The sequence below is a fragment of the bacterium SCSIO 12741 genome (assembly GCA_024398055.1).
Taxonomy (GTDB): Bacteria; Bacteroidota; Bacteroidia; order Flavobacteriales_G; family Salibacteraceae; genus SCSIO-12741.
In genome coordinates this window covers 230,687-346,029 of the sequence record CP073749.1, presented here as the reverse complement: position 1 = coordinate 346,029, position 115,343 = coordinate 230,687, and the positions used below count along the sequence as shown (strand labels likewise).

General features: G+C 42.6%; 114 protein-coding genes (1 of these 114 cut by a window edge). 37 read left to right on the top strand and 77 right to left on the bottom strand.

All coding sequences use genetic code 11. From position 1 onward, the window contains the following. The first annotated feature begins 21 nt into the window (after nucleotides 1-21). The 4 genes from KFE98_01555 (at nucleotide 22) to KFE98_01540 (ending at nucleotide 4,233) form a co-directional block, all read left to right on the top strand. Nucleotides 22-1,803: a helix-turn-helix domain-containing protein gene (locus KFE98_01555; protein UTW62871.1), complete on the top strand. Its 1,782-nt coding sequence runs from the start codon at nucleotides 22-24 to the stop codon at nucleotides 1,801-1,803. Nucleotides 1,804-1,944: 141 nt separating this feature from the next. Then, nucleotides 1,945-2,823: an alpha/beta hydrolase gene (locus tag KFE98_01550; GenBank protein ID UTW62870.1), complete on the top strand. Its 879-nt coding sequence runs from the start codon at nucleotides 1,945-1,947 to the stop codon at nucleotides 2,821-2,823. Beyond that, complete coding sequence (locus KFE98_01545; GenBank protein ID UTW62869.1) at nucleotides 2,820-3,998, top strand: alpha/beta hydrolase; 1,179 nt, start codon at nucleotides 2,820-2,822, stop codon at nucleotides 3,996-3,998. The genes KFE98_01550 and KFE98_01545 overlap by 4 nt, the downstream gene beginning before the upstream one ends. Beyond that, nucleotides 3,979-4,233, top strand: coding sequence for a hypothetical protein (locus KFE98_01540; protein UTW62868.1), 255 nt, complete (start codon nucleotides 3,979-3,981; stop codon nucleotides 4,231-4,233). The genes KFE98_01545 and KFE98_01540 overlap by 20 nt, the downstream gene beginning before the upstream one ends. A 76-nt stretch (nucleotides 4,234-4,309) precedes the next feature. On the opposite strand, the gene KFE98_01535 is transcribed toward KFE98_01540, so the two are convergent. The 7 genes from KFE98_01535 to KFE98_01505 all read right to left on the bottom strand — a co-directional run bounded on the left by KFE98_01535 (nucleotide 4,310) and on the right by KFE98_01505 (nucleotide 11,771). Further along, a complete protein-coding gene (locus tag KFE98_01535) occupies nucleotides 4,310-5,059 on the bottom strand; it encodes an IS3 family transposase (GenBank protein ID UTW62867.1) in 750 nt (249 codons plus the stop codon). Between the two features lie 23 nt (nucleotides 5,060-5,082). Next, complete coding sequence (locus tag KFE98_01530; protein ID UTW62866.1) at nucleotides 5,083-5,358, bottom strand: transposase; 276 nt, start codon at nucleotides 5,356-5,358, stop codon at nucleotides 5,083-5,085. 106 nt (nucleotides 5,359-5,464) lie between these two features. Further along, nucleotides 5,465-6,253 (bottom strand): restriction endonuclease, encoded by a 789-nt coding sequence (locus KFE98_01525; GenBank protein ID UTW62865.1) that lies wholly within the window; start codon nucleotides 6,251-6,253, stop codon nucleotides 5,465-5,467. A 7-nt stretch (nucleotides 6,254-6,260) separates the two neighbouring features. Next, a complete protein-coding gene (locus KFE98_01520; GenBank protein ID UTW62864.1) occupies nucleotides 6,261-7,049 on the bottom strand; it encodes a hypothetical protein in 789 nt (262 codons plus the stop codon). 668 nt (nucleotides 7,050-7,717) lie between these two features. Then, nucleotides 7,718-8,806, bottom strand: coding sequence for a putative phage abortive infection protein (locus tag KFE98_01515; protein UTW62863.1), 1,089 nt, complete (start codon nucleotides 8,804-8,806; stop codon nucleotides 7,718-7,720). Between the two features lie 301 nt (nucleotides 8,807-9,107). Then, nucleotides 9,108-10,946 (bottom strand): T9SS type A sorting domain-containing protein, encoded by a 1,839-nt coding sequence (locus tag KFE98_01510; GenBank protein ID UTW62862.1) that lies wholly within the window; start codon nucleotides 10,944-10,946, stop codon nucleotides 9,108-9,110. A 369-nt stretch (nucleotides 10,947-11,315) separates the two neighbouring features. Then, nucleotides 11,316-11,771: an SMI1/KNR4 family protein gene (locus tag KFE98_01505; protein UTW62861.1), complete on the bottom strand. Its 456-nt coding sequence runs from the start codon at nucleotides 11,769-11,771 to the stop codon at nucleotides 11,316-11,318. Nucleotides 11,772-12,195: 424 nt separating this feature from the next. Between KFE98_01505 and KFE98_01500 the strand changes: the two genes are divergently transcribed. After that, entirely contained in the window at nucleotides 12,196-14,589 is a 2,394-nt protein-coding gene (locus KFE98_01500; GenBank protein UTW62860.1) for a T9SS type A sorting domain-containing protein, read from the top strand. A 468-nt stretch (nucleotides 14,590-15,057) separates the two neighbouring features. On the opposite strand, the gene KFE98_01495 is transcribed toward KFE98_01500, so the two are convergent. The 9 genes from KFE98_01495 to KFE98_01455 all read right to left on the bottom strand — a co-directional run bounded on the left by KFE98_01495 (nucleotide 15,058) and on the right by KFE98_01455 (nucleotide 22,946). Further along, complete coding sequence (locus KFE98_01495) at nucleotides 15,058-16,134, bottom strand: hypothetical protein (GenBank protein UTW62859.1); 1,077 nt, start codon at nucleotides 16,132-16,134, stop codon at nucleotides 15,058-15,060. Between the two features lie 388 nt (nucleotides 16,135-16,522). Then, nucleotides 16,523-17,635, bottom strand: a complete 1,113-nt coding sequence (locus tag KFE98_01490; protein UTW62858.1) for a metallophosphoesterase — start codon at nucleotides 17,633-17,635, stop codon at nucleotides 16,523-16,525. A 350-nt stretch (nucleotides 17,636-17,985) separates the two neighbouring features. Then, entirely contained in the window at nucleotides 17,986-18,666 is a 681-nt protein-coding gene (locus KFE98_01485) for a DUF4386 domain-containing protein (protein ID UTW62857.1), read from the bottom strand. Between the two features lie 44 nt (nucleotides 18,667-18,710). Continuing rightward, entirely contained in the window at nucleotides 18,711-19,295 is a 585-nt protein-coding gene (locus KFE98_01480) for a Crp/Fnr family transcriptional regulator (GenBank protein UTW62856.1), read from the bottom strand. Beyond that, nucleotides 19,292-19,732: a GNAT family N-acetyltransferase gene (locus KFE98_01475; GenBank protein UTW62855.1), complete on the bottom strand. Its 441-nt coding sequence runs from the start codon at nucleotides 19,730-19,732 to the stop codon at nucleotides 19,292-19,294. The genes KFE98_01480 and KFE98_01475 overlap by 4 nt, the downstream gene beginning before the upstream one ends. 130 nt (nucleotides 19,733-19,862) lie before the next feature. Beyond that, nucleotides 19,863-20,264 carry a DUF4345 domain-containing protein gene (locus tag KFE98_01470; protein ID UTW62854.1) on the bottom strand — a complete coding sequence of 134 codons (402 nt, stop codon included), beginning with the start codon at nucleotides 20,262-20,264 and terminating at the stop codon, nucleotides 19,863-19,865. A gap of 93 nt (nucleotides 20,265-20,357) precedes the next feature. Continuing rightward, nucleotides 20,358-21,221 (bottom strand): helix-turn-helix transcriptional regulator, encoded by an 864-nt coding sequence (locus KFE98_01465; protein ID UTW62853.1) that lies wholly within the window; start codon nucleotides 21,219-21,221, stop codon nucleotides 20,358-20,360. Beyond that, a complete protein-coding gene (locus KFE98_01460) occupies nucleotides 21,218-22,045 on the bottom strand; it encodes a GNAT family N-acetyltransferase (protein UTW62852.1) in 828 nt (275 codons plus the stop codon). Before KFE98_01460 ends, KFE98_01465 begins: the two co-directional genes overlap by 4 nt. 295 nt (nucleotides 22,046-22,340) lie before the next feature. Beyond that, the gene (locus KFE98_01455; GenBank protein ID UTW64614.1) at nucleotides 22,341-22,946 is read right to left on the bottom strand and encodes a response regulator transcription factor; all 606 of its coding nucleotides are present in this window, start codon (nucleotides 22,944-22,946) and stop codon (nucleotides 22,341-22,343) included. A 1,656-nt stretch (nucleotides 22,947-24,602) separates the two neighbouring features. Here KFE98_01455 and KFE98_01450 point away from each other — a divergent pair. Then, a complete protein-coding gene (locus KFE98_01450; GenBank protein ID UTW62851.1) occupies nucleotides 24,603-26,705 on the top strand; it encodes a T9SS type A sorting domain-containing protein in 2,103 nt (700 codons plus the stop codon). A gap of 138 nt (nucleotides 26,706-26,843) precedes the next feature. On the opposite strand, the gene KFE98_01445 is transcribed toward KFE98_01450, so the two are convergent. From KFE98_01445 to KFE98_01435, 3 genes are all read right to left on the bottom strand, one after another. Further along, the gene (locus tag KFE98_01445; protein UTW62850.1) at nucleotides 26,844-27,893 is read right to left on the bottom strand and encodes a hypothetical protein; all 1,050 of its coding nucleotides are present in this window, start codon (nucleotides 27,891-27,893) and stop codon (nucleotides 26,844-26,846) included. Nucleotides 27,894-28,121: 228 nt separating this feature from the next. Continuing rightward, on the bottom strand, nucleotides 28,122-28,475 hold the full coding sequence (locus tag KFE98_01440; GenBank protein ID UTW62849.1) for a hypothetical protein: 354 nt from the start codon (nucleotides 28,473-28,475) through the stop codon (nucleotides 28,122-28,124). A gap of 1 nt (nucleotide 28,476) precedes the next feature. Continuing rightward, entirely contained in the window at nucleotides 28,477-29,292 is an 816-nt protein-coding gene (locus KFE98_01435) for a hypothetical protein (protein UTW62848.1), read from the bottom strand. A 214-nt stretch (nucleotides 29,293-29,506) separates the two neighbouring features. Here KFE98_01435 and KFE98_01430 point away from each other — a divergent pair, with 214 nt between their 5' ends. Continuing rightward, a complete protein-coding gene (locus KFE98_01430) occupies nucleotides 29,507-33,847 on the top strand; it encodes a hypothetical protein (GenBank protein ID UTW62847.1) in 4,341 nt (1,446 codons plus the stop codon). A 61-nt stretch (nucleotides 33,848-33,908) separates the two neighbouring features. Here the strand turns inward: KFE98_01430 and KFE98_01425 are convergent, their stop codons facing one another. Together KFE98_01425 and KFE98_01420 are read right to left on the bottom strand one after the other, a co-directional pair. Continuing rightward, nucleotides 33,909-34,466: a hypothetical protein gene (locus KFE98_01425; protein UTW62846.1), complete on the bottom strand. Its 558-nt coding sequence runs from the start codon at nucleotides 34,464-34,466 to the stop codon at nucleotides 33,909-33,911. A gap of 113 nt (nucleotides 34,467-34,579) precedes the next feature. Further along, nucleotides 34,580-36,478, bottom strand: a complete 1,899-nt coding sequence (locus KFE98_01420) for a lamin tail domain-containing protein (protein ID UTW62845.1) — start codon at nucleotides 36,476-36,478, stop codon at nucleotides 34,580-34,582. Between the two features lie 271 nt (nucleotides 36,479-36,749). On the opposite strand from KFE98_01420, the gene KFE98_01415 reads away from it, so the two are divergent. After that, nucleotides 36,750-38,168, top strand: coding sequence for a B12-binding domain-containing radical SAM protein (locus KFE98_01415; GenBank protein ID UTW62844.1), 1,419 nt, complete (start codon nucleotides 36,750-36,752; stop codon nucleotides 38,166-38,168). Nucleotides 38,169-38,264: 96 nt separating this feature from the next. Here the strand turns inward: KFE98_01415 and KFE98_01410 are convergent, their stop codons facing one another. The 3 genes from KFE98_01410 to KFE98_01400 all read right to left on the bottom strand — a co-directional run bounded on the left by KFE98_01410 (nucleotide 38,265) and on the right by KFE98_01400 (nucleotide 41,366). Next, entirely contained in the window at nucleotides 38,265-39,650 is a 1,386-nt protein-coding gene (locus KFE98_01410) for a phophatidylserine decarboxylase associated domain-containing protein (GenBank protein UTW62843.1), read from the bottom strand. Between the two features lie 174 nt (nucleotides 39,651-39,824). Beyond that, on the bottom strand, nucleotides 39,825-40,949 hold the full coding sequence (locus KFE98_01405) for a hypothetical protein (GenBank protein UTW62842.1): 1,125 nt from the start codon (nucleotides 40,947-40,949) through the stop codon (nucleotides 39,825-39,827). A 189-nt stretch (nucleotides 40,950-41,138) separates the two neighbouring features. Then, nucleotides 41,139-41,366: a T9SS type A sorting domain-containing protein gene (locus KFE98_01400; GenBank protein ID UTW62841.1), complete on the bottom strand. Its 228-nt coding sequence runs from the start codon at nucleotides 41,364-41,366 to the stop codon at nucleotides 41,139-41,141. Between the two features lie 551 nt (nucleotides 41,367-41,917). Between KFE98_01400 and KFE98_01395 the strand changes: the two genes are divergently transcribed. Beyond that, on the top strand, nucleotides 41,918-42,319 hold the full coding sequence (locus KFE98_01395; protein ID UTW64613.1) for a helix-turn-helix transcriptional regulator: 402 nt from the start codon (nucleotides 41,918-41,920) through the stop codon (nucleotides 42,317-42,319). Between the two features lie 47 nt (nucleotides 42,320-42,366). On the opposite strand, the gene KFE98_01390 is transcribed toward KFE98_01395, so the two are convergent. The 3 genes from KFE98_01390 to KFE98_01380 all read right to left on the bottom strand — a co-directional run bounded on the left by KFE98_01390 (nucleotide 42,367) and on the right by KFE98_01380 (nucleotide 45,559). Beyond that, entirely contained in the window at nucleotides 42,367-42,996 is a 630-nt protein-coding gene (locus KFE98_01390) for a LysE family translocator (protein UTW62840.1), read from the bottom strand. Between the two features lie 85 nt (nucleotides 42,997-43,081). Further along, nucleotides 43,082-44,539: a hypothetical protein gene (locus KFE98_01385; GenBank protein UTW62839.1), complete on the bottom strand. Its 1,458-nt coding sequence runs from the start codon at nucleotides 44,537-44,539 to the stop codon at nucleotides 43,082-43,084. A 96-nt stretch (nucleotides 44,540-44,635) separates the two neighbouring features. Further along, nucleotides 44,636-45,559 (bottom strand): DsbA family protein, encoded by a 924-nt coding sequence (locus tag KFE98_01380; protein ID UTW64612.1) that lies wholly within the window; start codon nucleotides 45,557-45,559, stop codon nucleotides 44,636-44,638. 215 nt (nucleotides 45,560-45,774) lie between these two features. On the opposite strand from KFE98_01380, the gene KFE98_01375 reads away from it, so the two are divergent. Both KFE98_01375 and KFE98_01370 read left to right on the top strand, forming a co-directional pair. After that, nucleotides 45,775-46,137 carry a helix-turn-helix transcriptional regulator gene (locus tag KFE98_01375; GenBank protein ID UTW62838.1) on the top strand — a complete coding sequence of 121 codons (363 nt, stop codon included), beginning with the start codon at nucleotides 45,775-45,777 and terminating at the stop codon, nucleotides 46,135-46,137. A 48-nt stretch (nucleotides 46,138-46,185) separates the two neighbouring features. Beyond that, a complete protein-coding gene (locus tag KFE98_01370) occupies nucleotides 46,186-46,884 on the top strand; it encodes a hypothetical protein (GenBank protein ID UTW62837.1) in 699 nt (232 codons plus the stop codon). Between the two features lie 2 nt (nucleotides 46,885-46,886). Here the strand turns inward: KFE98_01370 and KFE98_01365 are convergent, their stop codons facing one another. The 9 genes from KFE98_01365 to KFE98_01325 form a co-directional block, all read right to left on the bottom strand. Next, on the bottom strand, nucleotides 46,887-47,771 hold the full coding sequence (locus KFE98_01365) for a helix-turn-helix domain-containing protein (GenBank protein ID UTW62836.1): 885 nt from the start codon (nucleotides 47,769-47,771) through the stop codon (nucleotides 46,887-46,889). Between the two features lie 26 nt (nucleotides 47,772-47,797). After that, nucleotides 47,798-48,418: a class I SAM-dependent methyltransferase gene (locus KFE98_01360; protein UTW62835.1), complete on the bottom strand. Its 621-nt coding sequence runs from the start codon at nucleotides 48,416-48,418 to the stop codon at nucleotides 47,798-47,800. Between the two features lie 99 nt (nucleotides 48,419-48,517). Further along, nucleotides 48,518-49,423, bottom strand: coding sequence for a helix-turn-helix domain-containing protein (locus tag KFE98_01355; GenBank protein UTW62834.1), 906 nt, complete (start codon nucleotides 49,421-49,423; stop codon nucleotides 48,518-48,520). Continuing rightward, nucleotides 49,420-49,920 carry a hypothetical protein gene (locus KFE98_01350; GenBank protein UTW62833.1) on the bottom strand — a complete coding sequence of 167 codons (501 nt, stop codon included), beginning with the start codon at nucleotides 49,918-49,920 and terminating at the stop codon, nucleotides 49,420-49,422. Before KFE98_01350 ends, KFE98_01355 begins: the two co-directional genes overlap by 4 nt. 66 nt (nucleotides 49,921-49,986) lie before the next feature. Then, the gene (locus KFE98_01345; protein UTW62832.1) at nucleotides 49,987-50,799 is read right to left on the bottom strand and encodes an SDR family NAD(P)-dependent oxidoreductase; all 813 of its coding nucleotides are present in this window, start codon (nucleotides 50,797-50,799) and stop codon (nucleotides 49,987-49,989) included. A gap of 11 nt (nucleotides 50,800-50,810) precedes the next feature. Further along, complete coding sequence (locus KFE98_01340) at nucleotides 50,811-52,247, bottom strand: aldehyde dehydrogenase family protein (protein UTW62831.1); 1,437 nt, start codon at nucleotides 52,245-52,247, stop codon at nucleotides 50,811-50,813. Nucleotides 52,248-52,255: 8 nt separating this feature from the next. Further along, a complete protein-coding gene (locus KFE98_01335) occupies nucleotides 52,256-52,720 on the bottom strand; it encodes a DUF2147 domain-containing protein (protein UTW62830.1) in 465 nt (154 codons plus the stop codon). A 108-nt stretch (nucleotides 52,721-52,828) separates the two neighbouring features. Beyond that, complete coding sequence (locus tag KFE98_01330) at nucleotides 52,829-53,557, bottom strand: response regulator transcription factor (protein UTW62829.1); 729 nt, start codon at nucleotides 53,555-53,557, stop codon at nucleotides 52,829-52,831. Beyond that, the gene (locus tag KFE98_01325) at nucleotides 53,550-56,450 is read right to left on the bottom strand and encodes a histidine kinase (GenBank protein ID UTW62828.1); all 2,901 of its coding nucleotides are present in this window, start codon (nucleotides 56,448-56,450) and stop codon (nucleotides 53,550-53,552) included. The genes KFE98_01330 and KFE98_01325 overlap by 8 nt, the downstream gene beginning before the upstream one ends. Nucleotides 56,451-56,843: 393 nt before the next feature. On the opposite strand from KFE98_01325, the gene KFE98_01320 reads away from it, so the two are divergent. Next, entirely contained in the window at nucleotides 56,844-57,815 is a 972-nt protein-coding gene (locus KFE98_01320; GenBank protein UTW62827.1) for a hypothetical protein, read from the top strand. A gap of 18 nt (nucleotides 57,816-57,833) precedes the next feature. Here the strand turns inward: KFE98_01320 and KFE98_01315 are convergent, their stop codons facing one another. After that, entirely contained in the window at nucleotides 57,834-58,166 is a 333-nt protein-coding gene (locus KFE98_01315; protein ID UTW62826.1) for a helix-turn-helix transcriptional regulator, read from the bottom strand. Nucleotides 58,167-58,347: 181 nt separating this feature from the next. Here KFE98_01315 and KFE98_01310 point away from each other — a divergent pair, with 181 nt between their 5' ends. Continuing rightward, nucleotides 58,348-58,746, top strand: coding sequence for an ester cyclase (locus tag KFE98_01310; protein UTW62825.1), 399 nt, complete (start codon nucleotides 58,348-58,350; stop codon nucleotides 58,744-58,746). A gap of 49 nt (nucleotides 58,747-58,795) precedes the next feature. Here the strand turns inward: KFE98_01310 and KFE98_01305 are convergent, their stop codons facing one another. After that, nucleotides 58,796-59,200 (bottom strand): MerR family transcriptional regulator, encoded by a 405-nt coding sequence (locus KFE98_01305; GenBank protein ID UTW62824.1) that lies wholly within the window; start codon nucleotides 59,198-59,200, stop codon nucleotides 58,796-58,798. A gap of 147 nt (nucleotides 59,201-59,347) precedes the next feature. On the opposite strand from KFE98_01305, the gene KFE98_01300 reads away from it, so the two are divergent. Both KFE98_01300 and KFE98_01295 read left to right on the top strand, forming a co-directional pair. After that, a complete protein-coding gene (locus KFE98_01300) occupies nucleotides 59,348-59,722 on the top strand; it encodes a DoxX family protein (GenBank protein UTW62823.1) in 375 nt (124 codons plus the stop codon). Further along, entirely contained in the window at nucleotides 59,712-60,389 is a 678-nt protein-coding gene (locus tag KFE98_01295; GenBank protein UTW62822.1) for an antibiotic biosynthesis monooxygenase, read from the top strand. The genes KFE98_01300 and KFE98_01295 overlap by 11 nt, the downstream gene beginning before the upstream one ends. A gap of 20 nt (nucleotides 60,390-60,409) precedes the next feature. Here the strand turns inward: KFE98_01295 and KFE98_01290 are convergent, their stop codons facing one another. The 6 genes from KFE98_01290 to KFE98_01265 form a co-directional block, all read right to left on the bottom strand. Continuing rightward, nucleotides 60,410-60,766 (bottom strand): META domain-containing protein, encoded by a 357-nt coding sequence (locus KFE98_01290; GenBank protein UTW62821.1) that lies wholly within the window; start codon nucleotides 60,764-60,766, stop codon nucleotides 60,410-60,412. Next, nucleotides 60,694-61,257 (bottom strand): hypothetical protein, encoded by a 564-nt coding sequence (locus KFE98_01285; GenBank protein ID UTW62820.1) that lies wholly within the window; start codon nucleotides 61,255-61,257, stop codon nucleotides 60,694-60,696. The genes KFE98_01290 and KFE98_01285 overlap by 73 nt, the downstream gene beginning before the upstream one ends. 695 nt (nucleotides 61,258-61,952) lie before the next feature. After that, nucleotides 61,953-62,861: a helix-turn-helix transcriptional regulator gene (locus KFE98_01280; GenBank protein ID UTW62819.1), complete on the bottom strand. Its 909-nt coding sequence runs from the start codon at nucleotides 62,859-62,861 to the stop codon at nucleotides 61,953-61,955. A 1-nt stretch (nucleotide 62,862) separates the two neighbouring features. Beyond that, nucleotides 62,863-63,624, bottom strand: coding sequence for an SDR family oxidoreductase (locus tag KFE98_01275; GenBank protein ID UTW62818.1), 762 nt, complete (start codon nucleotides 63,622-63,624; stop codon nucleotides 62,863-62,865). A gap of 108 nt (nucleotides 63,625-63,732) precedes the next feature. Next, nucleotides 63,733-64,305: a hypothetical protein gene (locus tag KFE98_01270; protein ID UTW62817.1), complete on the bottom strand. Its 573-nt coding sequence runs from the start codon at nucleotides 64,303-64,305 to the stop codon at nucleotides 63,733-63,735. Further along, complete coding sequence (locus KFE98_01265; GenBank protein ID UTW62816.1) at nucleotides 64,298-65,251, bottom strand: hypothetical protein; 954 nt, start codon at nucleotides 65,249-65,251, stop codon at nucleotides 64,298-64,300. Before KFE98_01265 ends, KFE98_01270 begins: the two co-directional genes overlap by 8 nt. A 201-nt stretch (nucleotides 65,252-65,452) precedes the next feature. Between KFE98_01265 and KFE98_01260 the strand changes: the two genes are divergently transcribed. Next, complete coding sequence (locus KFE98_01260) at nucleotides 65,453-66,466, top strand: SIMPL domain-containing protein (GenBank protein ID UTW62815.1); 1,014 nt, start codon at nucleotides 65,453-65,455, stop codon at nucleotides 66,464-66,466. A gap of 12 nt (nucleotides 66,467-66,478) precedes the next feature. On the opposite strand, the gene KFE98_01255 is transcribed toward KFE98_01260, so the two are convergent. Both KFE98_01255 and KFE98_01250 read right to left on the bottom strand, forming a co-directional pair. Continuing rightward, nucleotides 66,479-67,639: a hypothetical protein gene (locus tag KFE98_01255; GenBank protein ID UTW62814.1), complete on the bottom strand. Its 1,161-nt coding sequence runs from the start codon at nucleotides 67,637-67,639 to the stop codon at nucleotides 66,479-66,481. 77 nt (nucleotides 67,640-67,716) lie between these two features. Then, nucleotides 67,717-68,265, bottom strand: coding sequence for a DUF4157 domain-containing protein (locus tag KFE98_01250; protein ID UTW62813.1), 549 nt, complete (start codon nucleotides 68,263-68,265; stop codon nucleotides 67,717-67,719). A gap of 204 nt (nucleotides 68,266-68,469) precedes the next feature. Here KFE98_01250 and KFE98_01245 point away from each other — a divergent pair, with 204 nt between their 5' ends. The 3 genes from KFE98_01245 (at nucleotide 68,470) to KFE98_01235 (ending at nucleotide 72,232) form a co-directional block, all read left to right on the top strand. Continuing rightward, nucleotides 68,470-69,219 carry a response regulator transcription factor gene (locus KFE98_01245; GenBank protein ID UTW62812.1) on the top strand — a complete coding sequence of 250 codons (750 nt, stop codon included), beginning with the start codon at nucleotides 68,470-68,472 and terminating at the stop codon, nucleotides 69,217-69,219. Nucleotides 69,220-69,374: 155 nt separating this feature from the next. After that, nucleotides 69,375-71,156, top strand: a complete 1,782-nt coding sequence (locus tag KFE98_01240) for a tetratricopeptide repeat protein (protein UTW62811.1) — start codon at nucleotides 69,375-69,377, stop codon at nucleotides 71,154-71,156. Between the two features lie 209 nt (nucleotides 71,157-71,365). Continuing rightward, nucleotides 71,366-72,232, top strand: a complete 867-nt coding sequence (locus KFE98_01235; protein ID UTW62810.1) for a T9SS type A sorting domain-containing protein — start codon at nucleotides 71,366-71,368, stop codon at nucleotides 72,230-72,232. Nucleotides 72,233-72,393: 161 nt separating this feature from the next. Here the strand turns inward: KFE98_01235 and KFE98_01230 are convergent, their stop codons facing one another. From KFE98_01230 to KFE98_01205, 6 genes are all read right to left on the bottom strand, one after another. Further along, complete coding sequence (locus tag KFE98_01230; GenBank protein UTW62809.1) at nucleotides 72,394-73,116, bottom strand: class I SAM-dependent methyltransferase; 723 nt, start codon at nucleotides 73,114-73,116, stop codon at nucleotides 72,394-72,396. Between the two features lie 3 nt (nucleotides 73,117-73,119). Then, nucleotides 73,120-74,424 carry a hypothetical protein gene (locus tag KFE98_01225; protein ID UTW62808.1) on the bottom strand — a complete coding sequence of 435 codons (1,305 nt, stop codon included), beginning with the start codon at nucleotides 74,422-74,424 and terminating at the stop codon, nucleotides 73,120-73,122. 12 nt (nucleotides 74,425-74,436) lie between these two features. Then, a complete protein-coding gene (locus KFE98_01220) occupies nucleotides 74,437-75,177 on the bottom strand; it encodes a hypothetical protein (GenBank protein ID UTW62807.1) in 741 nt (246 codons plus the stop codon). A 176-nt stretch (nucleotides 75,178-75,353) separates the two neighbouring features. Beyond that, nucleotides 75,354-76,064 (bottom strand): GNAT family N-acetyltransferase, encoded by a 711-nt coding sequence (locus tag KFE98_01215; GenBank protein ID UTW62806.1) that lies wholly within the window; start codon nucleotides 76,062-76,064, stop codon nucleotides 75,354-75,356. Further along, entirely contained in the window at nucleotides 76,061-76,510 is a 450-nt protein-coding gene (locus tag KFE98_01210; protein ID UTW62805.1) for a DMT family transporter, read from the bottom strand. Before KFE98_01210 ends, KFE98_01215 begins: the two co-directional genes overlap by 4 nt. Before the next feature lie 60 nt (nucleotides 76,511-76,570). Then, complete coding sequence (locus KFE98_01205) at nucleotides 76,571-77,167, bottom strand: Crp/Fnr family transcriptional regulator (protein ID UTW62804.1); 597 nt, start codon at nucleotides 77,165-77,167, stop codon at nucleotides 76,571-76,573. A 160-nt stretch (nucleotides 77,168-77,327) separates the two neighbouring features. On the opposite strand from KFE98_01205, the gene KFE98_01200 reads away from it, so the two are divergent. Next, a complete protein-coding gene (locus KFE98_01200; GenBank protein UTW62803.1) occupies nucleotides 77,328-78,050 on the top strand; it encodes a DUF4386 domain-containing protein in 723 nt (240 codons plus the stop codon). Here KFE98_01200 and KFE98_01195 read toward each other — a convergent pair. The 5 genes from KFE98_01195 to KFE98_01175 all read right to left on the bottom strand — a co-directional run bounded on the left by KFE98_01195 (nucleotide 78,047) and on the right by KFE98_01175 (nucleotide 80,732). Further along, a complete protein-coding gene (locus KFE98_01195) occupies nucleotides 78,047-78,637 on the bottom strand; it encodes a Crp/Fnr family transcriptional regulator (GenBank protein UTW62802.1) in 591 nt (196 codons plus the stop codon). The two genes, KFE98_01200 and KFE98_01195, sit on opposite strands and share 4 nt — an antisense overlap. Nucleotides 78,638-78,778: 141 nt before the next feature. Next, entirely contained in the window at nucleotides 78,779-79,189 is a 411-nt protein-coding gene (locus tag KFE98_01190) for a DUF393 domain-containing protein (protein ID UTW62801.1), read from the bottom strand. A 4-nt stretch (nucleotides 79,190-79,193) separates the two neighbouring features. Beyond that, nucleotides 79,194-79,961 carry a hypothetical protein gene (locus tag KFE98_01185; protein ID UTW62800.1) on the bottom strand — a complete coding sequence of 256 codons (768 nt, stop codon included), beginning with the start codon at nucleotides 79,959-79,961 and terminating at the stop codon, nucleotides 79,194-79,196. A 54-nt stretch (nucleotides 79,962-80,015) separates the two neighbouring features. Next, on the bottom strand, nucleotides 80,016-80,453 hold the full coding sequence (locus KFE98_01180) for a hypothetical protein (GenBank protein ID UTW62799.1): 438 nt from the start codon (nucleotides 80,451-80,453) through the stop codon (nucleotides 80,016-80,018). Nucleotides 80,454-80,456: 3 nt separating this feature from the next. After that, complete coding sequence (locus KFE98_01175) at nucleotides 80,457-80,732, bottom strand: hypothetical protein (GenBank protein UTW62798.1); 276 nt, start codon at nucleotides 80,730-80,732, stop codon at nucleotides 80,457-80,459. 279 nt (nucleotides 80,733-81,011) lie between these two features. On the opposite strand from KFE98_01175, the gene KFE98_01170 reads away from it, so the two are divergent. From KFE98_01170 to KFE98_01150, 5 genes are all read left to right on the top strand, one after another. Further along, nucleotides 81,012-81,563, top strand: coding sequence for a hypothetical protein (locus KFE98_01170; GenBank protein ID UTW62797.1), 552 nt, complete (start codon nucleotides 81,012-81,014; stop codon nucleotides 81,561-81,563). Nucleotides 81,564-81,776: 213 nt separating this feature from the next. Continuing rightward, nucleotides 81,777-82,340, top strand: a complete 564-nt coding sequence (locus KFE98_01165; protein ID UTW62796.1) for a hypothetical protein — start codon at nucleotides 81,777-81,779, stop codon at nucleotides 82,338-82,340. A gap of 10 nt (nucleotides 82,341-82,350) precedes the next feature. Continuing rightward, nucleotides 82,351-82,986, top strand: coding sequence for a hypothetical protein (locus tag KFE98_01160; protein ID UTW62795.1), 636 nt, complete (start codon nucleotides 82,351-82,353; stop codon nucleotides 82,984-82,986). Continuing rightward, nucleotides 82,959-83,747, top strand: coding sequence for a hypothetical protein (locus tag KFE98_01155; GenBank protein UTW62794.1), 789 nt, complete (start codon nucleotides 82,959-82,961; stop codon nucleotides 83,745-83,747). Before KFE98_01160 ends, KFE98_01155 begins: the two co-directional genes overlap by 28 nt. 21 nt (nucleotides 83,748-83,768) lie before the next feature. Then, nucleotides 83,769-84,440, top strand: a complete 672-nt coding sequence (locus KFE98_01150; GenBank protein ID UTW62793.1) for a response regulator transcription factor — start codon at nucleotides 83,769-83,771, stop codon at nucleotides 84,438-84,440. Here KFE98_01150 and KFE98_01145 read toward each other — a convergent pair. The 9 genes from KFE98_01145 to KFE98_01105 all read right to left on the bottom strand — a co-directional run bounded on the left by KFE98_01145 (nucleotide 84,437) and on the right by KFE98_01105 (nucleotide 90,280). Further along, the gene (locus tag KFE98_01145) at nucleotides 84,437-84,835 is read right to left on the bottom strand and encodes a hypothetical protein (protein ID UTW62792.1); all 399 of its coding nucleotides are present in this window, start codon (nucleotides 84,833-84,835) and stop codon (nucleotides 84,437-84,439) included. The genes KFE98_01150 and KFE98_01145 overlap by 4 nt on opposite strands. A 24-nt stretch (nucleotides 84,836-84,859) precedes the next feature. Then, nucleotides 84,860-85,732 carry a tetratricopeptide repeat protein gene (locus tag KFE98_01140; protein UTW62791.1) on the bottom strand — a complete coding sequence of 291 codons (873 nt, stop codon included), beginning with the start codon at nucleotides 85,730-85,732 and terminating at the stop codon, nucleotides 84,860-84,862. 42 nt (nucleotides 85,733-85,774) lie between these two features. Beyond that, on the bottom strand, nucleotides 85,775-86,638 hold the full coding sequence (locus KFE98_01135) for a tetratricopeptide repeat protein (GenBank protein ID UTW62790.1): 864 nt from the start codon (nucleotides 86,636-86,638) through the stop codon (nucleotides 85,775-85,777). A 70-nt stretch (nucleotides 86,639-86,708) separates the two neighbouring features. Further along, nucleotides 86,709-87,368 carry a hypothetical protein gene (locus tag KFE98_01130; protein ID UTW62789.1) on the bottom strand — a complete coding sequence of 220 codons (660 nt, stop codon included), beginning with the start codon at nucleotides 87,366-87,368 and terminating at the stop codon, nucleotides 86,709-86,711. A 56-nt stretch (nucleotides 87,369-87,424) separates the two neighbouring features. Beyond that, nucleotides 87,425-87,883 (bottom strand): hypothetical protein, encoded by a 459-nt coding sequence (locus KFE98_01125; GenBank protein UTW62788.1) that lies wholly within the window; start codon nucleotides 87,881-87,883, stop codon nucleotides 87,425-87,427. A gap of 157 nt (nucleotides 87,884-88,040) precedes the next feature. Beyond that, complete coding sequence (locus tag KFE98_01120) at nucleotides 88,041-88,484, bottom strand: MarR family transcriptional regulator (protein UTW62787.1); 444 nt, start codon at nucleotides 88,482-88,484, stop codon at nucleotides 88,041-88,043. Nucleotides 88,485-88,507: 23 nt separating this feature from the next. After that, entirely contained in the window at nucleotides 88,508-89,008 is a 501-nt protein-coding gene (locus KFE98_01115) for a glutathione peroxidase (protein UTW62786.1), read from the bottom strand. 103 nt (nucleotides 89,009-89,111) lie between these two features. Beyond that, entirely contained in the window at nucleotides 89,112-89,603 is a 492-nt protein-coding gene (locus KFE98_01110) for a GNAT family N-acetyltransferase (GenBank protein ID UTW62785.1), read from the bottom strand. Between the two features lie 179 nt (nucleotides 89,604-89,782). Further along, nucleotides 89,783-90,280 (bottom strand): ClbS/DfsB family four-helix bundle protein, encoded by a 498-nt coding sequence (locus tag KFE98_01105; GenBank protein ID UTW62784.1) that lies wholly within the window; start codon nucleotides 90,278-90,280, stop codon nucleotides 89,783-89,785. Between the two features lie 181 nt (nucleotides 90,281-90,461). On the opposite strand from KFE98_01105, the gene KFE98_01100 reads away from it, so the two are divergent. Next, nucleotides 90,462-90,998 (top strand): RNA polymerase sigma factor, encoded by a 537-nt coding sequence (locus tag KFE98_01100; GenBank protein UTW62783.1) that lies wholly within the window; start codon nucleotides 90,462-90,464, stop codon nucleotides 90,996-90,998. After that, nucleotides 90,988-92,382, top strand: a complete 1,395-nt coding sequence (locus KFE98_01095) for an SUMF1/EgtB/PvdO family nonheme iron enzyme (protein UTW62782.1) — start codon at nucleotides 90,988-90,990, stop codon at nucleotides 92,380-92,382. Before KFE98_01100 ends, KFE98_01095 begins: the two co-directional genes overlap by 11 nt. Here the strand turns inward: KFE98_01095 and KFE98_01090 are convergent. After that, nucleotides 92,360-93,466 (bottom strand): DUF2652 domain-containing protein, encoded by a 1,107-nt coding sequence (locus KFE98_01090; protein UTW62781.1) that lies wholly within the window; start codon nucleotides 93,464-93,466, stop codon nucleotides 92,360-92,362. The two genes, KFE98_01095 and KFE98_01090, sit on opposite strands and share 23 nt — an antisense overlap. Before the next feature lie 267 nt (nucleotides 93,467-93,733). Here KFE98_01090 and KFE98_01085 point away from each other — a divergent pair, with 267 nt between their 5' ends. The 4 genes from KFE98_01085 to KFE98_01070 all read left to right on the top strand — a co-directional run bounded on the left by KFE98_01085 (nucleotide 93,734) and on the right by KFE98_01070 (nucleotide 100,570). Continuing rightward, nucleotides 93,734-96,172, top strand: coding sequence for a S8 family serine peptidase (locus KFE98_01085; GenBank protein ID UTW62780.1), 2,439 nt, complete (start codon nucleotides 93,734-93,736; stop codon nucleotides 96,170-96,172). Further along, entirely contained in the window at nucleotides 96,169-97,350 is a 1,182-nt protein-coding gene (locus KFE98_01080) for a S8 family peptidase (protein ID UTW62779.1), read from the top strand. The genes KFE98_01085 and KFE98_01080 overlap by 4 nt, the downstream gene beginning before the upstream one ends. Continuing rightward, nucleotides 97,331-98,926 carry a T9SS type A sorting domain-containing protein gene (locus KFE98_01075; protein ID UTW62778.1) on the top strand — a complete coding sequence of 532 codons (1,596 nt, stop codon included), beginning with the start codon at nucleotides 97,331-97,333 and terminating at the stop codon, nucleotides 98,924-98,926. Before KFE98_01080 ends, KFE98_01075 begins: the two co-directional genes overlap by 20 nt. A 285-nt stretch (nucleotides 98,927-99,211) precedes the next feature. Continuing rightward, the gene (locus KFE98_01070) at nucleotides 99,212-100,570 is read left to right on the top strand and encodes a T9SS type A sorting domain-containing protein (GenBank protein UTW62777.1); all 1,359 of its coding nucleotides are present in this window, start codon (nucleotides 99,212-99,214) and stop codon (nucleotides 100,568-100,570) included. 125 nt (nucleotides 100,571-100,695) lie between these two features. Here the strand turns inward: KFE98_01070 and KFE98_01065 are convergent, their stop codons facing one another. The 4 genes from KFE98_01065 to KFE98_01050 all read right to left on the bottom strand — a co-directional run bounded on the left by KFE98_01065 (nucleotide 100,696) and on the right by KFE98_01050 (nucleotide 102,931). Further along, nucleotides 100,696-100,914 (bottom strand): hypothetical protein, encoded by a 219-nt coding sequence (locus tag KFE98_01065; protein UTW62776.1) that lies wholly within the window; start codon nucleotides 100,912-100,914, stop codon nucleotides 100,696-100,698. 181 nt (nucleotides 100,915-101,095) lie between these two features. Further along, entirely contained in the window at nucleotides 101,096-101,332 is a 237-nt protein-coding gene (locus KFE98_01060; protein ID UTW62775.1) for a helix-turn-helix transcriptional regulator, read from the bottom strand. Between the two features lies 1 nt (nucleotide 101,333). Beyond that, on the bottom strand, nucleotides 101,334-101,780 hold the full coding sequence (locus KFE98_01055) for a hypothetical protein (protein UTW62774.1): 447 nt from the start codon (nucleotides 101,778-101,780) through the stop codon (nucleotides 101,334-101,336). A gap of 122 nt (nucleotides 101,781-101,902) precedes the next feature. Then, entirely contained in the window at nucleotides 101,903-102,931 is a 1,029-nt protein-coding gene (locus tag KFE98_01050; protein UTW62773.1) for a S9 family peptidase, read from the bottom strand. 276 nt (nucleotides 102,932-103,207) lie between these two features. Here KFE98_01050 and KFE98_01045 point away from each other — a divergent pair, with 276 nt between their 5' ends. Together KFE98_01045 and KFE98_01040 are read left to right on the top strand one after the other, a co-directional pair. Continuing rightward, nucleotides 103,208-103,867, top strand: coding sequence for a hypothetical protein (locus KFE98_01045; GenBank protein ID UTW62772.1), 660 nt, complete (start codon nucleotides 103,208-103,210; stop codon nucleotides 103,865-103,867). Continuing rightward, the gene (locus KFE98_01040; protein UTW62771.1) at nucleotides 103,864-104,334 is read left to right on the top strand and encodes an OmpA family protein; all 471 of its coding nucleotides are present in this window, start codon (nucleotides 103,864-103,866) and stop codon (nucleotides 104,332-104,334) included. Before KFE98_01045 ends, KFE98_01040 begins: the two co-directional genes overlap by 4 nt. Before the next feature lie 7 nt (nucleotides 104,335-104,341). Here the strand turns inward: KFE98_01040 and KFE98_01035 are convergent, their stop codons facing one another. From KFE98_01035 to KFE98_01025, 3 genes are all read right to left on the bottom strand, one after another. Further along, on the bottom strand, nucleotides 104,342-105,175 hold the full coding sequence (locus KFE98_01035; GenBank protein ID UTW62770.1) for a PKD domain-containing protein: 834 nt from the start codon (nucleotides 105,173-105,175) through the stop codon (nucleotides 104,342-104,344). Between the two features lie 71 nt (nucleotides 105,176-105,246). Beyond that, entirely contained in the window at nucleotides 105,247-106,404 is a 1,158-nt protein-coding gene (locus KFE98_01030; GenBank protein ID UTW62769.1) for a radical SAM protein, read from the bottom strand. Beyond that, nucleotides 106,401-107,312: a hypothetical protein gene (locus KFE98_01025; protein UTW62768.1), complete on the bottom strand. Its 912-nt coding sequence runs from the start codon at nucleotides 107,310-107,312 to the stop codon at nucleotides 106,401-106,403. The genes KFE98_01030 and KFE98_01025 overlap by 4 nt, the downstream gene beginning before the upstream one ends. A 143-nt stretch (nucleotides 107,313-107,455) precedes the next feature. On the opposite strand from KFE98_01025, the gene KFE98_01020 reads away from it, so the two are divergent. The 3 genes from KFE98_01020 to KFE98_01010 are packed head-to-tail and all read left to right on the top strand — an operon-like array spanning nucleotide 107,456 to nucleotide 109,136. Further along, a complete protein-coding gene (locus KFE98_01020; GenBank protein UTW62767.1) occupies nucleotides 107,456-108,100 on the top strand; it encodes a hypothetical protein in 645 nt (214 codons plus the stop codon). Then, entirely contained in the window at nucleotides 108,097-108,834 is a 738-nt protein-coding gene (locus tag KFE98_01015; protein ID UTW62766.1) for an alpha/beta fold hydrolase, read from the top strand. Before KFE98_01020 ends, KFE98_01015 begins: the two co-directional genes overlap by 4 nt. Next, nucleotides 108,831-109,136, top strand: a complete 306-nt coding sequence (locus KFE98_01010; protein UTW62765.1) for an alpha/beta hydrolase — start codon at nucleotides 108,831-108,833, stop codon at nucleotides 109,134-109,136. The genes KFE98_01015 and KFE98_01010 overlap by 4 nt, the downstream gene beginning before the upstream one ends. A 4-nt stretch (nucleotides 109,137-109,140) precedes the next feature. Here KFE98_01010 and KFE98_01005 read toward each other — a convergent pair whose 3' ends face one another. Together KFE98_01005 and KFE98_01000 are read right to left on the bottom strand one after the other, a co-directional pair. Continuing rightward, nucleotides 109,141-110,451 carry an aminotransferase class V-fold PLP-dependent enzyme gene (locus KFE98_01005; protein UTW62764.1) on the bottom strand — a complete coding sequence of 437 codons (1,311 nt, stop codon included), beginning with the start codon at nucleotides 110,449-110,451 and terminating at the stop codon, nucleotides 109,141-109,143. Nucleotides 110,452-110,617: 166 nt separating this feature from the next. Then, the gene (locus tag KFE98_01000) at nucleotides 110,618-111,637 is read right to left on the bottom strand and encodes a T9SS type A sorting domain-containing protein (GenBank protein ID UTW62763.1); all 1,020 of its coding nucleotides are present in this window, start codon (nucleotides 111,635-111,637) and stop codon (nucleotides 110,618-110,620) included. 150 nt (nucleotides 111,638-111,787) lie between these two features. On the opposite strand from KFE98_01000, the gene KFE98_00995 reads away from it, so the two are divergent. Further along, complete coding sequence (locus KFE98_00995) at nucleotides 111,788-112,669, top strand: zinc-dependent peptidase (protein UTW62762.1); 882 nt, start codon at nucleotides 111,788-111,790, stop codon at nucleotides 112,667-112,669. Nucleotides 112,670-112,724: 55 nt separating this feature from the next. Here the strand turns inward: KFE98_00995 and KFE98_00990 are convergent, their stop codons facing one another. Next, a protein-coding gene (locus KFE98_00990; GenBank protein ID UTW62761.1) for a T9SS type A sorting domain-containing protein crosses the window boundary here: on the bottom strand, nucleotides 112,725-115,343 show its 3' portion. 372 nt of this gene lie beyond the right edge of the window; only the last 2,619 of its 2,991 coding nucleotides appear in the window; the start codon falls outside the window, past its right edge; its stop codon occupies nucleotides 112,725-112,727.

Here is a 115,343-nt window from a genome sequence, read left to right as displayed (position 1 = left end):
ATACAAATCAGAGATTTACATTTGAATAAATCAAACATTCATATAGCTGTTCTTCCTTTCAAGGTTTTTAGCAATAAAACAGATTTAGAATATTTAGGAGATGGACTTTCAGAGTTCATCATCAATAAGCTATCAATAATTGATGGATTAAGATTGACTTCAAGCACTTCTAGTTTCAGGTTTAAAAACTCGCCTCTAAGTTTAAAAGAAATTTCCGAATCACTTCAAGCTCATGTTGTAGTAGAAGGCTCTGTTACTATTATTGACAAAAAAATAAAAGTATTAACCAACCTTATAGATCCAATCAATGACCATGTACTTTGGTCTCAATCTTGGAAAGATGATTTTAATAATATTATAGACTTAGAAGAGGAAATAAGTACCGAGATAGCTGAAAAACTTCGTGAGAATTTTTGGCACTTCGATTTTTCTGGGTTTAATCTAAGAAAGCAGAACGTTTCGGTGGATGCTTATTTGCATTACTTAAAAGGACAATACCATTATAAAAAGTGGAATGAGAGTGATGTAAACAAAGCCATTGATTGCTTTAATAAAGCACTATCGTATGAAGAAAATTATGCTGCTCCTCTCATTGGCTTAGCCAACAGTTATGTTTTTTTGGCAGGCACAGGATACATCAACCCTTTCGATGCCTTCCAAAAAGTAAATCATTACTGCGATAAAGCGAAAGTCATCGCTCCTAACTCTTCAGACCTTGGATTTACATTAGGTAGCAACTATTTTTGGCAAGACTGGCAATTAAAAAATGCCTTTGTTGAGCTTAACAAAGTGTTAGAGTCCAATCCTAGCCACTCAGAATCTCATACAGTACTTTCTCTAATCTACATCTTAATTGGGAAAAGTCTTCAGGCCAACAAACACATTAACATTGCCTTACAATTAGATCCACTTTCACCAAACAAACTGTTTACAAAAGGTTGGATCGCTTATCTGGATCATGATTATGAGTTAGCAGCTAAATATTGTAACCAGGCACTAAGCTACAGCCCTAAATTAATGCCTGCTATCGTTATCAAAAGTTGTGCTCAAATTATGAGCGGTGACACAGAAGCCGTAATAGAATTTTTCACCACTAAGATGGACACTTGCAACGATGCAGCTGCATACTTTGGTGTTTTGGGATTATGTTATGCAAAACTGGAGCAATTAGAAAAGTTAGACGCCTGCAAAGACAAACTTTCTCAAATAACAACCGATCGATCCATCGCGTTTCAATTTTTGATTTACGCATTTGATAATGATCACGAAAAGGCTGTGAAATGGCTAAGACTTGCCTTTGATCAAAAAATTCCGTTACTCCTATTTCTCATTGTTGATCCTTTGATTAGCCCAATTACTCAAAATGCCGACTTCATTGAAATAAAATCTCAATTGATCAAAATTCGCTGGAGTGGATTAGAAGTAAATGAGACAGAAGTTCATATAACCACAAAAAAAACATGGTCTACCGAAGAAGTTAAGAGAGTTATTCAATTCTTCGAAAAGGAACACCCCTATTTGGATGCAGGAATAGACATACGGAAAATGGCTACAGCCATGGACATACACTGCAATAAACTCTCTGCATTGATTAATGAAGAATTTGGTAAAAACTTCAATGAGTTTATAAACGGATACCGCATTGAACTGTTCAAGGAAAGAATTGCCGATGCGAAGTACAGCCACCTTTCTATTTTGGGCTTGGCGCTGGAATGCGGCTTCAACTCAAAATCATCCTTTAACACAGCATTCAAACAGCTTACCGGCATGACTCCAAAAGCTTATAAAAACAGTATTTCTTAGTTGTAGCCAAACTCCTCCCGAAACACTTCCTGTATTATTTTCTAAAAAGGTTCGGATATACATAACCGGACGATTCCTCTTAAAAGCCAACATAGTTTTGCTTTATCAAAACACCGCAAAGGGTATGTTAAAAAGATTGTAATGGAAGCAACACAAATGCAAAACGATAACATTCAACTAAGCAAATTCAACATTAAACAAACCATGGTGGGCAAACTGAACTATACCTACCTTCAAGAAGGAAAAGGCCATCCTATTTTTTTCCTACACGGATTTCCCGATCATGCCGGGGCATGGGATGACTTAATTACCGAACTAGCTGAGTCTAACACCTGCATCTCCCCTTTTTTAAGAGGATACTATCCAACTGACATTCCTAAAGATCACGATTATTCGGCATTAAGAATTGCTGAAGACATTCACGCACTTGCACTAAAGCTAGACCTAAAAGAATATACGGTTGTAGGCCACGACTGGGGGGCAACCGTTGCCTATATCATGGCAAACCTATATCCATTGCATGTTAAAAGAGTAATTGCACTCAATATGCCACACCCCAAATTTCTGAAACCTTCTCTTAAGCTTTTGCTAAAGGCTCGGCACATTTTATACTTCGCGAATCGATCAAAATCCATAACTCGATTATCTAAAAACAACTATGCCTACCTCGATACGCTATACAAAAGGTGGAGTCCCAAACTGAGTGCCGAGCAGCTAAAATTGGAAATGGTTCATTGTTTTGAAAAACCGTGGCGAAAAGAAGCAGCTCTTGGCTATTACTGGCAACTTGGCAAAGAACGAAAACAAAAAGAAAGGTTAGCACTATACCAACAGCTTCCCACTATACCAACATTGGTTCTTATAGGGCAGAAAGATGGAACTGTTGACCTTAATCAGTTTAAAAAAATGGAAGCAGAACATTGCTTTAACCTAAGATACCATAATGAAGCTGGCCATTTTTTGCATCGGGAGGCTACGAACTTCTGCATCCAACAAATTCAACATTTTATTCAAGAATGAATGACACAATGATGAAAGATCAAGCAGATGATTTGTTTCCAATAGGATACCACAAGGTACACCCTATCAAAATCATCGATTACCAATTAAATCGGTGGTATTCTCTTGGGTTTTATGAGCTAAGTGATATAAAAATATTAGGCGCAAACATCAAGGGAATTGATGATTGGAAACCTAAAATGATAGAAATGGCTGACCATAAGCTTAAACACGGTGAGAAACTTGCAGCAGCAATGTATTACCGTGGAGCAGAGTTTTTTACAATGCCGGATGATCCTGATAAATACAAGCTTTACCAAAAATTCAGGCATTTCTTTTACCAGTCGAGTATTGTTAACTCGGAGGACTGTAAATACATCCCTTATGACAATGGTTTTATTCCTGCTATGCGATATGCTGCAAAAGGTAAAAAAACAGAAACACTCTTAATATTTGGAGGATTCGATTCTTTCATGGAAGAGTTTTGTTTAATAGCTCAAACCTTCACAAAGAGAGGTATAGAAGTTATTTGTTTTGAAGGACCAGGCCAAGGAGAACCACTAAAAGATTATGGTTTAAAGATGATTATTGATTGGGAAAAACCAACCAAAGCAGTATTGGACCATTTTAACCTTGAAGAAGCATCGCTAATGGGAATCTCTATGGGCGGATGGTGGGCGATTCGTGCCGCAGCTTTTGAACCAAGAATAACCAAAGTGATTGCATTGGGCGTTGGATATGATTACCTGGAAATTCTTCCAAAATGGGGTAAAAAACTACTACTGTTCTTCATGAAATTCAAAGGCTTCATGAACCACATGGCAAGGATAAAAATGAAGCTTATTCCACAAGAACGATGGTCCATTAATAACTTGATGCATTTAACCGGAGCGAAAACACCCATGGATGCTTCTCAAATCATTCTTCAAATGAATAAAGAGAACATTGCTTCGGAAAAAGTAACTCAAGACGTTCTTCTGCTGAGTGGTGCAAAAGATCATTTTATCCCTGTAAAAATGCATCACCTTCAGGTTAAAGCACTCAAAAATGCCCAATCAGTTACCGACCATATTTTCACAAAAAAAGATGCTGCAGAAGACCATTGCATGGTAGGTAATATGTCACTAGCAATAAACACAATTACAGCATGGCTGGAACTAAAAACAAAAAGCAAAAATGAAACAGATTATTTATAGCTCAGCAAAGCAAATTCTAGAAAATATAAAAACTGGAGAATGGAGCTGTTTAGAGGTTGCATCAGCTTTTTTGGCGCAAATAGAACAACATAATGGTACCATAAATGCTATCTCTGATCTGCGTTCAAACGAAGACATTTTAAAAGAAGCCAAAGAAAAAGATCGACACTTAAAAAACGGAAATACCCTTGGTGTAGATACCCCAAGTATGAGGACAGCTATTTGTCAAAGTTAAGTTTGTTTTAGGCAGCTTTTTCATATCGGTGAATAGGTATTTGATAGTCCAAAGCCTGATGCCTTCTTTCGTTGTTTTAGTAGTTAAAGTATTCTGCTGTTTTCAGGTAAAGATCCAGTCCATCGGTGGGAGGATTCAGATAGAGTTTTTCGTATTTGATATTTCTCCAAAGCCTTTCAATAAAAGCATTGTCCGTTGCTCGTCCTTTTCCATCCATGCTCAGTCTTATTCCTTGTTTGAGTACAAAAGAAGAGAACTCCTCTGCGGTAAACTGACTGCCCTGATCAGTATTGATAATCTCAGGTTTTCCATGCATTTCAATAGCATCCTGAAGGGTTGCTCTACACCAAGCTGCATCCATGCTATTGGAGATGCTCCAGTTAACCACATACCGGCTGTATAGATCAATGATGGCCACTAAATACATATATCCCTTTTCCATGGGGATGTAAGTGATGTCCGTGGCCCATACCTGGTTCGGTCGATCTATGGTCAGGTTTCTGAGCAAGTAGGGATATACCGGATGAGACTTGCATCGCCTGGAAGTATGTCTGCCCGGCATAATGGCTCTTAATCCCATAACCCGGTAATAAAGCCGTTCTATCCGATTTTTGCTCACCTGGTACCCTTTGTCACGGGTAAGCCAGATGTGCATGCGTTTAGCTCCTTTGAAAGGATGGTGAAGGTAGTGTTCATCTATTTCCCGCATCAGTTTTAGATTGAAATCACTTTCGGGTTGGGGCTTGTAATACAGTCCTGAGCGATGAATGTCCAGCATTTTACACTGCTTGACTAAGCTCAAAGTAGAATGACCCTTGCGTATCATATCACGGCGTTCTGCTAAGGGTCTTAGCGCAAGGCGTCTTTTAAAAAATCGTTTTCCACTTTGAGCTTACCGATGGTCTTGAGTAATTTATCCTTCTCCTGCTCGGCTTCGCTTTTCTTGCTTGATTTCCCAGAATCAAACACTTGGGTAGCTCCTTCTAAAAACTCTCGTTTCCAGGCGCTGATCTGGGTGGGTTGTAATTCGTATTTCTGAGCCAGTTCTGCTAAACTGCTTCGTTCTTTTAAGGCTTCCAAAACCACTTTGGTCTTGAACTTAGAGGTAAACTTCCGTCGGGTCATAATCAGTAAATTTATCAATTAAACTTACTGTCCTATTTTTTGGGGTATCTACAGTTTTTTGGGGAGAAGGTCAGTAGTTGTAAACTACGCCGAGTGGGGTCGACTTCTAACTTCTGTGGTAGTCAATAATCCAATCAATTATATCTTCTCTATTTTGTAGGTCAAGAATCGTTCCCATCTCACTTTTCCTTTTTTGAGAATCTTTGGAGAAATAAGAAGTGGTAAAGATTATTCCTTTGTTAGCTTGTTCGTGTCGAATTACATCACAGAAACTTCTGATAATATCTATCCCTATGTTTTTCTTATATCTTTTGCACTCTACAAGGAATTTGATTGGGAATCCTCCAATTTGTTGAATCGCCAATATATCATATCCTCCGTCTTTCGTTTGCTTCGTTAGGTTTACTTCAAATCCCTTTGAATAAAGAAGTTCAGCAATAATCTCTTCAAATTTTCTTGGTTCAATTACCTGCAAAAGGTTATGGTCTTCGTATATGCTTTTAATCAGATTTTTTGTGTTGTCTACTACTTGGATTAGTTCCTCTTCTTCAATTTCCTCTTCTTGAAAGTCATCAAAATTATACTCAAAAGCTGATAAATCAGGAATTGATGCCTGAAGCCTTTTGGCTATCTCAGCAAATTGGGAAGTCGGTGGATTAGGCACTTCAAATTTTGGAATGTTCAGTTGAAGTGGTTGGTAGTTCTTTTGAAATTCAGATAAGACCCTAACAATCCCTTGATCCCGCATTTGAAGCTTCTGAGATATCTCTTGCAGCTGGGTCACATAACTCGGCACCATAAGTGACTGCATGCGTCTCATTTGTTCTGCTAATTCGTATATCCCCATTTTCTTTGTTTCAATTGCGCCCAACGTTCTGTGTAAAATGCGTTTCAATGCATTTTTACACCATGTTAGCTTCAGTTAAGTATTTTCTAATCAATTCAACCAATTTATTGATTTTCTCATTTTGATCAAGCTTGAAGAATTTTCTGCTTATTTTTTCACCTCTATCTAAGTAGTAATACTTTTCATCTTTGAGGTAGTACGATCGTCCTCTATATTTCATGTCTTTTCCCTTGTACACTTTAATTTGGGTTCCCTTTGGAAGGTATCTCCCCTTATTAGTAACTAGATAGAAATTTTCACTTAGATGATTTAGTGACTCCGTATTCTCCGAGAACGAGTATAGTAAGTCTTTAATTTGTTCTAGGTTCTCTGGATTTTCTTCAACCAGTGATAATTCTCGAAGTAACCTTTGAATACTCCACGCTGCGTATTCACCATAAACAGATTTGAAATTATAGTATTCAGCTTTTAGCGGGCTCTCTACAGAATTGCCTTTCAATGCAAGGTATATATCCTTACTTCTATATTCAACTAGTGTATCAGTCGCAAGTTGCAATATTTTAAATCTATGAACGACCTCATCTAAAAGTTTATTTTTTGTGAATAATCGCTGCCTCTCGAGATCTAATTGCTCTATTCGTTTAATTTCCTTTTCCCTAAAATAGTTGTATGAAAAGCTGATTCCACCAACCAAAATTGTAGATAACAAAAAAAGACCAAGGTTTGTATTGAAAAATGCAATCGCCCGATTTTGTTTTTTAGATTGATTCTGTAGCTCTTCCTTTGTTTCAAATCGCAGTCGCTCTTCTAGGATGATTTTATGTTTTTCTTCTTCAGACAGCATTATTAGTTATTGAAGCTAACGATTGTATAAAGACATGTCTCTATTTTTTCCATTGGAACCAATCGCGATTGTACTTTTAAAAAAGTGCTTTGTGATTTGTGCTGAGATGCACACTTCCACAGTTTAGTTCAAGCCTAAAATAACCATTTTTCAGAAAATGGGTTGCTGTAGTAGCTTGATCTACTCCTCTGAAAACAAACCAAATACCTCTTCCAATTCCACCATCTCAGGGTTCGACAACAGTCCCGCCGACTCCACAGCAAAAGCCCAGCTCGGATTTTCCGGGCTGGGCTTTTGAGTTTCGAGTGCGAGTGAAACCTGCGGTTTCGAACGAGTGCGCGGAGCTCAAAAGCCGGCCTGAAAGGCCAAAGGCTTTTGCTGTGTCTCTTTTACCAACGATCGGGATCAGGAGCGGAGCGACCATCCCAGATTCAAATTCGAGTGCGATTGAAACCTGCGGTTTCGAACGAGTACGCGGAACTCAAAAGCCGGCCTGAAGGGCCTGTGGCTTTTGCTGTGTTTCTATTTACCAACGACCGGGATCAGGAGCGCAGCGGGTAATCCCGGATTTCTGGACTTTCACGTTTATTATTCGGCTGATTCCTTTTGTCGAAAGAGGATAGTTTCGGCGTAATTGCAAACTACGATGAGTGAGGGGCAGTGGATCTTTATTCTTTCCAATCTTGAAATTCAAATAAAGGATCAATTTCCCTGTTTTCTTCTTTTAAATAACCACTGTCAAAATCAAATATTTCTTTGAGATTGACCTCTTCCATAATTAGTTCTTGGTATATGTTATGGATCATCCTGTAGTCGGTGAAGAATTTATTCTTTTCGTTGTTCCATTGTTTGCCAAAATCTGAAAGCCAATTATAAAAGAGCATAGCTTGTTCTTGATTTGACAGTTGTGCTCTTAGTATTCTTAAATATTTTCGTTTTTCATTGTAGGACAGCAACTCTTTATCTTGATTAACAACAAACTTTACAGTTTGATACAAGTGCCTATAATAATGAGCAAGTTGGGATGAATGTCCTTCGAATAAATCAAATCTCAAATTATCTTTTATTTGGATATTAGTCTCATGTTTAACAATATTGTCTATTGTTTTTGGTAAACCGGTAAAGTGATTCTTCTTGTGTTGCTCTTTTACATTATCGACTTCTTTGTAAAAGTCGTGAAGATCAAGGCTAGATTTTCTTAACCCATGAAAAAAGACCCCATAAGCCTCATTTACCCATATTTTAGGCTCTCGGTGAGGAAAGTGTTTTTTGGCAATCAAGTAGATAATTTCGAATTCAGATTTTAAAAAATCAAAAGCTTTTCGGCCACTAATTACCTTTTCCACTCTGTCTATACTGTTTTCTCTGTCTGATTTTTCCTGTATGTAAAGTTTTACTTCGTCTATTTGTATTTCATTCACATTGGCTTTATGTAGTTTAAGCATTTCATAGAATTGGTTTTCAAATTTGTTATAGTCAAGCTCTTGTCTAAACAAGTCTCTTTGTAGTCTATTCGCCTTAAACTGTATATAGAATGCAAGAAAGGTTAAGAATACGCCGGCTATTGCTATGAATGGGTTCATTATACCTCCAATGGTGTCTCCAATTGGTCCAGTCGTTGTGAAGTTAAATCCAAGAATGGTTTCCTGAACAAATATTATAGGTGAGAAAAAGGAAAATAGAATAACAACACCTGATATAATGAGAATAATCAATGATATGCCGTCAAGTTTGGTATTTTTATCTGTATCAGTCATGTGTTTTTTCTTAGGAAAACAATTAAATAAAGACAAGTTTTTATTTCCCTAATGGAAACAACTGTAGTCGCCTTATAAATAAATATTAGTGATCAGCGAGGAGTGAGTGTACCTCTTCACAGTTTAGCTCAAACCTAAAATATGGATTTTCTGGATTTTCTCATTTTTTATTCGGCAGATTCCTTTTGTCGAAGGAGGATAGTTTCGTCCTAATTATAAACTACGCCCATCAAGGGACAACAAAAAAAAAGACCATCCTTTCGAATGGCCTTCCTTTTATTCTCTACATTACGTCAAACCATCACTGAAGTATTATTCTTTCCGTGTTGATGTCATCGGAATAAGAACTCTGCCATCTGATCAAATAAAGGCCTCTGGGCAAATACTCTCCCAGATTAATCTCGGTTTTTGAATCGGATTGAACTTTGCCATCCATAATCAGGGTTCCGGTAGAATTCAGAATTTCATACTTAATCTCCTCTTTCTGGAGGTTTGACAAGGTAAACCTGCCTGAGGATGGATTTGGATAGATGCTCAGTTGGTTTTGATCTAATGATGAAGGATTAGTGTTTTCTGTTTGAAGTGCTACGGGATCGGAAGATCCTACTTTTCCACTTTCTTCGCAATAAGTATACACTTGCTTATGAGGTTGGTTGGTGAACTCATTGACATACCATATTTCACCATTCCCATTGACACTAATGGGGGACCCTATTTTACCCCTTACTCCACAACCTGTGATCGGAGCTGATTTCCATACTGAGCCATCCCAGTATAAGTTATGCATGTCGCGATTGATATCAAAGTACAGCACCTTTCCAATGGTATATTCCAGACCCATTCGATCAGATCCATAGGCATTGGGAGCACTTGCATTGACCACATACTGTTGGTAGGATAAAGGACCATCGATGGACCGAACCTTGTTATTCTGATCTACATAAAACAAATGTCCATCACCCTGGGCTATTTCACTGTTGTCTTTAACAAGCGGTGCAAAATTGTTGGCCACGTAGGAGTTCCACTGTCCGTTCCATTCGAAATAATGCACTTTGTCGTCGGAGCCTGTGTAATAAACCCTACCATTGTCTGCTAGTAGCAGATCAGAGTTGCTCCTAGCTGTAGGTGCTTGAATGTCCAGCGGCCCATGTTGCCAGGTGGGGCCGTAAATATTGCGAATTATTCCATCCGAGCCGACATAGAAAACCTTTCCGGTGCCATCTACGGCAATATGCGTGTTGTGCATGACGGGATGAGCGTTATTATTAACAGCACTATAGGTCCATCCGTTCGTTGCATTCCAGGTGGCTTTTGTAATTTTCTGTTGATTGTTTACAAAGTATATGCCCCCATCGGCCTCAACGAAATTGGTACCGTAGTTGGAAACAGGTGTCTCAGATCCCGGATTGCCCGTATTGCGGCAAAACGAATATTCATTGATCCAGGAACCATAAACATTGTACATCCGCCGATCACTGGTCCCAGCATCATTGGCGGCATAAAATACTTGCCAGCTATGGGCTTGTGATCCCAGAATACCATAGGTAGCATTTCCTCCGGAAGTCGATGTTAACGGATGGTCGTCATCGGTCATTCCTCCAAATGTTCCTTCGTCACTCCAACCGCAGTGATCATCCCAGATAATAGTGATATAGGCTGTATGTGATACATAAAGAACCGTTTTAGGCACTAATTGTACCTTGTAAAAAGTCACTTTGATCTTCGTTTGTCCGCACCATTTTGGATCGATATAGCTTTTATTTGTTTTGCCACGAAAATCTAACTTTCCCCGGTCCTTGAGTTGAATTTCATAACTCGAATTGTTGACATCCGGATCATCCAGATGGTTTCCGACATAGTAAAAGGAAGAGGACGAAGGAGATCGATAAAATAGATCCAGGTCGGTTAGAGGAACACCAGATACATACTCGTAAGCTACCCTGTATTCCTTGTTATCGGAAAACAATTCAAACCGGGTATCATAACTATTAAAAACCATAACTGAGGATCCTGGAGTCGACTTAGCGGTTATTATGTAATCCTCTTGAAACAGGTCAAATACGGTTATAGCCGCCTGCAAATTGGAAGCAAAAAAGGAGGCGCATAACATCAGCACCAGGTGAATTCTAAATGATTTCATTTTGAAAAAGATTGAGATGAGTGAATAAATTGATTACAACGTTGGGTGTAGTTTCTTCTTCCTTGGAAATCAATTGAAATCGTACCGTAATAATAAGTTCAATGTGATTGGTGCGGAGAGGAACACTTTCATAGTTTAGTTCGAACCTAAAGTAACCATTTCCTTGAAAGCGAGGAAAACTTAAAGTTGTGCTGAAAGACCAATGTTTTTTGCTGCGTCTCTATACCTAACGATCGGGATTAGGAGCGTAGCGAAATAATCCTATATCTTGAAATCAAGATTGGTGTCGTGTTGAAGAGAAATAGTTTCGTCGTAGTTATGAATTGCGACGAGGAAGGGATGAATTAATACATTGTTGTAACCGGCTTTTTAGTATTGATCTTCCATTGTTTTGTCCAACCATTCAATAAAATTTTTCCATTTATAATTTGGATCAGGTTCAATTCCTTTAATGTTATGGTCAAAAATTACAATGGGAAATTCAGATTCAGAACTACGATTGTCGAAACACCAAAAGTCTCCGTTCTCTTGCCTGAAAGGTGTCAGGTATTCAGGGAATTCCAATTCAGCATAATCCTTTACTAATTCTTCCAGGTTCATATAAGGTTCAAGTTCCTTATTCGCAAAACCAAATCCGTCAAATGCGAAATCTCCAATCGGAACTTCTTTGCAATATTTTAGCTGAAAGTCAATAAAGGACTTAGGATATTTACAGCTATATTTTTCAATCAGTTTGTTCAAATCCGCTTCATTCGGTTCAGGATAGTTCAATGGGAAAGCCGGTTCATGGCCAGAATATTTTTCTTTGATTTCTTGAAATGTCATTTTACTCAAATTGCGTACAAAAACAGTCTAAAGACAGGTCTTTATTTTCCTTTTGAATCAATCGTGATTGCGTGCTAAATAAGTTCTTTGTGGTTTATGCGGACGTTAAACCTTCACAGGTTTATAAAAAACCGAAGCAGGTGTTTTCCAGACAATGGATCTGCGAATTTTTATCCATACTCCTTTGTAACAAATTAAATACAAAATCTGAACACTTGATATCAGGGCGGTTCCATTCTAACTAGGAGGCAATTTGGCGAATTAGAATGTTATATCAATGTTGGAAGTGTAGTAATTCACGACTCAAAAATTGTGAAGATTTGGTTACCTATTTTTTATCCGATGATGGATTCATTTTGAATATAGTACATGGCCCCTTTTGAATTAATAGCTTATTTTGCTTAATGCTTTAAAACCAATTAAAATGAAAGTCCAACTATCTTTTCTTTTTATCATTCTATTCAGCTATTCACTGGCCCAAAAACCAATGCATAATTGGTCTCACACTATCAGTGGGACAAATGATGTCGAAGCGGGAAAAATAGTAGTTGATAAGAATGGAAATACTTATTCGGTAGGAAGTTTTTTAGGTAGCATTGATCTTGACCCTGGGCCTAATTCTCACATTTTAAATAGTGGGGCTCACAGTTTAAGGGATGATTCGTTTATTCAAAAAAAGGATCCAAACGGAAATTTAATTTGGGGAAAAAATATTGGAGGACCATATGGTCGCGTAATCGCATCTCACATTGCTTTGGACAGTCATGGTAATCTGTTCATCTACGGCAATTTTAGTTTTTTGGTTGATTTTGACCCAGACACATCCACATACTATTTGAATGCTGAGGCCCCGTTTGCAGATGCTTTTATATTGAAGTTGGACTCAAATTCCAAATTTACTTGGGTCAAAACATTTGGCTCAAAAGGATATGTCCGAACCTATGACGGAGGAATGAAACTGAATAATAGAGATGAGATTTATTTGTGTGGTGCTTTCAGAGATTCGATTGATATTGACCCTGATAGTAATAATTTGAAAAACCTTGTTTCGAATGGTAACCACGATGTTTTTGTTTCTAAATTGAAATCAGATGGAACCATTATTTGGGCAAAATCTTTTGGAGGAGCATTAGACGTTTATTCTTATGATATAGCAGTAGATCAAAAATCCAATTTATTTATATGCGGGGGCTTTGAAGGACAAGTAGATTTTGACCCTGGTTCTGGGCAGAATTTAGTTTTATCCAGAGGCCTGGAGGATGGATATATATGCGTTTTGGATTCAAATGGTGACTTCACAGATGTATCATTAATAGGGGGGAAGAATTCTGAACGCTGTAAGTCTATTGAATTGGATAATCGAAACAACTTAATTGCAGCAGGCTTTTTCAAAGATACCGTAGATTTTGACCCCGATACATCAAAAAACATAAAAATTGCTCGGGGAACTTCTGATTTGTTTCTTGTTGAATTTGATTCAGTTAGAAAACTGAATTGGGTGAAAACTATTGGAGGCCCCAAGATTGTAAACCCAAGTTTTATGGAAATTGATGAGAAAGACAACATCTATTTGACCGGAAAGTTCTATGGAACAGTGGATTTCGATCCAGATACTGGTATTTATACCCTTTCATCACCAATTAATAGAAGTAAGGACTTTATCGGAAAGTTTGACGCAAATGGGCAAATGTTATGGGTCTACTCTCTTGATGGTTATCATGCATACTTGGGTGGAATGACCCATGACCACGAGAAAAATATTTATCTTACAGGAAGCTTTCAGGGAAATTTCGATAGTGATCTTGGGCCCCAGACTAATTTTCTAAATAGTTTAAATACTTCTTCAAATGATGGATTCATAATAAAAATGGATACTTGTATTGGTGTTAGTTCAGTTCATCAAGCGACACAATGTGAGTCATTTTATTGGTCGGCCAATAAGAAGACTTATTACTCAAGTACCCAAAAGCCTGAAGTAATACTATCCAATAAATGGGGGTGTGATTCGGTTGTAAAACTTCATTTAACCATTTTAGATACTTCTTCTGGAGTAGATTCAGTAACTGCATGTGATGAATTCGTTTGGATTGACCAAAAAAAATATGTTAATGATAATAGCTCCGCCCAATTTGTTACGACGAATGCTCTTGGATGCGATTCATTGGTTAGTTTGAAATTAACCATTAACCGATCTTCAAAATTTGTAGACGAAATATCATCATGCACTCCAATAACCTGGCTCGATGGAAAAAATTATTCGGCCGATAACAGTGTTGCCACATATACTCTGATCAACCAATTTGGCTGTGATTCAGTTATACACTTGGATTTTGATTTTCAGGGCGTAGACGTTTCTTATTTCCGATCAGATTCTGTACTTGAAGTAATGGCTTTTTCAGCGAGTTATCAATGGTTTGATTGTCAAAACAATTTCTCCAGATTACTGAACGATACCCTCAAGTATTTTATTCCGAAACAAAATGGTAGTTATGCATGTGAAGTAACCGAGGGAATGTGCACTGACACTTCATCATGTTTCGAAATTAGAGGGCTATCGACAATGGATAATCTGAATAAGTTTAATGTTTCGGCTTATCCAAACCCAACTTCCGGTACAGTTACAATTGATCTAGGAAGCATAAATGATTATTCTATCGAAGTCTATAATATTGAGGGGCAATTAGTCCATTCCACTTCGTTAATTTCTGAAAGGTCTCATTCATTGCATTTGAATCAATCATCCGGATTATACATTATGAGGATTAAGGATGAAAAGGGAATAATTAGGATACCAATAATTGTCAATAAGTTTTTTTGAATAATCCTTTGCGTTGAAACGACTGATTTCTTAATAATCCAACGGATAGTTTCATGGAAGGCAAATCTCAAAACTAAGTCCTTCTGAAATTCCGATAAAGATGAAATTTTTTGGGTATCGCAATACCTTTAAAATTTTCTACTTTAATTTCATTGATTATTGCAATTGCGTACAACGACTGTCTAAAGACAGGTCTCTATTTTTCATTTTGAATGAATCGTGGTTGCGTGCTAAATAAGTTCTTTGTGGTTTATGCGGACGTCAAACCTTCATGGTTTAGAACAAAACTGAAAGTAGTTTTTTCCAAACAATGACAGGCGAATTTCTAACAAACGGCCGGGATCAAAAGCAAAGCGATATAACCAATACCTTAATTTAAAGATTGATCTCGCATTGAAACGAAATAGCTTCGTCATAGTCGAAAAGTACGACGAACAAGGGGATACCAAACCGAGATGAATAGAGTTATTATATTCTCGAAATCGGTTGATAACTGCATCTTAAACCGCCTCCGAAATAGTTTCCTTTCTTGAAGGGCATGGCATGTACTGTGATTCCCATGGCTTCCACCTGTTTGATGACTTCAGGAAAATGATCAATCATTAGAACGGTGGTTGGGTTCACAACTATTCCGTTTGTGGCCATAATTTGAGCCTTTTCGGGTTCAACCTCAACCCACTCTCTGTTTTTTAATTTGTTTGGCGCGGATTCAAAATCGATAAAATCACTTTTACATATTACACCTTGCTTCTCATTAATCAACATCATGGCACAATCTAAATGAAGAACATGGTGTGCTAATGGAATTTTGGTTACCGTATATTCATTTCCCAATGTTTCCCTTAACCACTCTATTCCCGCATCGTTTGAGGCATTTCCAGAGCATCCAACATACACGTCTTTTCCATCAACAAATACATCGCCACCTTCTAAGTACACATTGGTTTCTGGGTAGCCGGGTTTATTGGCAGGCATACAAATAACTTCACCTTTATAGTTTTGGGTTAGATCAAGAGCAATTCTTCGATAATTTGCCGTTTCCTGACGCCTTCCTTCAAAATTCATATTGGTGATGATAAATTTGTCTCCAATGGTTATGATTGGGTCTCGGCTGTAACACTGAGTGGTGGCTACTACGTTAAATTCCATCGGATCTGGTCTTCTGACTTTAACTCCTAATTCTTCAAGTTTGGAAACCAATCCTTCTTGTTCTTCGTGATACATTCGATCATCTTCAGGATAGAGTTCGAATAAATTTTTGTTTTCGCTTGCTTTCATATAACCCCATGCGGCATCTGGGATATATGGAAATCGATTTTTCATGGAAGTATCTATGGTTGGCGTGTTAAATGTCCCAACTATCCATCTACCAATCACAACCTCTTTTAATTGATTCCATTCATTCGGGTTGTTGATTTGCCCTGTTTTTTCCATTTCTGTTGCTGGATTTTCCTGTTTCTGTTCTTGTTGAATTCCTGACTCACAACCAATCAATAGAATCGATGTGCAAACTGTTAGAATTAACGGGTTCAATAGTTCTCTCATTTGTTATTGTTTTAATTACGCACAACGATCGGATAGGGACATGTCCTTATTTTTCCATCTGAATAAAATGCAATTGCAAGTTTTTTAAGCCCTTGTGATTTGTCAGGAAACCCGAACTTTTTACAGTTTAGATCCAACCTAAAATAATCATTTTGGGGTAATCAGAAATTGGAAGAGCGACGTTATCCCTTTGAAAACAAATCAAATACCCTTTTGTTTCTCCACTTCTGTGTTGGCAATCGTAAAGCCGACTTTACGGCAAAAACAGCTCAAAGGGCCAATGGCCATAGCTTTATCTCTTGTACCAACGACTGGGATCAATGATAAATCTCAATAACTCTGCGAGAAAAGCCTCCTTGGCCAAGCGATGGGCTTTTTTATAACCTCATCAATTGGGGTAGGTGTTCTTATTCTTTTCCCAGGTTAATACAGCTTCATCTCTTACCTTATTCTCATGAGCAGACATATCCTCGGTAAATGGCGAGCCTTTTTTTACTCCTTTAGTCACCAGGTGCACGGTGTTATCACTAAGGATATAGATCAGGGTATACCCGAAAAATTCAGCAGCCCCACTGCTTCCTCCATGACCGGCAACAATTTGATAGGTACCACCGCTACTTTCAGGCTGCCAACGTTGATAGTCGTGCTTGTGGGCCGCCAAAAAGGCTACTACATGTCCAGATTGCATTTCTGGCCATAGCACTGGTCCATCGGCAAATCCTTTGTGGCCTGTTTTAAATTGATCGTCTACATAATAGGGCTTGTGCCCGAGTACAAAAACGTGATCTACCTCGGAGCTCGATTGGTATTCTTTGATTTTAGCTGCTACCCAATCCGTATTGGTTCGCCCTTCTTCACCATGACTTCCATGGGAGTTGTAGGTATCGGTATTCATAATGATAAACCCAACTCTATTACGAATAAGTGAAAAAGTCATCTTTTGCACGATACTCGTATCGGCGATCGTATCTCTATCTGAAGGCATAAAACGACTCATGTGCTTTAGCCAAATCTTAGAGGCTCCGTACCAGGGCCATTCGTCTTGATCAGGGTCTCCACGATCTTTGTAATAAAGCATTTCGTGATTCCCGGGAACAACAACCATCTCAATTCCAGAGTTGGTTATTTTGCTGTAATTGGGATCATTGTACATGCCTACCCAGGCAGACAACTGATTGTCCATGGTGCTGGGATTTCGACTTAGCGAACGAACTATATCACCTAAAAAAAAGAAGGTTTTGGGTTGTGTAGACTCTTCAGAAATGTCGTTAAAAATTCTTCTCAGTACATTCACATTAGCGGTGGAGTGGTTGGAATGATCGCCGTCGCTTACTCGGTTGCAACCCACAAAGGCAAAGGTGAAAAGTGTATCTGGTGCTTGATTTCCGAGTACGGATTGGTTGGTTGTAGGGGTTGCAACAGGCACTTCTTCTGCATCTTTCTTGCAAGCCAAACAGGCCAGAATTAGGAGTGTCACAGTGGAGTAGAGGCAAGGTTTCATAGCATGTAGTTTAAGGATAAAGGCCTATAATTTTTGTACCCTTAAGGTGCAACTTAATTTAAAAGTAGCTACACGTATTTCTACCTGATTTTAATTCTATCTATCTTAAAACGAGGTAAATAGTTCTTTTAGTTCCTCAGCAAAAGAGTTTAAACTATCCCTCTTGGGATACACAATAAGAGCTAACTCAAAGGACCAATGATTTTACTGAATATCTTCTGCAACGGTCGAGATTAGATACAAAACTACACCTCCGTATATCCTGGAATTTCTTTGCTTGTTGGATTGATCGATTTCTTAGTATTGGCGAGATTGGTTCAATCGAAGTAGAAGATCATACTTAGTAAGGGCTATTCTCTAAAGCCTTTTACCTGGATCCCCCTGGTCAACAACCAAATGGCCAATACTATTTCCTGAATAACAAGCGGAGCTGACAGGAGTCCATACTCAGTGGAAACAACTTCAATGGATTGGAATAGGATAAGGATACTGGCCAATAATATCATTCCATTTCCTAAAAAGCCCCAGAGAGATAGCCATTTGGGAACTAATTTCTCCTTGTACAATAGCCAGTATAATAGGAGGTTCCCCAACCCGGTTGCCAGTATCACTCCTAGGTGATTGGTCAAATCCCGGGATAATCTTAGGAATTTTCCGAGGCTCACGCAAAGGGCAGGATTCATGGTGTCGGATTCTAAATATTCTTGGCTCAAAAGCACAAAAAGAGGAAGCAAAATGACTCCAATAAGTTGAAATGCGGCCGCCATGAATCGAAACCCAACAAACCCGGCCGAAAGGGTCTTATCATAATGCCTCAGAACGGAGTGGAGAAGAAGAGAGAACCCAACATAGATCGGTACTAAAAAGAATTGAAACAAGGCACCCGTGTAAACCTGATTCCGGTTAGGGTACACTTCTTCGAGGAAATTAGCCTTTTCTACAGAGGGAACTATACTCAGGAGACCAGATATTATTCCCAGGATGATCAATCCTCCCGCAACTCTTGCAATTTGTCTATCGTTGTAGCTCATGGGCCAAAAGTAGAGGCCCATTTTTCCTAATCCATTGACTCTGGTTAAGTAATCACTCTTTTACTCACTATCCTTTTTCTAATGCGACTCAGGGATTCGGGTTTTATTCCCAGGTAACTGGCGATTTGATGTTGAGGTACTCTTTGGATGAGGTCTGGTCTGTTTTTCAATAGATCCAAATAACGATCTTCAGGTGTGGATGTTTTGTACCGAGAAAATGACTCACGCTGGCCTATAATGATGGTCTCCGCAATAACTCTTGAAAGGGACTCCAAGGCCGGGTACTTTTTGAATGACTCCTGTTCTAATTCAGGATTTCCAATACTTACCAGGGTATCTTCTATGCATTCTAAATAGCAATTGGACGGGGTAGATTTTCCAAAATTTGAAGGCACAACAGATTGTTCTTCGGTATAAAATTCCGTCGTTATTTCTTCGCCATCCTTAAGGTAGTAACTCCGGATGCAGCCCTTCAGTATGAAATAGCATTCGTTTGAATAAGATCCTTCTTTGAGTAAAGTACTTCCTTTTTCAAAACTCTTAATAAATGTGCATTCTGAAATCGCAGTCTCCAATTCTTCGTTGATCTCCGTGTATTTGGAGAGGTATTTTAGAATCTGATTTTTCATGGTTTAAACATTTCCATCTCGTAAAGATCTAACCCAATTCCCCAATAGTCCTTTTCCATTCGAATCGTTTTAAACCCAAATTGCTCGAAAAACTTATGGGCCAATTGAGAGGTAGTTACTCTGTGTTTTTTCACCCGTTCGTCTTTGGCTAATAGGCTAAGGCAATGTTTTACTGCCGCGCGACCAAGTCCTTTTCTGGTATGCTCGGGAGCAAAGAATATCCAGGTAATGCTTCCGCTTTTCTCTGATTCATTTACATAATAACCTGTACCACCTACAATTTCTTGCTCTTGCCAATACGTAAAATAGGTGTCTCCATTTTGAGCCAAATATTGCTCGAAATCATGGGTTTCCTTTTCGTCAAAGTACTTGGGAACGTTGAGTTTGAAAACCGCGATCAACTTCTTATGATCTTCTGCTCTATACGGTTTTATCATCCGTTGTGTTATTGTTGTAATGCTCTATTAAATCAGGAATTTGGCTATTCACCCAAAATACACAAAATGAGCTCAGAGGAAATAATTAATAGAACAAATTGATTCTTCCGGAGTTCTGCAAGTGTCGAAGCTATGCAGGTAGTTGACTTGAAACTCTACGCATCAAAATCAAAGCTCCTATCCCAAAAACCAATTCCAAAAACATGGCATAGAATAGACCATCAGCTGGTCGACCATCGACGAAATAGCTGAACACCCGTCCCAATCCGTAAGACATAAAAAATAGAGCGGTAATTAGTAGGGCTAAGTAATGCCAACTGGCTCGGAATGCGCCGATCAAGATAAGAATGCTGGCTGATAGAATGGCGGTGCCAGGTGCCCGGGTTTCACTGAGCAAACTGATGTTACCCTCCAGAATGATGTTGTTTTGAGCTTGCAATGCAATGGGAAAAAAGACCAGGTTGATTCCGACATAGAGTCCCACAATGGCGGTCAAAATGAGGAATACTTTTACGATAACTGAAGTTTTCATTTGTATAAAGATTTAATAAATATTCAGCTACAAATGTGATGGGATGGGAGGGGAACTACTTGTTTGAAACGATCTTTGATTTGTTCCAAAAATCTACTTAGAAAGCTCGCTGGGACGAAAGCCGTATTTTTTGAAAAAGACGTTGGAGAAAGAACTCAGGCTTTCGTAGCCAACAAACCAAGCCACTTCCTGTACAGACATCTCCTTTTGACTCAGTAGTTGATGCGCTTTCTGTAAGCGTTGATTTTGAAGGTACTTGAAAACGGGTACACCAAAGATCTGCTTGAAGTTCTTTTGCAGCTTGCCGCTGTTCATTCCGATCAATTTGGAGAGTTCATTTAGGGTAGGAGGTTGATCCAGGTTTTGAACCATTATTTCTTCTGCCTGAATAACTTTTTTACGTTCGTCATCAGCAATGATTTCAGTTTCGGACTGAGGTGAGGTAGCTTGAGCGAAGTAATGAGATAACAACTCAATTACCTGACTTTTTAGGAACAATAACCGCGTGGTATCTCGAAACTGGGTTTCGAAAATTTTGGTAATGGCTGTCTGCATTTCCGGGGTCATTAAAATCTGTGGCCCCACTGCGAAATCCTGGGAGGAGGATAACAAACCCGCTAACTGGGAGGCATACAACTCCTTCTCATGAACGGGCAGTTTTTGGATGTTTTCGATCGTCGAAAAAATACTGATGTTTCGCAAGGGTTCGGCTTGAAAAATGCGATGTGCGAACTGCACACCCTGAGCGCCAAAGAAGGAAAAAGCCTTTCCTTTTTTACTGCTTAACAACTGCGTCGATGATCCATAGGTAACTTCCATTTCGACGGAACCAGAACCATAAAAGGTGATTCCAATCACATCATCTTCGAGCTGACACCGGGTTATCTCCGCCTCGAGTGCGTCGGTGGTATCGATCAGGACAATAAAGCCGTCTATTTCGATGAGGTCTGTGGTCATAGTTTTATTTCCATTTCCATCTCGTACTGGTCAACGGTGTTGGTTAATCCAATGGCGAGAAGTGCCGCTTTTTTGTCTGTTAGCCTGGTGTCCACATTGTTTACCTTCATCGTATCAGAAAAATGCTGAATTCCCTTAAAGAGTCTATTCCAGGCTTCGTGGTCTGTGGACAACAAGTCCAATTGGGACAGGTAATGAAGTGCGGGGTTGATGATAAAAAAGGACTCTACTTTACCCTTATGAATTACTTCGAAAAAGCGGTAGTTCCCTTTTACAATCGATTCTTTTTGATTGTCCCAGGAATAGAATTCCTGATGGGGGAGATGGTCCCATTTAACTTCTGACAAGGGGACTTCCTTTAGCTCCGGTTCGATGGGATAATCCAGGTCAATTGTACCCTGGAAACACTGAAACTCTTTGCACTTTTTGAACCCTATAGCCTCATAGAGTTTAATGGCGATTTCGTTTTTAGTAATGACCTCCAACACGCTATGCTCAATACCCTGTTGCGCCAAGTCTTTTAGGGCATGCGTATAAATGGAAGCGACAATTCTTTGGCCCCGGTAAGCCGGAATGACTCCGGTACCCGTATTAAAGGCGGTTAGTTTCCCATTCCTTCGATCTATGGCGTGGATGATAAATCCAACCAGTTTTTCACCATCAAACATGCCGTAGGAGCAATCGAAATTGACTCCGGCAGCTTTCCATCGTTGTTTATAAAACGCTTTGTCGGTGGGCAGTGAAACAAAGTAGTTTTCAAACGCCTCCAAAAAGCAGTCGAGAATATTGTCGATAGAGGAGGAGGAAAGATTCTTTACAGTCATTTTGGAGTAAAGCGAATTTGACGATGGAAAGTTAAACTTGTTTTCCCATGGGAACCAATAATCTGGAGGGGAAAGATGCAGCGATATGGTTTATAGCAAACTCAAATGTCCTTTCAGCATCTCACGTTTCCCGTGGACGTCGGTAAATTCAATGATCCAGAAATAAGTTCCGACGGTTAGGTTTTACTTAGTAACCCATACCGATTATTGGAGCGCGGTGTTGGCGTTGAGAAGCTGTTTTCATCCAAGCACTAAGCAGATAAGGACTGGGGTAAATCCGTTTTTGGACGATTCTTTACGCGGCACCAACTTCGGAAATACCGGTGGCCACTTTTACGGCCTGTACCCGATTGTTTACTTCCAGTTTCGAATAGATATTCTTTAAATGGGTACCTACCGTATTGGTGGAAACGAAAAGTTCTTGGGCAATTTCAACGTTACTTTTTCCCAATGCTAATTGGGTTAGTACATCGCGTTCCCGGGAGGTTAAAGGCGTTTTTAGGTAGCGATTCAAGTGGTCCAGATTTAGGGAAGGGCTATCCGCTTTTTTAGATTGAGTAAGCATCTCATTAACCTGGTGTTGCAAATCATCCAATTTCTCCTGATAGGCATGAATTTCGGCCTCGGCTGCGGCAGCCTCTTTTTTTCTTTTTTCTTTCAGGCTTTTCATTCGCCAATAGGCCAAAGCCACAGCGCTGATTAAGACCAGAGCCAGAATCAAAAAGACATAGCGTTCCATCCATTTCATTTGACCCAATTCCTGAATCTTCTTTTCAGATATTTCTAACTCCTCCTGCTTGCCTTTTTCAACCAATACCTTTTCGATCTCACTTTCAGATAAGCTGTCCTTCAGTTGATTGGAGAATTTGAGCATTTCAAAAGCCCGATCGGCGTCTCCCATCTCGTGCAAGAGGTCAGACAATTCCCGGCTCACATTTTCCATGTGCTGGAGGTACTGCAGATCCCGGTAAATGTTCAAGGCATCTTCCATGTTTTGCACAGCCAGTGGGTATTCCTTTAGCCTTCGGTGCAACCTTCCCTTGAGGTGTAGGGTCATGGCATAAAAAGTGGGATAACCCGTTCGATCTCCGGCCGTTAAGGCTTGTTCGAAATAAAACATGGCTGAATCCAGCTGATTTAAATGAGTAAACTGACCCGCAATGTTGGAATAGGTCATCGAGGCTACCCAGGGTCCCATCTGATGTTTTTGGATGAGCTGCAGTGACTTTTGGTGGTATAGCAGACTCTCCTGATGGTTCTTTTCATGGGAATACAGAAAAGCCTTACGATGGTAGATTTTGGCTTGTATTTCTACGTTTTGTAATTGTTTATTCCTCTCTTCGGCTTCCCCAAAATACTTGAGGGCAATGTCGTTTCTTTTTTGGTGGGTATAGAGTCCTCCAATTTCCAGCAGGGTTTTGGTTTCGTTAATCATATCACCGGATTCCCGATACAGCTCTAATGAACGATCGTAGAATTGAATAGACTCTTCTACATTACCTATTTTTTCATAACGTATGGCCAACATGCGAGCACAATAGGCTTTCCAAAAAGTCAATTCGTCGGTTTCCAGTGAATTCCAGGCCTGTTGAAACTGAAATAAGGCGCTGTCTACCTCTCCATTTACAACGAAGTAAGAACCCAGGGTAATGCGGTCAATGGCCTGGGCCCGATCTGAAGGAGTAGCACCCAAATGGTCCTCAACCCGACCGACAAGGTGGGGGAGCGAATCCCTCAAGCCCATCTGGTGATAGGCAGAAAATAGGCCATGCAGGCATTCAGCTTCTTTTTGAGAAGCTGGTGTGCGCATCACTTGAAGAGCGGCCCGATATTGCTCCACTGCCAGAGGCAATTTGGATTGGTCGAGGTACCACCGGCCAAGTAACTCGTAGCCTCTCACTTGAAAGTCGTTGGCTTCCTCGGGAGTAATATCTTTCCCATAGGTAGCGTCTTCGAGCTTTTGTTGCAGTTCTAGGTGAAGCCTTAGAATTTGATTTTTCTTTACCACTGATGATTGGCGAAGGGTTTTGGCAAATTCAGTGAAATCTCGGTCCAGCGACTCCGTAGATTGAGCTCCACCATCCGGAAGAAGGAGGCAGGAGAATACCAGAAAAAAGAACAGTTTTTTAATCCACTTTTTGGCGACAAAAGGCATAAAGTACTCTTTAGGCAATTTGAGTTTTACAATTCGATTAAGCGCGGTGAACGAATGGAAATCCGACCCCATGAATCCCAGATTACGAACCTAATTAATATTCCGTGACCCTGATTTTGAATTCCACAAAGGGTAGGCGATTTCCCTTTTTGTGTTTTGGCGGCGACTCCTCAACACGGGTGTTTGCTTCCCTCGTTCATGGAGGGTGAACCGGCCTAAACAAGGGAGGTTGGGTCCTTCACCTAAATAGGTGATTTTGCTGCGTGAACCCCGGAATTCACGCGAACGGGTGAACTCGATTCCATGCTTTTTGGGAATGTTTGATCCCGGAATAAATTCAATAAATCAGAAGGAGGGTCTTCTTCGCCGAGTCGATCTTCTTGAAACCCTTAACGCTATTTTATGAAAAACCTAATTCATGTATTCCTGCTCTCGGGAATTCTATTGCTTTCAGGAGGATCCTGGAACGAAATATCTGCCCAGTGCACTCCGGGCATTGGCGCTGTAAATGTATATGGTGCTCAAACCTGGACGGCTGGTAGTGTACCACCTTTAGCTCTTACCTATGGGGTGATCGTTAATCCTGGTGCTACTCTAACCATTATGTCTACTACTCTTCCTTTTCAGCCTGGTGCTTGCATCCATGTAAAGGAAGGAGGACAGCTTAAGCTCTTTTATGCCAACCTCAAATCGGCTTCGTCGACGGCCTTGTGGAAGGGGATTAAAGTGGATGGTAATACCAATTTAACCGGTCCGGTTCCTACTGCCGTTTTGGCCAGTCAATCGACTATTCAGCAAGCGGTCATTGGAGTGGATATGCAATCTTCTACGGTAGCCCGAGCACAAAAAATTGTAGCGCTCAAAACCGATTTTATGAATAATGTATTAGGCGTTAGATTGGTAAACCCAGCAGGACCTATCCGCAACAATGAGAGTCGTTTCGAGCATTGTGGTTTCGTTACCGATTTGGATGCTTCAGACATGCATATTGAAGCCCAATTTGTGAATACGGTGAGGGTGGAATCTTCTTCTTTCTTAGAAGTAGGAGCAGCTGTAAATGGTATCTATGCTTTTAGCGCTTATCGCTGTTCTGGTTTGCGCGTCACCGGTACCGTTAATGATCCATCATCCTTCCGTACCCGTGGTGGCGTTCGTTGGCACACGGTATCCAAAAGTAGCATCACCCATTCGCTTTGCGTTCAGAATAAGTTCTATGCCTTTGACTTAAACCATTGTGAAGACATTCAGATTCACTACAACGAAATCGTTGACCCCCAGGGCTATGGAGTTAAATTGGATCATTCCCATGGCTATACGGTAACCAACAACCGATTTGAAGGAAACATTTCAGATGGTTCCACCGGATTGATCATCGCTCATACGGGTAACACCGCAGAAATGGTGAGCAAAAATGACTTTCAACATTGGGTAAGAGGAATTCATGCCTTGGCCGAAAATCCAAGACTTAAGTTTTCATGCAACACATTTTCCAACAACAATTACCACATCTATGCACAGCAAACGGTGTTGGGCATTGCGGCCATGGACCCAGATCAATATGGAACCAACACCCTGGGTTTAGTGGACTTGTTCAACAAGTTCAACAATGCTTTTCTGTATGACATCTATGTGACTACCCCAGGAGGCTCTATCGTTTACGATTATGCTGTGGCCTCAGGCGTTTCCGGAGCAGCTCCTCCAACGACTGTGTATGGAATTGGTCTCCCACCAGCTGTAATGGTTGGATACTGCCCCACTCCCGATATCCCAGATTTGGGTACTGGCGGAGGCGGAGGAGCTACCACCATGATCGATGGATTGGATGACTTAAACGAAGATACCCGCACCTACGAAGAGTATGTGCTATCAAGAGCCAATGGTGCTCACCCAACCGATCAATTTCGTCAGGTTGATTTAGCCATGTACGAGGGAAATTGGAATAAGGCTGCCGACATTCTACGCGCTATCCCAAGCAAATGCACGCTGGAAGAAATGGACAAAGAACTCTACGAAAACCACATGGAAGTGTATGGAATTGCGATTCGTAATGCGCAGAAAAATGGTGGTTTCATCTCTCTTAACAACGATGAAATTGCTCAGATGAAAGTATTGCATGAACAAGAACTTCAGTGGTCCAAAAGCCTAAGCGAACGTGATCAGCAGGAGTGGACCCCGTCACAAACCTTTGGAGGATCGTTTATCTCTGAAATGAAAATGAGTTATGATGGGGCTCTTAACAGTGAAGAATTGGCTCAGAAGCAAGAGACTGACCAATTCTCACTGTTTCCTAATCCCGCAGACGATCGGTTGATTATTAGCCTCAATGGTAGCTATGATGGACCGGCCCAGGTGGTAGTCATGAACCTCGAAGGTCAAGTGGTGTTCCAGGATTCATTTGAGGGTCACCGCACCCAAATTGATATCAGTGAGTTCCCTGCTGGTTATTACCTGTGTAAGGTTACCCAAAACGGGCACCAGCAAACTGAAAAACTCATTATCCGCTAGCCTAGGAGAAAGACCACCATTATTGGGTCCCATCCATTCGCGGAAGAGCCGGTCATTTGATCGGCTCTTTTTTTTGATTATTCCAGGTATTCAATGGTTTAAACATATGAAGCCGCGGGAGAAATTCTTGAGTTATTGCTATAAACCGTCGATAATGTCTATGTCTTCACCAAGGGTAAGCCTGCCGTCCATTAATTTAAATAATGAAATACCATTGATCAACATCTCAAAATCCTTTTGATCTATTAAGCCCTCTGAAATTAGCTCCCTAAGAAGATTTTTTCTTTTGATGAAATAGTCAAGTTTTCTCTCCTGATTTTCAATATACTTTCTTTCAACATCTAGTTTCAAAGATTCTTGCTCGTATTGTTTAATTTTCTTGTATTCAGGTGATTGTTTTTCCAGTAGCTCTTCTTTTCGAATATTTGTGTCTACCTGATTCTTGGTAGCCTCAGTTCGAAATTTCTCCGATTCATTGAAATCCTTTTCGAGCTTATCTTTTGCTGCTTTTACAGTCGAATTCAATATTTCCTTAACTTCATCTTTGCTTGAAACGTCATCAAAAACAGCCTTTAATTTAACCTTAATTGAACCGATTTTGATGTCTTCTAATGTAATTCGGACACCTTCAATTGTATTAAGCGATTCGATGAAAAGATGAATAAATTCAAGAGGTTTGTGTCTTTCATTTATATCAACATCAAAATTCAATTCAAAAATCCATTCAAGGGTTTCATTTTCAGGCTCTTCGATACTGCTAAGCACTTTATGGTAAGCTATTTTAAGCGCCTCGGTAGTGAATGTCTTTTTATCAACATTATTATAGTTTAAATGATTGCTTAATAGGAGAGAGCTAAGGTTGATATGCTCTTTTGAGGATAAATTTAAAACTAGATTTTTTATACTTTTTATGTCCTCATTGAGAGAGTTTTTTATCTGCGATCCATCTTTTTCGAATATTGTTAAACTGGCACTTATTGCTTGATATATCACCTTTGATTTACTCGCATCTTTTTCTGAGAAATCCTGATATTTTCTTTCAATAAATAAAATTGTCTTTTCAATTTCTTCTTTGTTCCCTTTCAAGGATCCTTCAAGGCTTAGTCTCTCAACTTTGGCCATGATTTCGTTGAAAGGATTACGGCCATCTCCAATTTCTAAGGTTTCGAGGTCAATGATAGCGTTCATTTTAAATGGATTTATAGGTTCATATTTACTTGTGACGACGTCCCATCTTATCAAAAAGTAATCGACGAATTGATGCAGAATCTTCAATCCAATTAGGTCACATCGGTAATTTAAAATGTTCTATTGAATGCCGAGAGTGGCGCTTCCAACAGTTTAGTTCAAGCCCAAATTAAGAAATTTTGCTGATGGGCATTGTACATTCAAGCATATGGAATTACGATAGAAAGGTTAAGGTTCCACAAACTCCGAATCTTTCTCTTGTCTTTTTTGGGCCTTTTTTTCCTCTCGTCTTTTGAGGTATTGCTCCCTGTCATAACGCTTATAGGAATACGGGCGTCTTCCTTTAATTACGTACCAGGAATGGCCGTTGTCGTCGGCAATAACCAAAACATCATCAGTGGTTACAGAATAGGTTCTGCCATCGGGTTTATTCATTTTTTTGAATCGGATGTAGAAGGCATTGGTATCCTGAATATGACAGTAAATGGGTTTATGTTTCTTGTCTCGAAGATAGATCGTGTCTTGGCCAAAGCAGGATAATCCTGTGGTTAAAAAGACGAGTATGCAAATCCACTTTTCCATCTTAAAAATGAACAATTAGGTTGAGGTTATGACTTAATGACCAGGTGTTGAATTCTTCTTGCCAGAAATAGATTCTTAGGCCCGGAGCGGCTTCTGCGCCAATGGACATCCATGGATTCATTCGGATCATAATTCCGGCTCTTACATTGAGGTTGAGGTAGTTCGAATTTTGAGGAGAAGGGAACACTCCGATTCGTCCCGACTTATCGTGGAAATTGGTTAGGTAGGTATCGCTAAAGGAGATGTTACCTACTTCAATACCTGGCCCGGTAAAGAACTGAATAAGGGCATTGGGCTTTTTAATCGGATAGACCAGCATCGTGGCACCCACTGCAAACCTTTTTCGAATATCAAACTCATTGGCTTGGGCTTGCTTCCAACCCCATCCGTAAGTAACAGGAAATTCGATGGCCAGATGGTTGGTCAATCGTCTTTGGTAAGTGATTTCTGCGGTTTGAGCCAGAAGCAGAAAGAGGTTGGCTTTTACCAGGTTTTTAGGTGTCTGATTCCATTCTTTTTCCTCCTTTTGGATTCTTTCCTGACCGATTATAGGGCGGTAGTCTTCATTGAAGATTTTGTAGTCTCCCGATTGGTAGATCACCAAGGCCACATCTTGTTTGGCCATTTTTACGGTGTCTGAAGAGCCTGACTCCAGGTAATAGACCATCCCTTTCTCTCGCCCGATAAAGGTTCCGGTTACCTTTTCACCATTGGCCAGGAATATTCGATCCTGACTGAATCCGGAGAATCCTGAAAAAATCAGAATGAACCAAATGAGGTGATTCAAAAGAGGGGGTATGGGAAATCTGGTTTGCATGATGGGGTTTAGGTAAGCTAAAAATAATGAAAAGTAAGGATTCGGCCTTCGTTTCATTCCTAAAGTACGAGAAATTCCCCTCTCTAGTATCTGCCAATTTTTAAGCGGCCGAGTCAATTGACCACTTTACGTAGTGGAAAAGTCACTACACCCAGTTTGCCTTGATGCGCCCTAAGAGCACGGCTACATTTGAATAATATCAAAGCCGTGAATTATGAAATCATCTTCTTTTTTACCCGTTGCCATTCGTCTTTTGGCCTTTACCAGTTTGTTTGCTCTGGGAGCATTTATTCCCAGTACGCCAGACCCTTCTGAATTTACCTTTATCAATACACTCATGGAAAAATTGGATCTCAAGAGCCAGGAGTTTCCAGAGGATAAAGTCTACTTGCATTTTGACAAAACCATGTACCAACCTGGCGAGGATATCTGGTTTAGCGTGTACTTATTAAATGGTTCGGATTTTTCAGCCTCCGATAGGAGCGATGTCCTTCATGTGGAACTGATTGCCCCTAATGGAAAAGCGGTGGTCAAGAAAAGAGTGGAGACCAAGGATGGTCGGGCGCTGGGAGATTTTAAGCTGGAGAATGATGCTCCGGGTGGCGCTTACAAAGTGAAAACCTATACCAACCTTCAAAACCAGGAAGGAACTCCTTTTTTGTTTGAAAAGGAATTGCATGTTCAGGACGTTAATCCGCCAGAACTGAAAATGAAACTTGACTTCGATCGAAAGGGATATAGCCCCGGTGAAGAAGTTGAGTTGAAACTGGAGCTAAAATCAAGTCACAAAGGGCCATTGATGGGTCAAGAGTACAAGGTGGATGTAAAACTCAACCAGGAAATTGTGTTCCAAAAAAGAGGGGTAACCGGACAAACCGGGAAGGCCCAAATTAAATTTACGCTTCCCGAAAACGTACCAGTGACGGATGGATTGGTGAATGCTGAGATCCTTTACAATGGATTGAATGAGTCCATTTCCCGGGCGATTCCTTACCACAAAGATGATTTGAGCCTAAGGCTATTTCCTGAAGGGGGAGATTTGATCAATGGATTTACCAGCAGGGTAGCCTTTAAGGCCAGCAACAGCAAGGGTAAACCGATGGATATTTCGGGTAGAGTGGTCAATAGCGTTACCCAGGAAGTGCTGGACACCTTTAAGAGCTTTCATCACGGTATGGGACACTTTAACCTAATGCCCGAATATGGCCAATCTTACCACGTAGAAATTACCAATCCTGATTTCATTCAACAAAGATTTCCGCTACCAGGGGTTTCCAACAAAAACATGGCGTTGCAGGTGTCTTCGGTGAGCGAAAACAACATTCGACTCAAAATTCGGAGCAACTCCGCTACGGGTGGGTACTTGGTTCTTACCGTTCGTGATCAACTGTATTATGGAGATACCCTGGATCTGGATCAGGGCGCCAATTTGGTTACTATTCCCACTCACAATGTTCCTATGGGAGTGGCTAGAATTACTTTGTTTAATCGCCATGAATTGCCGGTAGCAGAGCGCCTCGTTTTTGCTAGCCGGGATAAGCAGTTAGACATTGATATTCAAACCGACAAAGAAGTTTATCTGCCCAGAGAAAAAGTAACGGCCAGTATCCAGGTAAAAGATGACCAGGGAAATCCGGTAGCAGCGAGCTTGTCTATGGCCGTGGTGGATGATCAGCTGCTGTCTTTTTCGGATGATCGTTCGGCGCACATCTTGTCCAATCTACTGTTGGAATATGAACTACGTGAAAAAGTGGAAGAGCCCCAAGCCTACTTCCGCACCGATAAAGAATCGCTTCAAAAAATGGACTACCTGATGATGACGGCTGGATGGAGAAGATTTGAATGGAGCGAAATCCAGCATTTGAATCGATTTGGTGGCGTTTGGTCTGGAGAAATTCACGATCCCATTCTAAGAGCTCAACTGGATACGGTACAAATGGATCTGGAGATTAAGCGCAACCAACTATTTGAAGCCCAACAGGCCAATCATAAAAACGTGTTGTGCGGCAACAATGCTCAAGTGAATTATCAAGTCTTCCAAGATTTTAACGGCAATGCTATTAATTGGAACAACCAAGTAGGACTGGCCAATCAAGTGAACAAGGCTGTAGTTGCTTCTGAAGTGCCTCAAGTCCAATTAGATGTTTTGGCCAGTGGTGCCTCAAATGTGCACTTTGTAGCGGCCAATTTTGTAGGTATGGATGAACTTGAAGTCAAGGAGTTTGCGGTTGAGGAAATGATTGAATTTGAGGATGATATAGTAGAAGAAAAGGCTTTACTCGGTGTAGCAGATCAAATGGACGAAGAGCGTAAAGAAGTGAACTTTTTGGATCTCAAAAATCGTAAGGGTAGATTTAAGCAGGAGATTCAACGCCCGGTTCATGGGAATGCTCGTTTGCCTCAACATATTCAGGAAACCTTGATGCAGGCTCGCCAATTTCAAGCACCGAGCTATGAGAATCTGGATTTGACCAACTCGTCGGCCTTCCAGCGAAACGATTTTCGATCTACGATTTATTGGAATGGCTTGGTGGAAGTGGATGAATCCGGAAAGGCTGAGATCTCCTTTTACAACAACGATGATGTTTCTTCTTTCAGAATTACCACCGAAGGGATAGGTCAGAATGGAACCGTGGGCAGAAAAACGAAGCTGTACAGCACCCAAATACCACTTTCTGTTAAAGCCCGATTGCCCCTGGAAGTTTTGGTAGGCGATACGCTGAAAATTCCAGTGGTTTTGGCGAACAATACAGAAGGAGAACTCTTCGGTCAATTGAAAGTGGATATTCCATCTGGATTAAAATGGGTGAAGAAACCAAGTGCTAAAAAAGTGCTGGATCCTGGAGTTCAGGTTACTTGGGCTCATCTGGTATGCGAGGAGCCGGTAGCCAAAGGACAACTGGCCATTCAGTTTTCCTCCGCTGATTACCAGGATGGAATAGAGCAGCAACTCACCGTTAAACCTCGGGGTATTCCGGTAAATCAATCCTTCTCAGGTCAGGAAATGATTGCTGCCCATCAATTGGATTTAAAAGCAGTTGAAAAAGGATCCGTTCAAGCAAGTGTAACGCTTTATCCGTCGCTCATGGCCGATATCATGACTGGGGTAGAATCGATTTTAAGAGAACCCAATGGCTGTTTCGAGCAAACATCGGCTACCAGCTATCCCAACATCATGGTTATGAAATACATGCAGGAATCGGGCATTGATAATGAAAAGGTAACAGCTCGGGCCAATGGATTGATTGATCGTGGGTATAAGCGATTGGTTGGATTTGAGACCTCGAGCAAGGGTTACGAATGGTTTGGCAAAGCGCCGGGTCACGAAGGATTGACGGCTTATGGCTTGATGCAGTTTCACGATATGATGGAGGTTTACCAGGGAGTGGATCAAAGAATGATGGAACGTACCCAGAATTGGTTACTGGCGAAAAAAGATGGCCAGGGAGGATTTCATCGTAACTCTTATGCCTTGCACAACTATGGACAAATCAGCAACGAGGTGCTTAATGGTTATATCGTGTATGCTCTTTCCGAGTCTGGAGAAAACCGGATTGCCTTCGAAGCTCAAACGGCAAACAATCAAGCCCTGCAATCCAACGATCCATACTTGTTAGCTATGAGTGCAAGCTGTTTGTTTAACCTGAATCAAAATCAGAAAGCACAAAATACGCTTGATCAATTGATGGGTCAGCAAAAGCCAGATGGTCAGTTTATGGGTAAAACTCATTCGATTACTTATTCCACGGGTAAATCGCTCGAAGTAGAGACCACAGCACTGGCTGTTTTAGCTATGCTGAAGTCCGATCACTACGATGCACAAAAACTATCCAAAGCCGTTAAATTCTTGACTAATAGTCGCTCAGGTACTGGAGGTTTCGGCTCAACTCAGGCTACCATTTTGGCCCTTAAAGCTTTGACGGCTTATTCCAAACAAGCTCGGATGATGCCGTCCAGCGGAACTGTTTCCGTATTTGTAGATGGCGTAAAGCGGGGTTCGGTTCACTACGATAAGGGATCACAGGAAGCCATTGTGTTGGATGGATTTGCCCGTCATTTAAAACCACAATCGGTGGTTCAAGTGAAGTTTTCTGAGACCAATTCGGCTTTGCCTTATACACTGTCAGTGGATTACACCACTTCACAAACTCCAATTTCAGCCCAAACCTGTAAGGTAAAAGTGACCAGTTCCTGGAGCGAGGATCAGGTGAAGTTGGGAGAAACAGCTCGTTTAACTACGGTTTTGGAGAACACCACCAGTGAGGGTATTCCATCAACGATGTGTATCATTGGGATACCCGGCGGATTTTCCCTACAGCCCTGGCAACTGAAAGAATTGATGAAGGCCGAAACTTTTGATTATTATGAAATTCGTGGCAACCAGTTATTGTGCTACTACCGTGGAATGACACCTGGGGAGAAAAGAACCATTCGCCTGGATTTAAAAACCGAAGTGCCGGGAACTTATGAAAGCAGTCCCAGTTCGGCCTATTTGTACTACACCAATGAGTTCAAATCCTGGAGCTCTACCAAATCCGTTGAAATTTTGGAGTAATTAATGGATGCCAATAATCAATTAGGAAGCCTTTCTCTTATCCCAGGGGAAAGGCTTTTTTTTAGAAAAATGGGTAATTGGACTGGACCATTAAGGAGTGGAATTCCTCTTCTTCCCGTGAACCTCGTAGGCGTTTTTCGAATTGAAATTCGGTGTAGGATTTGTGTCGGATTACCCAAGCTTTTTGATCGGGATCGATGTAATTTCGATCATTAAAAATCATGGAATCGGCCATGTGTATATCGATGGCGGATACCGGAAAACGAACGCTGTCAAAGGGTCTTAAAAGGCCAAATTCATAGTCATCAAGTCCCTCGTATGGACCAAAAATGAGGGTGTAGAACAACCTTTTTTTGCTGCTGTCCATATCGTGTAATTGGATAAGATCGAAGGTGTCAACCCTTACTTTTACGCTTGTGCCGCAATAGTGAACCGAAACCGGCCCGATGGCCTCTTGAGAGGAAACACTGTTATAGGTTCGCTGAAAATTTCCAAAGAAGGAAGACTTTCTATCCAATACCTCTGAACTACATTCAGGGTTAGTTTCCTCCTCCTTTTTACATTGAGCAAACAGGGTCAGAGCAAGAAGAAATACAAAGGCTACTGATATTGGTTTCACTCGATTAAAGTTAGCATTTTCCTGTGAATTTATTTTTAAACGGGATTATGGTCTAAATAAAAGCCCGTCTCGAAATTTCAAAGACGGGCTTTTGAACATTCTAAATCGGATGATCAATTGGTGATCAACAGCCGTTGGCCTCCTTGTTGCAATCCGTTGTTCCATTTCAATACATACATTCCAGATGCTAAATTTCTGAGGTCAATTTCGTTGGAGTTTCCTTTCAAAACCCGTTTGAGCAGTAGAGAACCATTGAGGCCATAGATTTCTACAACGTAGGATCTTTTGTTGTTCTGAGGGATAGTTAGCCGGATAGATTCCCCCTTTTTTACGGGATTTGGAAATACAACGATGGGTGAAGGAGAAAGACCCTTATCCTCTGAAACTTCCAGTGGAGCGCAATTTTGGAGATAGGGCTGCTGTTGTTCGTCCAGTCCAGGTGAAGCATCACCATTTCCAAGTGAGTTGTGTAGAGCAAAGGTATCAACCCCATGAGGACGGGCAAATGAGGCGTGAATGGAAGTATCGGATACCGTATACCGGTAGCGATCCACAGCTCGGTCCAGGTTGTTGTAAATCACTAGGTCGTCCGATGCCTGATTAAATTGAAAACTACCAGAGCTTACCTCAACCACTTTAGCGCATTGGGGAATTTTATAGTCCTTATTCAAGTTTTCAGAAACGATTAAGGCCTGCCCTGGCAGAAGCTTTGATTCGGACGAAAAAGTATGAACCACGGTGTCATTTACCTTGACCTTCCAGCCTTTTAAATTAATGGCCAGACTATCGTCATTAGTTAATTCGATAAAAGGAAATTGGTTCAATTCGGTTACTAATTCCCTTTTTTGACTCTTGCTGGGATTTGGATGGATTTCTCTAAGTCTAACATGTTCTTTTTTGTGCAAAAGTTGGTTGAGGTGAATACATGCCTCCGTGGTGAAAGACGTACAAGAATCGGTGAGAATAATATTAGGAACCTTCCCGGGACGGACAATGTGCTGATCAAAAAGTTCCTCCAAGGAATCATCAAGAATTTCATCGGCCCAATAGGCAAAGTCTAAAATACTATTTATACATGCAACACCTAAGGCAGCATCCGTAGGAGACATGGTTATTGTCCAAGAAAGTAAAAATAGATGCGAGGAGTCTGAATGCGCATTATCTCGAAATTTTTGAACCTGATCATTTACCATGAAAGTTAAATCATCGGAATTAGAGTAATTATTATAAATGTTCAAATCCATACTGGAGTAAATCCCCTTTTTGGGGTTAGATGTATCAATATCATCAAATATGATAATTGCCTGTCCCAAATTGGGTGGAAGGAGCTCTTCAAGTGCGGTGGTGAAAACGCTATCCGGATGGCTATGAATTCGAAGTTGTTCAGGAAAATAATGCTCAATTTTATCCAATAAACCCATAAATTTTTGACTTCCATGGCCAAAGGAAAGAGTGCTTCCGTAGGGGTATTGTAGCGAAATTGTGTCGGTGAAATTAGCATCATCCAAATGGTAAATTCCAATCTCCTTATACGTATAGTAGTAATGAGATAATTCAAGAATGACCGGCTCCCGGTTGTCTTTTATGAAGTTGGCAATTGCATTTAAAGCGGTGTCCAACGATTCACCTGCTGACCCCTCTGCAACTTCAATGGGTATTACCCATGCGATCGTATCATATTCAATATCAAAATGACCCAGATACCATTGAAAAACTACAGAGTCAACGAGTGTATCGTTGTAGATGACTGGCCTTAAATCAAAATAACGGACTCCTGCATTAAGTTGATCCTTGATAGAGAGTACTTGGGTTTGAGTATTGCAGGAAGTTGAAAATGCTGTACTATGCGTCAACACCGACATCCCCGCATCATGGGAGCCGGGTAAAACGATCTCTTTAAGGCTTTTGTCTTTGAGTATTTCCCAGTCATCAGTAATCCAGGTACTGTAATCCTGGGCTTGGGTGGTGCCGAACAAAACGAACACCAGAAAAAAAGTAAAGGTCTGTTTCATCATTGAAAAGTTTAAGGGTAAATGAAGAGGGTAAAAGTATTTTGACACCAACCGGAGTGACCAGAGTAGATTTAACCAAAATGAAATTCAGACAGATATACCTGTTCAACTCAAAATCATCCGGATATTCAAGGGGCCATCCCTGCGCTTAATTTTTAATAGGAAACGAATCTGGTAAACGAGTTAAACCTTCCGTTGACTAAGCTTCCCTCCATACTGCGTAAAAGGCTACCCGATATTAATTACTTTAGAGCCCGCATCACAAGAGACTTTGGAAAAGAATCAAAAGCACAAAATTGTACTCTACAACCCAGAGGCGGTTTTCTATGACATGCCCTTGGCATTAATTGCTTTAGGGTCCTGTTTTGACAAGGAAAAATACGAGATCGTCATCATCGATGGACGACTTTGCGATGGAGGCCAAACGGTTCTTGAAAACATCGAAGGTGCTGTTTGCTTTGGCGTAACGGTGCTTACGGGTAAGCCCATTCAAGATGCTTTAAAGGTGACTCGAATGGTTAAGGAGAAATGCCCGGACATTCCCACCATTTGGGGCGGATGGCACACTTCTCTGTTTCCCAAACAGCCGCTCGAAGAGGAACCCTCTATCGATATTACGGTGCAGGGACAAGGTGAAATCACCTTTCAGGAGTTGGTCGACTCTTTTGTCTCCAAATCCTCGCTCAAGGATGTAAAGGGCATTTGCTACCGGGAGGAAGGACAGATTGTCCAAAATGCTCCTCGTGCTATTTCCAATATGGACGAACTGCCCGAAGCGGATTACGAGCTTATCGATGTAGAAAAGTACTTCGAGAAAAAGGGGTACCGTCAATTTGACTACATCACTTCCATCGGGTGTTTCTACCGCTGTACCTTTTGCGCAGACCCCTATGTCTTTGGACGTAAGTTTTCGGCCATTAGTAGCGAGCGTATGGTTCAAACCATTACCAAGTACCAAAACAAGTATGGATTTGAAAGCATCAACTTTCAGGATGAAACCTTCTTTACCTACCGCAAAAGGGTAGTGGGGATGGCCGAAGGATTGATCGACAACAACATCTCCATCAAGTGGAACGCCACCATGCGTGCCGATCAAGGAGATCGACTTTCAGAAGAAGACTTTCAATTGCTGGCCAAATCAGGATTTGCCCGAGCTCTGGTTGGAGTAGAGTCAGGAAGTCAGGAAATGATGGATTGGTTGAAAAAGGACATCAAAATGGAGCAGGTAACCAACACCGCCGAAAAGTGCAGAAAGGCGGGTGTGGCCATTCAGTTCCCATTCATTGTAGGTTTTCCTGAAGAATCGGAAAAGGCCTTTAGAAACAGTGTCAATTTTGTGATTCAGCTCAATAACATGAGTCCGAAATTTCGACCGGTCATTTTCTATTACAAGCCTTATCCAGGTACTCCGATAACGGATGAATTGGTGAGAAATGGTTACCAGATGCCTAATAGCCTGAAAGAATGGAGTCAGTTTGACTATGTGTCAAATTCAGGGCCTTGGATTACCGAAGAACGTAAACAAGAAATAGAACGATTAAAATTTTACATCCGCATGGCCAATAGCAAGCATACCTTGAGTTTGGTACCCAAAACGCTGGCCAACTTCCGGATGAAACGATCTTTCTTCAAATTTCCTATCGAAAAGACGATACTCGACCTCGTTAAGCCCGAGCAGCAGTTGTCATAACATTTAGAGTATTATTCAAAAAAAACACCCACAGGTCTTGGGCCATGTGAGCGTCTTTTGTTGTTTAGTTTGAGGTGATTGTCCTGCACAAGTGTCTTAAACCGGCCTGGCGATAACCGTTCCCATTTTCGTTGGTTTTTTATCATTTCGATGGGCAACTGCATGGATGGCCCATTCCTCAAGTTTGACTTTATCCTTCTGGAAAATCATCATGTGCGTGGAGCCTCCAAATTCAAAATGACCGATCTCTTCACCTTTGGTAATGGCAACCGGAGTCGCTCCTTCATCCACCAAGAACGGGGAGTCTATTACACAGGTCGACACTTCCACCATTCCGATACAGATCAAGCCAATATAGCCACATTGAGGATGTTTGAAAATAAAGATGGCTCGTGCGGCAATGTTGGCCAGGTAGGGTTGGGATTCAGTACCTTCCCAGGTTCCCGGATCTTCTCCCTGAAAAGGGCGCTGGGCAAAGTAGGTACCCGGCTGTACCCAGGATCGTACAATTTCCCCATCGATAGGAGAATTCCATCGGTGGTAATGGGTGGCGGAAAGAAACCCTTGATAAGATTGACCGCCTACGAACAGTGAAGCCCATTCTTCCTGACGTCCAAAGATGTCAATGAGGGAGTAATCCACATCTTTAATCCAGTAAGGAGTGTGGTATTTCAAGTTGTCTGAGTATTGCCAGGGAGTGGTTTCGCAACCGATATCCACGACCTCGGAAGTACCCTGAAAAGGACGAGCTCCAGGAACAAATTTTCGGATAAAAAAGGAATTCCAGGAGTCAAAGCCATAACCCGGTAAGTTCGGGTCATGTACCATTTGATCCCATACACCTGCGGCCCACGCTGCCTGAGAAATCCAGGAACCCGGTTTTTCAGGATCGTTGATGTCCAGTTTATCGAGGGAGTCAGGGCTTTTTAGAAAGGCATTCCAGGTATTGAGAATAAGTTTGAGCTGTTGGTTAAAAGGTTCGTTGTGAAACAGAAATAATCCGGCTTCTGTAGCCATGGATACGGCGAGTAAGCCATTCATAGGCGTACCCACCATCACCGTATTATTGAAGGAGGGGGAGGTTGTAATGATTTCATTGAGAGCGGTTAGCAAGTAGTTCATATTCGGTATGAAGATGGTGTCGCCATCCTCAAGAATTTCGTCTCTAATGGCCTGGTCCTGATGAGCCATAAAATCATTGGATTGATCAATCATTTCCTGCAATACATAGGCATAAGTTTGCCAGGATTGCGTTTTAGGGTAGAAGACGGTGGTATTAAAAAGCCAGGTTTGAAATTGGGCGATCACAGGGACCCAATCTTTGAGGGTACCTTCAGCTCGCTTTTTTTCAATGTGTTTCCTCAGCGGGGCCATGAACTTGGCCGAGGCCCAAATTCGGTTGGGAACCCAAAATCCCATTTGGATAGGATCCGTATTCTCAAGGGTAAGAAGTTGTGACGGAGATATTTCTGTAGATTTCATAACAGTAGTTTTGGAGATTTGATAAGAACAAGGTAGCTGGAGTCAGGTGCAATGTCAATGAGTATTTATACCTGATTTTTTTTGATAATCAATCAGTTGAAATACCTCTAAAATTCAGGTTCATCCAATAGAAATGAATGAACCTGAATCAAAGTCAAATAGGGATAAAGCTTCTTAAGCCTCTGCTGATTCCTTTTGCTTTTGTGCCAGTCTGGAAACAAGGCTGCAACTGGTTGCCGGCGGATAAGGTTTCGCGTGGGTGATAACCTCTACCATTCTCCAGTATTCACCGATGTCGAATATTTCGATGTAGGCCGTAGTATGCTGTTTCACCGCTTGATTCAGGAATTGAACGCAAGCATTTTTACCTTCTAAAGGAAATGCCTTGTGATACAACATGTGCCCGTCTCCCTGGGCCTGGGTATACTCTCCGAAAACGGCCAGACTTTTTGCATAATCGGTAGCTGCAATCAGTTCGTCACTTTTAGGAATTCCAAAGTCCTCATACAAGCCTGGAATTTCCTTAAGGAGTCTTTCTTCCCAGGCATGAGGAACGATGTCTTTCACATTCCAATATCGGGTGGAATTATAACCCAATTGCTGGTTGTAATGATCTGCCCATTTTTTTCCTCCTGGAGTAGGACCGGCGGTGGCCATACAAGAAACGACTCCCCGATATCCTGGGCTATAATCTTTCGAAGCTGGGTTTTTGAAACGATCATGCAGGTACAAGGCCAAGGTGGGCGATAAAGCTCCGCCAAGGCTATGTCCGGTAACCTGAATCTCACCGCCACTTCTAAGGATACTGGGAATTAAATCAAGCAGCCGATAACCGGTTTCAGGGTCACGCAAACCAAGTAAAATGTTAAGCCCGATGTGAGTGCCTTCAGAAATCTTACCCAAGTCCATATGGCTTTCTTTAAAGTCTACAACGGAGGTCCACTTTACCATGTTTGTTGCCCTCACTTTGCAATCCTCTACCTTCCAGTCGTAGACCGATTGAGAGTTGGTTCCGGCGATCGCAATCACGAACTTATTGGGGCTCGTGTTCGATTGAACCATAAACATGGTATTGGCCGCGGCGTTCTTTTCCACATGAACCAGCGGACCCCAAACCAGGTTCCATTTACCGAGGTATTTTTCACCTTCTAACAATACCTGTTTGGTCTTGGCAGTTGTCCAGGCTTGAATGGATTTCGGATCCACATTTGTAGCATAGGCACTGATGTTAGACAGCATGGATAACTCAAATGTGATTTTCTGATCGGGTGTGATCATTGAGTTTTGATTCGTACTCATAGTAGTAAAAGTTTAGTTTAAGTTGGGCTAAATTATTGGCGACGTACTGAAAATGTAAGCGTGTTTTTTCGTGCTTCTTTAGACGGGTAGAAGTACTTGTGGGGTACGGGTTTATGCCTTGGGATATGGACAGGTAAAACCCGATTGAAAAGACGATAATGGCCTGGCTAAGCCTGAGCTGCGCTTGTCTTAAATTGAATTCAGGTTCACCTCCCGGTGAAAGTATTGTTCTCCTTCAACCTTTATAGAGAAAAAGTAGATTCCACTTTGCAGAAAATTCAACTCGATTTTTTCGCCAGAGTTGCCAATCCATGAATGTACATAGGCTCCTTGGGCATTTATTACAGTGGCTTCATAAGACCTGGCCTGGCGTGTTTCTATGGTGATATCCTCTCTTACAGGATTAGGAAATACCACGACATGAGACTTTAGGCCGGGATTCTACTCCTTAAGTTGTGAATCTGTAATTGAGAGATTTCCAACCGGAGCGTATCTTTTACCCAACTCAATTTCCGGTTTTAAGTTTATCCAATTAGTAGTCAACCAACAGCAATTGCTATTTCGATTTGTTTTATATTCACCTTGTAAACAGGGTGTTATGAATGAATTTGTGCGCTTTGTATTTTACTTAAACTATGAGATATACAGAAAAGGAAATGCTCTCCATTAAGGAGCAAAACCTTTTGATTATCGAAAAAATCCTGCTCAAGAATAACCTGAATTACCAGGAGATCAGTGAACAATTTTCAGGATTTATGCATATCAATAATATGCAACGACTTTATTGGACTTGGTTGGAGAAAAGGGCAGTGGAGCGATTCGAAGTGGATTGCGAAGCAGACAGTGTACTAACTCCTCAGAGTTTTGGGAAGAAATATGTACATCCTACGAGTCTGCAATCTACTTTGCCCCTATTGTTGAATGCCTGTCTCAAAAAAGATGGGGTCCCGGTTAGCTTTTTTCAGTATATGCGGGCCAATGTTAATCAGGATTATCACTGGTTTCACACCACCTTTTTATTTTCAACTAAGCTGAATAGAGTGATTGGTCTATCTAATCTGGTCAAAGAGTACGAATCGGATTTTAACGCCAATGAAAAATTGGTGAAGGATCATGATTTTTTGCGAAACAACTATTTCAAATTTGTTCAGCTAACTTCCTCTCAGAGAGTCGTTCTTGGGTTTCTGGCGGAAGGAAAGAGTAATAAAGATATCGCGGAGCTAATGAACGTATCCCCTCATACCATAAGAACCCACCGCAACAACATTCATAAAGCCCTTGGGTTAAGGTGGAAATCAGTTCACCCTATGGTCGTCTATATACGTTTTGCCAGGGTCTTTGGACTCGGTCAAATCGAATCGGTATATTAAAAGACTATACCCTAAAAACGATGTTACGCATCATTCTGGCTTTTAATTTACTTCCTCGCCAAAGCCAAAAACAATCCCAGGACGGATAGCACCCCAACTTTGCTCCATTTGCTTACTTTCCAAAAGGTAGGGCTGTTGAGGTATTTCGTAAGGCGTCCGGAGAGAACCGAAATTCCACTAAAAATCAGAATGGCTTGAACCATGAAAATGACACCCAATATCATCATCTGAAAGGTGTAATGAAAACCATCGCTGGTGATGAATTGAGGCAAAAAGGCTATGAAGAAAAGCGAAACCTTGGGATTAAGCACATTCATCAGAAAACCTTTGCGGTAGAGTTTGAAGAATCCACTCTTAGACATTTCTCCACCTCCTTCAAATGAAAGCTCCGGGCGTTTTTCCTGGGTGGCTTTGAAGGCCAGGTAGAACAGGTATATGGCACCGCAGTACTTGATGATGGAAAACGCCATCGCCGATTGTTGAATGATCAACGACAGTCCTGTGGCCGCAGCCAGGGTGTGAATCAACACACCGCTTCCAAGACCCAGCGAAATGGCAATTCCGTTTTTCTGTCCCTTGGTTAAGCTTTCCGTCAGCACAAAAATATTATCCGGACCGGGCATTACCGTCAGCAGTATCGACGCGCCCAAGAACGACAATATCATTCCTAATTCCATACGATATAATTTTCCCCCATTTGAGCGGCGAAGTTAGGAAGACCGATCCAATCGGTCTGTCAGGAATCAGGCATTCACTTGAAGCTTAGAATAACTTGTAAGTTAAACGAAGGGAGAAGTTGTTGTTCCATCTACTAACCTCATTCAGAGAAACCCATTCCGAAACGGTGTCATGCTGTTTGGTGTTGAAGTAGTTAAAATTACTTCCCCATTCAGCCGAGAGTCTCAATTGGGGAGAGAAGTAATAATAAGCACTCAACCCTCCTGATAGGGTAAATTGATCCAACATCCGATCTTCTTGGTCAAATAGGCCAGTTCCTTCATAACTAATATAACCTTCATACCTTGCTTCTAACCAAAGACTAATGTACGTTCTGTTTGTTGGGTAAATGCCCAGATCATCTCTTACACTTAAGGAATAAAACAGATTATTTTCGGATTGGGACGTTCTTTCCTCGTCATTTATGGAGTAGATATCATTGGTTTGATAACGGCCGGATAACCCTGAGTTGAGCTGGATGCGAACATCGTTTTGCAAAGATTGTGATAGCGGACGGTAGTATTCGAAATTGACAAAGAAGGATGCCGCCATTTCCTCTAAATAACCTCTTTGGCCGCCTCTTGTCAGATCTGTACCGGTGGAATCCCTGGATAAGTAATTAGTAGTGGAGTTTTCTATAAAAAAACGTTGCCTAAGGCCGTATTGAAATAGCGTACCAGTTTGACGAAATGGGTTAACCGAGTAGTTCCAGTTGTCCTGCAGGATGGTGTGGTATCCGATTGAACTTTCTGATACGATACCCTGTTGTTGCAAAAGGGAATCCAGAGTGGTTAATTCGTAGATTCGCTTGATTCGCGAATCAAAAAAACGTTGATTCTTTACATAGATCGCCAGGTTGGCAAGTTCATTGATCTCTTCTTGAGTGGGCTCTCGAAGGAGAAGGTTGTTTTTCCTTAAATCCTCGAGAATGAAAAGGACGGTTCGGGCGTCACTTACATTTTCCAGTCGGCCATGTCCCCATCCTAAATCACTTTCGAACAAGTAATTAGAAGTTTCCTGATCAGAATGGGAAAGGTTTGACCGATTATCATTGATTCCATTACGTTTCATGTAGTTTATTTCGGCTCTGGGGTTAAAGACCAGGTGCGCCAGTCCTTTGTCGGAATGGTAAAACCGATTATTAGATTCATAAGTGGCGTCCGTGAGAAAAGTGCGAGCATCGGCAACATTGCCTTCGTTTTTGCCATTGATGGCAGATCCATTTAAGTTCAAGTGACCGAATTGAACCCCTTGATACGATGTTGAGTTTTTAATGGAATAAAAATCGATTCCAGTTCGTCCCGAGAGTCTGAAATTATCGATTGGCGATTCTTGCTCCAGGGTCTTAAATTGGTTTTGGTTGGATTGATTGAGTAGAAAATTGAATTCGAGGAGTTTGCGTTTGTAATCCGGGTTGTGAACTTGGTCCAGACGAAAACTGTCGATTTGGGCATTTAAGGAAAGGGTGCATACAATAGGAATAATTAATAGAAGGTATTTCATGGTGAGTGTTTAGGTGAGCAGCGTGCTCTTCACTTACCAACAATCATACCATTTCCAAATCTGGAATTAATCTTCCGATTTAGACTTCCTAAGGCCTTATTTCAAGTACCAAATTGAGCCGTTTTTGATGGTCAGTCGTTCCAGTTTTCCGGCTTCCACTAGTTGGTTGAGAAAGGCCTCAGCCTTGTCCCGGGGAGTTTCGGATAGCTCCGCATATTCTCGTGCGGTGAGGGAGGGATACTTTTGAAACAAACTCTTCCAGTCTTTGAGGTAGGGAAGTTTTTCTACATCAGGTTGTAGGTCAGAAAGTGCCTTTTCATAAGCCGAATAGGGTTTGGACCCATACACGATTTGTTGCTGCCCTTGATCGTTACTAAAGAAAAGCGTAGGAAATCCTCGAACCCGCATTTGCTGGCCCAACAGCAGGTCCTCTTTAAACCGATTTTGAGCTTCGTTTTCGCAATCCACTCTGAGTTGTTCGCTATCCAGACCTACCTTTTTTGCTGCAGCGGCCAGGTGTTCCCATTTGGTAATGTTCTTTTTCTGCAGGAATACCATTTCCCGAATTTCACGCATAAACCAAAAGGCTTTTTCAGAATCCTGCATTTGAGCTGCCTTGTAGGCTATGGAGGGAGGATAGGAAGAGGGGAGAGGATCTTCCAACCATACATCTCCATCGATGGGCATGTCGTAGTATCCGCTTACTTCATCCCAGTGGTGCGCAACGTCTGATGGTTTGCTAATGCCTCCGCTGTTATAACTCCAATCGGGAAGCAATCCACCCATTCGGTATTCGATTTCGAAATAGGCTCCATATTCCAATTTTAGTTTTCGCAATTGAGGTTCAATGCCCCAGCACGAGGAACAAATCGGATCGGTAAAGTAGATGATCTTGATGGCTTTGTCTTGGGTTTTATCGGTGAGCATGACTGAACCATGGGCAGAATCTCCAGGCACTTCACAGGCACCTGTTTGGGGATCACACAATAATGGGTTTTTCGCAAGCTCTTCTTTACTCATTGCCTCGGTTTTGGATTGTCCCTGACAGGCCACGCTGATGAGCAGCATAAGAATCCAGGTCAGGAAATTGAACGATTTAGCCATATCGACTTTTTGGTGCAGCGAAGTTAGGGCAAGTGCGCTGTATTTTTGACTTGCATTTCCTTTTGGAAAGTAGTTTCCCGGAGGAAACTATCTGCTTTGTAGTTTTGCTTACTTATCTAAATCCCTCCTCCATGAAAAAAGAAGTGGTCATTAACAACAGCCCTGTCTGTCAGGTACGGATGCAAGCGATCAACGATGCCATGAGCGTGCTATCCGGAAAGTGGAAATTTCCAATTTTGGGCACTCTGATTCAGGTCGAAAAACTCGGTTTTATGGACCTGCTGCGGGAGGTAAAGGGAATTGGAACTAAAATGCTTTCCAAAGAGCTTCAGGACCTTGAGCTGAATCAACTGGTACAGCGCAAAGTGATGGACACCCGGCCTATTACCGTGGAGTATTCCATTACTGAATATGGCAAAACCATTGCCCCCATCATTGATGAATTAGCCCAGTGGGGAATGGAATACCGCAATGCGCTGAACGACCAGAAGTAAAGGAAACAAGCCATAAGGGATTCTCTATTTTTGACTGAAAGTAAAACCATGGAACCATCAATTGCTCCAACTAAATCTCCTAAGAAGTGGATCCGAATAGCGATCGCCCTTTCACTGCTTAATGCTACCTATTTTATCCTCTTCAATGAAAATGGTGGTTTCAATAGCAAGGGGGAGTATGTTCCATTTTCCGTTGAACAAAACATACGATCAGCACTTTCTGTATTTGTCCTATTTCTTCCCTTATTGAGTCTTTTATTGGGAGCTTTATTCGCCTCGCTACCATTTGGTCAACTTACCTATGAAAAGCGATTTAAAAAAGTCTTTTGGTGGGCGTTGATCCTGCTGAATTTTATGGCTTTCTGTGGTCAAATGGTGGGTAGCTTCTTCGAGAAAATTGTATATGAACCTCGCCGGGAGGAAGGGGTCGAAAAATTGGATCAGTTTAAAGACCAATTCGATCGGAAAATGAATCATGGAGAAACAATCTTGGATAGTGCATGGGCAGAGCTGCAAAGAGGAGCAGACCCTGGTTCTGTTTCTGCAAAATACGGTTTGCCTCTTTTGAGGGTTGAGTTGGCCATTGATTCTTTGATGAAGGACTTATACCTAAATCAAAGGGAATACGGTGTGCATCCAGATGACTTCAATCGCCTAATGGATGAGATCAATCGTGAACCCGGAGAGAGTTCTGTAAAATATCAGCGATGTGTGGAGGCCGGTTTTGAAATGCCTGTTTTAGAATAGGACTAAGGCAGGTCTTCTTGCATTCGATAGCTTTCGGCGGTAATTCCAACCTGTTTTTTAAAAAATCGCATGAAGTAAGATTTATCGGAAAAGCCCAAGTCGAAAGCGATTTCCGTAACCGAATTGTCGGTGAATAGAAGCAATCTCTTGGCTTCCAGAAGGGTTCTTTCGTGAATCAAATTGGTCACTGTTTTGTTTAGGCCGGTTTTGCATAGGGTATTGAGGTGCTTTGGCGATATGTGCATCAGCTCGGCATAATCATTCAGCTTTTTTATTTCCTTGAAATGAATATCAATTAAGGATTCAAGTTTGCGAAGCTGAAAGCTCAAATGACTCGGTTGATCCTCTCGTTCTTTACTTGAATAAACCCGAGCTATGCGAACGAGAAATACCTCGAGCAGTGCTCGGAGAACGGTATTCGCTCCCTTTTGAGCCGCGTTGTATTCGGTTAGCATATCATTCACCAACTGTTGAAGTGGAGCAAAATCATGGCTTAGATAAACCACCGGTTCGTTGTTCATGGAATGGAAAAAGGGATAATCCAACAGCCTTTGCAAAGTGGAGTCAAGGGCATAGAACTCGGGAGTAAAGGTGACTACATATCCGTCAACGTCGGTGCTAACGGTGAGTGAATGTACCTGAGATGGGGATACAAAAAACAGGGATTGGGGTTTGATTTCATACTGCTTGAAGTCGATGGTATGTGCCCCAATTCCATTTTTAATGTACATGATGTGGTAGTAGTCATGCCGGTGGGCTTCTATGTGGGCCTTGCCATCTACCTGTGGCGCCATGAGCTTTTCGATGGAAAACAACTCCACCTCACCTTTGCGGTCCTTCCCGGCAAAACTTCGGATGGGCAATTGTTCAAAATCCTTACTTCTCATGGCTTAGCAGTTTCGTATTGCCGAATTTAACGCGGAGCGACTTTTCGACCGATAAAACGGATGACTGAACTTTCACCGACGTGCCCAAAGCCCTCCTTAAGTTGAACCATTCGTTTTTCCAAAGTAACAAATTCGTAGTTCTTAAAGTCACGTTCAATTTCTTCAAGTGAGTACATTACTTCTGCATCCGGAGGTCCACCCAAGTCAGGGTTTAGCTTGTTTAATTCACGATGCTCCTTGCTGTAGGCTTCAAGTACTACATATCCGCCCACTTTGAGGTAACTATCCAGGCGCTCATGCATGGTGGTTTTAATGGCCACCGGAAAATGAACATAGGTCAATCCAATGGCGTCAAATTCTTCCGGGGCATATTCTTCCTGAAGAAAACTCTGAATGGTAAAGTCAACTTTTACTCCTTTCGAAGTGGCCAGGCTATCCGCTTTTTCCTTACCCCTTGAGCTATAGTCAAAGGCCGAAACATCCCAACCCAGTTCAGCAGCAAATACCGAGTTACGGCCTTCACCATCGGCTGGAAACAAAATTTTTCCGGGTGTTAGGGTAGGCAAGGTCTCCTGAATAAACACATTGGGTTCTTTGCCATAAGTGTATTCGTCTTGTCCGTACCGGTCGTTCCAGAATTCTTTCATACTTGTTGCTTTAAACTTTACAAGCAAAATTGAGGAAAGAGATCAGGGAATCAGGTTGACAATTGACGCGTTTTGGTGGACTTTTTTTCGCTTTTGATTTTAGTTGAGTCGAAACTCCTTGGGAGATACGCCTGTCTTTTTCTTAAAGAGATTGCTAAAGGATTTCGGCTGCTCAAACCCAAGTTCGTAAGCGATTTCGCTGATGTTGAGTTCGCTGTTTAGAAGCAGATTTTTAGCCTTATCGATAAGGAAGTAGTCGATGTGCTCCTTGGTGCTTTTACCGGTTTCTTTTTTGAGCAAGTCACTCAAGTAATTGGGGGAGAGATTCACATGGTCGGCGCAATACTTTACTGATGGTAATCCCTTGCTCAAAGGGGCTTCTGAGTTGAAGTAGGAACTGAGCAGGCTCTCAATCTCGCTCACCACACCGTGGTTTTGTTTTTTCCGGGTAAAGAATTGACGATCGTAAAACCGATGGCAGTAGTTCAACAGCAGCTCCAGATTAGAAACAATGAGTTCTTGCGAATGACGATCCAGGTTTTGGTTGTATTCATCCACAATGTTCTGAATACAGTCTTCTATTTTTTGCCGCTCGGCATCCGAAAGGTGGAGCGCTTCGTTTACATCGTAGGAAAAGAAACTGTAGTCGTGGATTGTTTTGCCCAGTTGAGTTCCAAACAAAATGTCCGGGTGAAAAAACAAACTCCAACCCTCCACATCTTCAATGTCGGCCATTAAGTGGGAGGGATACATCACCTGATTAGGCGCTGAAAAAGTGAGTGTTCCTTCTTCAAAATCGTAGTAGTTTCTCCCATACTTAAGTTGCCCGGGCATGGTCTTGAGCGAAATGATGTAAAACTCTGCACTGGCCTTTTCAAAAGTCAGGTCTTTGGGCACATTCATTTCCGAAAATCGAACGAATGAAACGGCCGGGTGCATGGGCTTCGAGTGCCCCATGAATTTGTGGAGCTGACTGATGGATTGAATGTGGACAATGTTTGTCATTGTTCTCCTTGCTTCAAAATGATTTCATAATACGTGTCGGCTCGTTCCTTTGAAAAATAGTCAATCACCAAGCCCGATAATCCCATAATGATCATGGCGATCGCGATGGCTTGCCAGATTTTCCCCGACACAAAAAAGAAAATGACCAGCGCTACGGTAAACAAAAAAGTAGCCAGGAACTTGGTAAAGGTGTAGAGGTATTGAAATCCTTCTACCCGCTCTTTTTCAGCTTGAATAAAAGCAGCGTTTACCTCGGTCGTATTTTGCTCCAATTGGACTGCTTTGGCTCGGTTTGAGTAGGCATTATAGATACCTGACCCGCCCAGGATGAGACCCAAAACCAGAAGTGGAAATAGCAGGGCTTGAGCGCCCTGTGTCGTTCCCATACGCCAGAAAAGAAGAGCAAGGAGGATTAATGCGATTCCAAACCCGGCCGAGATAAGTGCTTCAAACACTTCACCACGGTACCAATTCAATGTATGATCTAAAAAATTCATCTCCCTCAAATTACAAATTCTTTGACTCTTCGTTTCTACTAAGTGCGGAGTACAACCAACCCATCATTATTTCATTATTTGCATCATAAAACGGTCATACATTTTATCTGTAAATAACCGGCGGATAATTAAGGCGGCTCGGGCATTTTTACCACGGGCGTAGCGGGTGTTAGGGTGCCTGGTTTCCACAATTTCGACCATCAATTTTCCAATGACACCGGGGTCTGAACTATCCTCGTCTATTCTTTCAAGTAACTTGGCGTGTTTTTGCACCAATTCACCGTACGCTGTATGACCGGAAACCTGAAGAAGATTCTTTCGGGCAATTTCATTCCATTCGGAGCGAATTGCGCCGGGCTGTATAACGACCACATCAATACCAAAGGGAATTAACTCCTGGCGAAGGCAATCGCTCATTCCTTCCACCGCAAATTTGGATGCATGGTACCAGGCGGAGTGGGGCTCACTTCCTACACCACCTACAGAAGATACATTGACGATTTTTCCTGATTTGGCTTTTCGCATGTGAGGCAATACCAATTGGGTCAAACGGGCTAATCCAAACACGTTGACCTCAAACTGTTTTCGGGCTTCGTCCAGGGGAACATCTTCCAATGCACCATAAGAACCATAGCCTGCATTGTTGATCAATACGTCGATTTTTCCTTCGGTTTCAATGATATCGTTTACACACGAAACCATCGTCGCATTGTCGGTTACATCCAGGTGTTTGACCTTGGCATTGTGAGCGGCCAATTCTTCCATATCTGAAATATCGTTGGAAGTGGCATACACCCGGTGTCCTGCTTGAGCGAGTCGGAGGGCTCCATCGCGTCCCATACCTGACGAGGCTCCTGTTATGAGAATAACTTGTTTCATCACCGATTTATTTACGATTTTACGCCGACCTGAGAGCGAAGCATTTTTCGACTGCTGTCCTTCTTAAATGGAGGGAAGAAAATACTGGTGTATTTACGCATCAATCCTTGCTTGTGTACGGCTTTGGGATTGGTAAAAGCATAGTAGCCAATTTTACCCCCTTTGTAGCGACCCATTCCGCTGTAGCCGACTCCGCCAAATCCCATGTCACGAGCATTGGCGTGCATCAGTTCATCGTTTATGGTTACTCCACCACTTGACGTATTCATCACCACTTGATTGATTTTTTGATCACTCTTACCAAAAATGTACAGAGCCAGCGGCTTTTCATTGGCATTGATTTGGGCAATCACTTGATTCAAATCGGTGTAACCGAATACCGTTAAAACCGGACCGAATATCTCGAACTTGGCCACTTTGAGATGACGAGGAGGATTTACCACGATGGTCAAGGGGATCTTTCGGGATACTGGGTCCGGTACGAGCTCGTTTTGCGGATTAGCCTGAACAATTCGACAGCCAGCTTCTCGGGCCTCTTCAATGTAGCTAACGATGCGGTTAAATTCCCTTTCATTGATGATGGAGGTGAAATCCGGATTCTCGATGATGGAAGGGTAGATTTCCTCGCTATTCTTGATCGCTGTTTCCACAAAAGCCTCTACTTGCTTTTCGGGAACAAAGGCGTAGTCTCCAGCGATGCAAACCTGACCGGCGTTCAACTGGCGAACGGTGGCAATGCGTTTGGCGGTAAACTCAATGTCTGCATCATCCAGCACCACACAAGGCGACTTTCCACCCAGTTCTAAAATAGTAGGAGTAAGGTGCTTGGCATTGGCTTCCAAAATTTTCTTTCCCACTTCTGAACCGCCGGTAAAAAAGAACAAATCCCAGGCCTGACCAGCAAAGGCAACCGACACTTCAACTTCTCCGGTTACCACTGCCAATTCCTCTTCTTGAAAATACTGGCTCACCAATTTCTTCATGAGTTCGGCTGTGTGGGGTGTGCTTTCTGAAAATTTGATCATCACGGTATTCCCTGCTGCCAAAGCCTCAATGGTGGGGTCCAGAGCCAAACTTACCGGAGCGTTAAATGGGGACATTACACCGACCACACCCAAAGGCTCATTCACCTGATAGGTGCGTTGTCCTGTCAAGGCAAACCATCCGGAGGATTTACGTTCTGGTTTCATCCAGCCTTTTAGTTTGCCTTTGATCTTTTTGAGCAAATCGAGGGGCGAATAGATTTCGGCTGTAAAGCCCCAGTCAGCGCTTCGTGTACCAAAGTCTTGCTGCGTGGCTGCCACAATATCATCGATGTGGTTTCGGATAAGCTTGTCCATCCGATTCAGGCGATCCATTCTTACCTGGTAAGAAGGTGTATGGGCCGGAGAATAATTTCCCTTTTGAAGGGCAAATATTCGATTCAGTTCTTCTATTTGCGTTGCCATGATGCCTCCTATTTAACACGCTTGTACACGTAGGTTTGTCCGAGCCACTTGGCCCCCATATATCCCGTAAAGTGAAGATCGCCGTCTTCCATTTCTACATAACAGCTCCAGGTTTTGCCGGTAGTAGAGTCGTAAACCTTACCATCGTCATACTCGTCTCCGTCGTAGGTGAGATTATGGATGTAAGTAGATCCAATAATGTCGCGGTTGCGTAGACTTTCATCTGGATTTTCGATGTCCTTTTTAGAAGATCCATCTTCGTTTACCACGTCTTTTCCGTAGAGTAGTTTTCCGTAGTATTTGCCGTCTTTTTTATAGATCTCCATCTTGCTGGTTTTGTCTTCCAGCTCCCAGGTTCCAATGATTTCATCTGCCTTGTTTTGGGCAGTGATAGAGGCAAAACTTGTCAGTCCAAAAAGCAATACCAGCAGTAGGCCGGTTTGCTTTGTTATTCGATAAATTGTTGTGTTCATAATCCAATGACCTTTTATTACGATACAAAGGTCACCAGACCGCTATGGACGGATAGGTGGCAGATTACTGATTTAGGGGATCATTTTACAGATTGGGTGAAAAGTGCTTTATCTCAGAACGATAAACCGTTCTTTTAACTGATGAAAGATTCGCTCCTTCTTCCTCTGCGGAATCTCAATGGTGCGTCCCTGTTTCATTTGAACATAACCGCCGTCTTCTTTAGAGGCCAATTCAATCTGATTCACGTTGATCAGAAAAGATCGGTTGATCCGCATGAAGTTTTCCTGATTGAGAGCGTTTTCGAAACTCTTTAGATTTCGGCATACAATGATCTTTTCGCCGCTGGTGAGGTGTACGAAGGAATAGCTATTGTCTGCTTGAATGCACTCTATATCCAGTGTGTCGATGTAGCGATAACCGGAACCAATTGGGATAGCAATTTTACCTTGTTTGGCCTGGAGCGAATCATGGTTAAGTTCTTCCGCTATTTCTGCCACCGCTTGCTCCAGTTCTTGTGGGTTTATGGGTTTGAGCAGGTAGTTATCCGCTTTTTCGCGAATGGCTTTAATGGCATACTGATCATAGGCGGTTACAAAAATCAATTTGAAGGTTCGGTTCTCGAAAAAATCAAGAACTTCAAATCCGTTTAGCCCGGCCATTTCAATGTCCAGAAACACCAGATCGGGCTTCCATTTTTGAATGGACTTAATTCCTTCGAGCCCCGATTGGGTGGCGTTTATTATTTCCACCTGTGGGGTCAGTTCGTTGATCATGGCCGAAAGAACAGTTAAGGCATCAGCTTCATCGTCTATCAGTATGGCTTTAATTTTATTCAAGGGTCTGTTTTATTTTAGGAATGAAAAAGGTGACTCGGGTGCCCATTGGTTTTGGTCCGTCATAAAGGTCTTCAATTTCGAAACGAATGTTGGTCTCATAGAGCTGGTTCAAAAGGGTAATCCGTTCTTGTGACAACTTCGTTCCCAACGATTTTGATTCCTTTTGTTTTTCGCTGTGGAATTTGCGTCCCACTCCGTCATCGATGATCGAACAGCAGATTTGATCCCCTTTTGAGTTTAGATTCAATTGAATTAATCCCCTGCCGGACTTGGGTGAAACGCCATGCCAGATGGCATTTTCAACGAAGGGCTGCAATAAGAGGGGAGGAATTAGGTAATCGCTTAGGTTTACTTCCGGATCAACCTTTATTTCATAATCGAATTTCTCTTTGGTACGAAACTGTTCGAGCTCTAAATACATGTTTAGGGCATCTAATTCTTCTTGAAAGTGAATCCATTTTTTTCGGGAATTATGAAGAATGGTCCGGATCAATTTTGAAAATCGGGCTACCTGGATGGCCGCTAATTTCTTGTTTTCATTCCAAATCAACATTTGAATAGAATTCAACGAGTTAAAGATGAAATGAGGATTCATTTGAGAGTTTGTTGCCTCCAACCGAGCCTGGTATAGTTCCTCTTGAATGGCCAATTTTCGGCGGGCTTTCTGATTTCTTCGCTTGATGATGGAATAGATCAGGATGGCAATGATCAACTGAATGGCCAACCAAAAAGGCCAGGTTTGCCAAAAGGGAGAGGCAATGAAAAAACGAATTTGAATAGGATGTTCACTCCATCGACCATTGCCGTCACTTGCCCAAATCGTGACTGATTTATCTCCGGGAGTTAGATCAAAACTCAGTTGACCTGACTTCTGAAACATCTCTTGTTCCCGGGAATGATCAAACTGAATTTTGTATTGAAGTTTGTCCGAAGAGCCTAAGGATATTCCTGAGAACTGAAGGGTAACTCTTTTGGATGATGGTGGAAGGTGGTAGTCGGATTGGATGGAAACTTTCTCCCCATTGATAAAAACATCGGCGCATACGATCGGAACATCATGAGCGGGGAGTGCTTGTAAACTCAAAACCGAGATGCCCTTCTTGGTGGCGGCAAACAAGGTGTCATGTACTTGGATGACGTCATTCACTTCGTTCGAAATCAAACCATCAGACTCTGTTATCATTCGATCGATGAGGTAACCATTCGAACTTTTCTTGAGCCTGGCAATTCCCTGGTTGGTACTTAGCCAGAGGTCGCCATTCAGGTTTTTACTCATTCGGAGGATGGTGTTGGATATGAGCCCGTTTTGAGTAGTCAATTGACGATGTCCGTTGGGAGTTAGAAAACCAATTCCATTGCCATGGGTAGCCACGATCAGGCTTGAGTCTTTCAGTGAAATTAGGTCATTGATCCGGCCCCTTAGCCAGAGTAAATCGGTGCTTACCGCTTGATGACTTCTCGATAGATAGTCGTAAACATAAAGGCCATTAAGGGTGCCGATCCATAAGCGTTGCTGGTGATCCAAGACCAAGCTCATGATTCTCGATGGCAGGGTGTCCTGAAGAATTTTGCCGGATTTGAGTTGATGGGTGATCAATAGGTTTCCAATGGAACTCCACAACAAGGAGTCCTTGTATCCGCATGGTTTTACCCAAGAGTGCATGTTGATCACCCCATTTTTAGCGGGTGATAGCTCTTGAGGTATATTGGGGTTTATAGCGCCATAGATTTTGCCATCCTGATTGAACATTACAGTCCGTGGTAGCACCGAATAATTCTTGGGCTCAAGGGATACAAAATTGGTTTTTCGACTGAGGTTAAAAACTCTACCATCTTCACCAATCGAAGCCAAGGTGTCGTCCAAATGGATCAGGTGAGTCATTTCTTCAGAAGGAATGTTTTGGTAAAGCTCCGCCTTCCTTTGGAACACTCCATTTTCGAGTGTGGAGAACCACATGTTGCCTTCGTGATCTTCGAGGATCGAAGAAATGGAATATCCTGACAGATAAGAAGAACCTTCTAATTTCAAACCTCTTGGGTCAATCCTCAAGCATCCATTTTTACCATCCAGTCCCAACCAGAGATTCTGCTGTTTATCGGTGAAAAACCGAGAGCATATTCTTCCCGGTAGGACCAAAGAGTGGGTGATTTGACCCTTTTGGGTTCGGTACAATCTATTCTGAATACCTACTATGAATTCCTCATCTGCGACCTGAAAAACTTGAACGCCGGTTGCTTCCTCCTTAAATCGATCAAGCGACCAGGAACCAATCTTTGTTTCGTTCCAATAAACGTTCAACACCGGATGATCCGGATGATGCTGAATATGGATCTCAGTAAATGGGCTAAACTCGCTCAAGTGGACCACAAAATTTGATTCCTTTTCGTTTCGTTGAAGACGAAAAAAGCGGTCGTAATAAAAGGTGGTTCGTCCTTCAGAATTGGGCACGGTAAACTGTATCCAGCCCTGGGGAGGTAAATCAGCTGTTACTCTGGTGAGGCTATCCTTAAATTGGGCCAGCACCGAATCAGCAAAGTTTAAGGGGAAAAAATGATCGTTTTTGTAGCCACATAATTTGCCGTTAAATCCCCAAAAAAGAAGGGTACTATCCTTTCGAGCCACCAGGGTCAAAATGGTATTGTCGCAGAGGCCATCGGTTTCTGAAAAAACTTGGATTTGTCTTCCATCATAACGACAAACTCCACGATCCGTCGCAATCCATAAGTAGCCTATTGCATCTTGAACAACCCGGTAGCATTCGGAGCTTGGGAGACCGTTTTCAAGGCCTATGTTTTGATAGATAAACCCAGGTTCGTCATTTTGTCCTATCGTCACTCCTGGTAGAAGAAGAACAATCAGGCAAAGGCATAAGTAGTGGCTGATATTACGCATCGATACGGATGAGACCTTCCCAAAAGGTGCACTTAAATTCAGGAGGCAAAATCTTTCGCAAGGTACAAGTCTCCAAGCGAAATACCGATGCATTCTCAAGCGGTGTTGCTGCATTCGCAAAGAATAGTGCTGCACTTACAAATGGAGTAGGGCACGTAGACCTCCATTTCCAAAAAATGCTTCCTGGGTAAAATGAGCTCATGGGTTAATGCTTGCACGCCCTTCCTATGGGAAGCAGACCGAAATCAGTCCTTTTCAAAATTGACTACTTCGTGAGGTCATTCGCTGCATTCACTAAAAATGAGCTTACGGATTCCCAGGTTCAGAGGTTATTTGAAACCGCAAATGATCCCCACCGAGGGGAATTATAAAACCATTTATCAAAAACAACAAATGAAAAATCTTCTATTTCTAAGTGTATTAATGCTTTGGGCAGCCGGCTTGTCAGCTCAGGTAACCCAAGGATTGGTGTCCAGCTATTCGTTCAATAGTGGGCAGGCCACGGATGGAGTTGGCAATCACCATGGTGTGGTTCATGGGGCTGTGACCACGGCAGATCGATTCAACAATGCGGGAATGGCCCTCTATTTTGATGGCGTTGATGATTACCTCGAATTAGCCCCTTCCAATACGATGCCTACCCCTTCTGGCTCGGTGTCTCTTTGGGCCAAAATGACGGCCCTATCCAATGAAGGGAGTGGGTATTCGTATAACCCCATTTTTTTGGCCAAAAATTCTGCAGCGAGCTCCTATTTCGAAGGTTGCGGACTCTACGTTTCCATTGATAATCAAAAGGCATTGACCATCACCACCCAGGCCTCGTCGACCCAGGAGCGTTATTTCTTTACGGCAAATCCGGTCTTAGTCAATGACTGGGTGCACTATGTTATCACCTACAACAGCGATTCCCTTTCCCTCTACCGACAGGGAAAACTTGAAAATCGGATTTATAAGGGATTCATCAGCTCTTTTTTAACCACCAATCCCATCCTTATCGGAGGTTCTCAAGATGTGGTTAATGATCGTTTCTTTCACGGGGCGGTTGACGACATCAATGTGTATGACCGGGTTTTGAATGATGCCGAAATTATGAGCCTCTACCAGGCAGCAAATCCTACTTTGGGCTTGTCAAACACATCCATAGAGAAAAATCCGATTTCAGTTTACCCAAACCCGTCTGTGGGAATGGTCCATTTTTCTTCTCCAGTAAATGCCCGATTGGTCAATACCCTGGGAGAGACTTTGCAGGATGAAGAGTATATCGATCAAATCGATCTATCGGATTACCCGGCAGGTGTGTATTATGTATTCATTTGGGATGAAGCAACCAGAAATAATCAATCCGTTAAGCTGATTAAGGAATAAAGTCCAAAATGGATTTCTTCACGGAGTAGCTTCGGGTTCCATTCCCAAAAGTTCCATCCCGAAGGTTTCGATCTGTTTGACGATAGGCAAGATTTTCTTGCCTTTTTCTGTGAGTGAGTATTCCACTTTCGGAGGGATTTCTGGATAGGCTTCCCGGTGAACAATTTCGGATTCCACCATTTTCTTGAGTTCCTGTATCAGCATCTTTTCACTGATGTTTGGAATAAGTCTTTTCAATTCACCAAAACGTCGCTTTTCTGTCCCAATCTCATAGATAATCTGTAGGGGCCATTTTCCTCCGATAAACTTAAGTGCTTCGCCTACAGGGCATTTATTTTCAATTTTTTGCATTTTCTAATGAATTGAATAACAATAATAATAACTTTTTGGTAGGTGCCTAACTAAAAGGTAAGTACTTGACTAATGATTAGTGCCCCTCTACATTTGTTCTCAAATTATTGAAATCATGCATAGAGTAGCTTATTTATTAATGATTAGCCTGACATTCATGGCTTTTACAAATCCCAAGAAAATGGACAAACGAATAGAAATAGCCAATACTTATTACGAGTTATTGGACAAAGGTGATGCAGCTGGTATGGACGACCTTTTAGCGAGCCACTTAATTGATCACGACAGCCACGGTGGTAATGCCGTAGAAGAGATTAAGGGTTTGACTATGGCTTTGGGTGCTGGATTTTCCAATTCGAAACATACCATTGAGGTGATGGATCTTATTGGAGATGACAAGGTGTTTGTACGTTGGAGAATGACGGCCAAGCACACGGGAGAGTTCTTCGGCGTTCCGGCCACAAACAAGTCCGTGAATTTTGTGGGCCACGACCTCCTGAAAGTAAAGGATGGTAAGGTTGTAGAAATCTGGCATGTGGAGAACTTGCTTGGAATGTTTGAGCAAATGAAGCCGGAATAATTTCCTGATAAGGCTCCTTCCTGGCACCGGATCGGGGAGGAGCCTTTATTTACTCAGGTTCATTTTCTGAATTGGACGCAGTAGCTCGACCCACCAACTCATCCTGATTGCAAGACATTCCAAGATGGCCTTCCAGCAATTGCTTGGCTTCCTGAAGCTCCCGGATCTTTTGATCTATATCATCCAATTTTTTTTGAATAAACTGCTGTTGCTGATCTTGTTCAAACTCATCGTTATCCATCATTTCCATCACTGCCTGACATTCGTTGAGGGTGAGTCCCAATTTCTTCATAACCAGAATGAGCCTTACCCGTTCTAAATTTTGTTCACTGTAATCCTTGTAGTTGTTGTATTCGTGGGGACGGGTTACCCCCTTCAACATACCTCTACTTTCGTAGAGCCGAATTGTATCTCTGGAAACTCCGGTTTTCGCTGCTATCTCTCCAATTTTCATACTCCAATTAAAAAAAGTGATCTTTTTCCTTGACCATTGACCATGGTCCACGGTTTACTTTTGTCAAAGTAAATGAAATTTCTATTAAAAATCACCTGAGTGCGATCCTGGGGAACGCTTGGATTGCCTCGAGAAAAAGGACTTACAATGAAACGAGATAAAATAGGTTATTGGCTTTTTGCGGCCTTATTTGGCTTGAGCATGTTAAGCGCATCAGCGATGTATGTATTTGATTACGAGCATGCCTCAGCAGAATTTACTCAATTGGGCTTTCCCCTTTTTATTATTTATCCCTTGGCACTGGCAAAAACGCTGGGAGTTATTGGAGTATTGCAGCAACGAAGCGAAACCCTGAAGGAGTGGGCTTATGCCGGCTTTACTTTCAACATTTTATTGGCCTTTGGCGGTCACTATATGGCCAACGATGGCGAGTGGTTTGGACCTCTGGTGGTATTAGGATTTATGATCGGGTTATATGTGTTTGACCAAAAACTAAAAGGAGCGGTTGACGATGAAAAATGATGCTCAATCAAATTCAAATCAGCCGGCGGTATTCGAAATATCCTACCTCCGGGTAAAAGAAGGATCGGAGAAAGCATTCCGATTGGGATGGACCCACGTTTCCAGGGAAATGGAAAAAGCTGCGGGCATTCGATATATGGGGCTCTTTGAATCCTTCTATTCCTTTCCACAAAAAAAGGCCCGCAATGCCTTTGTCCAAATCAGTCAGTGGGACAGCATGGAAGCCATGGTGCAAGCTCAGTCTCATCATAAACTCAAGGATTCCGGAGAGTTTGCCAATACCTATGTGGTAGAAGAACAATACCAAATGAAAGCGGCTGGAGACTTGCCCGTTCATTTTCGAGAAATGATTGGTTCCGAATATGCGATTGAATTCGCAGCTCGTACCATAAAACCTTCCAAGCGATCGGTTTATCCCAAGCTTCGAAACGACTTTATGAAATTCATTAAAGACCAACCGGGCTATGCCTTTGACCAGGAATTTGAAGCCCTGGCTCAGGACGTCGATGTTTTGATTTTTGGCTGGAAGACCGTAGAGGATTTTCAAAATGCAGGAAAACGCGTAAAGCGATCCATTAAGCAATTGTTCAAAACGGTCAGGTACTTTCAGTTAATCAAGCACCGCGGTTTTCAGGTGGGCACTTGTGTGGAATTTGTGGCTCGGTGAAAACAGTTTAAGAATCCCAGCTATTGGGCCGCTTCAAATAGCAGCGGAGGTCCACTTGAATTCTTTAAGGTGAGTAGGTTATTTTGGATTTCGAAATGATGGGTAGAAAACAAACCGTCGAAAAAGCGCTGTTCGTAATGGGTTGCACGGCTCGTGCCCGGGGCTTCCTTGGAATAAATGGGGTCAAAAATATGGAGCTCAAAGGTTGAATCAGTCACCTCAAAATTGCCGGAAATGGCTCTTATGGGACCAAAACCTGAGAGTTTGTTGAACCCAGATAGGGTATCTCGAATGGGCGCAAAGCCTATCCAAATAGGTCGGGTGCAGGGGGAAAGTCTATACTGTCGGCAGAAACCTGAAAACCAACAAAGTTCCAATACTGTCGCAGTGAATCGTTACGGGAGAAATCTTGGGAGTATTCAATGGGACAATGCCTAAGCGCTATTGTATTGATTTTGACAAAACGAACGGCTTTGCCCTTGTCGTCTAAAGTAGGTGTAGAGCACTGAGCCTTGACCACGGCATCGACCACCACGTGCTCACCAATTTCAAACTCCTGTCCGAGCAATTGAATTTTTGTTGAACTAATGGGTTCGCTTTGCTCACCACAGATCAAAAAATTTGCTCGGTTGTTAGAGGTATCCATCAGTTCTGCCAAGGAGTAAAAGTCCTTACCGTTTATGGTGATGGTATGAAGAATACTTCGGTAATTCAATAGGCTATTAGCATTGGGGTGGTCATCCTTGCAATTTCCCTGGTAGCATTGGGTATCTGCCGGAATTGAGGACTCCGGTAGGGGCGTCTCTTCTTTCTTACAGCTGACAATCAGTAAAAGGGTTAGAACTAAAAATGGCCAGTATTGCCTCATATTCAATTGGATGCGATGGTTATCGGCGTGGTTTTCATCATTCCTATCAAATTTACGGAAATTAGGAATCAAAACTATTCTTGATTCCGCGGACGAAAAATTATCGCGTCATTAAATCATCTGCTGAAGTATTGCGGGTGCTTAACAAATGCATAGAGTAGAGTGCAATGTGAAGAAGTGTTTTCAAGTATATCATAGACTTAATCAATTATATAGCGGTAACTTTTTCGCTTTCTAAAAACCATTTCAAAATCGTCGAAGAAAAAAGTTAAAATGCCATCATTTGAGACTTGGTAAGAACCACTTGGCATTCGGTAATCCCTCGTTTCCCTGCAATGCCGAAAAGTGCAGGTCGCGCCGGTCATCTTTAGAACACCTTCCTCGGTTGTCCAGTTATCCGATTGACAGGTATTGCAACCCGCAAAAAAAGTGCAAGAGGATTGGCTAAAACTTAATGTAGGTAGTTTATCAAAATCAATATCGGAATTCATCATTTCCCATGTTCCAATGAGTCTTGAGTCTTGTTGACCGAAGCCGCTAAAGGGTAGAATACTGATAAAAAATAGCAATAGAATGTTGTGGGAATGGCTCATGATTGATTCCTTGTTTTTGAACGATATCTCCAAAAACATGCCAGAATTATGATTCACTCGCTTTTATCCGCTGGGTATTAGAAGAATTCGCAAAACCTCCAATTACTTCTCAAACCATCGGCGAAACTCAAGCGGCGATACCTTCACCTTGTTCTTAAACAACCGACTAAAGGATTGAGAGTGCTCAAATCCCAAATCATAGGCAATTTCACTGACGGAGAGTTGAGTGCTTGTCAACTTCTCCTTGGCTTTTTCAATGAGTTTGTTGTGGATGTGTTGCTGCGTATTCTGGCCGGTAACTACCTTGAGCATAGAGCTGAGGTAATTGGGAGACAGGTTGAGTTGATCAGCCAGGTCTTGTACCTGGGGAAGGCCGGAGTGCCTTAAGTCTTGCTGGTCGAAGTAATCCTGAAGGAGTTGCTCCAATTTGCTCAAAATTTCATGGTTGGATTTCTTGCGGGTAATAAACTGCCTTTGGTAAAATCGTTGAGCATAGTTCAGCAAAACCTCCATTTGAGAGATGATGATCTTTTGACTAAAGGCGTCGATGTTGGAATGGTATTCCTGCCGAATGTTTTGCATAATACCCATGATGGATTGCTCCTCCTTATCGGATAGAAACAGGGCCTCATGAACCTCGTAATCGAAAAAATCAAATTCCCTGATGGATTGAGCCAGGGAGGTGTTCCACAAAAAATCGGGGTGAAACAAAAGCAGCCATCCACTTGGTTTCTGCTCAGGATTAACATGGGTCTTTATTCTCACAACCTGCTGAGGAGCGATAAATGACATCAAGCCCTCATCGAAATCATAGGGCTGCTGACCGTAGCGCATTTTGCCCTGAACGCCCCGCTTCAAGGCAATCACATAGTTTCCTTGAACCAGACTTATCTCCTCTTGATCATTGGGGTAATTCACCTGGCTGTAATCGACCAAACTAACCAGCGGGTGCTCCGGTTTTGGGAGCCCCGCTAGTTTATGGTAATCGCTGATGCTGTTAATGTGATACATGCTATATCAAAGTTCCTCCTGAAGCTTCCAGGCGCTGGGCAGTCATCCAATGGGCATCTTCGGAGCACAAAAAGGCCACAATGCCACCAATATCTTCTGCTTCACCCACCCGGCCCAAAGCAGTAACGCTTGAGATCAGGTTTCTTTTTTGTTCATTATCCCGGTTAGAACCTCCTCCAAAATCGGTAGCTACGGCTCCGGGAGCTACCACATTGGCTGTAATTCCTCTCGGTCCAAGTTCTTTTGCAAGATAACGTGTAAATACTTCAATAGCGCCCTTCATTATGGCGTAAGCCGCGTAACCTGGAAAAGCAAAACGAGCCAGGCCAGAAGAAATATTGATAATACTTCCCTCATCGTTTAAGTGGGGCAGTGCTTTTTGAGTAAAAAAGAACACGCCTTTAAGATGGATATGCAGCATTTCGTCAAATTGCTCTTCAGTGGTGTCGGCGATGGCTGATTGTATTCCCGTGCCTGCGTTGTTGACCAGAAAATCAAACTTTTTTGATCCCCGGGTTTCCACTAACCAATCTCCGAATTTTGTGTAAAATGAGTCGAAAGAATGGGTATCCCGACTATCGAGTTGAAGGCAGTGTCCGGTAACTCCTCTTTTTTCGATTTCGCGAACAACCTCAAGGGCTGCTGCTTCATTTTGATGATAGGTGATGACTACGTCAATATTGTATTCCGCAATGCGCAGTGCCATTTCTTTACCCAGTCCGCGACTACCGCCGGTTACTAAAGCTACTTTTCGTGGTGTCATGTGTGTGATTTTGATGTTTTTCAATGATGGAAGCAAAATTGAAATCATCGTTTTCCACGGGTGTATCCGAATCCGGGAGCTTTGTAACCAGATCTCAGGTAAGGTGATCTATTGGTTGATGGCGCTCATTTCGCCGAGGTATATTTTCCAAACTTTTTGGGTCTCATCATCGAACTGAACATCTTGATGGACCAGGTAAAAGGCGACTTCCAGTAATACGATATCGTTTTCCGGAAAAACTAACCTAAACTGCTGGACAATTCGATATTGGTCAGGAGATGATTGATTTTGATCTGCTGCTTTAGAACCCATCGATTCAAGGTGAACCGGATCTTTGTAGGAATCCATTTTTGCAGCACGCCTACCTAAATCAAAAAGTGCGGAAGGCGATCGCATTATGTGGTCATATACCTGAACTTCTGGATGAATAAAGAGGCTTTTTAATTCCTCCCAGTATTGATTCTGAACATCGGGAAGGCTATCCATTTCTGCTATTTTTTGCAGGTAGAAGAAATAGTCCGATAGTTTTTGAATTCCCCGAGCTTCGTAGGCTTTGAGCTCGGTAGAAGTCAATTTTTCATTGGCAAATTGTTGGTCATACGAACGGTAAGATTGGGAGGACTGTCCCCACCCAGTGTGGCTCAAACCGGTCAATAGTATTAGAAGAAGAATTCTATTCATGACTCACAAATTTTAATTTGGAAATACGGTCGCCTTCATACACCACATCCAATACTTCAACATTCTTCAGGTTACTTCCCGGAAATATCAGCTTTCGGATAAACTGTTTTTTGTTGAACAAGTCCATCCCCATTTGATTTCCCGCCATCACCTGATAGATCTGGGCATGGTCCACGAAAATGCCATTGAGCTGCTTTTCTTTTTCCTTCCAGTTTTTCAACTCAATAGAGGAGATGTAATGGATGAGCAAAGCGTAGTGGTCGGGCTCAAGTATTAAATCCTCATGGCTTTTTTGGGAGGTAAAGGTTCTAATGATCGTGTCGGTTTTGATATATGGGCCGGAAACCACTAATCGGGTTTTACCTTGAGCTTCCACCGAGATTCGGTTCATCGAATCCAGGGCGAGATTTTTGGGTGATTCGCCTTCCGTTAGTAATTGAATTCGGGTGTCTTGTGCGATAAAAGTGGGGAGGTTTTCTGGAAATTTTAGCGTTAGTTGGTGCTGAGGTGGCGAAGAGTCGCTGCGCAATTCTTCGAAAAGGAAAAAGACCAAAATGACCAAGGTAAAGCCTATTCCCAGCAGGTATTTCCATTGGACCTTAGGGGCGGGTGAAGAGGAAGAAGAGGGGGAAGTGCTGTTGGGATTCATTTCGTCGTGCACAAACTTTTCCCAGTTATCCCGGCCTACATAATTGGCAAGAAGATCCAACATATCGATTCGGGGAAGCTTTTCCGTTTTCTCCGGTTTTAAGTAGTTGTAAAACCACCGCTCCGACACCCGACCATTTACCCGATTCTGTAAGTCCTGTTGAAGAAACTCCACCTCTCGTCCGGTCCAGAATCGTAGATCCGATTTACATCCTGGATAGGCCTGTTGCAGCTGGTAGACCACCTGCTCTTTCAATTTTTCGAATGCTTGCAATTGTGCTTCGTGATTAGGGACCATGCAATGTAAATCTGAAGGCTGATAAATGTATAAAACTTTGCTGCATATCGTCTGCAAACCTTTTGCACACGGTACAAAACTACTGTGCAGGCCCTATTCAGAGCTTATGCACGATTTGGCCATACCTGAGGAAGAAACGCCCCGTAATATTGCTCTGAAATCATTCACCAATCTCATTATTAATTCCAAAAACAAATGAAAATGAAAACGATCTTGTTCCTACTTACTTTGGGCCTATTCACCTGTTCGAGTTATGCCCAGAATGCTGGAAATGCGGTTTACAATCAAAATACTCAGCACAATTATAGCAACTCAAACAGTTCCCGTTTAAGACAACTCACCACACCCAGTGAACCGGTCTTTAATGACTTTCACCGTTTTTCTATGCGATCCTTATACAATGTAAAACCCAAAGGTTACTTAGCCGTTTTTCATCTTTTTCAAATGGGAAAAACGGCAGCCCAGGCCAATGGACTTATCCAAAGTCGAACGGATTCGGTGAGAAAGGAACTCATTGCCTTGGGATTCCAGGAAGATGACATTTACCTGGACATGATATCCTTTGTGCCCCTTTATGAGGTCGAATCCGAGAACAAACTGTTTAGCAAGAAAACCTATACCGAAATTCCCGCTGGATTTGAAATCAAAAAGAACTTCCATATTCGCTATGCCAACAAAAATGCCCTGGATGCCATTGTAGCCATTTGTGCCCGGCACGAGATTTATGATTTGGTCAAAGTAGATGTTTTGATGGAAGACATTGAAAAGGTCAAAAGTGAATTGCGACTCAAGTCTATCGAACTGCTTAAGGATAACGTTGATTTTCAAACCTCCCTCGGAGTTGATCTCAGCAATGTGGACATCCGCATGTCCGAATCCTTTAACATAATCGAACCACAGGAACGGTACACCGGCTATTCCTGCAGCAGTAGTACGGACTTGAATTTACTTAGAAAAAAGAGCGAGGTTAAACGAATCAAGAAGAATACGTCCATTTACTACGATCCGGTGTCTTACACCGACTTTGATCTGGTGGTCAATCCCGAATTTACCGAACCTGTTATCCAGGTGGTTCAGCACGTGGTAGTGGTTTACAAGAAAAAACCGAAGGATCAACCCAAGCCACCTGCACCCAAGGTAATTACTGAAACCAAAATTCAGAAAGAGGTATTCTTCATTGAGCACGAAGGCACCATTAAAAAATTGGAATTGTAGGGGAGTGCGGGGTTAATACCTCACACCCTTAGAAGCCAAATAGGCCTCGTATTGTTCCATAGCCTTGGCCCAATGTCCCAATGGAATAGGAGCGGTGAAAGGATTGCGAATTTCGTAGACTCCTTCCGCCGCTTGTTCCTTGGGAATGAGGGAGGAGGAAGTGTTTTTTAGAATCGTACCAGGCGTGGTAGGACCTTGACCAATGTTTCGATCAGGAATGAGGGGGCTACCATCAATCATGAGCTGCCTGGCAGCGGTTTTCATTTGATTTTTAAGGGTTCCTAAAACAGGTACGGTCATAGGATCATTGTCAGAATAGGGATAATTCGGGTAGTTAGGGATTGGTGCCGAATTAATCGCTTTTACAAAGGCGTCGAAGGCTTCCTTTCTTGCTTCTACTGGCGTTGCCGCCCCGGTTTGACCGGCAATGATTTTGGCTGCTCGTTGAATGTCAAACCTTGGAAATAGCAAAAAGGCATTTTTAGCCGTATCCTGGAGGGTGTCAATTTGTTTGTTGATCCGGCGAATGATCATCATTTTACCCACGGCGCTGTTTGCTGTATTTCCACCGGAGCGTTTGTCCAATGCACCTTTTTTGGAATTGAGTTCAGCAATGGCCGATTCGTTAAAGCCGAGTACATAGAAGCTACTCACAACGGTGGCGGCGTCCATGAAAAAGGTGGCTAAGAATTTTTGCTGATCGCCTCGAACGATATTGGATTTTCCAAATTCATCCAATAAGGTTTGGGTAATGTGTTTTCGAATGGCAATATGCCGGGTATGAAGTCCTTGCAGTGGAACAGGAGCAACTTTCTCAGTATCCTTGTCGTAATCCACGCGTTCGTCTTTTTCAAAGGCGGCATGGAGGTTAAATCCGGTGCCTGATTTTGGGGATACATTCACCTGGAAGGTACCTGATTTTGATCCTCTTGCGGGCATGACCGGAACTCCAAAATAGGTAGGTACAACATCGAAAGTACTCGTCAGTTTTTCAAGTAAGGTCAGGTCTTGTACCAAAGGGGACGGTTTGTGAACTCCTTGGTTATAAGTGCCAGATGCATACTCTAACGTGGCTACTCTTTGGGTACCGTGATCTTTTCCGAAATTTTCGTCTCGTGGATTTTCCGCATGAACTTCCATCCGCTTATGAATAAGCGGAATCCAGGTCAGCATTTGTCCTTGTTTAACAGTAGGGCCTACCTTGAAATTTAATCCAGGTACTTCAATTTCAACGCCTATTGCTCGTTGAACTATTCCTTGGGTTGAGACTTTTTTTTTAATTGAGAGGCGGATTGCTGGCTGCCCAATTGAGCGGCATGACTTCCCATGATATCTGCTTCTCGTTCGAGACCTTCATCATCGTTAATTGGTGTGCCGGCCTTGAGTTGAGTGGTCGCTTGTACGCGTCCTTGTTTTTGTTGAACTACGTGCCAGGCTTCATGAGGTAGGTGCTTTTCTTGTCCCGGGCCTAGGTGTATCTGACTGCCCTGAGCATAGGCATGGGCATTGAGTTGAGCGGGCTTGCTCGAATTGTAATGGACCTGAACATCATTCATGGAATAGCCGGAGAGGTTCTCAATGCCCGATTTCAGGTTGTCTGGAAGCCCAGTGTTATTGGCTTGCCGCTGTACAGGTGGATTTTCAGCCAGATGTTTCATGTGTTCCTGGCGTTGAGCTATTGGGCGGTTATCCTTCAGCTGAGTAATTTCCGAACTCCCATCTTTACCAGAATGGGTCAAATTCGTGGCATTAGGGCCGGTAGAGTTTAAGTCTTTATTTCCCGTTACTTCCTGTTTCATGACAAGCAAATCAATTACCCGAAAATAGCTGGAATTCAGGTGATTTTTATACGTAGAAATACCTGATTTGCTGAAGAGCTAATGTCTGATGCTGAAAATGGCTTCGAATTCTTGTTCAAAGGATGAAGTATTTCAGGCAACTGCCCCTCATCTGTTTCGTCCTACCTTAAATGCCTAATCATCCCGAACCCAATTTCGATTCCTATGATTAAAACCATCTTGGTAGATGACGAAAAAAAGAGCCTAAACATTCTTATTAGGTTAATCGAAACGCATGTAGAAAACATCGACATTATTGGCAGCGCCACGGATATAGATACTGCCCGGGAACTGATTGAAGAGTCCCGTCCGCAACTCGTTTTTTTGGATATTGAAATGGGACCACGATCAGGGTTCGATTTGCTTGAATCCATGGAGGAGATTGATTTCCATGTCATTTTTGTGACTGCCCATGAGGAGTTTGCTTTGAAGGCAATTAAAATATCAGCCCTCGATTACTTGATAAAGCCAGTGGGTATTCAAGAATTAAAGGGTGCTGTCAACAAGGTAGAAAAGCAAGAATTGAATGCCCAATCGGGGCATAAGATCACCCAGCTGGTCAAGAATTTTTATGTCGAAAGTCCGGATCTGCGGAGAATAACACTTCCCACCTCCGAGGGTTTTGAGTTTGTTCCTATCCGAGATATCTTGTATTGCAGGGCCGATGGTAGTTATTCTCATATTTTCTTGAAGGATGGACAGAAAATAACCACTTCAAAAAACCTGAAATTCTATTCCGATATTCTGGAAGATTACGCTTTCTACCGCATCCACAACACTTCCTTGATTAACCTGAGGTACATCCGAAAGTTTGGAAAATCAGCCGGGGGATACGTCATCATGGAGGATGGAAAGGAACTTAGTGTTTCCAAGAGTAAGAAACCTGGTCTTCTCGATCAGTTCGGCCACAAATAATACAAACCGAAAATACCCAACGATGCGCTAAATCGGCCAGCAGGTAAATTGGCGTGCTGTGGTATTCTCATTCCTCCTAGATTGCCTGTATGTTTCGATTTCGTCTTAAGAGAGTCTGCGCTCTTATCCCGTTCCTTTTTTTCCTTGGGACGTCGGTGTATTCCAATTCCCTGTCAAACGATAGCCTGAAGCAGGTTATGCTCGAAGGACCAAATGTAGAATCACGGGCTGAGGCCGGTCTGCTATATGCGGATAGGATAATCTACGCGAACTACGATTCCTCCCTTTGGGCCATCGATCAGGTTATTCTTGATGGCCAGAAAAACAACTATGAAAAGGGAGTTGCCCGAGCTAAGTCTCTTAAATCCTGGCTGTATTTGATTCGGGCCAGGTACGAAGATGCACTTCGGGCAGCACATGATGCCCTGGCCATACAGGAACAGCAGAATCAGGATACCCTCGAACTGGCCAAAACCTTAAACATGCTTGGCGCCATAAATTTGGAGTTAGGCCGATTTGAAGAGTCGCTGGTCTACATGGAGCGAGCCCTCCACATTCTGCTTGTGCTGAACGATACATCCCGATTGGATAGGGCCTACAACAACCTGGGATCTTTTCATTTTGAATCTGGAAACTACAGGGAGGCCATTACTTACTACAAGGAGTCAAGGAAGAAAAGAGTAAGTCTGAAAGACTATCAGCGTGTGGCTTATTCTGATTATAACCTGGGGTGCGCTTATCTGGAATTGGATAGGATAGATTCTGCCGTGTTCTTCATGGAACGCAGCCAGGAAATATTTGCCAATCAAACTTCTTCAGGACGAATACCTGATATGGTTTATATCGGTTTGGGGAGATGTTATTTGGCTCAAAACAAATTGAATAGTGCTATTGAATATATCCAAAAAGGGCTGCAAATGTCCATTGCCTCAGGTTATGCTGATCGATGGGTGCGTGGCTATGATGTCTTGGCAAAGGCCTTGTTTCAGGCTGGGAGACACGAGGAATCTTATCTCGCATTGAAGCGAAGATGTGAATTAGCCGATAGCTTAGGAGAAGAGAACAATGCCAAGGCTATCGCCGAAATTGAAGAGCGCTACCAAAGTGCCCAAAATGAGAAAAAATTGATGACCTCAGTGGCCAAAAACCTGGAACAGGAAAACAAAATCATCAAAATGGAATCGGCGCAAACTCGTGTCTGGCTCATGGCTCTGATCTTGGTTTTCCTAATTGCTACGGCAGCTATCTACAAAATTCAAAGAAAAAGAGCGTCAGAGGCATCCCTGCAGGCCGACCTCGCTTCGGCCAGGTTAACAGCTCTTCAATCCCAAATGAATCCCCACTTTATTTTCAATTGCATCAATACCTCCCAAAATTTTGTGATTGAAGGTGAAAATAACCGCGCTTACGACTATTTGTCTCGGTTTGCTAAATTGCTACGAGGAGTGCTGGAAAGTTCCGGCCTTTCTTACGTTTCGTTGGAGAACGAAATCAACCTGATTAATCATTACCTGTCTTTAGAAGCGATCCGATTTGATGAGAAGTTTTCCTACAAGGTCACCGTGGAAGAGAAGTTAAGAAGCGGAACCTTTGAAATCCCGGGAATGGTTATCCAGCCCTTCGTCGAAAATGCCATAACCCATGGCTTGATCAATTTGGAAGGCAAAAAGGGGAACCTGAGTATTCAACTGTATACCCAGGATAGCCACGTCATTTGCGAAATTGAGGACAATGGGGTCGGTCGGCAAAAAGCGGCGGAGATAAAGTCTCGAAAGCAGCGCCGGTATGCTTCCAAGGCCCTTGCCAATATTGAGGAAAGGTTGAATTTATTGAATCAAAACCGGTCGATGGAGGTTGGGTACGAGATCCGGGACTTAAGCGATGAATCTGGCGAACCGGCCGGAACTCATGTGAAAATTTGGCTGCCCTACCTATAATCCTATTTTCCTGAAGAGAAACTGAATTTCACAGACCAAGCTCCAAAACGGTCCAACCACAAATTGCCCTAAAAGCGGGCATCCGATCCCGGTAGTTTTACATCGAAAATAATAACCAAAGCCTTTGCTCTGGCTGTGTCTGGGCCATTTAGGTTGATCAGCAATATCAGATTTAAGGCGATTATTAATACGATTTAAACCATAATTCTATGAAATCAGTTTTTACCCAGAAACCTGCCGTACTCCTTCTCTTGTTGATTTTTTTGGGAACGGTCGGAAATGCTCAAAGTTTGAAAGAGATCACCGGAAAACGCTTTTTTGAACACCACAGTCCTTCCATGAAAAAACTCAATGGTGCACCAGGTCCTGAGCAGTCAGGATATGATTTTGTGCAACACGATTACTACAGCAGCTTTGACGTGACTTCGTTTGGAAAATACCTCAACGGAGAAGAGGCCAACATCGATATGGTGGAGCACTTTGAAACCCGACGTGTGTTTACCATAACATCCGGTGAGAGCTCGATCTGGGCTGGTGATATATGGGGAAATAGCAAAACCCAATGGGTGGTTGCCTCTGCGAACTTCGATTACAACACGGTAAGCGACGTGGCCGATTTGGAAAGTGAATTTCAAGCGGGCGCTCCGAGTTTGACTCTACCTGCCATTAATGAGGGAGAAGTATACATCGCCCGAATCCGAAACACGGATCAATATGTGGCCATGAAATGCTACAACGTGACCAACGCGAATACAGGACAAGACATCTTTTTTGATTTTGATTATAAATATGGAACCCGGGTTGAAGTTCAGGTTGGAATCGAGGAGTCTTCGATTGCCGGGAACCTTTCCATTTTTCCGAATCCAGCTTCAGATTGGATCACTTTAGATTATCAAGGGGAGGAAGCTCTACAGGTTACCCTTCTTTCCGTTCAAGGGCAGATAATTCAGGAGCTTGAGCTTGCTGGTGGAACCAATCAATCCTTGGACCTGGGTAGTTTGCCTTCGGGGATGTATGTCGTTCGCTACTCTTCAGGAGCTGAGGCAAGTCGTGTTCTTAGAATCAACAAAAAATAGGTCGGAAGTTCAGACTAAAAGTTTGCCCAGGAAGGTGATTAAGGTGAAAATGGGTTTGGATGGATTCAAGTTCCCCTTCCTTCAGTAGTTAGCTGTAGTTGGGCATTTTCGGGAAAGGTTTAGCGAATTAGGGCGTTAAACCTTTCTTTTTTTGCCTTAACTCATCTGGATTTGCACCCCGCAATCCCACTGGCACATCCGTAGAAATAGTCCAGGTATTTTACTTCAAAACCCGCTTCGGTAAATCGCTTTTCAACTTGTTTGGAGTTCCCGTACTTTTCGGTGTAAATACCCAACATTTCATAGGTTTCCGGATTACCTAAAAATAGTTTGCCAAGGATCGGAATGATGTTTTTTAAATAGAATAAGTACGGTCGCCTCAGGGCTGACCAATGGGGAGTCGAAACGTCGATCAATGAGAATTGTCCTCCGGGTTTTAACAGGCGATGCATTTCCTCGGCCAACTCCTGAATTTGTTGATCATTAAAGGTTTTAAGCCCGAAACCGGAAATAATGATATCCACCGATCCGTCCGGAAGGTTATTGGTAAAAATATTCTGTCTTCGGGTCTCAATTTTACGATTCGGATACTTGATTTTGGCCTGGTCAGCAAAGCGCAGCATACCCGCTGAAAAGTCGATTCCAATGAGTTGAGCGTGGGCTGGGGAGCGTTTCAAAACCTGCGGCCAGCATTCACCCATTCCGCACATCAGGTCCAGAATAACCTCACTCGTTGAAAAGTCGAGTTGTTGAATACATTGTCGCCGCCATCGTTCACTAAATCCAAAGGAGGTGATGTAGTTCATTCGAGCGTAGGACGAGCTCATTCGGTCGAACAAATCTTCTACAAATTCGGGGTCGTATATTTCCTTTTCCTGAGCCATGGATTAATAGACTTCAATTACTTGGAAGGTGGTTTTGAAATGGAAGAACTCTTCCGAGAGCCCTTTACGAATTAGGCGTTCTATATCATTGTTAACTAATTGTTCTTCGGGTGATTCCCCGGGCTCATACCGAATATAAGGAATGAAGGCTTCAAAGACATCTTTGCCCGAAGGTTTCAACTTTTTCCAATGATAAAAAGCGTTGAGTTGCATCGGATCCAACTCCGTTAAATCCAGTAGTTTTTTGTCTTTGGTGTTAAGGTCTGGCAGGTAGCTTAATTGGGCGGCAAGTAAGGTACTATCAACCATATTTACTTCATTCAGAATGATACTTACATCCCTTATTTTATCCCATCCATATTCTATACCTCGGTAATAATCCCACTGGAAATTCCGGTAAAACATTTTCCGACAATCGATGAGTCCTTCTTCTGTGATTAGATTGGCTTTCTGCAATACTTCCAATATCCGTGGATTTTTCCAGTCAATGTTGGCTTTTGTTTTGAGTAAAGGCGGATCTAAGTTTTCCTCAAACCAATTGAAATGTTTGAAGAACTGCTCTTCTGAAAAGGATTCTCCCAGTTCCCATCGGGCAATTGAGTCCCAGGTGTGAAAGAAAAAAGCGTTGTATTCACCCCGGGTTACTTCCAGGTGTTTTTTTGGTAATTCCAGTTCCAGATTGTAGTCGGTGTGCACGGTGAAATACTTCTTTTCTCCTGGATGCTTCCAGTGTAGATAGGCTTGTATTTGCCATTGATTCAGGCCTCGAACCGGATAGTCGTCAAAGTATTCATGGGTAAAGTAGTAGGAGGTAAGAAAGCTTGCCCAACTTCGGTTTATGGAGCTGTCTTCACACCAGATGTATTCGTGCGGATAAATACCAATTCTATCGTAGTACCATTTTCGTGTATCCCATTCTCTCTTTCGATTGATTTGCTGGTATTCAGGAAACAGCAAGAGGGACGTGCCTTCCCGGACGGCCGGATCATTAAAGTCAAGCTTAAAATCCCAATCCACCCGTTCAACGCTATTGTCCTTGGACCGTGTGCAATACCGGCCATCAATTTGCTCACACAAGGTGGCACGAATGGTAGAATCTCGAACGTATTCGGTGAACTCCCGGTACTCTTTGTTGGTGATAATGTGGGCGTGTTGGGCGGTGGAGGATAGGGAAAGTGCGAGTGTGAGGACGAGTGTGAGGAAGCTTTTTTGAACGATAGGTTGGCTTGAAAGCAGGTTGGTTTGAAGGCAATGATTTCTTAGAGTGGATTTTGTTGGGTGATTGAAAGAGGCTTGGAGTGGTTTCATTTGGGGTTGGAATTAGTAATACTTGATTTTTCGAATCACCAGGATGGGCTTGTCATAACGATTGTGTTTGGGATGGTGAACAACTTCATGTTTTGTGGTCACTTGCCTTTGTTCCCAATCTCCATTGGCATTGAATACATACGCCGTTAGTTCTTCAATCATCACATATTCTAAGTGTCCTTCCTCATTGTAGTGATTCGTAATGGATTGAACCAACTTATCCTTTTCCAGGATATATCGCTCTTTCTCTTTGATAGTCCCATTAGGGCGATAGGTGATTTGAACCCGTACAAATCCGTCAACAATTTTAGATTCGGTTACCCCTCCTTGTGAATTTCGAAAGCTTATGGCATTACCATCAAGATCGTGTCGGGTAACAACAACGGTGTCTAATTTAGGCGCATTCTTGGGGGATTGAATATTGCGTTTAAATTGAAACATAAACTTCTTTAGGGGCCTTTTTTTGCCAATGACGTAACGCAGTTTATCATCCTCATAGACATAAAACTTTTTGTAGCTGGAACGTTTCGACTTAGAGAATATCTCCCGACCTTTCTGGTCATATTTTTTAACTGAAGTCTGCAGCTTACCTGACCAGTTTCCGTTTTTCTTCTCCCATTTAATGTAGAATTTAATCTTCTTAACCGTCCGTGCCGAATCTACCTTGTGTGAGTTGGAATATCCAGAAGCAGGAAAAAGAAAGCAGGCAAGGATAATGGGAAACAATCCGCACCAGAAAAGAAAGTAAGGCAACGTATTTTTTTGGCGATGGTCAGTATTATTTCTATTGGTCATAAAGAAGATTCAAATTTCAAACTCTCGCATCTCGCATCTCGCATCTCGCATCTCAGATCTCGCTTCTGAAAAACCAAGATATCATTTTTGAGTCATCCGCTCATTTTCTTCTGTCTTCCAAGTCAAACAAGTGATTAGTCAATACGTCTCAAATTCTGCCAGGTAAAATCATAGAGGAATCCCATTTGTAAATACAATTCCTTGGCCTTTTCAGAGGCTTGAAGCATGGCCCATTTACTTCCCGATTCGAGGGCTTTGTTCAAAATTAAGTGCATGGCTTCCCGAGCAATTCCCAACCGACGTTTCGCCGGGATGATTCCCAGACAATGGATTCCGCTCACTTCGCCCGTTTTAAAATGCATGACCGTTCCTGCTAGTTCCCCTTCCGTCATAACGAGGTAGCTATGAGCCCAATTTCGAATTTGAAAAACGACCCAGTCCGGAATTTGATAGCCAAAAGAATCTTCAAATGCCTGACTCCAAAGCGCAGCCTGATCCTCGGTTGTTACTGCTTCTAAAGTAACTCGGGAAGAATGGGGAAAAGGACTTGAAAGACCAAGACTCATTCCGGTTTGTTCAGATGCGAGTTGCAGTTGCCGGGGGATTGTAGAATTTTGCGGTTTGACCCTGGAATAAACCCATCCAGGATGGCTTTCGAGTTCGGCCAAAACTTGATCCATGTGATCCTCCGACGCTTCCAAATCGACCCAAACTTTGTTGGGCCAGGCTGAATTTGGAATGTGTGCCCGATGAACCGGTTCGGATTGGCCATATCCTTGATAAGCTTCGCTTGCTAAACGCCAAAGGGTGGTTAAGTTCTTTAGATTGAGTGCCGTACAATTCATTTCCAATTAATTAAAATGATTCCCAGGAGCAAGGCAATCGCTCCTGCAATTTTTATGGGATTAAGAGGTTCTGCTGGTAAGTTGAGCCAGCCCCAGTTTCCAGCTGCCAGAGAAAAAAGCAGTTGACCGCAGAGGCCAAACGTGATCATTCGTGAAATACCAAGTTGAGGTATGGTATAGAAATAGAGAGAGATTCCCGTGAGGCTAAAGAGTCCACCTAAAAACCAGAGATACCAGGGTATGGTGGCGATGGGAAAGGTAGACCATTCCATTCTATTTCCGGCAAGTAAATAGACCAATCCACCTACCACACTAACTAAGGAAGTAACGACCACCGCGGCAACCGGCTGCTTGAGCAAGGAACCCAATTGGGCGTTAAAGCCTGCCTGAATAGCGAGGAAAACTCCTCCACTAAATGCCATTCCATAGATCAACCAGATTTTCATAAAGCAAAGGTGCGGGAGGAAAAAACGAATTGCCTTTACCTATGTTGAGAGATGAAAATATTACCGTTTTTTTCGAATCCGACTCAATTGAGTAGGAGTGATGCCCAGGTGTGAAGCAATGTAATGAAGGGGCACCCGATTTTCAATTCCCGGATGTTTTTGGAGAAAGTCTGCATAGCGTTGCCCGGCATCCAGAAGCACCATTTCTACTTCTCTTTTCTCTTTCTGAATAACCCAGTTTTGTTCCAAGTAGGCGACGTAGAAGTTTTTAAGATCCAGTTGAGTTTCCATCAGTTCCCGGTAACCGCGGTAGGAGATTTGAAGGAGTTGACAAGGTTGAATGGTTTCCAGCCCAAAATCGGAGGGTTCTTGTTTGATGGCGGATACCGTAGAGCCAACGAAATCACCCTCCAGAAAAATGTTTTTGTGATAGGCCTGTCCCTCATCGCCCAGGTAATAGGAAACCACTGCGCCTTCAACAAGAATGTAGAGGTAACGAGAGGTTGCTCCAATGTTTAGCAAAGAGGTGCCCTTTTTTACCGAGATGGGTTGGCACAAACTCAAGAGGGCGTCAACGGTAGATTCCTCCAGTGGTGAGTACCGACCAAAGACTTCCTGAAGATATTGTTTCCATTGACCTGGTTCCGTAGAGTGCATGTTTCAGTCCTTCATTTCCAACAGATGCTGCTCAAAGAAAGACAATTTGAATAATGGGGCAATTAAAGCCAAGCGGATAAAACGATCTTAACCGAAGTCAATGAAATTGGAAATCGACTCCTTCAATTTTGCCCGAAATAGTAATGCTTAAATACTTGTCATGAGAAAAAATGAAATTTCGGTATCCAGTAAAAAACTCGGTCGATGGACCGGCTTCTTTTATTTCCTCATCATCTTTTGTGGGTTATACAGCGGTTTGTTTGTCCGTGAAGCCTTGATTGATTATTCAGATCCATCAGGTACTCTAACGAACCTTATTGAGCAAGAATCTACGTTTCGAATGGGTTTTCTTGCTGATTTGGTAATGGTCATTTGTGATGTAATGGTGGCCGTCCTATTTTACTATTTGTTGCGATTCGTTCATGGAGGAATTGCCTTGTTGGCCATGGTGTTTAGGTTGATCCAGGCGGCCATTCTCGGTGCTAATTTGATTCAGTTGTACAAGCCGCTCCTTCTCATTCAAGGGCATGGTGAAATGGCGGACAACCAGCTTGTTCAGCTGGGGCATGAAGTTCTACAGCAAATGCAACTATTCGAATACGGTTACTTGATTTCCGGAGTATTCTTCTCCGTGAATTGTTTGCTCATGGGTTTTTTACTTTTTCGATCCAAGCAGTTTCCGAAGGTGTTTGGTTGGATGATCACTACGGCCTCCTTTGGATATTTGTTCAATTGCCTCGCCAGTTTTGGGGCGCCATCGCTAATAGAGATTAGCCAGATAATTATGTTCTTTACGGCAGTTGTATCCGAGGTTTCGCTCTGTTTTTACCTGTTGATAGCAGGTGGGAAGGCTGGTGCGAAGTTGGATTTGAGTTTGGGTTAATCTGATTTGTGGCCTTTTTGGGCAATTCGCTTTCGAATACGGCTGAGCGATTCTGGCTTAACACCGAGGTAGGTGGCCAGGTGATATTGAGGAATTCTTTGCAAGAGTTCGGGACGGTTTTTTTGTAACAACAGGTATCGTTCTTCCGGAGTTTTCGTGAGGTAATTTTGCAGCAGATCTTGTTGCTTGGCATATTCCTCTTCCATACTTGTTCGGCAGAGCGCTTCCATTTTTGGGAGCTTTTGGTAGAGTTCCCGTTCCCTGTCAAAGTGCAACACAGCCAGTACGGAATCCTCCACACAGGTCAAAAAGTGGTGTGCCGGGGTTTGCGACAGATAGCTGGCCAATGGGGCAATCGAATCCTCTTCCAAATAGAAGCCCGTTGTCCTTTCTTCCCCATTCACAATATGGTAAGACCGAACACAACCCTGGATAACAAAGTAGCAATTCCGGGCAATCTGCCCTTCTCGAAGCAGCACTTCACCCGCCTTAAAGGATTTGATCGGAATGCAACGATCCACCAGTTGGGCCTCCTCTCGAGAAAGAGCCAGATTAGGAAGAATGCTATCCGAGATTTTTAGATCCATCTATTTGCTTGGGTTGGGATACAAATTTAGGGATGTGGGGTAATTGTGGGGTATCGGGGGAATTCCTGTTGCCCAAATTCGGTCAGGTTAGATTTTTATCAGTCGAGTCTAAGTTGTACTAAGAAGAAAAACTCCCCCAATTCAATCCATAAAAAGACGTCTCGTTTCGGCAGTAGGTAGAGAGCAGGAGTCCTTTTTCCCTAAAATTAAATACCGGTTTCTTGAAACCAGCGAATACAGAAAATCTCGAAGAAAAAGAGGGAGAATAAACTTGATTGGGTACAAACCGCGCCAGGGAAAACCAAGGTCTTTACATAATTCCAAAACGGCATTCGATTTTAGATAAACCTGGTTGTTTTTAAGGTAAACGAAGGTTTGGTAATTCTCCAGGGGAAGGTTGTGCCGATTGGAAATTTCTCTTCCCGTTGCTGACTGCAAAGAGGCGTAGCGCAATATTCGTTGCCGATCTCTTCGAATGATAAATTGGATCGTAGCGTCGCAGAAATGGCAAACTCCATCAAACAAAATCAATCGATCTGGGCAAGAGTTCATGACCTCAGTAACTGAAGATGAAGGAATGTAGAATTAATACCCCTGGGTAGGTCATGGGGAAGGTTACCAAAAAGTCATTCAAGCCCATGAGCAAGGCCGTAGCCAAGTGAAAGCAAAACATCCCCATTAATGCCACAAGCAAAGGTTCGGGCTGGGGGATGAAGAAGCAGACCGGTACTGCCAACATAGTTAAAATGGCTCCGTAAGAGGCGATTTTTTCCAATACAGGATGATTTTTTAGAAACGGTTTGACCCCTGGAACTCCAAATGAGTAGGTCCCCAAAATATCGGCCAATACATTTCCTTTTCTCCAGTGGGTAGAGGCTACTTTGGCCAGGCCTGACGTGGTATAGGCAATCAAAGCTTGTACGCCCAAAAAAACAACGGCGATGAGTTGACCCGTTTCGAAGTCAATTAGCAGGCAAAAACTGAGAGCGAGGTAGGACAATACACGAATTTGATCAGCTCCATCCTTGCCAATTTTTCTTTTGAGGTAGGTAACGAGCAAAGTGATGGTCGTTAAGACCAGAAACAGTTTGAATAGAAGGAGTTGATCGCCTAAAAAGAAGGCTCCTGTGAGCACGGAAAAAAGAAGGGTCAAGCCATTTAATATCCGCCATTTGAGTAGTTTGTTTTTAGACGCCAGGCTCGGGTAAACAAAATCTAAGTAGAGGGAGGAAATGCCTATTAATTCTAACCGGGAAAGGGTGGTGGAAAGAATCAAAAATCCTAAGGTTAGGGTATAGGCCCATTGTAGGGTTAAAAAGTCCATATCAAATGATTTGTTCGAATGAGGTAAAGGAAACTTTGTCCAGTGAGATCTGATTTATGCCCTGGGAGTTGACGATGGCAAACTGGACCTTTTTCTGGGGGATGGACTCCTCAATACCTTAGCCACCACACTCAACAGGTTTAAGTAATGGATAGATAATTGGATCAGGTTTTTATCCTTTAGCAGGCTGTATTCTTTGTGCACCGCTTGACAGGAATCGATGAATCCTTTGTTGTAGTACTTAAAAGGGTTCCACAAAAAACGAAAAAGGTAGAATTTCTGATACATCGGTACTTCCTCCCATTCCTTCCGGTCTTTTACCCTGTATACAATTCGAAAGTCGTTTGATATGGGTTTAGGAGCAAAAAATGAATAGTTAGGTAGCAGTCCCAGTGGATCGTATTTCAGAAGAACTTTCTGAATAGGTTTTATCTGATAAAGAATGCTTGCTATGGAAAACATAGCAAGCATTGTGATTACAAAAGCAATCATGATTTAAGCATATTTTTTTCTAAGCTTTTTAAGCTCATTCAAAGACAGTTTTCCGGCAGGAATGCTCTTGAACATTGCTTTGAGATTTTCTGTTGGAACGCGCTCCAAACCGAAGACCGAAGCACTAGCATCAACATCAACGTCAAACGCTTTTTCAACAGCAACTTCTGATCCGACGCTAATGCTGGCACTGATAAAGTCTGCATTTACAGGCTTGTCCTCTTGTTGGGCGATGATTAAATCGATGATCGCCAGTTCTGATTTCGATAATTTTGACATGGAATTAATTATAAACTTCCTACTCTGTTTAGTAAAGGCTTTTCGGATTTCGCCTCCTGCAATCCTGGCAGGGACAGGTTAAGAGCTCTTGACGATCAAAGTTGGAGCGTGCCGGTGGGCTTGGTGAGAAGAAATATGACCGAATAGCAAAACAGGTATTTCTACTTGTTTTTCTTGTTGACTTGATTGATTATGATTGTTTTTACTTCATTTTCAATACGTTGTAATGATGGTATTGATATGATTGTGATTCAATTAATAACTCTTAAATCACTTATCATGAAAATTCGATTCTTATTTTTTGCAGGAGCTATATTAATCGGTGTAAACCTTCAAGCTCAGAAAAACCATCCCTACCATTTTTTTAACAAGGGTAATATGGGTTTGTCTCAAGGTGATCAACCTTCAGACTGTCCAGGCGATTCGGCCAATCCCATATTCGTAGTGCCACCCTCAACGGCCATTCCAAGCATTGCTAACTATGGTGAGTTAGTGGGCGAAAAATGCCCAAAGGATGTGATAAACGATGTTCCTAAGTATTGGAATGTTTGTGTTGAAAAGCTGAGGTACTTGACCCAATTCGATGATATCCATGTATACATTGGAATCAACAATCAGGATGAGTCACATCTGTATCTTGTTGGGGTTAACGATGGAGAAGAGGACTTGCATAGCATTGTAAATTTGATCGAACCCTGCCCGCATAGTTGCGATACGGTTTCGAGTAGCCTTACCGAGGCCTTTTGTTCGGGGATTTTAGAAGGTTTGACGCTAAGACGGTTGGAAGGGGATTCTTCTTCCACGATGCTTTACTTTCCATGTGACGAGTAGAGAATTGATCCTGGCCTAAACTTTTAAATAACAAAGCCGGATAAGCGCTTGGAAAAATTCCTGATTAAATAGGACCAATTAGCAAAACAGGTAGAAATACTTGTTTTTTAAAAAAATGAAATGAGATATACTGGTTTTTGCTGGATATCAAGAATTTGAAGGGTCAAATTTGTTAGGATTGCGGAATTATTAACTGCTTTAAAACTATCAATTATGTCAACTAAGCTATCTGTTTTTATTCTTTGTTTTTTTATTTCAAGCCAGGTTCAATCTCAAATAATATGGCCTGGCCATTTTTCATTTGGGGGAGATCATTTTCCCTGTAATTGTTATCCGGATCTCGAAAATAAATCCGTCCTTTCTCCAACCTGTGCGAGTCAATCTATTGAAAGTTTTGGTTACTTGATGGGCGCCAATGTTCCTAAAGAACACACTTGTCAGGTGGCGAGGTATTGGAGTATTGATTCCGAAAAACTTGTACAGTTTAGCAATTACGATTCCATTCACTGCTACATCGGAATGTCTCCAGACAGTAGTCTCCATTTGTTATTGGTTGGAGTGGATTCCAATAACAGGGAGGATACAACTAAAATCGTGGATTTGATTGAACCTTGCCCTCATGCCTGTGATACCGTAAACAGTGTTCTTAGTACATCTTTTTGTAACGGATATTGGAATGGCTGGAACAATCGTACCTCGGCCAATGAGATAGGCCATCCAAACAACTGCAATCAGTGTGATGTGGCGGATGGGGTAAATGACACTTCAAGCAAATAACAGGTATTCGATGAATTGGTTACCTCTTCCTTTTATTCCTTTAATTCTGGCATGTATACTGGCCTTGATCCACTTTCGCAGGCAGAATAGGGTCTGGAAATGGTTTTCTACCTATTTGTTTTTTTCTCTGGTGGTGCAGATCACGGCTTCCATTCTTACCCGATTTGCCATTAACAACCTGGTTTTATCTCACCTCTTAACCTGGATCACACCGTTGTGGTTAGCCGGTTTTTACTACCAGCTTTTCAGGATGTATATACCAGGTGCATTTCTCTGGGTACCGGCTGGGGTGGTAGGACTTTTGAGTATTTACAATTCCATATTCATTCAGGATATATTTACTTTCAATTCCTATTCCCTGACCCTACTTTCTGTTTTCCTATTGATATTGTCTTTATCAACCTTTATTGTGTTGCTTGAGAAGGATATTAATGCTGAAACAGCTGGTTTGAATTGGGTGAATTCCGGCTTGTTTCTTTACCACGCATCCAATCTGGTCTTTTTTTATTTTGGTGACTATTTGATGAATGCCTGGATGACCCTGAGCTTGTTTCGACAAGCCTGGTTGCCGCATACATTTTTCTCATTTACGATGTATTCATTATTTGTCGTTGGACTATGGAGGAGCAGCAGACGCTTGAATTGATTCACACTTTAACCCTGTTTGGGATTATTGTTTTTGTTATTGCCTTGGGAGTGGTAGTGCTTAACTATCAGTTCCGAAAGAGCCTATTCAAACAAAAGCTACGGCAGGAAGAATTGAAATCAAAACATCGTAAAGAGTTGCTGAAGAACTCCTTGGAAGCACAGGAAAAGGAACGAGAGAGACTTTCGGAAGACCTGCACGATGAATTGGGTGCAGCCCTGGCGATTAGTAAAATGCGCTTACAGCAATTGGAGAAGAAGGTGCCTCAGGAGTTGGAAGAAATTGCTGGAATTCGGGAGGCGGTGGAACATGCTCTGGAATCCAGCAGGCGCATCAGCCATGAGTTAATGCCTCCACACTTTGCTCGAATGGGGTTGGAAACAGCCTTGCTTTCGAGAATTGATCAGGTGGAAAAAGCATCTGGCTTAAACGTGGAGGCGGCCCTGGCGCCAGGATTAATAGAACTGCCCACCGAAATGCAACTTTCGGTCTACCGGGTTTTTTCCGAACTCATTCACAATTCCATCAAACATGCCAAGGCATTTCGGGTGGAGATTAGCCTGATAAAGGATCAGCAAAAGCTCTTTGGACGTTACTCTGACGATGGCAAAGGCTTGTCTGAAGATTACCAGAAAGATGGCCTGGGTTTAAAAAACATGGAGGGCCGGATCAGTGCCTGGTCTGGAACCCTGGAATACGGGAATCAGGAATCCGGAGGATTTTTTCTCCGGTTTCAAATTCCCCTCGATAACTTGAACTAAACACTCTAATCTTAAATTATAATGAACAAGCAAATTAAAGTTGGAATAGTAGAGGATCAGCGACTTTTTAGAGAAGGAATGCGGTCCATTTTAAATGGTTGGTACGACACTCGATTGATGTTTGAATCACCCGATGGGTATTCGCTTTTGGATCGACTTCGCGAAGCGGAAAACGTACCCGAAGTGATGTTGGTGGACTTAACCCTTCCTATGCACAATCATGAAGAATACAATGGATGGAGAGTGGTGCGGGATCTGAAAGAAAACTACCCGCAAATCAAAATTCTGATTCTATCCGTTCATCAGGACCCTTATCTTATCGCTCAATTAATTAAGGAAGGAGCGGATGGCTACCTGCTCAAGGATGGAGATGCCGAGGAAGTGCACGAGGCCATTGCTACCGTTACCAGCAGGGGATCCTACATCAATGAACATACGCTCAAGGCCATTCAGGGGAAACTGGGAGGAAAAATTCGAGCGCCCAAAACCCATGACGATCTCACTAGACGTGAAGTAGAGGTGCTAAAATTGGTCTGCCAGCAAATGACTACAAGCGAAATAGCCGAGCATCTATTTATCAGTGAGAAAACGGTCAATGGACATCGAAACAACCTTTTGCAGAAAACAGGATCTCGAAACGTGACCGGATTGGTCATGTATGCCGTTAAGCACAGGTTGATCGATTTTGTTTAATCTCTGTGTAGGGCTAACCTCAAGTAAAGGACAAAAAGCAAAAAGGTGATCGGGGTGGCTATCCAGGTTTCCAGGGATTGAACGGCTATCAGGTTTCCAAGGGTATTCAAAAAGAACAAGCCTGTAAATAGCCAAAGTAGAATTCGCACACCCAATTGGGGAAGGGAGGGGTTAATGTATCCACCTTTGATTGCTGCAACTCCAGCCATCAATAGGTTGATGATGACCGAAATGGATTCAAATGCAATCATTTGTTCCTGGTTTTCCAATCTACCTCCCCACACATATTGAAAGGGAATGACGCCCGACAAGATGAGCCCGTGAAAAATCAGAATAAGGCCGGATAGACCCAATATGATTTGAACGGCTAACTGTATTGGAATACGGTGGAGCATCTTTCAAAGATAAATGGAGCTGAATTATTCGGCAGGCTGATTGCAATAATCCAGTAATTCCTGGATGTAGTCTGTTCCCCAGTACTTCACAAATTCCAGTTTGAGCGCTTTGTCGAGTTGCTTGCAGGCTTGTTTCTTTTCGCCTTTGGCTTTGTGGATGAGTCCAAGGTTGCGGTAAACCCAGGAATTTTCGGGTTCAATTTTTTGGGCATCCAGTACATATTTCTCCGCTTTTTCCAGGTCACCTAATTGCAGGTATACAAACCCCAGATTATTGTGGTTATTGGATATCTCTGGAACTTCTTCGATGAGTTCCAACAGATGAGCTTCGGCGAGCTGATACCTCTGCATTTCGATGTACGTAAAAGCAATGTTCATACGAGTAGACACGTCCTTGTGTTCGTATTCGAGACTTTCCTCGTAATACACAATGGCGCTGTCAAATTTCCCCCATCTTCGGAAACAATCGCCGAGATTATAGTAGGCTATATCTAAATCTTCGCCAGCCTGATTTTCGAGTATACGGATGGCTTCTTTATGATCTTTTATAGCCTTTTCGTAATGACCTAAGAAGGTATTGGAATTTCCTCGACAGGTGAATGCCTCGTAGTCATCCACATTGTGTAACAAGGCCATGTCGAAGTGTTCTATGGCCAAATGGTGTTCAGCGAGGGCAGCATAACAACATCCCATATTCAAGTAAAGTGCATAATTGTATTTACCTACATTCAGGTCAAGGGCCTTTTGGTAGGTTTTTATGGCCTTCAAGTAGTTTTCGTTTTCCGAATATTCCTTGGCTTGCCTGAATAGTTCGATCACTTGGTCATCCTGGGCAAAGCTGGTCAGGTTCAAGATTGAAAAGAGGGCTATAAAAAGCCATTTGAATAGGTTGATCATTTTGATGTAAATTATGGTTTTGTAGATAGTTGATGTGTGCGGTTATTCAGGATTTTGGTTGCAATAATCCAACAGTTCCTGGATATAGTCCGTTCCCCAGTACTTAACAAATTCCAGTTTGAGTGCTTTGTCGAGTTGATTGCAGGCTTGTTTCTTTTCGCCTTTGGCTTTGTAAATGAGTCCAAGGTTTCGGTAGATCCAGGAATTTCCGGGTTCAATTTTTTTGGCATCCAAAACGTGTTTTTCAGCTTTTTCCAAGTCGCCCAACTTTAAGTAGACATAACCCAGGTTGTTGTGGTTGTTAGAGATTTCAGGTACTTCTTTCACCAGTTCTATTAGATGAGCTTCGGCAAGTTCATACTCCTCCATTTCAATGTAGGTAAAGGCAATGTTCATCCGGTTGGAAACACTCTTGTGATCGTATTCGAGGCCTTCTTCATAGTATACAATGGCACTGTCAAATTTGCCCCATTTGCGGTAACAGTCGCCTAAGTTGAAGTAGAGCGTATCCATACCCTGGCTGCCGTCTTCTTCGCGAATTCGCATGGCTCTTTTGATGTCTCTTACAGCTCCCTTGTAACGTCCTAAGTTGGCCTGAGCATTACCCCGGTTGGAATATACCTTGTAGTCGTCCTGCCTTAGAATTGCCGCTTTGTTGTACTGTTCGATGGCTTTGTCGTATTCCGCAATTTGGGAATAACAATACCCCAGGTTCAAGTGTAGCGTGTAGTTGTGCGGCTCCATTTCCAGGGCTTTTTGATAGGAACTAATGGCATTCCCATAATCACCTTTGCTACTGTATTCCAAAGCTTTGGTAAAGAGTTTGGTCAATTTGTCGTAATCGGTTTGGGCCGAAGAGCTAAGGGCCAGCATGAGAACAAACAGAAAGAGAATGGGCTTTTTCATGGATTAGGGTTATCTCTCAAAATTAGTAATCCCTTATGGGACGGCAGAGGGTTGGTGTAGGAAAATCCTGTCATTCTTCTCCACCTTCACCCAATAGGCGAAAAGAAAATCGGTAGCCTTCATATAGGGCTATAGCCCAGAACAAAAAGTCAATGGAAGAAATGGACTCGATCATGATGTCAAATAGCACGGAGAAGCCAAGGAGGTTAAAAGTTTCGGGGTAACTTATTCCTTGTTCATTCGCTATAATTCCAACAATACTCAAAAAACTACCACTTAGAACGCTCAATAGCGAGATGCCTGCGCCAACATATCCAAATAGGGGCTCTATTCCTTTTCCAAATTGTCGCATGGCTATTCCCACCCCGGCCCCAATTGCCAGAGCCATAAAGCCAATTTGGTAACCCGAAACAACGGTTGAAAAACTCCAAATAAGTGCTCCAATTAGGCCAATAAAAGAAGCGGCCAGTGTTCCCATAGGAAGGTTTTGATCCTTGCGCAATTGCTCCATCAGCTCAGCTGTCATTGCCTGTGGTGGTTCCTCTAAGGCAGGTGCGTTACCAGCATCTTCAGGGTTAGGTGTATCTGCGCCTGACTCTTCGCTGAAGGCCAGAAAGGGACATGGAACTTCAGGGGCAGGGCCATTTGTTGACAGGGTCAATCGATATAGATTTTGAGATCGAAAAGGAGTGAATTGACGAAAAAGAGCCAATAGAAGTTCACTGGACATAAGCGGTTTTTTTGATGGGTTAGTAATGTGCCAGGTGGCCTAAAAGTAGACTTTTCTTACGAATCAGAGGCTTTTTGGGAAGAAGCCTCATTGAGTATGGAATCGCGAATAAATTGCTTGAGAATCTCAATTTGATCAGCGCCGAGTTTTTCTCCTTGCTTACCTGCCGCATAGGCGGTTAGCATGAATACTACGGCAACAGGAAAAGCCAGTAAGGTCCAGCTAAAGCGACCGACTACCCACTGCGATACACCATAAGAGGAGATGAAGAAGCCCAGAATGCCTACCGAAAAGTAGATAAACATAAACAGAGTCCATACCGCTGGCCGTGGACCAATGAGCCCAGAAACGATACTCTGATTTTCGTTAAATTCATCTTCCTCTACCCGAAAGTCGAGGTGAGGTGACCAGTAGTGAACTTCGGGTTCAACAATATCAAGAATGATGTGATTGTTGATGATTTTGCCTGAAATATGGGGCGGGGATTTCTCGAGTAAGTCCCTCACCCGGTCCATAACTTCTTCTGGGGTATAGGATACCTCCAGTTTAAAGCGGGGCCTGATATGGGTGATCGATGAGTCTATTTTTCAAGGATTTGGGCTGGAAGGTATTAATAATTTGCAAAACCCCCACTTTTTGACTCAAACCCATTTCCTGAACGGCCTCTTGATTTTAGGTTTTTTGTAACTGCTTTATGAGTGTTCCGAGATCGGCTCTTAGCCGAATTAAATCATCCAAATCTAAAGGACCACCTGCCAATTGTTCCACAAGTTGCCTAGGGATCTCAATGGCCTTCTTTTTCAGCTCCTGACCTTCCTTCGTAAGCTGAACAATGACTTGCCTTTCGTCCTGTTTGGACCGGGTTCGTTTGAGCAAGCCCTGTTTTTCCATTCGCTGGAGTAGCGGAGTAACCGTATTGGTATTAAGAATGAGCTTTTGAGTAATGTCACCCACCGGAATTTCATCTTGCTCCCATAAAATCATCAGCACCAGGTACTGCGGATAGGTGAGTCCCAGCTTATCCAGTAGCGGCTGATAACCTCGGGTTATTAACCGCGAAGCAGCGTATACTGGAAAGCACAACTGGTTCTCCAATTTCAGTGCATCTTCATTCATGGGGCTCTATTTTTTTGTTCTACCTAAACCGTGGCCTTTTGCAAGGTCTGCTTAAGGAATGGTTCCATTTTTTCAGGAGTCGTAGTAGGAGCAAACCGCTTTACCGGATTTCCTTCCGCATCGATCAGAAATTTGGTAAAGTTCCATTTTATCCGGCTTCCCAGTAGCCCTCCACCCAGGTTTTTTTTCAGGTACTTGTAGATGGGGTGAGCATTTTTGCCATTCACGTCAATTTTGGCGAACATGGGAAAGCTTACCCCATAATTGATCATGCATCCTTCTTGAATGGATTTTTCATCACCCGGCTCTTGGTTTGCAAATTGGTTACATGGAAATCCAAGAATCACCAATCCCTGGTCCTGATAGTCCTTGTACAATTTTTCCAAACCTTCAAATTGAGGAGTTAAACCACATTTACTGGCTGTATTGACTACCAATACGGTTTTGCCTTTAAATGCTTCCATTGATACCTTTTCTCCTCCTAAGTTCTGAGCATCAAACTGATAAAATTTCTGATTATCCATGATTTGTTTATTTATGTCGAGGGCAATTAAATCGTTTGCGATACAAATGTAGGTAAATTTATGTCGTGCGCGATATTATTAACGTTTTATTGCAGAATTGAGGTTAAACTTCCAGAGGCAAATCCATTTGCATAGCTCGGTTGTAGTAGTGAAACCCCATCTTTTCAAAGCTCCTTCCAGCTTCCTCGTTGAGGTTCCAATGATTAAGCTGAAGCGATTGGATTCCTTCTTTTCGAGCCAATTCGATAGCAGAATCCATCAATTTTCTGCCCACTTGTTTTCTCCGAAAAGATTCCTGGACATAGATCTGATCGATGTACAAGTTTTTTTGGGCGAAGCGGAATGCAGTCTCCGATCGTTGTTGAATAAAGCAGAGTAAGTATCCAATGGCTTCCTCATTCCAAGTGGCCATAAAGGCAAACCAATGGTATTGAGATAAAAACTGCTCCAACTCTCGTTCAGTGGCTTCCAGGTTGTGAGATTTGAAAACCTTGGGGTAGAGTTGGGCATGGAGATTTTGTAATGGTGCATTCAACCGGGCCAGGGTTTTGTAATCATGAGTTGGAGTTATTTTGAGTGATTCCATCTTGAGCATTGCTAGGCGTTTAACTCAGAAACAGGTTAGGCTGTAGCGGCCGTACCTGGTCTTGGTTAAACTCTAAAAGATTGTCTAATAGTTTTTTAGATGACCTCGAAAATAGCCATTAACCGGGATATCTAAAAACGATAGTTAAAGGGGCACGCTTTAGCCGATGCTTGAGCCTAAGTCGGGCTTCATTTCTTGGCCTTACGAATCAATTTCCAAGCCCAATCGTAGTGACTGGAGGTGGCCGAGATCAAATAAGCGCCGAGAGAGGTGCTTCCAGTCCAGGCATATCGTTTTTTTTCGAATAGCTCTTCGCTCGAATGTGACTCGATGAGATTCACCATTTCCAAGTAAGAGGCTTCGAATCGTTTTCTTACTGCCTCCAGCGAATCGTTTTTGTAGGTTTCCCAAATGGCTCGGTTTAGTTTCGGCACCGTTTTCCAGGTATAACCGGCGGCTGGCATGACTGGTTTTTTGCCCGACATTCCACATTTGTACCAGCCTTTCATCATACCATGCCAATGATCCAGATGGGCCAATACATCTCTGATGTTTCGGTTCATTGTACCGGGAGGAAAATCAGTAAGTTGCTCCTCCGAACTGTAGGAATCGATCAATTGGTTGAGCCGATTGAAGTTCGCTTGGCTTAAGTGAAGAAGTTCATCTTTGGACTTAGGTCTGGGCATTGTTATTTAGTTTGAAGTAACGAATCCTATAAGTAGGTTAAAATTAGAAGATTGCATCGGGGCAAAAAATGATATCCAATAGGTTTGGAACTGCATTGTGTCTCCATTATTAGATTTGAGGAAGGGTTGTCACTTTTTTCCTTTGACCGACACTTACCCAGTAGATACCCGAAAATCAAACATGACTAAAGAGCAAATAAGGCAGCAGGAATTTCTACGGTTGTACCGACCCGTACACGATTCGTTTGAACGATTTTGCCGAGCCAGGGTTTATGGTGACATGGAATATACCGACCTTATCAATGAAACCCTTCTGGTTGCCTTTCAACGTTTTGAAAACCTTCGCTCCAAAGACTCTTTTTTGTCTTTTCTTATCGGCATAAGTGTTCGGCTGTTGTCCAATCGGAATCGGAAAAAGAAGGAAGAGTTACGTGACCTGACTTCTGTAGGACATCTGCTGGTGGATGAGCGCTCCAAAACTGACCGAGATGCCGAAGTATACCTACTTCATCAGGCCTTGGCTCTACTTCCCGATGCTCAAAAAGAATGCCTTATACTGTTTGAAATTACCGGGTTAAAAATCAAGGAAATAGCTACCCTGCAACATAGCTCAGAGGATGCCGTTAAGCAACGGTTGCGAAGAGGTCGAAAAAGGTTGGCTGAAATTCTATCATTTGAGTCCGAATACAAAACCCAGGGAGTGCAACATGGAAAATAAGGAAAACCGCATAAACGAGATGTTCAAATCCGCTCGGGAGCAAGAACCTCAGTTATCTTATGAGGAAGTGAGTAAGCGGTTCATGACGTCGAGAATTTCCACAATTACGGCCTCCAATACCCGGCTGGAATGGCTCACTGGATTGACCTTGGTAGTTTTAGGTGCAGGGTTCTTGAGTTGGACATTCTTCAGTGAAAAGAAAGAACCCCATTATTCGATTTCTTATGCCGCAGAAGAGGCCATTGAGGTAGTAGAGGAGGAGCACGTTATTCGGCGAGAATACTCCGATATTCCGCCCCAATCTCCTTCCCAAATTCAACCCGTTGAGATCACTGAAATGCCAGTAGCCAAAGATCTCGAGCCGGTTCAAAAGCTTCAATGGCAACCTGAATTTTTACCCGAAAAAGAGCTTCAGGCGGAGAAACCGAAACAACCAGGAGAGGAACTTCCCGAGATCTATCCTTTCCCTAAACTCACTCCTGAAGAAAAAGAGGAAAACCAGAAGAATAAGGCGAAAATGCTCAAGCATTTTACCAAAGGAAGGAACTACCAAAAACACGGGTTGGCTGAAAGTATAGATGAGAAGAAATACGTGACTATTCCGGCTGGTGAAATGGAATGGGGAGATGGAACCCTCCAAATGGAATCCTACCGCATGCAGTATACCGAAGTAAGTGTATTGGAATACCGCACCTTCCTGTTCGATCTTCTGATTCAAGATAGAAAGGACGAATTTCTGTTAGCTAAACCCGATCAAAATCAATGGGTAAATAGATTAGGAAAATGGGCCGAACCCATGACCAACCTTTATTTTTCGCATGAGGCCTACGACAATTACCCTATCAATAATATTTCCCGGGAAGGAGCAGAACTCTATTGTGAATGGCTGAATGAGGAAATCCAAAAACGGTATCAGATCGAAACCCATCCGGTGAGGTTGCCTACTCAGGAGGAGTGGATATATGCGGCTTCAGCTGGAGGTGCTCAATTTCCATATCCCTGGGGTGGCCCTTATTGCAGAAATGCGAAGGGGTGTTACCTCGCCAATTTCAAACCTGGACCAGACACCAGTGCTGAGTGCGTTGGAGCGCAGACCCTTGACGGGATCTATACCGATTCCTTGGAGGTAGATTCTTACAGCGCTGACGGGGGATTTTTTACCGTTCCCGTTCAGAGTTATGCTCCCAATCAGTTTGGTCTCTATTGTATGAGTGGAAATGTAGCTGAAATGGTATACTTCGGATCAGATCGGTCTCAAGTAGGGACCAAAGGAGGAAGTTGGGGCGATGATTCCCAGTTCATTCAAATTAATGGAAAAGATCCTTATCGCGGAAAGACGGAAGCAAGTCTATTTGTGGGATTCAGGGTGTTGGTGAAACCTTAACCTGAGCAGCCTTTTGTTGTTTGACAAAATCGAGCAGTTGTCCCAGGACTTTGTGCAGATTTCGGTCAAATATTCGCTTCATTATCAAGGACCAAATCAGCTTTTGAAAAACACCTGTTCGAACAAATATTTCAGATTCCAGCGTGCAAGAGTGGTCATTTCTTGGGGTCACAATAAAGAATTGATACAGCTCGCGAAGGAATGGAGCAGTTGAGGTTAATTCTCCGTAAACCAATTGCCCAGGCTCTCCTTCTTTAACCACCGTCACAAAATTCAGGTGCTTATCATTGATCACACAGACATGCTCTGAACCTACTCGGGTAACGGTGTTTTCATTGAATTCATAACGGTCCACTCCATCTGCCCACAAATAGCGGTAGTTGTAATTGGTAATGTACTCAAACAACTCGGCTGCTGGCACAGGAAAATCCAACTTGATTTTGAGATTCGGGGCATCATCAAAATGCGTTTTTTGAACCTGTCGAAAGGGTTGAAGTTTAAGTTCTTCTTTGGCAATTTTAGAGTAGAGGTAGGGAAGTTCATTGCCGTCGTAGGTGTCACTTCCCGAGGCAAAATCAAAAAGCCGGCTGCGGTAATTTTCAGGAAGATTTAGCTCATCCGTTAAATCCTTACTGAGCAGAACATAGTTGTTGCTGTCAACCGAATTTTTGAGCAGACGATGGACCTGAATCACCGCTGGGCCAAAAGGCTTTCGTTTTCCTTGTAATTCCAAAAACTGGATGGGGCCACAATGTGCAACAATCTTCAGCTGTAGATTAGGAGCAGTAGCGCAGGCATTACACGGACAAATTCGGTTGGTTTCTAACAGTTTTAAGTGGCTGTAGAAAGCGCTGAAAATTCGCTCCACTTGAGCCAGGAGCATCTCCATAGAGGGGAGGGGAGCTTCCCGGTAAAAGAAGAGAGCATCTCCCTCTACTTCGGCCAATTGCAAATCGAGCGAATTGGCCTCCATCATGACCTCCAAAAGTTCAGCAATTACATGCTGACTGTGTTCCACTTCAGTGGTCTGCACGAACTCGGTGTAACCCGAGATATCCGGTAAAAAGAGTAAGGAATGACTCATTTGTTCAACTAAAGGCCCCTAAGTCCATTTCACGATTATAGGTGGAAATTGCAGTTCCGTTCCTAAACTACAAATTCGAAGATAAGAAACCCGAAAAGTTTGAAATGTCGGCAGGGGATGGATTTAGGTTTTATTGACAATTCGCCCCATTGATTCGCAAAAATTACCTGATAAAAAGTAGGACAAACGTTTGATTTAAATCCTGGAAATTATATCTTGTACTTCTTGAAAATTAACTAATTAACTATGCTATCCAATCACAACCTCTTGGCATTAGTATGCCTTTTTATTGCTTCAAATTTAACAGCACAAACCTTTTTTAACCGTGAGTGGCAGACCCACTTTGGGAATCCTGTCTCAGTCGATTGGTCGAAGAGTACCACGGATGGGTCCGGTAACCTAATCTCTATTGGTACAACTTTTCAGTTGGGGAGTCAATATGATATTTTACTCATTAAATACGACAGTGAGGGAAATGTGATTTGGCAACGTACAATCGATGTTCAGAGTGGTCCAGATTATGGAATCAATCTGACGACTAATCAAAATGACGACATTTATATTGTTGGAGCCTATTATAATCCAATTAATTCCTCCCAGGATATTTATCTGGAAAAATTCAATTCATCTGGGGTTTCTCAATGGTCAGTTAGCAATCAAGGAAATACGGCCTTAGAGGATATCCCTATTCAAGTAATCGAAGATGCTGGAGATTTATTTGTCATTGCCAAAGTTGAAGGAAGTACTTCGGGAGCTGATATTCGGGCCATGAAATTTGATGACCAAGGAGTCCATGATTGGACGGCAACCTATGATTTTAATGGGAATTCTGATGTACCAGTTGAAGCCAATTCTGATGGGAATGGAGGCTTGTTAATTTCGGGTTATTCTGCGAATTCATTGTCCGCTTGGGATATGGTGGTCTTGGAATATGACGGAACTGGAGTTTTGACAAACAGTTTTAGATCGGCTTTTGGAACTGGATTAGATAGTCCAACATCGATAGCAGAGGATGCATCAGGAAATTTATGGTTGACCGGATATGTAACTGCGGTAAATGATAATAGAAACATCGCCGTCGTTAAATTGAACGCTAACTTATCCCTTAATTGGGTCCGGGAATACGATTGGGAAGGACATGAAGATCTTGGAAGTAGAATTACGGTTGATGCAGCTGGAAATGCCTATGTTCTTGGGCAGAGTGTTAATGACAATGGAGGCACTAACCTTACTCTATTACGGTACAATCCTAATGGTGTTTTGGACTGGGAAACTCGGATTAATGCGGTAAATGACGCTGATCATCATTTGGCTAAATACCTGGATTGGGCGGATGACTTATTACTCGTTGGATGTGATAAAGTAGATTCTGCAGACACCAATGTGCTAATCACCGCATGGACAACCGATGGCGAAATGCAATGGTATCAGGAGATAGAGAAAGATCCTGCCGTATTGGCCAATAAATTAACCGACGTCCAATATCAGGGGAATCAGGAGTATTTTATTTACTACAAAAATGTCTCTCTTGCTGCGGAAGAATATGGACTTGAAAAATGGAGTCTCTTTACAGCCGATACCACAGATAATCGTGATACTAATGGGGTCGCAATCTATCCAGAAGATAGACTTATCGTTCGCTTTGATCGAGTTGCCATTGACCCTTCCTTAGCCAATGAAAAAACTAGGGATTTTCTCACTCTGGAGGACTTATTGACTACGGACGCATTTAATGATTTAGATGCCTCAATTGGCGAGATATATGATTTAGACAATACCATAGCCACAAAAGTGGTCCCTTGGCTAAACCTGGATGATGAGACCTGGGTGTCGAAATATGGCATAACGATCGATCTCAAGCCTTTAAGTGAATATTATGTACTTCATTTTCCGGCTTCTATTGATGAGAGCATTGCTATTGCCGACTTAGAAAGTGTAGAATTCATCACTTCAGTTGGGGTCGATTCCTACATTCATTTTAACTCTTCTCCTAATGACCCTAAACTATCCTTGCAGAAATCGGTTGTAGGACCAAATACCAGTTACGCCGGGGATATTGAAGCGGAAGGAGCCTGGGATGTTCAGGTAGGCAAGGATAATGTTAGGGTGGCTGTCTTTGATTCTGGGTTGCAATATGATCATGAGGATTTTACTTACGAGATAGCGTTACCTGGTGGTGGTACAACTGAAGAGTCAAAAGTAATTGGAGGCTATGATATTTCGGGCGGAAAAGTCGGTATTCCCCTTTTAGGTTTGGCCAGACCGAACCAAGATGAAGGATCTGGACACGGTACATTGGTTGCTGGAATTATCGGAGCTATAAGAGATAATAACAAAGGAATTGCTGGCATTGCAGGAGGAGACGCCACAAATTCCAATTATGGATGTGAACTAATTGGCTATAAGATGGCCAAAAAAGCATCACCTCAATCAGAGGCTTCGGTTAGCGGAGTCCCTGTGAGTTTTGCATTTCCAGCAATACTTTATGCAGCATCAGATATTGATGACAAGACTAATAATGGGACACAGGCCGATATTATCAATGCCTCCTGGTATTTTGGGAAGAATACTTCATTTCCATGGCCCTTTATTCCCCACAAATTTTCGGGCGATCTTCAGTTGGCAGGGAATATTATGGGGATTGTAAACCAGTTAGGTAAGGTATTCGTGGCCTCGAGGGGAATAAAGGTAATCAACCAACTATGAGTTCATCTTCCTATCCCGCCTGTTTCCCAGATGATTGGGTAATAAGTGTAGGAGGAAATAATTCTTCTGGCGGCTATCATTCTGACGCCATGTTTGGTAAGGACATGGACCTAATAGCTCCTTACGGGTCAAATAATGGTTCCGGAGATGTTCATACACTGAAACATGACGGCAATCGAATAGATGATTACGGAAATTTTTGGGGAACTTCTTCATCAGCCCCTCATGTAAGCGGTGTGGCTGCTTTGATATTGTCTGAGTTTAATGGTCAATCTCCATTATATGAAGATTTGGCCCCTGAGGATGTGGAGCATTTATTACAAAATTACGCTACTCAGGTACCTTCAAATCCATGTAATGGGGTTGTGCCGAGCGAACATTGCGGTTGGGGGATGATGAATGCCAAAACGACCATGGAACATATTGACTATCCGAAGTATCGAATTGACCATTATCCAAAACCTATGGCTCCTGGAAATTATTCCATTCAGACTGTGGCAACGAATGTAGATATTCAATTGAATGACGTATCAAAAGGGCTACCGAGAGGATTGTGCAAAGGGGATGTAATAAATGTTTCGGCAACCTATTCTCATAACCTTCGGCAAGGTGATCAGCTATTGGATGGTTGGGTAAGGACGAGTGCATCTACCGGTTATTATCCTTATACATTGCTTAGCCAGGTTCCGGTTGATGTTCCAGCTGCCCCTGGAGCACGAATGACCTCAGTGCCCACCACAACTTCCGTAGATTTATTGACTCGGGTTTATAAAATTACTGAGGATGCAAACGGAAACCCGGTATCACCGGCTATTTACTATCCGGATGCGCCAAGTAATATATTGATGGGCTATTCAGTTCATCTATATGATCCTCTGGCAACGGAGGCAGATTTTTACACCGAGATTGAAGAGAAACAAGAGGAATCCTATTTTAGACTTTTCCCTAACCCAACCGAGGGATTGCTTCAATTGAGGTACCAACAAAATCACGAGGCAGCAGTAGATGTTTTTGTTCAGGATATTTCCGGGAGAAGGGTTCAGAGTTTTGGACAGCAAACCTTATCCCATCAGGGATCGTTATCTTTGCAGTTAACCGATTTACCTGCTGGACTGTATTTTTTGGTTCTAAAAGGGCAGTCGGTCAATACCTTGAGATTTGTTAAAGCGAATAGGTAACATAGCACTGATTTGTTGGAGTATTGTTAGCAACCTACATGCCCAGGATCTGACTCTGGACTGGTTTCAGGTTATTCAATGCAATTCTACCCAAAGCGACCCATCAGTTTGTTGTGACGATTCAAATAATACTTACGTAACCGGTGATTTTCAAGATCAATTGAAAGTCGATACCTTTTTAGTATCAGGGCCACAGAGAACGAACCGTAGCAGTTATTTCGCTAGGTTCGATGAAAATGGAAACTGTCAATGGTTTTTGGATTTGGATGGGGAGTATAGTCATAGCCTGATTGATCACAATGCTTCATCGTTAGTTTCTGTGCAAGATTTTGAAGGAATGATTAATCCACCAAATCATTCATTTACTCAAACGAATGGAGTAAATAATTTACTTCTAATGAGCATGGGGAACGATGGAAGTGTCAATTGGGCCAGACAATTGACCACATATAGAGCAGTTCCATCCGCTCTCGAAGTAGGAAAGGATAGAATCCTTTTTTCTGGGGAATTCAAGGATACCCTGAACTTAGATAATGGGGTACAATTAAATCAACGCCGTTCACACTTAATTTATACAGATGGTTTTGTTGCCTGTTATGGCTTGGATGGGAAATACCTATGGTCCTATGTTCTGGATCAGAATGTGAAGGGTAATCAAATCCATATTGATCAGAGTAATAATGATGTTTACATTTTAGGAAATCACTCTATTTCAGATTGGAATGTCAATGGCGAAAGTGTAGCTTATGTTGGAGGAAGTGATGCTTTTGTAGCAAAGTTCATGGAGGGAAAACTGATTTGGGTAAAAGGTTTTGGAACTTCAGTTGACGACGATCTTGTGACTATGACAATCTTTAATAACCAAATTTTGGTTCGGTCGGTAGCTTGGGAAGACTTTAAGGTTGATGGACATATAATCCCGAAAAAAACAGATGGAACTTTGGTTGAGTTATTAATAGATAAACAAGATGGGGAAGTAAACCAGATTATTGAAAATGGAACCTATCCAGGTATGGTATCCAATGGAAGTGAGGACTTCTTTTACAATGGATTTAGATCCACTCAAAATGGTTTTGATACTTCATTTCATTTTATCAGAACAGAAAACAAATCGACAAACCATAAGGAAGTTCTTAAGATTTCCACTTATATGGATAGCCAAGGATTGATTGATGGAGATATGAAAAATCGTGACTTGGCCTACGTTTTAACGTCATCAGGAGATTCCGTTAGAATCCGGGATTCGATCATTTATAAACCTGATTATCGAACAAGCATCGTTTTGAAATTCAGCGATCATACTCTGACAACCATTGGAGTACCTCAAACATCTCAGGTAGCTTTAAAAGTTTTTCCCAATCCAACATCTGATTATTTGAACATTGAATTGCAAGAAGTTAATTTAGAAAATGGCATGCTTACTATTTTGGATAATCAGGGAAGAGAGTTGAAATCCCGGGAGAGTAGGTCGCAAGTTGAACGAATTTCGATTCATGACTTAAAAGCAGGAACATATTACGTACGTTTTGAATCCGACTTGACTTATCGACTTCAGAAGTTCATCGTCTTACCCTGATAACGGAGTAGTTTTATAGCGTTAACCTCGAATCATCAATTTACCTTGAAGTTTAGATTTCTTTTCTTGATTCTTGCCTTCTCGTTTGGTATGGTCCAAGCCCAGGATCTGACATTCGATTGGTTTCAAGTAATCCAGTGCCCTTCCATTCAAAACAAAGCATCAGTATGTCTTGATTATCAAGGGAACACTTATTATGGGAGTAGTTTTGGGGACACCCTTCAATTAGGTTCTTTGGTATTGAACAAATCCACAAGAGTAAATCATAGCAATTTTGTATCGAAATTGAACTCTGAAGGAAACCCTGAATGGATCACCGATTTAGATGGAGACTATGGGCATATGCACCTGGATTGTGACTCTTCCAACCGGTTGTATTCAATCCAGGACTTTGAGGGAACCATTTACCCCAATGGGTCGGCTATTGTTCAAACGCCAGGTACAAGTAATATGGTACTTCTTGGCTTTGACACTAAGGGTAAGGTCAATCTGGCTCAAACCTATACTTCTGGACGCGTAGTACCTTCGACCATGGTAATCGAAAAGGAGAAGATTTTCGTAGGAGGGGAGTTCTATGATACACTGAATCTCTCAGATCAGGTCCAGTTAAAACAAAGAAGATTTCACCTGATCTATTCCGATGGATTTGTTGCCTGTCTTGATCTCAAAGGAAACCCTATATGGTCGTATGTTTTTGATTTAACCATTCGGATTAAGCAAATTGTTGTTGATCAGAAGACTGGTGATTGTTACGTCTTAGGTCTTCATTTTATTGATGATTGGAAGGTTTTAGGTAAAACCATCCCTTATAGAGGAAAGGCAGATTGTTTCGTGGCTAAATTTCAAGAAGGAAATTTGGTTTGGCTAAAAGGATTCGGTTCTATTGAAGATGATGATTTTGTAGCTATGACTCTTTATCATGGAGAGGTATTGGTCGAGCTTTTTGCACTAGATAATGTGATGGTTGATGGTCAGGTTGTCGATTTGAATTCAGGAATCTACATTGTTCAAATGATTTTTGGCAAGGATGATGGTAAATTGGTGTCCGCTGGAAAATCAGGAAGACTTGGAGGTCTTATCTCCAATGGGAGTGAGGATTTCTTCTATAATGGATTTCGGCGAATTGTTCAGAATCCAACAATAGACACGTCTTTCGTATTTTATCGAACAATTGGCTTGCCTTCAGATAACCAATTGGTCCTTGAAATCCCAACTTATTTGCGAAGCCAAGGTATTGAAGATGAGGATATGAAAGGTAATGACTTGATCTACGGTTTGTCTTCTTTTGGAGATTCTTTGCGCATTGGTGATTCAATCATTCATAAACCAGATTTCATTACGAACCTTTTGTTTAGGTTCACGGATCAGACTCTAACCGGCAAAGAGGAAATGGATAATCCCGTGATAGGATTAAAAGTTTATCCCAATCCAACATCCAATTATTTGAACATTGAATTGCCAGAAGTCAACTTAAGAAATAGCATGCTTACTATTTTGGATAATCAGGGAAGAGAGCTGAAATCCTGGGAGAGTAGATTGCAAGTTGAACGAATTTCGGTTCATGACTTAAAAGCAGGCACATATTACGTCCGTTTTGAATCTAATACCACTGTTCGGTTGCAAAGGTTTGTGGTTACGCAGTAGTCGTTGCAAGCAAATACCCAATAACCCGAATCCGAGTCAAAGAATAAGCAAGCCTCCAACCCAAAGCGAATCCATTGAACCATTCGACCTACAGCGTATGGCCTTGGCGACTGACTGGCCTTGAATCAGTCTGGTAATTCTTCGCAGGTAAATCCATGCTCGGCAACCAATTCGATAACCTCCCGTTCCTGGAGACTTCTCATGGCTTCTATGCGAAGAACGTTGTCTACGTCGTCGGTATCGATGGACCATCGGGTAATAATCGGATGCTCATTGAGCAATGAACTTACGCGATCAACTCCGGGTTCTGATTCGATATCCGTTTTGAATATTAGAATTTTCATGAGTCAAGTGATTTTACTTTCCGATTTCGTTTTCTTCTTCCGGTTATAAAATCCCCACATTTTGATCAACTAAGTTAGTATGACGTTTTATGAGGGAGAATTATTTTATCTGAACTGTTTATTAACTTAACTGAATGACCCAAAAACTGGATTGAAGGGAATTTCAACAGATTCATAGGGATCAACATTTCTTATCTTTTTCGTTCTCCGGGTTATAAATAAAGACCTCTTCCAAGGGTTTGTTAAACACATGAGCAATGCGAAAGGCAAGCTCCAGAGAAGGGGAATATTTATTCTTTTCAATAGCCACAATCGTTTGACGGGTTACCCTGACTTCTTCAGCTAACTGTTGCTGAGTCATTTCGCCATGATTGAAGCGTAACACTCGAATATTATTACTGATGCATTTGGCACTCATATTAAAACCCTCTCCGATAGAAATACAATTCGGTTAAACCATTGATAACCGAAGAAAACATACCGGAAGAAATCAAGACGATGAACATGACGTAGTTGGGTGCACCTAATACGAGGGAAGCCATGGCCAAAACATAACCTACCATAAACCCGATGTAGCTGTTTCTCGTGGCAATGAGTTCTATTCGTTTATCCCTTTCATCCGTATCGTAGCTCTCCATTGTTCCGGTAACTATCCGATTGATGATGTAGAATATGATGTGATTAAGAATGGTAATACCAATTTGGATTGGAATAAGTATGAGTATGGCGATTCCCCAAGTTCTTAAATTATTGGTCAAATCAATACTGCCTTCCTGATGCATATGAAACAGGTAACTGAAATAAAGGGTGGGAATGATCACTGAACTTGCCAGGGTGACCAAGGTTCTTTTTTCCTGGAATGTCATATTAGTTGTTTCTGAATGGTAAACACTGCGAGTAAAATAATTACGACACAAAGTAAGTTAAATTTTACTTCATGTAAAGTATTTTTTACATGAGCGGTTAAATTGATCTCCTTGGGTGGAAATCAAGGAGTTTTAATGGCTAAAATGAAGGAGCTGGTTTTGTAGGCTTTATCGGCCGTGATATACCATGCTTGGAGGGGAGTATCGTTTTTCACGTAGGTGTTAAACCAAGTGATTAGTTCTTGATAAAAATCTTCTCGATGAAGGCTTAAGCCGTGGTCATCCCCTTCAAAAATGATTAATCGGTAGGGAATACGTCTAACATCCAACTCGAGTGCCATTTCCAGACTATGGCTGGTTCTAACTCTCCAGTCCGCATTTCCGTGCATGATTAGGATTGGGGTGGTTTTCGGAAAACTGTCCACCCACAGAATCGGGGACCGTTTGTCAAGCTCTGCCTGTTTGTTCTCTTCATATCCGGGAACCAACTCGTACATCGAATCTTCCAAATGAGGGCGAAATTTATGGGATGCTCTACGATCTACCGGGGCAGCAAGTACTGCTGCTGCCTTAATCCAATCCGATTGAGCCAGGGCCAGGTAGGTCATCATTCCACCTCGACTTCCGCCAAACATGCCAATTCTTGAAGTATCTGCATGTGGTATATCAGCGAGCACCTGTTTAAGGTTCAGGACATCATTCAAGTCAGCACCGCCAAATTCTTCCTGACCTTCGCTGCCTCCGTTTCCTCTGTATTGGGTAGCAATTACCACATATCCCTCCTTGGCCAGCATTCCCATCATAGCCGTGGCACGCAGCGTGGTGATTGCTCCGTAGTTCTTGACCCCGCCACGGTTCCAGATAATGCAAGGATAATTCCCCTTTTGCTTGGGTTGAACCAAATACCCTTTGACCTTCAGGTCGTCGCTTAAGTAGGTGATCTTGCTTACATCGAGCTGATCGATAAAGGAAAAAACGGGTTTCCATTTTTTTACTCCATCTTCCTCATAAACCAGTCGCTGAAAAGAGGTAGAATCCAGTAATCCCTGAAGTACCTGTTTTTCCAATAGGTACTCCGAATTTTGATTTTGGGAGAATACGGATCCACAGCTAAAAAGGAATAAGGCAAAGGCAATCAGATAATGAGGCATACATTGATGAGTTTTATCACATGGTGTCAGGCGGTTAAATCTATAAAGAATCCCGATCCTTAGTCGCGACATTAACATGCATTTAAGAACTTTCCTATCTTGTTAATTCATCGAATCCAATTTTTAAGGGTCTATGAAACACCAATCACAAATAGTAAAATGGCTCATGATGATTCCCATGCTTCATGGACAAACTCGGCCCACCCACCCGCCCTTAGACCCTAATCCCATATCCAACCAAGCACCCAATTTGAATCCTTTAAACAGAAGTAAACCATGAGCATACCCTCAAATTTTGCCTTGTACCGGAAATTTCCAGACGTTGAACAGGCCAACGAACTGGCCGATCTTCTAAGGAATAATAAGGTTGAAGTCTTGTTATCCGACAATTCTCCCGGTATGGATTTAACTTTTTCTGGATCCTCTTTGCATAATGAAGTTGAACTGTTTATCCCGCAAGAGGAATTTGCGAGGGTGGATAAGATCTTGGCAAACCTGGCCGACAAGTTGATAAAAGAGGTGGAAGAGGATTACTACCTCTTTGAGTTTTCCAATGCCGAATTGCGTGATCTCTTGCTGAAACAAGATGAGTGGAGTGCTTTTGATGTGCAATTGGCCCGAAAGTTATTGCAGGAGAGGGGAGAGCCCATGGATGACGATGAATTGGACAAACTACGTCAGAAGAGAATAGAAGATTTAGCACGACCCGAGACCAGTTCAGCTGGATGGATTTGGGCCGGTTATATCACAGCGTTTTTAGGTGGATTTTTTGGACTCATGTTGGGTTGGTACCTGTGGAATCAGAAAAAGACCTTACCCGATGGCTCCAAAGTCTTCCGGTATTCGACCGAGAGTAGGATACACGGACGAAGAATGGTGATTATAGGACTGGCATGTTCCATAATCTGGACATTGGTGATTTGGTTGGGGGTATGACTTATAAAATTCGCTTGACCATGCTCATTTGGATGGCCAATACCATTTCTATTGCCGCTCAGGCTCAAGAGTTCTCTTTTAGCGATACCCTGTTCTCGCCAGGACAAAAGCTAACCACCTACAGCGTGAATTTTGAATTGGCTCGTCCCGAAATTTTGGAATCCAGTACTCCCTTCCTCGACAGTTTGTTTCAGTTTTTGAACCAACATGACAGCCTGAATATTGAGCTTGGTATGCACTGCGATGAACGGTATTCAAATATGAGCTCCACCTGTCTAACTTGTAGGAGGGCAAAAGCAATCACCGATTTGTTAATCCAAAGGGGAATTGATCCGGAACGACTTTTGCCCAAGGGATACAACGATACCGAACCCTTATTTTTTCAGGCGAAAACGGAAGAAGAACACCAGAAAAACAGGCGACTTGTATTAACCATCCTGTCTGCTAACTGGTCGGAGGAGGATTAATTTTCCTTTAAAAAGAATAGCTCACATGTAGCTTAAAGGCCACTTTGGTTCCCCCGTCAACCGTAATGACATCTGGAAAATCATTGGTGGAATGGTAAGGAGTGAAGTAGAGTCCACCCATATAGTCGTCAGCACTTTGGTCGTCGTAGTCGTAAATGCCGAGCACATATTCAGCTTCCGGATCATTCAATCGGAAAGTGGGTGATGGGGTATAGTCGTAGGTAAACTTGGTTTCCGCATCCGTCCTAATCTGATCGTCTGCTTTCCATAGCTCCGTTCCATTCAGTCTTTCCGTCATCTGAACATAAATATCCGGGCGGCCATTTCCGTCAACATCCCAATCCGTCCCATTGCTTCTTTTGGAAGGGAAACGGGTAATTTCAATACGGTTAACAGTAAGGTATTTTGGGGTGATTTGTTTGTTGCAGAATTCCCCTTCATAGCCTTCCTTGCATTGACACTTTCCGTCTTCACAGGTTCCATCGTGGTAACAGAATACCGACTCACAGGGATCGGTCGTGTCATTCACCGTAATCATGGCCGAAAAGGAATTGTGCTTTTTTTGGTTTTTAGAATAGGCAATAAGGTTAACCGTATAAAAGCCAGATTGAGAATAACTATGAACCGGATTGATTTCCGTGCTACTTGAGTTGTCTCCAAAATCCCATTGGTAGCTATCCCCTGAAATAGACGCATTGGTAAAAGTGATTCGTTGACCAGGGTCAACTACGTAATTGCTGGCAGAAAATTCGGCAATTGGGGTTTGTTGACAGGCCCAGGAAACCAGAGCAATGAGAATAATACTAAATCCGGATTTAAGAGGTAATCGATTAATATTCATCGGCTTTTATGCTGAATGGATTAATTGGAAACCCCCGAATATACAAGTAAATTCTGGAGTGGACTTTTAGCTTAGGCCATGGCCTGGGCCACCAGGTTGTACAAGGGATTATAGTGTTTCTGAACGAATAGATCATTCTTTTCCTTCCACAATCGGTTTCCCATCCGATCTACGATGGGTATGAGCGTTTGTTCATGATGACACGCTACCGGGCTCGCCTGAGTTACCGTTTGAGTACTGGCATAATTGATACAAGAGCACCAAGTCGTACAGCGATCCTTAAGGGCACATCCCTTGCATTCTGGTTTTTCCTTGATAATGTCTGCCTGCAACCGATCGATGCGATTTTTATCCTTGCCATGTTTCAGGTCGCCCAATTGAACGCTTTGATCGGCTTCATGAGCAGGTTTTACGAATTGGATACAAGGATAGAGCGTGCCTTCCGGGGAGATGGAAATTTGGTTGTTGCCGATCGAGCATTTTCCTTCACAGGCAACCGGCTTTTTGGTGCGGGTTTGGATCCGTTCGTCAAAACAGCTGAGGTAGAAATGTTCTCGGTTTCTGGCTTTCTCTTCGTACCATAGAGCCAACTTTTGGTATTCCTTGGCCAACCGTTCAAAGTCAGAATAAGTCCAATTTGCCGAATAATCGAGTGTGGTATGGATAAACCGCATGCCTTGGTCATAGATCCAAGTCACATTTTCGAACACATCTCCTGCAGATTCTGGGGTGATCACGCAAAAGGCATTCGTCATCGGATTGTACTTAAGCACGTGCCGAATCGATCGGTCGATAATGCGGGAGTAGTCTGATTGGCCAAGAGTTGGGCGCTGACGTTGCATGGTTTCTGGGGTGCCATCCAGGCTAAATGAAACCAGAATTTTTCGCCGGGTTATTTCCGCCATAACCGCATCCGTTAGAAGTAGCCCATTGGTGGAAAGCTGGGATACAATTTTAAATTCCTCGCCCAGTCGACGTCTGAATTCATCTTGAATATAGAAGAGCTTTTTTCGCTCCATCAGCGGTTCTCCGCCCAGAAAAGCCAGAACCAATTTATTCACCTTTTTCTTTTCCACCTCCTGGAGCACAAATTCAATCGATTGCTCGATCACTTCATCACTCATCGACAGGTTTGTTTTTTCCCCAGCATAGCAATATCCGCAGCGCATATTGCATTGGTGAGTGAGGTGAAAATTGGCCGTGTATTTAATGACAGGTTCAAAAATCATAAGCGGCCCTCCGATCGTGCCCAGTCGATGTAATCTTCAACCAGCTCTTCTAAGTGCTCCAAGGCTTCTGCTTTACTCTTAGAATGGCGATTGCCCCAACCGCTATAGGTCGAGTAATTGGCATATTGAGAAAAAGCCGCGATCGAGTAATCCGGTTCTTCCGTCACTTGTTTCACCTCCTTTATATCGAGCATTTCGCGGTCGTATTTATCCAGAATTTCCTGGCCGTATTCCGGATCAGAAGATGGTTTATGATCAATGATGTATTTCTCAATTTCCTGCTCCAACTCCTTATTGTTCCACGAGCTCGATTTAATAGCCAGTAGCCGGTAATAGTTTTTGTTTTTGAATAACTTCTCTCGAAATTTTCGAAGCTCCTCCCATTCAGGCTCTCCCTCTTCAAAATCCTTAAGCGCTTTCAAGTCTTCCTTGAGCAAAACTTCATCTGCTGGTCCCCACCAGGCATTGAAACAGCTGATATCGGCACTTTGATTATCCAGCCAAACGTAACCGATGCCTTTTTCGGCATTAAAACCGCTTGCATGAAAGGCCGTTTTACCATCGTCAATGGGAAAGTTTGGAGTTAGGGCAATCCCATTTTCTTTGAATACTTTTTCGATTATTTCCATGGCGGCTTCACGTTCCAGGCGTGCGGGCAGTCCGGTGCCAAACATAGCATAGGTATGAGGGAGGCCGAGTTCGCTAAATCGGATCGGATTTTCCGGCTCCCTTTTTTCGCCCTCCGAAGTAAAGGAGAACAAACCCACTGCTCCGAGAAGGGCGGCAGAGTAGTAGCCAATTTTGGTCAAAGGTCCTGATTGAGAATGGAGTGGATCTCTTCCACGGTAGGATGGGTATTTGGGAACACGGTACTTTTTGATGGGAGAAACCCGAAGTGATTTTTTCATAGCTGGATTTTTTGGGAGTTTGTTCCTTTAAAGGTAAGAGTCTTTGCACAAACTATTCCATAATTTTTTTGACGAAAAAAAAACGCAAGTGAATTCATGGTTGACGTAGAATTCTACCTTTGATAAGCTCAAAATCACAATTCATGCGAAGTATTTTATGGGGGTGTTTTTTGCTACTGGCGGTTCAGCTGAATGGCCAGGAATCAGCAGAAAGAGAGGCCCTGCCCTGGAGAATTTCTTACTACGGTAATTTTTTAACCCATCCCGGTATAAAATTGGGGATGGACTGGCACCTGATTCATGTCAATAAGGAAAAAATACGAGGAGAAAAGACGAAGAACATCCATAAATACCTCATGGTTACGCCAAGTATTGCCTTTTACACGCATCCTCAGTCCCACAAGGGATTACTGATTGCGGCAGATTTGCAATGGAACCGGTATGGTAAGCGAGGCTTTTATACGGGAGTGAGCGCCGGAATCGGCTATTATACCAAGTTCAATTCAGGAGAAACCCTTGAAGTTTCTACAGATGGGAGCGTGAAATCAAAATCGGTGAGCTCCCGAGGTTACTTCACTCCGTCTATCGGTGGAGAACTTGGACAGCGATTTAAGCTGAGTCAGGAGCAAAAACTGGATGTGTTTACTCGAATGAATGGTCACTTTTTGTTGGGCTATAACTCGGGTTGGGTACCGGAATTGGCTTGGGAACTCGGCATTCGATATGCACCCTTTTTCGGCCCCAAAAGAACAGCATGTAAAACCGTTTCAAAATCTAAGGGAAAATGAAAAAGTTGATGATCCTTTTAAGTCTTTCACTGATTCTGTTTTCTTGCAGCAAGGATTCGGATCTGTCCAAGGTAGATGAAACCCTCTATGTTCGTTACGAAGGGGCGGATATGCCCGTTTACATGCGTGGAAATGTTAATTCCAACGTGATTGTTCTAATCGTTCATGGTGGACCCGGGGGAAATGGACTGGAGTACCGTACGGGCCAATATAGCGTAGAGTTAGAAGAGAAATATGGAATAGCCTACTGGGATCAGCGAGGCCAGGGAATGAGTCACGGAAAATACAAGTCCTCAGACCTGACCGTTCAAGCCATGGCCGACGATATGCTTGCTGTGGTTAGAGCGCTCAAATCCAAGTATGGTTCGCAAATCAGCATTTTTGCTTTGGGCCATTCCTGGGGAGGCACCCTCACAGCTCGGTACATGACCACTGGCAATTATCAGCACGAACTCAAAGGTTGGATCGAAGTGGATGGAGCCCATGATATTCCCCAGTTGAATAAGGATGCTGTGGCCATGTTTATTAGCGTGGCTAAGGAGCAAATTGCCTTAGGCAACAATGTAGAAAATTGGCAAAGTACGCTGGAATGGGCAGAGGCCATTGATACCAATAATATCACCTCCGAACAAGGGGGGAGATTAATCGAAAAGGCTTTGAAGCAGAAGGTTGGTTGCAGGAAGATGGATTTATTCAGGCCCCGGATGAAGGTGGAAATACCTTGTCCCCGATGACGGGAGCAATTAACCCATTGACCAGTTACATGGCCGGGAACCAGACGAGTAGCAAGCTCAACGATGAAATCGAAAGTACTTCTTTGACCAGTGAGCTGCATAAGGTTACCATTCCCACCTTGATACTTTGGGGTGAGTATGACTTCGTTGTTCCACCAAGCCTGGGATACGATACCTACAACCACATTAGCTCATCCGTCAAAAAGATTGTGACCTATCCAAAATCCGGGCATTCACCGATGAACAACGAGTGGGTTCCCTTCAATCAGGCGGTTATCGAATTTGTCGATCAGAATAAGTAGGGAATTAACCCTCTTTTTGGGCATTGACGGCTACCATCGTTCGAAGAGATTCGAGCAGGAAGTCCAGGTCTTTTTCGGTATTGTAAATGGCACAGGAGGCACGAATGGCCTCTAAATCATTTTCGAAGATTACCCTCAACCGGCAGCGGTAGGTTTTCATCAAATCCAGGTAAGCATCGTGAAAAGGCATGCCTTTGATTCGAAAAGTTACAATGGCCGACGCGTATTCCCGATCCATGGGAGAGATGACTTCTATTTCGGGAATTTCATTCAGTCCTTTCTTCAAGTATTCGGCCAGATGCAAACCTCGTTTCTCAATTTCATCGATACCAAATTGATTCAGGAATTTAACTGCCGATTCCAGGGCTAACACTTGAGGGGCATTTCTGGTTCCGTACTCTTCCCGGGTGGTTTTTTGGATGTATTTCATTTCCAAATTGGCCAGGTCAAATTCACTATCCGTATAGGCTCCCGAAAAAATGGGGGTAATGTTTTTGATGGTTTCCGGGTTGATGTAAAGTAGGCCTGAACCTTTAGGACCCATGAGCCACTTGTGGCCGCTGGATACATAAAAGTCCGGGTTCATTTCGGATAGATTTACGCGAATCATTCCAGCGGATTGAGCTCCATCCACACAGGAATATATTCCACGCTCCCGGCAAAATTGAGCAATCTCCTTGGCCGGTAATCGGAGTCCTGTCGTGCAGGTGATGTGGGAAAAGGAAATAACCTTGGTTTTGTCCGTTACGGCTTGCGTAATCCGATCGAAGTTTTCCTTCCCGCTTAAATCAAGTTCTACTAATTTGACTTGAATGCCAATCTCCTTGTGCAAGGCCACCCAGGCCGCCGATCCTCCGATGTGTTCGTGTCGGGTAAGAATGACTTCATCACCCGGCTTCAAATCAAGACTTCGGGCCACGATGTTTATTCCTTCCGTCGTGTTTCGGGTAACGGCCACTGAGAATTGGGGTACACCAAAAAAATCGGCCAGCGTTTGATGTGGGGATTTGGTATACTTTCTTCCGGTATCTCCTAACTCTTCCAGTTTTTTGGTCCATTCGCACAAAGTGTCTACAACTACTTCGGGGGAAGGTCCTAAACCTGCTGAATTAAAATAAACCGGTTTGTCGTTGAGCGGAAATTGTTTTCTCACCTTAGCCCAATCGGCATCTGATTTGGGAAGGGAGAACCTTTTTTTTAATAATTCCTGGGCGATAGGTGAGTCATCGGCTGCCAGCAAGGGTAACTGGATTGCGGATAACAGGCCTCCTATCAGGGTTTTACGGATAAAATCCCGTCTTTCTTGGTATAGCATTTTTCAATCTCTCCTTCAATATCCGCAATTAATTGCCAGGTTCAATCCATCCGGTATTAAGAATTAAAGGTTAAGTATCTGCGCTAAATTTAGAAAAATAGACAGACAGGGCGGTCAATTGTTGACCGCAAATCAAAAAAAATCTTCCGCCCTGTATGCTTTACCGTTATTGCTTGATTAGCAATTGGGTCTGTGTTCCGTGTTGCTCATCATTCACTCGAAGAATGTAAGCTCCAGGATTTAGGTTTTCAAGAACCCATTGTTCGGTGTGGCCTTCACGCTGAGCAACTTGATTTCCGTTCAAATCGAAAAGCTGAAGTGAGGTGATTTGAGTAGCGTTTTGAAATTGGATAATAGATCCACGAAGGGGATTTGGGAAGATGGAAAGACTATGCATAGTACCCATTTCTTCAATAGAATTTGGACCTTGGTTCATTTGGTTCATCTTCGTTTGACGAGCGGCCTGAACGACTTCCTTGCTCGCTGTTTCCTGAACGATAACGGTGGCGTTAATGCGATCAAAATCCCAATCAGAGTTGTACTTTAAGCTGTAGGTGTATACCATTGAATCACCCACCATTGTAGCCGCTGTTACCGGATCACCCATAACGTCGGTAGCACTTTGTCTAAATACATTGTAGTGACGATTCTCCCCATTTGGAGCGGCAAAAAATACCGTGTCTTCAGTTACTGCAAGAAGCAAGCTTAGGTTCCCCAAGCTATGAGAAGCCTCAGTATGAAGTACTACACGAAACTTTAGCATTTCGGTGCTTTGCTCGTAACCAATGGGATCAATAGCGATGGAAATTGGAGAGGTTTGACCGGTATAAGGTGAATAGGTATTCATCGAAGCATAATTCACATTTGCTGCGATTACCGAACCGCCAACTACGATGCGAGGAGTACTTCCAAATACACCGCTGTAGAATTGTGTTCTGGAGTCGTTTTCAGAAGGGTTGTGGTTGTTTAGAAAACAAGTGTTGTAAGGACGACTGGGGTGCACGCTCATGTGCAGAATATCTGAACGAGATGATATGTAGTTAATAAATGAAGGATTTCTTGATCCACAAATACCGCAGCGGGTATTGGTAAAATGTTCAACCATCACCGTTTTAGGAACTTGAGCTTGTGCCTCATTCATCATCATGAATAGGAGTGCCAGAAAGAAAGGTATACGAATTTTCATTGTATCTGATTTTATAGACGTCGTCCAGTAATTTTTCACAAAAAAGGATACTGTACCTCAAAAGAACTGTCCGCTCCTGTACCAAACTCTCATTCTTGTGTAAGGAGAATGGCAGTTGTGCAATTCTCTGACAAAACTTACTTTCGGAGCATGTGGGGATTTATCATACTGGCCATCGGCACGCTTCTATTTGTCATTCTTAAATATGGTAACCGTTCAAAGCCTATAGCGGTACCCGCTCAGTTTCCTGCAAAATGGAGAACGATACTTCAATCTCAGGTCGAATTCTACCAACGATTGAGTCATTCGGAAAAGGACCATTTTGAAAATGACATTTTGGAGTTCCTGAGCCGGGTGAAAATCACAGGTATACAGACTAAGGTTGAAGATGAGGATCGTTTGTTAGTAGCCGCCAGTGCGGCTATTGTGGTCTTTGGGTTTCCAGAATGGCGCTACCAATACCTTCGCGAGGTACTCCTTTATCCAAGTCACTTTGACCGCGATTTTAATTTTCGAAACCCCAGCGAAATGGTCACTGGTATGGTGGGTAATGGCCCAATGGAGGGAGTTGTGATTTTTTCTAAACCCGCCCTTCATCAAGGGTTCGATATCACCTCTGACAAGAAAAATGTGGGTATCCATGAGTTTGTACACCTGTTTGACAAGGAAGACGGTGTGATCGATGGAATTCCACCAGGATGGGAAAACCAGGCCCTACAGACCACCTGGCTTCAATTGATTCAAAAAAAGGTAGAAGAAATCACCGAAGGGGATTCAGATATCAATCCCTATGGTGCGACCAATCGCCAGGAGTTTTTGGCGGTGGCTTCAGAGTACTTTTTTGAGCGTCCGGCACTATTAAAAAAGAAGCATCCTGAATTGTATGATATCTTGGAACATACATTCAGGCAATCCAACGCCAACCGTTGGAAGAAAAAGGTGAGGATGGGACGAACCCTTCGCCGAAACGATCCTTGTCCATGCGGTAGTGGCCTGAAGTACAAAAAGTGCTGCCTAAGCTACAATGCATAAAAAAAGAGGTCAGAATAACTCCGACCTCTTTTTTGTAAAAGCCTAATGATAGGTATTAATGCGAAACGACGAACCGTATCGACTGCAGAGTAGATTGACCCTTGATTTGAAGGATGTAAGTACCGGCTTCCAGTCCCGCAGTGTGTAGCACAACGTTGCCGTTATTATCGGTTTCTGATTCCTGCTGAAGAAGCACACGACCGCTGGCATCAAGTACCGTCAAGTCTCGTTTATCTTCATCCGAGTCGTTCATTTCAATGTGAAGAATATCTCCTTGCTTAATTGGATTCGGATAGACATGAATGAAAGGCTGATCGCTCAACTCTTGCTCAACGGTGCTAAGAGAAGTCGACTGCTTCATGGCGAGCATTGTGCAATAGATATGGTCCTGTTGAATGATTTCTTCCACCCAATTGGATAAGGTATCCGTAGGCAAATGACTTGAGCTAACCTGGGGTTTATCCAAGGTGTCTAAAATCGTAGTGGTTAACGGAATAGGATAATCGCAGTAAGTAAGGTGGTTAAAATTGAAGGACTTAATCAATGGATTATACTCTCCGGCGGGTTTGGACGCATCCGTTCCACCTGCCATGGCCACAAACTTATTGGTAACCACTTCCACAGATCGAACCAACTCATTGGATTCATTGGTAGACGTATTGTAGGCGATTACATAGTTATTGGATAGATCAGCTTCCAAAGTAAGGATGGATGCATAAGTCCATGAAGGATCGACCAGGTCCGCTACAACCATTACGTTGCCATTGGGAGCTTGCTCCAGAGCATGACCTCGCAATTGTGTGTTTGCAAAGTTGTATTGTTTCACTATGGAACCGGTGGGGAAGAAGTAGCCAAGTACAAGATGCTGGGAGGCGGTATGTTGTCCTGTCACTGCCCAACTCAGGCTATCTACCAAAGAATCGTTATCGGTATCCAATTGTTTTAGATCCAGAAATACGACCTCAGGTGAGGTATGCATGGTACTTGGAATCGGGGTGCCAGCCAAATCAAATTCCAAAAGAAATCCTGTTGGAGTGCCGATAGAAGGGGCAAATAGATTTCCACAAACAGCGAAACCTTCCGCCGGAACTCCATCGCCATCTCGATCTGAAGGCTCAAGGGCAAAGGATGAAATGCTTCCCTGAGGAATGGTGTAGAGTTTAGACCACATCTGAATTCCAGAAGCATCAAAAACCGAAATGAACATATCGTTGCCATAGGTTCCTGAAACGGCAATCAAGCCATGGGGAGTTTCTTCTACATCCCAGGCACGAACACTCACTCCAGAGTGGTTTCCAATTTGTCGCGTCCACAGTTCATTACCCATGGCATCTGTTTTAACCAATAGAGCTACTTCGTGCAATCCATTGTGGTAGTATCCACAGGCCGAGATGTTTTGGTCACTCAGTTCGATCACATTTTCAAAGCTTCCAATGACTTCCTGATTGGCTAAGTATTGCTTAAACCAAAGCGGATTTCCATGTTTATCCGTTCGGGCGATCATAGGCAACTTGCTGCTCACAAATTGGGGCAGCATAACTCCTGTGGGTAATTCTCCTGCGGCAACAAAATCACAGTTTTCGGCAATCTTCAACGAGTTGAATTGAGCGGATTCAGGAATGTCCATTCCGATTGGTTCGTCGTAGAATTTGTCAAACTGAGAAACGATACAATCTTCGGTTTCTTCATATCCGCAACAAGTTTGATTGATGTTGCAGATGGTTTGTTCGTTGAATAAATTTCCCGTAGCACCTGTAAATCCCCACCAAACCATGCTGTTGCTACCGAACACGGAATTGACAAGGTCTATATTGTATATGGTCATTAAATACCCATCAAACCACACCGAGAAATCTTGAGTACCAGCGTCCCACGTGATTTTTACCTCGTGATATTGGCCATCCTCGATGTTTCCATAGAGTAGTTGATAAGGGCCATCCAAGGGATTGGCTAAGTCACCATCTTTGACCAAAGCCATGTGGTCGTAAGACGGGTCATTACTCCATCCGTTTAAGAAATCGTCAAATTCCACAGCAAATGATGGAGCAATGATTTGGGTTGTTGGTGGGATATACGACATTCCCAATCCACCACCATTTCCACCCAAGGTATCAGTGGTGTCCTGTCTGAGAACAAAGGCCATTCCGTCTGCACCATTGGCATCTTTGGTGCCAAAATTGGCGTCAAAGCAAATGGTGAAGTCATTGTTGAGGTCCATCATCGAAGTGTTCCAGATGGCTCCTTTTTGGTTTTTGGAGTTAGGAGTAATTTGAAAGCAGGTATTGGATAGGGATGAAGCACTACCAATGGTTGAGAAGCTGTTCATGGAGTGAAACTGAACGGTGTGAGCATTGTAGTACATGCCTGTTCCACTTGTGAATCCCCAATACACATGATTCGTTCCGCTAAAAATGGTGGTAGCAATGTCGATGTTGTAACTAAACTTGAGCGTTCCGTCAAACCAGCAGGACAAGAATTGACTTGAGGGATCCCATTGTATTCGTATAGTGTGATCCACTCCATCTTCGATATTGCCCGAGAGCAGTTGAAAGGGACCGGTAAGAGGTGTGGCAGCAATTCCATCTTTAACCAGGGCGATGTGGTCGTAGCTGGGATCATTACTCCAGCCATTTTGAAAATCGTCGAACTCAATGGCCAGGGAAGGGCTGATTTT

Coding starts and splice junctions, on each gene's coding strand:
- KFE98_01550 (UTW62870.1), top strand. CDS start 1,945: ATGGAAGCAACACAAATGCAAAACGATAACATTCAACTAAGCAAATTC.
- KFE98_01545 (UTW62869.1), top strand. CDS start 2,820: ATGAATGACACAATGATGAAAGATCAAGCAGATGATTTGTTTCCAATA.
- KFE98_01540 (UTW62868.1), top strand. CDS start 3,979: ATGAAACAGATTATTTATAGCTCAGCAAAGCAAATTCTAGAAAATATA.
- KFE98_01535 (UTW62867.1), bottom strand. CDS start 5,059: ATGATACGCAAGGGTCATTCTACTTTGAGCTTAGTCAAGCAGTGTAAA.
- KFE98_01530 (UTW62866.1), bottom strand. CDS start 5,358: ATGACCCGACGGAAGTTTACCTCTAAGTTCAAGACCAAAGTGGTTTTG.
- KFE98_01520 (UTW62864.1), bottom strand. CDS start 7,049: ATGCTGTCTGAAGAAGAAAAACATAAAATCATCCTAGAAGAGCGACTG.
- KFE98_01515 (UTW62863.1), bottom strand. CDS start 8,806: ATGACTGATACAGATAAAAATACCAAACTTGACGGCATATCATTGATT.
- KFE98_01510 (UTW62862.1), bottom strand. CDS start 10,946: ATGAAATCATTTAGAATTCACCTGGTGCTGATGTTATGCGCCTCCTTT.
- KFE98_01505 (UTW62861.1), bottom strand. CDS start 11,771: ATGACATTTCAAGAAATCAAAGAAAAATATTCTGGCCATGAACCGGCT.
- KFE98_01500 (UTW62860.1), top strand. CDS start 12,196: ATGAAAGTCCAACTATCTTTTCTTTTTATCATTCTATTCAGCTATTCA.
- KFE98_01495 (UTW62859.1), bottom strand. CDS start 16,134: ATGAGAGAACTATTGAACCCGTTAATTCTAACAGTTTGCACATCGATT.
- KFE98_01490 (UTW62858.1), bottom strand. CDS start 17,635: ATGAAACCTTGCCTCTACTCCACTGTGACACTCCTAATTCTGGCCTGT.
- KFE98_01485 (UTW62857.1), bottom strand. CDS start 18,666: ATGAGCTACAACGATAGACAAATTGCAAGAGTTGCGGGAGGATTGATC.
- KFE98_01480 (UTW62856.1), bottom strand. CDS start 19,295: ATGAAAAATCAGATTCTAAAATACCTCTCCAAATACACGGAGATCAAC.
- KFE98_01475 (UTW62855.1), bottom strand. CDS start 19,732: ATGATAAAACCGTATAGAGCAGAAGATCATAAGAAGTTGATCGCGGTT.
- KFE98_01470 (UTW62854.1), bottom strand. CDS start 20,264: ATGAAAACTTCAGTTATCGTAAAAGTATTCCTCATTTTGACCGCCATT.
- KFE98_01465 (UTW62853.1), bottom strand. CDS start 21,221: ATGACCACAGACCTCATCGAAATAGACGGCTTTATTGTCCTGATCGAT.
- KFE98_01460 (UTW62852.1), bottom strand. CDS start 22,045: ATGACTGTAAAGAATCTTTCCTCCTCCTCTATCGACAATATTCTCGAC.
- KFE98_01455 (UTW64614.1), bottom strand. CDS start 22,946: ATGGGAGACGCCGATCGGGCTTTTGAAATGCTCAAATTCTCCAATCAA.
- KFE98_01450 (UTW62851.1), top strand. CDS start 24,603: ATGAAAAACCTAATTCATGTATTCCTGCTCTCGGGAATTCTATTGCTT.
- KFE98_01445 (UTW62850.1), bottom strand. CDS start 27,893: ATGAACGCTATCATTGACCTCGAAACCTTAGAAATTGGAGATGGCCGT.
- KFE98_01440 (UTW62849.1), bottom strand. CDS start 28,475: ATGGAAAAGTGGATTTGCATACTCGTCTTTTTAACCACAGGATTATCC.
- KFE98_01435 (UTW62848.1), bottom strand. CDS start 29,292: ATGCAAACCAGATTTCCCATACCCCCTCTTTTGAATCACCTCATTTGG.
- KFE98_01430 (UTW62847.1), top strand. CDS start 29,507: ATGAAATCATCTTCTTTTTTACCCGTTGCCATTCGTCTTTTGGCCTTT.
- KFE98_01420 (UTW62845.1), bottom strand. CDS start 36,478: ATGAAACAGACCTTTACTTTTTTTCTGGTGTTCGTTTTGTTCGGCACC.
- KFE98_01410 (UTW62843.1), bottom strand. CDS start 39,650: ATGAAATCTACAGAAATATCTCCGTCACAACTTCTTACCCTTGAGAAT.
- KFE98_01405 (UTW62842.1), bottom strand. CDS start 40,949: ATGAGTACGAATCAAAACTCAATGATCACACCCGATCAGAAAATCACA.
- KFE98_01395 (UTW64613.1), top strand. CDS start 41,918: ATGCGGGCCAATGTTAATCAGGATTATCACTGGTTTCACACCACCTTT.
- KFE98_01390 (UTW62840.1), bottom strand. CDS start 42,996: ATGGAATTAGGAATGATATTGTCGTTCTTGGGCGCGTCGATACTGCTG.
- KFE98_01385 (UTW62839.1), bottom strand. CDS start 44,539: ATGAAATACCTTCTATTAATTATTCCTATTGTATGCACCCTTTCCTTA.
- KFE98_01380 (UTW64612.1), bottom strand. CDS start 45,559: ATGAGTAAAGAAGAGCTTGCGAAAAACCCATTATTGTGTGATCCCCAA.
- KFE98_01375 (UTW62838.1), top strand. CDS start 45,775: ATGAAAAAAGAAGTGGTCATTAACAACAGCCCTGTCTGTCAGGTACGG.
- KFE98_01370 (UTW62837.1), top strand. CDS start 46,186: ATGGAACCATCAATTGCTCCAACTAAATCTCCTAAGAAGTGGATCCGA.
- KFE98_01365 (UTW62836.1), bottom strand. CDS start 47,771: ATGAGAAGTAAGGATTTTGAACAATTGCCCATCCGAAGTTTTGCCGGG.
- KFE98_01360 (UTW62835.1), bottom strand. CDS start 48,418: ATGAAAGAATTCTGGAACGACCGGTACGGACAAGACGAATACACTTAT.
- KFE98_01355 (UTW62834.1), bottom strand. CDS start 49,423: ATGACAAACATTGTCCACATTCAATCCATCAGTCAGCTCCACAAATTC.
- KFE98_01350 (UTW62833.1), bottom strand. CDS start 49,920: ATGAATTTTTTAGATCATACATTGAATTGGTACCGTGGTGAAGTGTTT.
- KFE98_01345 (UTW62832.1), bottom strand. CDS start 50,799: ATGAAACAAGTTATTCTCATAACAGGAGCCTCGTCAGGTATGGGACGC.
- KFE98_01340 (UTW62831.1), bottom strand. CDS start 52,247: ATGGCAACGCAAATAGAAGAACTGAATCGAATATTTGCCCTTCAAAAG.
- KFE98_01335 (UTW62830.1), bottom strand. CDS start 52,720: ATGAACACAACAATTTATCGAATAACAAAGCAAACCGGCCTACTGCTG.
- KFE98_01325 (UTW62828.1), bottom strand. CDS start 56,450: ATGCGTAATATCAGCCACTACTTATGCCTTTGCCTGATTGTTCTTCTT.
- KFE98_01320 (UTW62827.1), top strand. CDS start 56,844: ATGAAAAATCTTCTATTTCTAAGTGTATTAATGCTTTGGGCAGCCGGC.
- KFE98_01315 (UTW62826.1), bottom strand. CDS start 58,166: ATGCAAAAAATTGAAAATAAATGCCCTGTAGGCGAAGCACTTAAGTTT.
- KFE98_01310 (UTW62825.1), top strand. CDS start 58,348: ATGGACAAACGAATAGAAATAGCCAATACTTATTACGAGTTATTGGAC.
- KFE98_01305 (UTW62824.1), bottom strand. CDS start 59,200: ATGAAAATTGGAGAGATAGCAGCGAAAACCGGAGTTTCCAGAGATACA.
- KFE98_01300 (UTW62823.1), top strand. CDS start 59,348: ATGAAACGAGATAAAATAGGTTATTGGCTTTTTGCGGCCTTATTTGGC.
- KFE98_01295 (UTW62822.1), top strand. CDS start 59,712: ATGAAAAATGATGCTCAATCAAATTCAAATCAGCCGGCGGTATTCGAA.
- KFE98_01285 (UTW62820.1), bottom strand. CDS start 61,257: ATGAGGCAATACTGGCCATTTTTAGTTCTAACCCTTTTACTGATTGTC.
- KFE98_01280 (UTW62819.1), bottom strand. CDS start 62,861: ATGTATCACATTAACAGCATCAGCGATTACCATAAACTAGCGGGGCTC.
- KFE98_01275 (UTW62818.1), bottom strand. CDS start 63,624: ATGACACCACGAAAAGTAGCTTTAGTAACCGGCGGTAGTCGCGGACTG.
- KFE98_01270 (UTW62817.1), bottom strand. CDS start 64,305: ATGAATAGAATTCTTCTTCTAATACTATTGACCGGTTTGAGCCACACT.
- KFE98_01265 (UTW62816.1), bottom strand. CDS start 65,251: ATGGTCCCTAATCACGAAGCACAATTGCAAGCATTCGAAAAATTGAAA.
- KFE98_01260 (UTW62815.1), top strand. CDS start 65,453: ATGAAAACGATCTTGTTCCTACTTACTTTGGGCCTATTCACCTGTTCG.
- KFE98_01255 (UTW62814.1), bottom strand. CDS start 67,639: ATGCTGACCTGGATTCCGCTTATTCATAAGCGGATGGAAGTTCATGCG.
- KFE98_01250 (UTW62813.1), bottom strand. CDS start 68,265: ATGAAACAGGAAGTAACGGGAAATAAAGACTTAAACTCTACCGGCCCT.
- KFE98_01245 (UTW62812.1), top strand. CDS start 68,470: ATGATTAAAACCATCTTGGTAGATGACGAAAAAAAGAGCCTAAACATT.
- KFE98_01235 (UTW62810.1), top strand. CDS start 71,366: ATGAAATCAGTTTTTACCCAGAAACCTGCCGTACTCCTTCTCTTGTTG.
- KFE98_01230 (UTW62809.1), bottom strand. CDS start 73,116: ATGGCTCAGGAAAAGGAAATATACGACCCCGAATTTGTAGAAGATTTG.
- KFE98_01225 (UTW62808.1), bottom strand. CDS start 74,424: ATGAAACCACTCCAAGCCTCTTTCAATCACCCAACAAAATCCACTCTA.
- KFE98_01215 (UTW62806.1), bottom strand. CDS start 76,064: ATGAATTGTACGGCACTCAATCTAAAGAACTTAACCACCCTTTGGCGT.
- KFE98_01210 (UTW62805.1), bottom strand. CDS start 76,510: ATGAAAATCTGGTTGATCTATGGAATGGCATTTAGTGGAGGAGTTTTC.
- KFE98_01205 (UTW62804.1), bottom strand. CDS start 77,167: ATGCACTCTACGGAACCAGGTCAATGGAAACAATATCTTCAGGAAGTC.
- KFE98_01200 (UTW62803.1), top strand. CDS start 77,328: ATGAGAAAAAATGAAATTTCGGTATCCAGTAAAAAACTCGGTCGATGG.
- KFE98_01195 (UTW62802.1), bottom strand. CDS start 78,637: ATGGATCTAAAAATCTCGGATAGCATTCTTCCTAATCTGGCTCTTTCT.
- KFE98_01190 (UTW62801.1), bottom strand. CDS start 79,189: ATGAACTCTTGCCCAGATCGATTGATTTTGTTTGATGGAGTTTGCCAT.
- KFE98_01185 (UTW62800.1), bottom strand. CDS start 79,961: ATGGACTTTTTAACCCTACAATGGGCCTATACCCTAACCTTAGGATTT.
- KFE98_01180 (UTW62799.1), bottom strand. CDS start 80,453: ATGATTGCTTTTGTAATCACAATGCTTGCTATGTTTTCCATAGCAAGC.
- KFE98_01175 (UTW62798.1), bottom strand. CDS start 80,732: ATGTCAAAATTATCGAAATCAGAACTGGCGATCATCGATTTAATCATC.
- KFE98_01170 (UTW62797.1), top strand. CDS start 81,012: ATGAAAATTCGATTCTTATTTTTTGCAGGAGCTATATTAATCGGTGTA.
- KFE98_01165 (UTW62796.1), top strand. CDS start 81,777: ATGTCAACTAAGCTATCTGTTTTTATTCTTTGTTTTTTTATTTCAAGC.
- KFE98_01160 (UTW62795.1), top strand. CDS start 82,351: ATGAATTGGTTACCTCTTCCTTTTATTCCTTTAATTCTGGCATGTATA.
- KFE98_01155 (UTW62794.1), top strand. CDS start 82,959: ATGGAGGAGCAGCAGACGCTTGAATTGATTCACACTTTAACCCTGTTT.
- KFE98_01150 (UTW62793.1), top strand. CDS start 83,769: ATGAACAAGCAAATTAAAGTTGGAATAGTAGAGGATCAGCGACTTTTT.
- KFE98_01145 (UTW62792.1), bottom strand. CDS start 84,835: ATGCTCCACCGTATTCCAATACAGTTAGCCGTTCAAATCATATTGGGT.
- KFE98_01140 (UTW62791.1), bottom strand. CDS start 85,732: ATGATCAACCTATTCAAATGGCTTTTTATAGCCCTCTTTTCAATCTTG.
- KFE98_01135 (UTW62790.1), bottom strand. CDS start 86,638: ATGAAAAAGCCCATTCTCTTTCTGTTTGTTCTCATGCTGGCCCTTAGC.
- KFE98_01130 (UTW62789.1), bottom strand. CDS start 87,368: ATGTCCAGTGAACTTCTATTGGCTCTTTTTCGTCAATTCACTCCTTTT.
- KFE98_01125 (UTW62788.1), bottom strand. CDS start 87,883: ATGGACCGGGTGAGGGACTTACTCGAGAAATCCCCGCCCCATATTTCA.
- KFE98_01120 (UTW62787.1), bottom strand. CDS start 88,484: ATGAATGAAGATGCACTGAAATTGGAGAACCAGTTGTGCTTTCCAGTA.
- KFE98_01115 (UTW62786.1), bottom strand. CDS start 89,008: ATGGATAATCAGAAATTTTATCAGTTTGATGCTCAGAACTTAGGAGGA.
- KFE98_01110 (UTW62785.1), bottom strand. CDS start 89,603: ATGCTCAAGATGGAATCACTCAAAATAACTCCAACTCATGATTACAAA.
- KFE98_01105 (UTW62784.1), bottom strand. CDS start 90,280: ATGCCCAGACCTAAGTCCAAAGATGAACTTCTTCACTTAAGCCAAGCG.
- KFE98_01100 (UTW62783.1), top strand. CDS start 90,462: ATGACTAAAGAGCAAATAAGGCAGCAGGAATTTCTACGGTTGTACCGA.
- KFE98_01095 (UTW62782.1), top strand. CDS start 90,988: ATGGAAAATAAGGAAAACCGCATAAACGAGATGTTCAAATCCGCTCGG.
- KFE98_01090 (UTW62781.1), bottom strand. CDS start 93,466: ATGAGTCATTCCTTACTCTTTTTACCGGATATCTCGGGTTACACCGAG.
- KFE98_01080 (UTW62779.1), top strand. CDS start 96,169: ATGAGTTCATCTTCCTATCCCGCCTGTTTCCCAGATGATTGGGTAATA.
- KFE98_01065 (UTW62776.1), bottom strand. CDS start 100,914: ATGAAAATTCTAATATTCAAAACGGATATCGAATCAGAACCCGGAGTT.
- KFE98_01060 (UTW62775.1), bottom strand. CDS start 101,332: ATGAGTGCCAAATGCATCAGTAATAATATTCGAGTGTTACGCTTCAAT.
- KFE98_01055 (UTW62774.1), bottom strand. CDS start 101,780: ATGACATTCCAGGAAAAAAGAACCTTGGTCACCCTGGCAAGTTCAGTG.
- KFE98_01050 (UTW62773.1), bottom strand. CDS start 102,931: ATGCCTCATTATCTGATTGCCTTTGCCTTATTCCTTTTTAGCTGTGGA.
- KFE98_01045 (UTW62772.1), top strand. CDS start 103,208: ATGAGCATACCCTCAAATTTTGCCTTGTACCGGAAATTTCCAGACGTT.
- KFE98_01040 (UTW62771.1), top strand. CDS start 103,864: ATGACTTATAAAATTCGCTTGACCATGCTCATTTGGATGGCCAATACC.
- KFE98_01035 (UTW62770.1), bottom strand. CDS start 105,175: ATGAATATTAATCGATTACCTCTTAAATCCGGATTTAGTATTATTCTC.
- KFE98_01030 (UTW62769.1), bottom strand. CDS start 106,404: ATGATTTTTGAACCTGTCATTAAATACACGGCCAATTTTCACCTCACT.
- KFE98_01025 (UTW62768.1), bottom strand. CDS start 107,312: ATGAAAAAATCACTTCGGGTTTCTCCCATCAAAAAGTACCGTGTTCCC.
- KFE98_01020 (UTW62767.1), top strand. CDS start 107,456: ATGCGAAGTATTTTATGGGGGTGTTTTTTGCTACTGGCGGTTCAGCTG.
- KFE98_01015 (UTW62766.1), top strand. CDS start 108,097: ATGAAAAAGTTGATGATCCTTTTAAGTCTTTCACTGATTCTGTTTTCT.
- KFE98_01010 (UTW62765.1), top strand. CDS start 108,831: ATGACGGGAGCAATTAACCCATTGACCAGTTACATGGCCGGGAACCAG.
- KFE98_01005 (UTW62764.1), bottom strand. CDS start 110,451: ATGCTATACCAAGAAAGACGGGATTTTATCCGTAAAACCCTGATAGGA.
- KFE98_01000 (UTW62763.1), bottom strand. CDS start 111,637: ATGAAAATTCGTATACCTTTCTTTCTGGCACTCCTATTCATGATGATG.
- KFE98_00995 (UTW62762.1), top strand. CDS start 111,788: ATGTGGGGATTTATCATACTGGCCATCGGCACGCTTCTATTTGTCATT.